122 protein-coding genes, 1 tRNA gene, 1 other RNA gene and 19 pseudogenes (2 of these 143 cut by a window edge) are annotated in these 112,454 nt (G+C 39.6%); 81 read left to right on the top strand and 62 right to left on the bottom strand.

Annotated features, from left to right (window positions below; all coding sequences use genetic code 11):
- The 3 genes from ppiD to AC01GB_RS11065 all read left to right on the top strand — a co-directional run.
- A protein-coding gene (gene ppiD / locus AC01GB_RS11055) for a peptidylprolyl isomerase (protein WP_474451845.1) crosses the window boundary here: on the top strand, nucleotides 1–113 show its final stretch. 1,759 nt of this gene lie to the left of the window's left edge; the window shows 113 of its 1,872 coding nt (coding positions 1,760–1,872); its start codon lies beyond the left edge, outside the window; the stop codon is at nucleotides 111–113.
- Between the two features lie 264 nt (nucleotides 114–377).
- Nucleotides 378–632, top strand: a complete 255-nt coding sequence (locus tag AC01GB_RS11060; RefSeq protein ID WP_474451846.1) for a ComEA family DNA-binding protein — start codon at nucleotides 378–380, stop codon at nucleotides 630–632.
- Nucleotides 633–634: 2 nt separating this feature from the next.
- Nucleotides 635–745, top strand: coding sequence for a ComEA family DNA-binding protein (locus AC01GB_RS11065; RefSeq protein ID WP_474451847.1), 111 nt, complete (start codon nucleotides 635–637; stop codon nucleotides 743–745).
- Nucleotides 746–945: 200 nt separating this feature from the next.
- Here AC01GB_RS11065 and queC read toward each other — a convergent pair whose 3' ends face one another.
- Nucleotides 946–1,647: a 7-cyano-7-deazaguanine synthase QueC gene (queC, locus tag AC01GB_RS11070; protein WP_474451848.1), complete on the bottom strand. Its 702-nt coding sequence runs from the start codon at nucleotides 1,645–1,647 to the stop codon at nucleotides 946–948.
- 487 nt (nucleotides 1,648–2,134) lie between these two features.
- Here queC and AC01GB_RS11075 point away from each other — a divergent pair.
- From AC01GB_RS11075 to ffs, 3 genes and pseudogenes are all read left to right on the top strand, one after another.
- A pseudogene (locus tag AC01GB_RS11075) lies at nucleotides 2,135–3,830 on the top strand (SmdA family multidrug ABC transporter permease/ATP-binding protein).
- Nucleotides 3,823–5,602 (top strand): annotated as a pseudogene (locus tag AC01GB_RS11080) (SmdB family multidrug efflux ABC transporter permease/ATP-binding protein). Before AC01GB_RS11075 ends, AC01GB_RS11080 begins: the two co-directional pseudogenes overlap by 8 nt.
- 317 nt (nucleotides 5,603–5,919) lie before the next feature.
- Nucleotides 5,920–6,016: signal recognition particle sRNA small type (gene ffs, locus AC01GB_RS11085), an RNA gene on the top strand.
- A 546-nt stretch (nucleotides 6,017–6,562) separates the two neighbouring features.
- Here the strand turns inward: ffs and AC01GB_RS11090 are convergent.
- From AC01GB_RS11090 to AC01GB_RS11110, 5 genes and pseudogenes are all read right to left on the bottom strand, one after another.
- Nucleotides 6,563–6,766 carry an HHA domain-containing protein gene (locus tag AC01GB_RS11090; protein ID WP_032115134.1) on the bottom strand — a complete coding sequence of 68 codons (204 nt, stop codon included), beginning with the start codon at nucleotides 6,764–6,766 and terminating at the stop codon, nucleotides 6,563–6,565.
- A gap of 62 nt (nucleotides 6,767–6,828) precedes the next feature.
- Nucleotides 6,829–7,080 carry an Hha toxicity modulator TomB gene (locus AC01GB_RS11095; protein ID WP_474451849.1) on the bottom strand — a complete coding sequence of 84 codons (252 nt, stop codon included), beginning with the start codon at nucleotides 7,078–7,080 and terminating at the stop codon, nucleotides 6,829–6,831.
- Nucleotides 7,058–7,210: a hypothetical protein gene (locus AC01GB_RS11100; RefSeq protein ID WP_474451850.1), complete on the bottom strand. Its 153-nt coding sequence runs from the start codon at nucleotides 7,208–7,210 to the stop codon at nucleotides 7,058–7,060. The genes AC01GB_RS11095 and AC01GB_RS11100 overlap by 23 nt, the downstream gene beginning before the upstream one ends.
- A gap of 507 nt (nucleotides 7,211–7,717) precedes the next feature.
- Nucleotides 7,718–10,837, bottom strand: a complete 3,120-nt coding sequence (locus tag AC01GB_RS11105) for an efflux RND transporter permease subunit (RefSeq protein ID WP_474451851.1) — start codon at nucleotides 10,835–10,837, stop codon at nucleotides 7,718–7,720.
- A gap of 42 nt (nucleotides 10,838–10,879) precedes the next feature.
- Nucleotides 10,880–12,044 (bottom strand): annotated as a pseudogene (locus AC01GB_RS11110) (efflux RND transporter periplasmic adaptor subunit).
- Between the two features lie 136 nt (nucleotides 12,045–12,180).
- Between AC01GB_RS11110 and acrR the strand changes: the two are divergent.
- From acrR to mscK, 3 genes and pseudogenes are all read left to right on the top strand, one after another.
- Nucleotides 12,181–12,812: pseudogene (gene acrR, locus AC01GB_RS11115) on the top strand (multidrug efflux transporter transcriptional repressor AcrR).
- 31 nt (nucleotides 12,813–12,843) lie between these two features.
- A pseudogene (locus tag AC01GB_RS11120) lies at nucleotides 12,844–13,205 on the top strand (DsrE/DsrF/TusD sulfur relay family protein).
- Between the two features lie 89 nt (nucleotides 13,206–13,294).
- A complete protein-coding gene (gene mscK, locus AC01GB_RS11125; RefSeq protein WP_474451852.1) occupies nucleotides 13,295–16,723 on the top strand; it encodes a mechanosensitive channel MscK in 3,429 nt (1,142 codons plus the stop codon).
- Nucleotides 16,724–16,808: 85 nt separating this feature from the next.
- Here mscK and AC01GB_RS11130 read toward each other — a convergent pair.
- A pseudogene (locus AC01GB_RS11130) lies at nucleotides 16,809–16,913 on the bottom strand (DUF2496 domain-containing protein); the annotation flags it as partial.
- A 22-nt stretch (nucleotides 16,914–16,935) separates the two neighbouring features.
- Nucleotides 16,936–17,484 (bottom strand): primosomal replication protein PriC, encoded by a 549-nt coding sequence (priC, locus tag AC01GB_RS11135; protein WP_474451853.1) that lies wholly within the window; start codon nucleotides 17,482–17,484, stop codon nucleotides 16,936–16,938.
- A 142-nt stretch (nucleotides 17,485–17,626) separates the two neighbouring features.
- Between priC and apt the strand changes: the two genes are divergently transcribed.
- The 12 genes and pseudogenes from apt to AC01GB_RS11195 all read left to right on the top strand — a co-directional run bounded on the left by apt (nucleotide 17,627) and on the right by AC01GB_RS11195 (nucleotide 28,222).
- Nucleotides 17,627–18,178, top strand: a complete 552-nt coding sequence (gene apt, locus AC01GB_RS11140; RefSeq protein WP_310511907.1) for an adenine phosphoribosyltransferase — start codon at nucleotides 17,627–17,629, stop codon at nucleotides 18,176–18,178.
- 83 nt (nucleotides 18,179–18,261) lie between these two features.
- Entirely contained in the window at nucleotides 18,262–20,241 is a 1,980-nt protein-coding gene (gene dnaX, locus AC01GB_RS11145) for a DNA polymerase III subunit gamma/tau (RefSeq protein ID WP_474451854.1), read from the top strand.
- Nucleotides 20,242–20,316: 75 nt separating this feature from the next.
- Nucleotides 20,317–20,646 (top strand): YbaB/EbfC family nucleoid-associated protein, encoded by a 330-nt coding sequence (locus AC01GB_RS11150; RefSeq protein WP_474451855.1) that lies wholly within the window; start codon nucleotides 20,317–20,319, stop codon nucleotides 20,644–20,646.
- Entirely contained in the window at nucleotides 20,646–21,251 is a 606-nt protein-coding gene (recR, locus tag AC01GB_RS11155; RefSeq protein ID WP_474451856.1) for a recombination mediator RecR, read from the top strand. Before AC01GB_RS11150 ends, recR begins: the two co-directional genes overlap by 1 nt.
- A 199-nt stretch (nucleotides 21,252–21,450) precedes the next feature.
- Nucleotides 21,451–23,320: pseudogene (gene htpG, locus AC01GB_RS11160) on the top strand (molecular chaperone HtpG).
- A 186-nt stretch (nucleotides 23,321–23,506) separates the two neighbouring features.
- Nucleotides 23,507–24,151 (top strand): adenylate kinase, encoded by a 645-nt coding sequence (gene adk / locus AC01GB_RS11165; RefSeq protein WP_474451857.1) that lies wholly within the window; start codon nucleotides 23,507–23,509, stop codon nucleotides 24,149–24,151.
- A 136-nt stretch (nucleotides 24,152–24,287) separates the two neighbouring features.
- On the top strand, nucleotides 24,288–25,256 hold the full coding sequence (gene hemH / locus AC01GB_RS11170) for a ferrochelatase (protein WP_474451858.1): 969 nt from the start codon (nucleotides 24,288–24,290) through the stop codon (nucleotides 25,254–25,256).
- Between the two features lie 482 nt (nucleotides 25,257–25,738).
- Nucleotides 25,739–25,912, top strand: a complete 174-nt coding sequence (locus AC01GB_RS11175) for a hypothetical protein (RefSeq protein ID WP_474451859.1) — start codon at nucleotides 25,739–25,741, stop codon at nucleotides 25,910–25,912.
- A 102-nt stretch (nucleotides 25,913–26,014) separates the two neighbouring features.
- Entirely contained in the window at nucleotides 26,015–26,266 is a 252-nt protein-coding gene (locus tag AC01GB_RS11180; RefSeq protein ID WP_474451860.1) for a hypothetical protein, read from the top strand.
- A 50-nt stretch (nucleotides 26,267–26,316) separates the two neighbouring features.
- The gene (locus AC01GB_RS11185; RefSeq protein ID WP_474451861.1) at nucleotides 26,317–26,856 is read left to right on the top strand and encodes a hypothetical protein; all 540 of its coding nucleotides are present in this window, start codon (nucleotides 26,317–26,319) and stop codon (nucleotides 26,854–26,856) included.
- Nucleotides 26,857–26,953: 97 nt separating this feature from the next.
- Nucleotides 26,954–27,163, top strand: coding sequence for a hypothetical protein (locus AC01GB_RS11190; RefSeq protein WP_474451862.1), 210 nt, complete (start codon nucleotides 26,954–26,956; stop codon nucleotides 27,161–27,163).
- 48 nt (nucleotides 27,164–27,211) lie between these two features.
- Nucleotides 27,212–28,222, top strand: a pseudogene (locus tag AC01GB_RS11195) (inosine/guanosine kinase).
- A 51-nt stretch (nucleotides 28,223–28,273) separates the two neighbouring features.
- Here the strand turns inward: AC01GB_RS11195 and ybaL are convergent.
- The gene (gene ybaL / locus AC01GB_RS11200; RefSeq protein ID WP_474451863.1) at nucleotides 28,274–30,022 is read right to left on the bottom strand and encodes a YbaL family putative K(+) efflux transporter; all 1,749 of its coding nucleotides are present in this window, start codon (nucleotides 30,020–30,022) and stop codon (nucleotides 28,274–28,276) included.
- Nucleotides 30,023–30,647: 625 nt separating this feature from the next.
- Between ybaL and ushA the strand changes: the two are divergent.
- Nucleotides 30,648–32,309, top strand: a pseudogene (gene ushA / locus AC01GB_RS11205) (bifunctional UDP-sugar hydrolase/5'-nucleotidase UshA).
- A gap of 11 nt (nucleotides 32,310–32,320) precedes the next feature.
- On the opposite strand, the gene ybaK reads toward ushA, so the two are convergent.
- The 12 genes and pseudogenes from ybaK to ppiB all read right to left on the bottom strand — a co-directional run bounded on the left by ybaK (nucleotide 32,321) and on the right by ppiB (nucleotide 42,451).
- Complete coding sequence (ybaK, locus tag AC01GB_RS11210; RefSeq protein ID WP_474451864.1) at nucleotides 32,321–32,800, bottom strand: Cys-tRNA(Pro)/Cys-tRNA(Cys) deacylase YbaK; 480 nt, start codon at nucleotides 32,798–32,800, stop codon at nucleotides 32,321–32,323.
- A gap of 98 nt (nucleotides 32,801–32,898) precedes the next feature.
- A complete protein-coding gene (locus AC01GB_RS11215) occupies nucleotides 32,899–33,714 on the bottom strand; it encodes a TraB/GumN family protein (protein ID WP_474451865.1) in 816 nt (271 codons plus the stop codon).
- 152 nt (nucleotides 33,715–33,866) lie between these two features.
- Nucleotides 33,867–34,963 (bottom strand): annotated as a pseudogene (locus AC01GB_RS11220) (heavy metal translocating P-type ATPase); the annotation flags it as partial.
- A 28-nt stretch (nucleotides 34,964–34,991) separates the two neighbouring features.
- Entirely contained in the window at nucleotides 34,992–35,348 is a 357-nt protein-coding gene (locus AC01GB_RS11225; RefSeq protein WP_474451866.1) for an NfeD family protein, read from the bottom strand.
- Nucleotides 35,349–35,364: 16 nt separating this feature from the next.
- Nucleotides 35,365–36,306, bottom strand: a complete 942-nt coding sequence (locus tag AC01GB_RS11230; RefSeq protein WP_474451867.1) for an SPFH domain-containing protein — start codon at nucleotides 36,304–36,306, stop codon at nucleotides 35,365–35,367.
- A 21-nt stretch (nucleotides 36,307–36,327) separates the two neighbouring features.
- Nucleotides 36,328–37,185, bottom strand: coding sequence for a co-chaperone YbbN (locus AC01GB_RS11235; protein WP_474451868.1), 858 nt, complete (start codon nucleotides 37,183–37,185; stop codon nucleotides 36,328–36,330).
- A gap of 80 nt (nucleotides 37,186–37,265) precedes the next feature.
- Nucleotides 37,266–38,033 (bottom strand): SDR family oxidoreductase, encoded by a 768-nt coding sequence (locus tag AC01GB_RS11240; RefSeq protein ID WP_474451869.1) that lies wholly within the window; start codon nucleotides 38,031–38,033, stop codon nucleotides 37,266–37,268.
- A 98-nt stretch (nucleotides 38,034–38,131) separates the two neighbouring features.
- Nucleotides 38,132–39,392, bottom strand: a pseudogene (locus AC01GB_RS11245) (MFS transporter).
- 86 nt (nucleotides 39,393–39,478) lie between these two features.
- Nucleotides 39,479–40,567 carry a 5-(carboxyamino)imidazole ribonucleotide synthase gene (gene purK / locus AC01GB_RS11250; RefSeq protein WP_474451870.1) on the bottom strand — a complete coding sequence of 363 codons (1,089 nt, stop codon included), beginning with the start codon at nucleotides 40,565–40,567 and terminating at the stop codon, nucleotides 39,479–39,481.
- Nucleotides 40,564–41,094, bottom strand: coding sequence for a 5-(carboxyamino)imidazole ribonucleotide mutase (gene purE / locus AC01GB_RS11255; RefSeq protein WP_474451871.1), 531 nt, complete (start codon nucleotides 41,092–41,094; stop codon nucleotides 40,564–40,566). The genes purK and purE overlap by 4 nt, the downstream gene beginning before the upstream one ends.
- A 127-nt stretch (nucleotides 41,095–41,221) precedes the next feature.
- The gene (lpxH, locus tag AC01GB_RS11260) at nucleotides 41,222–41,947 is read right to left on the bottom strand and encodes a UDP-2,3-diacylglucosamine diphosphatase (protein ID WP_474451872.1); all 726 of its coding nucleotides are present in this window, start codon (nucleotides 41,945–41,947) and stop codon (nucleotides 41,222–41,224) included.
- 9 nt (nucleotides 41,948–41,956) lie between these two features.
- The gene (gene ppiB / locus AC01GB_RS11265) at nucleotides 41,957–42,451 is read right to left on the bottom strand and encodes a peptidylprolyl isomerase B (RefSeq protein ID WP_474451873.1); all 495 of its coding nucleotides are present in this window, start codon (nucleotides 42,449–42,451) and stop codon (nucleotides 41,957–41,959) included.
- Nucleotides 42,452–42,721: 270 nt separating this feature from the next.
- Between ppiB and cysS the strand changes: the two genes are divergently transcribed.
- A complete protein-coding gene (gene cysS, locus AC01GB_RS11270) occupies nucleotides 42,722–44,113 on the top strand; it encodes a cysteine--tRNA ligase (RefSeq protein WP_474451874.1) in 1,392 nt (463 codons plus the stop codon).
- 559 nt (nucleotides 44,114–44,672) lie between these two features.
- On the opposite strand, the gene AC01GB_RS11275 is transcribed toward cysS, so the two are convergent.
- The 3 genes and pseudogenes from AC01GB_RS11275 to AC01GB_RS11285 all read right to left on the bottom strand — a co-directional run bounded on the left by AC01GB_RS11275 (nucleotide 44,673) and on the right by AC01GB_RS11285 (nucleotide 46,726).
- Nucleotides 44,673–45,125 (bottom strand): peptide deformylase, encoded by a 453-nt coding sequence (locus tag AC01GB_RS11275; RefSeq protein WP_474451875.1) that lies wholly within the window; start codon nucleotides 45,123–45,125, stop codon nucleotides 44,673–44,675.
- A 359-nt stretch (nucleotides 45,126–45,484) separates the two neighbouring features.
- Nucleotides 45,485–46,359 (bottom strand): annotated as a pseudogene (locus tag AC01GB_RS11280) (glycoside hydrolase family 68 protein).
- 124 nt (nucleotides 46,360–46,483) lie between these two features.
- Complete coding sequence (locus AC01GB_RS11285; protein ID WP_474451876.1) at nucleotides 46,484–46,726, bottom strand: glycoside hydrolase family 68 protein; 243 nt, start codon at nucleotides 46,724–46,726, stop codon at nucleotides 46,484–46,486.
- Between the two features lie 362 nt (nucleotides 46,727–47,088).
- Here AC01GB_RS11285 and AC01GB_RS11290 point away from each other — a divergent pair, with 362 nt between their 5' ends.
- Nucleotides 47,089–47,277: an ogr/Delta-like zinc finger family protein gene (locus AC01GB_RS11290; RefSeq protein ID WP_474451877.1), complete on the top strand. Its 189-nt coding sequence runs from the start codon at nucleotides 47,089–47,091 to the stop codon at nucleotides 47,275–47,277.
- A gap of 134 nt (nucleotides 47,278–47,411) precedes the next feature.
- On the opposite strand, the gene AC01GB_RS11295 is transcribed toward AC01GB_RS11290, so the two are convergent.
- Nucleotides 47,412–47,624 carry an RNA-binding S4 domain-containing protein gene (locus AC01GB_RS11295; RefSeq protein WP_474451878.1) on the bottom strand — a complete coding sequence of 71 codons (213 nt, stop codon included), beginning with the start codon at nucleotides 47,622–47,624 and terminating at the stop codon, nucleotides 47,412–47,414.
- Nucleotides 47,625–47,632: 8 nt separating this feature from the next.
- A complete protein-coding gene (gene folD / locus AC01GB_RS11300) occupies nucleotides 47,633–48,505 on the bottom strand; it encodes a bifunctional methylenetetrahydrofolate dehydrogenase/methenyltetrahydrofolate cyclohydrolase FolD (RefSeq protein WP_474451879.1) in 873 nt (290 codons plus the stop codon).
- Between the two features lie 187 nt (nucleotides 48,506–48,692).
- On the opposite strand from folD, the gene AC01GB_RS11305 reads away from it, so the two are divergent.
- Nucleotides 48,693–48,769 (top strand) — tRNA-Arg (locus AC01GB_RS11305).
- A 25-nt stretch (nucleotides 48,770–48,794) separates the two neighbouring features.
- On the opposite strand, the gene AC01GB_RS11310 is transcribed toward AC01GB_RS11305, so the two are convergent.
- The 16 genes and pseudogenes from AC01GB_RS11310 to AC01GB_RS11385 all read right to left on the bottom strand — a co-directional run bounded on the left by AC01GB_RS11310 (nucleotide 48,795) and on the right by AC01GB_RS11385 (nucleotide 59,231).
- Nucleotides 48,795–49,967, bottom strand: coding sequence for an integrase (locus AC01GB_RS11310; RefSeq protein ID WP_474451880.1), 1,173 nt, complete (start codon nucleotides 49,965–49,967; stop codon nucleotides 48,795–48,797).
- A gap of 668 nt (nucleotides 49,968–50,635) precedes the next feature.
- On the bottom strand, nucleotides 50,636–51,529 hold the full coding sequence (locus AC01GB_RS11315; RefSeq protein WP_474450370.1) for a DNA adenine methylase: 894 nt from the start codon (nucleotides 51,527–51,529) through the stop codon (nucleotides 50,636–50,638).
- Between the two features lie 183 nt (nucleotides 51,530–51,712).
- Nucleotides 51,713–52,453 carry an antA/AntB antirepressor family protein gene (locus AC01GB_RS11320; RefSeq protein ID WP_474451881.1) on the bottom strand — a complete coding sequence of 247 codons (741 nt, stop codon included), beginning with the start codon at nucleotides 52,451–52,453 and terminating at the stop codon, nucleotides 51,713–51,715.
- A gap of 89 nt (nucleotides 52,454–52,542) precedes the next feature.
- The gene (locus tag AC01GB_RS11325; RefSeq protein WP_474451882.1) at nucleotides 52,543–52,797 is read right to left on the bottom strand and encodes a hypothetical protein; all 255 of its coding nucleotides are present in this window, start codon (nucleotides 52,795–52,797) and stop codon (nucleotides 52,543–52,545) included.
- 23 nt (nucleotides 52,798–52,820) lie between these two features.
- The gene (locus AC01GB_RS11330; RefSeq protein ID WP_474449745.1) at nucleotides 52,821–52,997 is read right to left on the bottom strand and encodes a hypothetical protein; all 177 of its coding nucleotides are present in this window, start codon (nucleotides 52,995–52,997) and stop codon (nucleotides 52,821–52,823) included.
- A gap of 15 nt (nucleotides 52,998–53,012) precedes the next feature.
- On the bottom strand, nucleotides 53,013–53,453 hold the full coding sequence (locus AC01GB_RS11335) for a single-stranded DNA-binding protein (protein WP_474451883.1): 441 nt from the start codon (nucleotides 53,451–53,453) through the stop codon (nucleotides 53,013–53,015).
- Complete coding sequence (locus AC01GB_RS11340) at nucleotides 53,405–54,025, bottom strand: lambda exonuclease family protein (RefSeq protein ID WP_474452389.1); 621 nt, start codon at nucleotides 54,023–54,025, stop codon at nucleotides 53,405–53,407. The genes AC01GB_RS11335 and AC01GB_RS11340 overlap by 49 nt, the downstream gene beginning before the upstream one ends.
- Nucleotides 53,934–54,683 carry a Sak single strand annealing protein gene (locus AC01GB_RS11345; protein WP_474451884.1) on the bottom strand — a complete coding sequence of 250 codons (750 nt, stop codon included), beginning with the start codon at nucleotides 54,681–54,683 and terminating at the stop codon, nucleotides 53,934–53,936. The genes AC01GB_RS11340 and AC01GB_RS11345 overlap by 92 nt, the downstream gene beginning before the upstream one ends.
- A complete protein-coding gene (locus AC01GB_RS11350) occupies nucleotides 54,680–54,928 on the bottom strand; it encodes a hypothetical protein (RefSeq protein ID WP_474449779.1) in 249 nt (82 codons plus the stop codon). The genes AC01GB_RS11345 and AC01GB_RS11350 overlap by 4 nt, the downstream gene beginning before the upstream one ends.
- Nucleotides 54,929–55,124: 196 nt before the next feature.
- The gene (locus AC01GB_RS11355; protein ID WP_474451885.1) at nucleotides 55,125–55,445 is read right to left on the bottom strand and encodes a hypothetical protein; all 321 of its coding nucleotides are present in this window, start codon (nucleotides 55,443–55,445) and stop codon (nucleotides 55,125–55,127) included.
- A 54-nt stretch (nucleotides 55,446–55,499) separates the two neighbouring features.
- The gene (locus AC01GB_RS11360) at nucleotides 55,500–56,300 is read right to left on the bottom strand and encodes an ORF6N domain-containing protein (protein WP_474451886.1); all 801 of its coding nucleotides are present in this window, start codon (nucleotides 56,298–56,300) and stop codon (nucleotides 55,500–55,502) included.
- Between the two features lie 12 nt (nucleotides 56,301–56,312).
- Nucleotides 56,313–56,693, bottom strand: a complete 381-nt coding sequence (locus tag AC01GB_RS11365; RefSeq protein ID WP_474451887.1) for an antA/AntB antirepressor family protein — start codon at nucleotides 56,691–56,693, stop codon at nucleotides 56,313–56,315.
- A 63-nt stretch (nucleotides 56,694–56,756) separates the two neighbouring features.
- Nucleotides 56,757–57,521 carry a BRO-N domain-containing protein gene (locus AC01GB_RS11370; protein WP_474451888.1) on the bottom strand — a complete coding sequence of 255 codons (765 nt, stop codon included), beginning with the start codon at nucleotides 57,519–57,521 and terminating at the stop codon, nucleotides 56,757–56,759.
- A gap of 287 nt (nucleotides 57,522–57,808) precedes the next feature.
- Nucleotides 57,809–58,435, bottom strand: a complete 627-nt coding sequence (locus AC01GB_RS11375; RefSeq protein ID WP_474451889.1) for a KilA-N domain-containing protein — start codon at nucleotides 58,433–58,435, stop codon at nucleotides 57,809–57,811.
- A 35-nt stretch (nucleotides 58,436–58,470) separates the two neighbouring features.
- Nucleotides 58,471–58,605, bottom strand: a pseudogene (locus AC01GB_RS11380) (ATPase); the annotation flags it as partial.
- Nucleotides 58,602–59,231 (bottom strand): HORMA-1 domain-containing protein, encoded by a 630-nt coding sequence (locus AC01GB_RS11385; protein WP_488656430.1) that lies wholly within the window; start codon nucleotides 59,229–59,231, stop codon nucleotides 58,602–58,604. The gene AC01GB_RS11385 and the pseudogene AC01GB_RS11380, both read right to left, overlap by 4 nt.
- A 303-nt stretch (nucleotides 59,232–59,534) precedes the next feature.
- Here AC01GB_RS11385 and AC01GB_RS11390 point away from each other — a divergent pair, with 303 nt between their 5' ends.
- Nucleotides 59,535–60,038, top strand: coding sequence for a hypothetical protein (locus tag AC01GB_RS11390; protein ID WP_474451890.1), 504 nt, complete (start codon nucleotides 59,535–59,537; stop codon nucleotides 60,036–60,038).
- A 171-nt stretch (nucleotides 60,039–60,209) separates the two neighbouring features.
- On the opposite strand, the gene AC01GB_RS11395 is transcribed toward AC01GB_RS11390, so the two are convergent.
- From AC01GB_RS11395 to AC01GB_RS11405, 3 genes are all read right to left on the bottom strand, one after another.
- Nucleotides 60,210–60,467 carry a hypothetical protein gene (locus AC01GB_RS11395; RefSeq protein WP_474449787.1) on the bottom strand — a complete coding sequence of 86 codons (258 nt, stop codon included), beginning with the start codon at nucleotides 60,465–60,467 and terminating at the stop codon, nucleotides 60,210–60,212.
- A gap of 39 nt (nucleotides 60,468–60,506) precedes the next feature.
- A complete protein-coding gene (locus tag AC01GB_RS11400; RefSeq protein ID WP_474449924.1) occupies nucleotides 60,507–60,848 on the bottom strand; it encodes a transcriptional antitermination N peptide in 342 nt (113 codons plus the stop codon).
- A 451-nt stretch (nucleotides 60,849–61,299) separates the two neighbouring features.
- On the bottom strand, nucleotides 61,300–61,770 hold the full coding sequence (locus tag AC01GB_RS11405; RefSeq protein ID WP_474451891.1) for a hypothetical protein: 471 nt from the start codon (nucleotides 61,768–61,770) through the stop codon (nucleotides 61,300–61,302).
- 137 nt (nucleotides 61,771–61,907) lie between these two features.
- On the opposite strand from AC01GB_RS11405, the gene AC01GB_RS11410 reads away from it, so the two are divergent.
- Nucleotides 61,908–62,150: a transcriptional regulator gene (locus AC01GB_RS11410; RefSeq protein WP_474451892.1), complete on the top strand. Its 243-nt coding sequence runs from the start codon at nucleotides 61,908–61,910 to the stop codon at nucleotides 62,148–62,150.
- A 165-nt stretch (nucleotides 62,151–62,315) separates the two neighbouring features.
- Here the strand turns inward: AC01GB_RS11410 and AC01GB_RS11415 are convergent, their stop codons facing one another.
- A complete protein-coding gene (locus AC01GB_RS11415) occupies nucleotides 62,316–62,627 on the bottom strand; it encodes a hypothetical protein (RefSeq protein WP_474451893.1) in 312 nt (103 codons plus the stop codon).
- Nucleotides 62,628–63,033: 406 nt separating this feature from the next.
- Entirely contained in the window at nucleotides 63,034–63,429 is a 396-nt protein-coding gene (locus AC01GB_RS11420; RefSeq protein ID WP_474451894.1) for a helix-turn-helix domain-containing protein, read from the bottom strand.
- A 136-nt stretch (nucleotides 63,430–63,565) separates the two neighbouring features.
- On the opposite strand from AC01GB_RS11420, the gene AC01GB_RS11425 reads away from it, so the two are divergent.
- The 34 genes from AC01GB_RS11425 (at nucleotide 63,566) to AC01GB_RS11590 (ending at nucleotide 85,689) form a co-directional block, all read left to right on the top strand.
- Nucleotides 63,566–63,802, top strand: a complete 237-nt coding sequence (locus AC01GB_RS11425; RefSeq protein WP_474451895.1) for a YdaS family helix-turn-helix protein — start codon at nucleotides 63,566–63,568, stop codon at nucleotides 63,800–63,802.
- 107 nt (nucleotides 63,803–63,909) lie between these two features.
- The gene (locus AC01GB_RS11430) at nucleotides 63,910–64,275 is read left to right on the top strand and encodes a hypothetical protein (protein WP_474451896.1); all 366 of its coding nucleotides are present in this window, start codon (nucleotides 63,910–63,912) and stop codon (nucleotides 64,273–64,275) included.
- Nucleotides 64,276–64,347: 72 nt separating this feature from the next.
- Nucleotides 64,348–64,515, top strand: coding sequence for a hypothetical protein (locus tag AC01GB_RS11435; RefSeq protein ID WP_474451897.1), 168 nt, complete (start codon nucleotides 64,348–64,350; stop codon nucleotides 64,513–64,515).
- Entirely contained in the window at nucleotides 64,512–65,516 is a 1,005-nt protein-coding gene (locus tag AC01GB_RS11440; protein ID WP_474451898.1) for a replication protein, read from the top strand. Before AC01GB_RS11435 ends, AC01GB_RS11440 begins: the two co-directional genes overlap by 4 nt.
- Nucleotides 65,517–65,633: 117 nt before the next feature.
- Nucleotides 65,634–67,520: a toprim domain-containing protein gene (locus tag AC01GB_RS11445; RefSeq protein ID WP_474452391.1), complete on the top strand. Its 1,887-nt coding sequence runs from the start codon at nucleotides 65,634–65,636 to the stop codon at nucleotides 67,518–67,520.
- Between the two features lie 224 nt (nucleotides 67,521–67,744).
- A complete protein-coding gene (locus tag AC01GB_RS11450) occupies nucleotides 67,745–68,107 on the top strand; it encodes a helix-turn-helix domain-containing protein (protein WP_474449801.1) in 363 nt (120 codons plus the stop codon).
- 16 nt (nucleotides 68,108–68,123) lie between these two features.
- On the top strand, nucleotides 68,124–68,690 hold the full coding sequence (locus tag AC01GB_RS11455) for an ImmA/IrrE family metallo-endopeptidase (RefSeq protein WP_474451899.1): 567 nt from the start codon (nucleotides 68,124–68,126) through the stop codon (nucleotides 68,688–68,690).
- 130 nt (nucleotides 68,691–68,820) lie between these two features.
- Complete coding sequence (locus AC01GB_RS11460; protein ID WP_474451900.1) at nucleotides 68,821–69,024, top strand: hypothetical protein; 204 nt, start codon at nucleotides 68,821–68,823, stop codon at nucleotides 69,022–69,024.
- A gap of 95 nt (nucleotides 69,025–69,119) precedes the next feature.
- A complete protein-coding gene (locus AC01GB_RS11465; RefSeq protein WP_474451901.1) occupies nucleotides 69,120–69,362 on the top strand; it encodes a DUF1187 family protein in 243 nt (80 codons plus the stop codon).
- A 16-nt stretch (nucleotides 69,363–69,378) separates the two neighbouring features.
- Nucleotides 69,379–69,810, top strand: a complete 432-nt coding sequence (locus AC01GB_RS11470; RefSeq protein ID WP_474452392.1) for a recombination protein NinB — start codon at nucleotides 69,379–69,381, stop codon at nucleotides 69,808–69,810.
- Nucleotides 69,811–69,821: 11 nt separating this feature from the next.
- Entirely contained in the window at nucleotides 69,822–70,481 is a 660-nt protein-coding gene (locus AC01GB_RS11475; RefSeq protein ID WP_474449712.1) for a metallophosphoesterase, read from the top strand.
- A 76-nt stretch (nucleotides 70,482–70,557) separates the two neighbouring features.
- The gene (locus tag AC01GB_RS11480) at nucleotides 70,558–70,914 is read left to right on the top strand and encodes a RusA family crossover junction endodeoxyribonuclease (protein ID WP_474449935.1); all 357 of its coding nucleotides are present in this window, start codon (nucleotides 70,558–70,560) and stop codon (nucleotides 70,912–70,914) included.
- Nucleotides 70,915–70,981: 67 nt separating this feature from the next.
- Nucleotides 70,982–71,329 (top strand): antiterminator Q family protein, encoded by a 348-nt coding sequence (locus tag AC01GB_RS11485; protein ID WP_474449709.1) that lies wholly within the window; start codon nucleotides 70,982–70,984, stop codon nucleotides 71,327–71,329.
- 352 nt (nucleotides 71,330–71,681) lie between these two features.
- Nucleotides 71,682–72,611, top strand: coding sequence for a KPN_02809 family neutral zinc metallopeptidase (gene ypfJ, locus AC01GB_RS11490; protein ID WP_474451902.1), 930 nt, complete (start codon nucleotides 71,682–71,684; stop codon nucleotides 72,609–72,611).
- Nucleotides 72,608–73,360, top strand: a complete 753-nt coding sequence (locus AC01GB_RS11495; RefSeq protein ID WP_474450299.1) for an endonuclease — start codon at nucleotides 72,608–72,610, stop codon at nucleotides 73,358–73,360. Before ypfJ ends, AC01GB_RS11495 begins: the two co-directional genes overlap by 4 nt.
- A complete protein-coding gene (locus tag AC01GB_RS11500) occupies nucleotides 73,360–73,737 on the top strand; it encodes a phage holin, lambda family (RefSeq protein ID WP_474450330.1) in 378 nt (125 codons plus the stop codon). The genes AC01GB_RS11495 and AC01GB_RS11500 overlap by 1 nt, the downstream gene beginning before the upstream one ends.
- Nucleotides 73,703–74,128, top strand: coding sequence for a lysozyme (locus tag AC01GB_RS11505; RefSeq protein WP_474449986.1), 426 nt, complete (start codon nucleotides 73,703–73,705; stop codon nucleotides 74,126–74,128). The genes AC01GB_RS11500 and AC01GB_RS11505 overlap by 35 nt, the downstream gene beginning before the upstream one ends.
- Before the next feature lie 59 nt (nucleotides 74,129–74,187).
- Nucleotides 74,188–74,571, top strand: coding sequence for a lysis protein (locus AC01GB_RS11510; RefSeq protein WP_474451903.1), 384 nt, complete (start codon nucleotides 74,188–74,190; stop codon nucleotides 74,569–74,571).
- Nucleotides 74,572–74,748: 177 nt separating this feature from the next.
- Nucleotides 74,749–75,000 carry a hypothetical protein gene (locus AC01GB_RS11515; protein ID WP_474451904.1) on the top strand — a complete coding sequence of 84 codons (252 nt, stop codon included), beginning with the start codon at nucleotides 74,749–74,751 and terminating at the stop codon, nucleotides 74,998–75,000.
- Nucleotides 75,001–75,142: 142 nt separating this feature from the next.
- Nucleotides 75,143–75,487, top strand: coding sequence for a BRO-N domain-containing protein (locus AC01GB_RS11520; RefSeq protein ID WP_474451905.1), 345 nt, complete (start codon nucleotides 75,143–75,145; stop codon nucleotides 75,485–75,487).
- Between the two features lie 250 nt (nucleotides 75,488–75,737).
- Nucleotides 75,738–75,941 carry a hypothetical protein gene (locus tag AC01GB_RS11525; protein WP_474451906.1) on the top strand — a complete coding sequence of 68 codons (204 nt, stop codon included), beginning with the start codon at nucleotides 75,738–75,740 and terminating at the stop codon, nucleotides 75,939–75,941.
- A 14-nt stretch (nucleotides 75,942–75,955) separates the two neighbouring features.
- Nucleotides 75,956–76,468, top strand: a complete 513-nt coding sequence (locus AC01GB_RS11530) for a terminase small subunit (protein WP_474451907.1) — start codon at nucleotides 75,956–75,958, stop codon at nucleotides 76,466–76,468.
- A 2-nt stretch (nucleotides 76,469–76,470) separates the two neighbouring features.
- On the top strand, nucleotides 76,471–77,958 hold the full coding sequence (locus tag AC01GB_RS11535; RefSeq protein WP_474451908.1) for a terminase: 1,488 nt from the start codon (nucleotides 76,471–76,473) through the stop codon (nucleotides 77,956–77,958).
- On the top strand, nucleotides 77,958–79,328 hold the full coding sequence (locus AC01GB_RS11540; protein ID WP_474451909.1) for a DUF4055 domain-containing protein: 1,371 nt from the start codon (nucleotides 77,958–77,960) through the stop codon (nucleotides 79,326–79,328). The genes AC01GB_RS11535 and AC01GB_RS11540 overlap by 1 nt, the downstream gene beginning before the upstream one ends.
- Entirely contained in the window at nucleotides 79,325–80,449 is a 1,125-nt protein-coding gene (locus AC01GB_RS11545; protein WP_474451910.1) for a phage minor head protein, read from the top strand. Before AC01GB_RS11540 ends, AC01GB_RS11545 begins: the two co-directional genes overlap by 4 nt.
- Nucleotides 80,450–80,564: 115 nt before the next feature.
- The gene (locus AC01GB_RS11550) at nucleotides 80,565–81,335 is read left to right on the top strand and encodes a hypothetical protein (RefSeq protein ID WP_474451911.1); all 771 of its coding nucleotides are present in this window, start codon (nucleotides 80,565–80,567) and stop codon (nucleotides 81,333–81,335) included.
- Between the two features lie 12 nt (nucleotides 81,336–81,347).
- Nucleotides 81,348–82,565, top strand: a complete 1,218-nt coding sequence (locus tag AC01GB_RS11555) for a major capsid protein (protein ID WP_474451912.1) — start codon at nucleotides 81,348–81,350, stop codon at nucleotides 82,563–82,565.
- Nucleotides 82,566–82,614: 49 nt separating this feature from the next.
- The gene (locus tag AC01GB_RS11560; RefSeq protein WP_474451913.1) at nucleotides 82,615–83,103 is read left to right on the top strand and encodes a DnaT-like ssDNA-binding protein; all 489 of its coding nucleotides are present in this window, start codon (nucleotides 82,615–82,617) and stop codon (nucleotides 83,101–83,103) included.
- Nucleotides 83,103–83,453 carry a hypothetical protein gene (locus AC01GB_RS11565; protein ID WP_474451914.1) on the top strand — a complete coding sequence of 117 codons (351 nt, stop codon included), beginning with the start codon at nucleotides 83,103–83,105 and terminating at the stop codon, nucleotides 83,451–83,453. Before AC01GB_RS11560 ends, AC01GB_RS11565 begins: the two co-directional genes overlap by 1 nt.
- 1 nt (nucleotide 83,454) lies before the next feature.
- Nucleotides 83,455–83,940, top strand: coding sequence for a hypothetical protein (locus AC01GB_RS11570; protein WP_474451915.1), 486 nt, complete (start codon nucleotides 83,455–83,457; stop codon nucleotides 83,938–83,940).
- The gene (locus AC01GB_RS11575; protein ID WP_474451916.1) at nucleotides 83,937–84,338 is read left to right on the top strand and encodes a phage tail terminator-like protein; all 402 of its coding nucleotides are present in this window, start codon (nucleotides 83,937–83,939) and stop codon (nucleotides 84,336–84,338) included. Before AC01GB_RS11570 ends, AC01GB_RS11575 begins: the two co-directional genes overlap by 4 nt.
- A 49-nt stretch (nucleotides 84,339–84,387) precedes the next feature.
- On the top strand, nucleotides 84,388–85,041 hold the full coding sequence (locus tag AC01GB_RS11580; protein WP_474451917.1) for a phage tail tube protein: 654 nt from the start codon (nucleotides 84,388–84,390) through the stop codon (nucleotides 85,039–85,041).
- 43 nt (nucleotides 85,042–85,084) lie between these two features.
- Nucleotides 85,085–85,390 carry a phage tail assembly chaperone gene (locus tag AC01GB_RS11585; RefSeq protein WP_474451918.1) on the top strand — a complete coding sequence of 102 codons (306 nt, stop codon included), beginning with the start codon at nucleotides 85,085–85,087 and terminating at the stop codon, nucleotides 85,388–85,390.
- A 26-nt stretch (nucleotides 85,391–85,416) separates the two neighbouring features.
- Nucleotides 85,417–85,689 carry a DUF1799 domain-containing protein gene (locus AC01GB_RS11590; protein WP_474451919.1) on the top strand — a complete coding sequence of 91 codons (273 nt, stop codon included), beginning with the start codon at nucleotides 85,417–85,419 and terminating at the stop codon, nucleotides 85,687–85,689.
- 42 nt (nucleotides 85,690–85,731) lie between these two features.
- Here the strand turns inward: AC01GB_RS11590 and AC01GB_RS11595 are convergent, their stop codons facing one another.
- A complete protein-coding gene (locus AC01GB_RS11595) occupies nucleotides 85,732–85,977 on the bottom strand; it encodes an Arc family DNA-binding protein (RefSeq protein ID WP_474451920.1) in 246 nt (81 codons plus the stop codon).
- A gap of 101 nt (nucleotides 85,978–86,078) precedes the next feature.
- On the opposite strand from AC01GB_RS11595, the gene AC01GB_RS11600 reads away from it, so the two are divergent.
- The 11 genes and pseudogenes from AC01GB_RS11600 (at nucleotide 86,079) to AC01GB_RS11650 (ending at nucleotide 99,058) form a co-directional block, all read left to right on the top strand.
- A complete protein-coding gene (locus AC01GB_RS11600) occupies nucleotides 86,079–86,243 on the top strand; it encodes an Arc family DNA-binding protein (RefSeq protein ID WP_474451921.1) in 165 nt (54 codons plus the stop codon).
- Between the two features lie 71 nt (nucleotides 86,244–86,314).
- Entirely contained in the window at nucleotides 86,315–87,142 is an 828-nt protein-coding gene (locus AC01GB_RS11605) for a phage antirepressor N-terminal domain-containing protein (protein WP_474451922.1), read from the top strand.
- 62 nt (nucleotides 87,143–87,204) lie between these two features.
- Complete coding sequence (locus tag AC01GB_RS11610) at nucleotides 87,205–90,105, top strand: phage tail tape measure protein (RefSeq protein ID WP_474451923.1); 2,901 nt, start codon at nucleotides 87,205–87,207, stop codon at nucleotides 90,103–90,105.
- 15 nt (nucleotides 90,106–90,120) lie between these two features.
- Entirely contained in the window at nucleotides 90,121–90,876 is a 756-nt protein-coding gene (locus AC01GB_RS11615; protein ID WP_474451924.1) for an Ail/Lom family outer membrane beta-barrel protein, read from the top strand.
- Between the two features lie 180 nt (nucleotides 90,877–91,056).
- Nucleotides 91,057–91,398: a phage tail protein gene (locus tag AC01GB_RS11620; RefSeq protein ID WP_474451925.1), complete on the top strand. Its 342-nt coding sequence runs from the start codon at nucleotides 91,057–91,059 to the stop codon at nucleotides 91,396–91,398.
- Nucleotides 91,395–92,138, top strand: a complete 744-nt coding sequence (locus tag AC01GB_RS11625; protein ID WP_474451926.1) for a phage minor tail protein L — start codon at nucleotides 91,395–91,397, stop codon at nucleotides 92,136–92,138. The genes AC01GB_RS11620 and AC01GB_RS11625 overlap by 4 nt, the downstream gene beginning before the upstream one ends.
- Nucleotides 92,135–92,848, top strand: coding sequence for a C40 family peptidase (locus AC01GB_RS11630; RefSeq protein ID WP_474451927.1), 714 nt, complete (start codon nucleotides 92,135–92,137; stop codon nucleotides 92,846–92,848). The genes AC01GB_RS11625 and AC01GB_RS11630 overlap by 4 nt, the downstream gene beginning before the upstream one ends.
- Nucleotides 92,845–93,453 (top strand): tail assembly protein, encoded by a 609-nt coding sequence (locus AC01GB_RS11635; protein ID WP_474451928.1) that lies wholly within the window; start codon nucleotides 92,845–92,847, stop codon nucleotides 93,451–93,453. The genes AC01GB_RS11630 and AC01GB_RS11635 overlap by 4 nt, the downstream gene beginning before the upstream one ends.
- Before the next feature lie 51 nt (nucleotides 93,454–93,504).
- Nucleotides 93,505–96,707, top strand: a pseudogene (locus AC01GB_RS11640) (TipJ family phage tail tip protein).
- Complete coding sequence (locus AC01GB_RS11645) at nucleotides 96,707–97,738, top strand: DUF6453 family protein (RefSeq protein WP_474451929.1); 1,032 nt, start codon at nucleotides 96,707–96,709, stop codon at nucleotides 97,736–97,738. The pseudogene AC01GB_RS11640 and the gene AC01GB_RS11645 overlap by 1 nt, the downstream one beginning before the upstream one ends.
- A gap of 9 nt (nucleotides 97,739–97,747) precedes the next feature.
- Nucleotides 97,748–99,058 (top strand): phage tail fiber protein, encoded by a 1,311-nt coding sequence (locus tag AC01GB_RS11650; protein ID WP_474451930.1) that lies wholly within the window; start codon nucleotides 97,748–97,750, stop codon nucleotides 99,056–99,058.
- Nucleotides 99,059–99,546: 488 nt separating this feature from the next.
- On the opposite strand, the gene AC01GB_RS11655 is transcribed toward AC01GB_RS11650, so the two are convergent.
- Nucleotides 99,547–99,822 (bottom strand): helix-turn-helix transcriptional regulator, encoded by a 276-nt coding sequence (locus tag AC01GB_RS11655; RefSeq protein WP_474451931.1) that lies wholly within the window; start codon nucleotides 99,820–99,822, stop codon nucleotides 99,547–99,549.
- 257 nt (nucleotides 99,823–100,079) lie between these two features.
- Between AC01GB_RS11655 and AC01GB_RS11660 the strand changes: the two are divergent.
- Nucleotides 100,080–100,439 (top strand): annotated as a pseudogene (locus tag AC01GB_RS11660) (transposase); the annotation flags it as partial.
- Between the two features lie 106 nt (nucleotides 100,440–100,545).
- On the opposite strand, the gene AC01GB_RS11665 reads toward AC01GB_RS11660, so the two are convergent.
- Entirely contained in the window at nucleotides 100,546–103,044 is a 2,499-nt protein-coding gene (locus AC01GB_RS11665; protein ID WP_474451932.1) for a dermonecrotic toxin domain-containing protein, read from the bottom strand.
- A 326-nt stretch (nucleotides 103,045–103,370) separates the two neighbouring features.
- Between AC01GB_RS11665 and AC01GB_RS11670 the strand changes: the two genes are divergently transcribed.
- The 4 genes and pseudogenes from AC01GB_RS11670 (at nucleotide 103,371) to AC01GB_RS11685 (ending at nucleotide 104,485) form a co-directional block, all read left to right on the top strand.
- Complete coding sequence (locus tag AC01GB_RS11670) at nucleotides 103,371–103,535, top strand: hypothetical protein (RefSeq protein ID WP_474451933.1); 165 nt, start codon at nucleotides 103,371–103,373, stop codon at nucleotides 103,533–103,535.
- A 12-nt stretch (nucleotides 103,536–103,547) separates the two neighbouring features.
- A pseudogene (locus AC01GB_RS11675) lies at nucleotides 103,548–103,685 on the top strand (hypothetical protein); the annotation flags it as partial.
- Between the two features lie 24 nt (nucleotides 103,686–103,709).
- On the top strand, nucleotides 103,710–103,952 hold the full coding sequence (locus tag AC01GB_RS11680; protein WP_474451934.1) for a phage tail protein: 243 nt from the start codon (nucleotides 103,710–103,712) through the stop codon (nucleotides 103,950–103,952).
- Nucleotides 103,940–104,485 carry a tail fiber assembly protein gene (locus AC01GB_RS11685; protein ID WP_474451935.1) on the top strand — a complete coding sequence of 182 codons (546 nt, stop codon included), beginning with the start codon at nucleotides 103,940–103,942 and terminating at the stop codon, nucleotides 104,483–104,485. Before AC01GB_RS11680 ends, AC01GB_RS11685 begins: the two co-directional genes overlap by 13 nt.
- A gap of 15 nt (nucleotides 104,486–104,500) precedes the next feature.
- On the opposite strand, the gene AC01GB_RS11690 is transcribed toward AC01GB_RS11685, so the two are convergent.
- The 6 genes and pseudogenes from AC01GB_RS11690 to AC01GB_RS11715 form a co-directional block, all read right to left on the bottom strand.
- Nucleotides 104,501–105,247 carry a hypothetical protein gene (locus AC01GB_RS11690; RefSeq protein ID WP_474451936.1) on the bottom strand — a complete coding sequence of 249 codons (747 nt, stop codon included), beginning with the start codon at nucleotides 105,245–105,247 and terminating at the stop codon, nucleotides 104,501–104,503.
- A 47-nt stretch (nucleotides 105,248–105,294) separates the two neighbouring features.
- Nucleotides 105,295–105,582: a hypothetical protein gene (locus AC01GB_RS11695; RefSeq protein WP_474451937.1), complete on the bottom strand. Its 288-nt coding sequence runs from the start codon at nucleotides 105,580–105,582 to the stop codon at nucleotides 105,295–105,297.
- Nucleotides 105,569–106,162 (bottom strand): YmfQ family protein, encoded by a 594-nt coding sequence (locus AC01GB_RS11700; protein ID WP_474451938.1) that lies wholly within the window; start codon nucleotides 106,160–106,162, stop codon nucleotides 105,569–105,571. The genes AC01GB_RS11695 and AC01GB_RS11700 overlap by 14 nt, the downstream gene beginning before the upstream one ends.
- A gap of 5 nt (nucleotides 106,163–106,167) precedes the next feature.
- Nucleotides 106,168–107,238: pseudogene (locus AC01GB_RS11705) on the bottom strand (baseplate J/gp47 family protein).
- Nucleotides 107,228–107,626: a phage GP46 family protein gene (locus AC01GB_RS11710; RefSeq protein ID WP_474451939.1), complete on the bottom strand. Its 399-nt coding sequence runs from the start codon at nucleotides 107,624–107,626 to the stop codon at nucleotides 107,228–107,230. Before AC01GB_RS11710 ends, AC01GB_RS11705 begins: the two are co-directional and overlap by 11 nt.
- Nucleotide 107,627: 1 nt before the next feature.
- A complete protein-coding gene (locus tag AC01GB_RS11715) occupies nucleotides 107,628–108,197 on the bottom strand; it encodes a phage baseplate assembly protein V (RefSeq protein ID WP_474451940.1) in 570 nt (189 codons plus the stop codon).
- Between the two features lie 55 nt (nucleotides 108,198–108,252).
- Here AC01GB_RS11715 and AC01GB_RS11720 point away from each other — a divergent pair, with 55 nt between their 5' ends.
- Together AC01GB_RS11720 and AC01GB_RS11725 are read left to right on the top strand one after the other, a co-directional pair.
- Nucleotides 108,253–108,624, top strand: coding sequence for a type II toxin-antitoxin system RelE/ParE family toxin (locus AC01GB_RS11720; protein ID WP_474451941.1), 372 nt, complete (start codon nucleotides 108,253–108,255; stop codon nucleotides 108,622–108,624).
- Complete coding sequence (locus tag AC01GB_RS11725) at nucleotides 108,611–108,934, top strand: helix-turn-helix domain-containing protein (RefSeq protein WP_474451942.1); 324 nt, start codon at nucleotides 108,611–108,613, stop codon at nucleotides 108,932–108,934. Before AC01GB_RS11720 ends, AC01GB_RS11725 begins: the two co-directional genes overlap by 14 nt.
- A 16-nt stretch (nucleotides 108,935–108,950) precedes the next feature.
- On the opposite strand, the pseudogene AC01GB_RS11730 reads toward AC01GB_RS11725, so the two are convergent.
- Nucleotides 108,951–109,610, bottom strand: a pseudogene (locus tag AC01GB_RS11730) (phage baseplate assembly protein); the annotation flags it as partial.
- Between the two features lie 395 nt (nucleotides 109,611–110,005).
- Nucleotides 110,006–110,461 (bottom strand): annotated as a pseudogene (locus AC01GB_RS11735) (phage terminase small subunit P27 family).
- A 188-nt stretch (nucleotides 110,462–110,649) separates the two neighbouring features.
- Between AC01GB_RS11735 and AC01GB_RS11740 the strand changes: the two are divergent.
- Entirely contained in the window at nucleotides 110,650–110,970 is a 321-nt protein-coding gene (locus AC01GB_RS11740; protein ID WP_474451943.1) for a type II toxin-antitoxin system RelE/ParE family toxin, read from the top strand.
- Nucleotides 110,960–111,247, top strand: coding sequence for a helix-turn-helix domain-containing protein (locus tag AC01GB_RS11745; protein WP_474451944.1), 288 nt, complete (start codon nucleotides 110,960–110,962; stop codon nucleotides 111,245–111,247). The genes AC01GB_RS11740 and AC01GB_RS11745 overlap by 11 nt, the downstream gene beginning before the upstream one ends.
- A gap of 41 nt (nucleotides 111,248–111,288) precedes the next feature.
- Here the strand turns inward: AC01GB_RS11745 and AC01GB_RS11750 are convergent, their stop codons facing one another.
- The 4 genes in view from AC01GB_RS11750 to AC01GB_RS11765 are tightly spaced (at most 17 nt apart) and all read right to left on the bottom strand, a layout consistent with a single transcriptional unit that may run on beyond the window.
- Entirely contained in the window at nucleotides 111,289–111,555 is a 267-nt protein-coding gene (locus AC01GB_RS11750; protein WP_474451945.1) for a hypothetical protein, read from the bottom strand.
- 17 nt (nucleotides 111,556–111,572) lie between these two features.
- Entirely contained in the window at nucleotides 111,573–111,923 is a 351-nt protein-coding gene (locus tag AC01GB_RS11755; RefSeq protein ID WP_474451946.1) for an HNH endonuclease, read from the bottom strand.
- Nucleotides 111,904–112,137, bottom strand: a complete 234-nt coding sequence (locus tag AC01GB_RS11760) for a DUF551 domain-containing protein (RefSeq protein WP_474451947.1) — start codon at nucleotides 112,135–112,137, stop codon at nucleotides 111,904–111,906. The genes AC01GB_RS11755 and AC01GB_RS11760 overlap by 20 nt, the downstream gene beginning before the upstream one ends.
- Nucleotides 112,134–112,454, bottom strand: the 3' portion of a protein-coding gene (locus AC01GB_RS11765; RefSeq protein ID WP_474451949.1) for a lysis protein. It continues 153 nt past the right edge of the window; the window shows 321 of its 474 coding nt (coding positions 154–474); its start codon lies beyond the right edge, outside the window; it ends in the stop codon at nucleotides 112,134–112,136. Before AC01GB_RS11765 ends, AC01GB_RS11760 begins: the two co-directional genes overlap by 4 nt.

Here is a 112,454-nt window from a genome sequence, read left to right on the forward strand (position 1 = left end):
AATTAAAAGTTTTTTCGCAACGCTATAAAATGATACTTGGCGATGTGATGATGGAATCACTGATGTTGAATTTACGTGATAAGGCTAAAGTCGATTTAGGCCGAATTGAGTAATTTGCGATCGACTTCCACATAATTTTATACAATTACATAAATTAGAGGCTGCGCTTGTGCAGCCTCTTGCTGTTATATCATTTTATTGTCGTAATGTTTTTTTTATTCTTGTATCTTATCCATTGCTTAGAAAGTCTGTTTTTTTATAGAAAATTATCACAGAATTGCTTAGCAAACTGCCATAAAGCGTATACATTAGGGAAATATAATATCAATTTTGGTAAATAAATATTGATTTTTACTAATTAACAAGGAGGTTATAAGATGTTTCTAATAATAAAAAAGAAACTAATATATACAACTAGGATCTTAATTTTTGCGATAGGATTTTCTCATACCGCATTTGCCCAATCTGATCAGCTAAAAGTAGTTAATGATCAAACGCAAACTGGAACGAAATCAGTTATAAATAAAACAGTCAAGCGACAGTTGATGGATGATAAAGTTAATATCAATACTGTATCTGAAGAGGAGTTGGTGGAGAAATTAAATGGGATCGGATTGAAAAAGCACAGTTAATCGTGTTACATCGTAAGAAATTTGGAGAATTTAAGTCAATCGAACATCTTCAAGATGTGCCAGGTATTGGTTTAGGTTTTATTGAAAAGAATCGTGAGAAATTAACCTATTAATACATAATAGGAGCTCAGAGGGAATTATTAATCTCAGTTCCTTATTCATTACACCAGTATACGCTAGAAGTGTAAGATTATATTTAAGCCAAAAGTACTAAAAATAATTTATTGTATCTTGTATTAATTAATATAGTGGCATTGATTGTAAGTTAAATTGGCTTATTGTTTGAATATCGTTAAATAGTATTTATTTAAAATCATTTAAGGTGCGTTTTTTGTTTTAAAGAGGACATGATTGCTTGTCGATGATTAAGATAATATTTTAATCCTTTTGCACGCAGATGGCAAGCAGCACATTGTTGACAACCATTGCCTATGATACCATTGTAACAAGTAAGGGTTTTATTTTGTACTAATTTTAATGAGTGGTAATAATCGGCTAGTGCCCAAGTCTCGGCTTTATTTAGCCACATAAGAGGGGTTTCAAAGCGAATTGGTTTAGCTATACCCAGACAAATAGCTTGATTGAGCGCTTTAACGAATTCATCCCTACAATCAGGGTAACCAGAAAAGTCTGTTTCACAGACACCGGTTATAACCACCTCAGCTTGAACTTGGTAAGCATAAATAGCAGCAAGTGTTAGAAATAAAATATTACGTCCTGGAACGAAAGTATTGGGTAATTCACTTTCAATACTTTTTTCATGGGAAGGTATTGGAATGTTGTCGCGAGTTAGGCTACTGATAGCAAGTTCATTTAATAATCCGACATCCAGTATTTTATGTGCTGCGATGTTAAAATGGTGGCATATTTTTTGAGCAGCAACAATTTCAGCACTATGACGTTGAGCATAATTGAAAGTGATACAATGAACTTCGTTATATTGTTTTATTGCTTGTATAAGACAAGTGGTCGAATCTTGTCCGCCACTAAATACAATAACTGCTCGTTTCGTCATGCTTAATGTTATCCATCGATAAAGTACAAGTAACAAATTTTGCTAGTGAAGATGATACGTTATGTTACCGAGTTTAATCTAGTTTAGATATCCTTAATTGGGAAGATATATTCATAGTATTATATTATTTGTCTAAATTATAAAATATGAATTATTTTATTCTGACTATTTATTATCGGTAGCATATTAATTTTATGTAATTATGCGATAAAAATGCTATTATTTGTTGAATACATCCTGATATTACATTGCTTATAAAGCTGATAAAGTCAGGTTGTTAAAAATATTTTATATAACATTATAACATTTGGTGGGTTACGATAGTTTTTATAAACATATAGTCAACAATATAGCTAATTGAATTGATTATTTTTATTTTTGATTGAGAAAATAAAATATATCACAATTTTGTTTGTATCTGATTAATTTATTGAGCTGTATTTTATTATATTTTTTGATGCAATGTTCAATATCAGGATAAAAAAATGTGAGATTATTTTCTCAATTACGTTGGTATTTTTTAACTGAGTGGCGCCGGTATTTTGGTGCTGTTATGTTATTAATTTTTATTGCAGGGTTACAACTTATTCCTCCACGGCTTGTTGGCTTTATTATTGATGGTATTAGTAAGCAAATCATGAGTATTAAACAACTTTTGGGTTGTATAAGTGTGATGGTGCTTATTGCATTTATTATTTATGGATTGCGTTATATTTGGCACTTCTTATAAATTAGCTGTAGAGTTAAGACAAAAATTTTATCAACAATTTAGTCGCCAAACTCGCGAGTTTTATTTACGACATCGAGTAGGCGATTTTATTGCACGTACAACAAATGATGTTGATCGAGTTGTCTTTGCGGCGGGAGAAGGTGTCCTGACACTAGTATGGGTTGTGCTGTGTTAATTGTCATGGGCATAGAGATTAGTTGGCAACTGACCCTGCTTTCATTGCTACCAATGCCAATCATGGCAGTCATTATTAAGCGATATGGTGAGCAACTGCATACACGCTTTAAATCTGCTCAAGCGACATTTTCTTCTCTCAATAACTATGCCCAGGAAAATTTAACTAGTATCCGTATGATTAAAGCGTTTGGTATCGAAGATCACCAATCCCATCAGTTTGAGATTGCCGCATTAGAGGCTGGACGTAAAAATATGCATGTTGCTAAAGTTGATGCGAAATTTGACCCTACAATCTATATTGCGATAGGTGCTGCAAATTTTTTGGCGCTAGCTGGATGGTTTTGCATAATAAAATGACATTAGGTGATTTGACCAGTTTTGTTATGTATTTAGGACTTATGATATGGTCAATGTTAGCACTTGCTTGGATGTTTAATATTGTTGAGCGTGGAAGCGCTGCGTATAGTAGGATTTGTGTTTTATTTGAACAACGCCCATCAATTATTGATGGAAAACAGTGTTTACAGCAAAGAGTTGGTCAATTGAAGGTGAATATTCTGCAATTTAATTATCCAGGTGCTGCAATATCTTCCTTACATAATATTGTATTTCATATACAGCCAGGGCAATTAGTTGGAATTTGTGGTCCAACCGGGGCAGGAAAAACAACATTATTATCATTATTACAGCGCCATTTTGATGTTATTGATGGTGAAATTTTGTTCCAATCTATTTCTCTGACTAATATTCAGCAGGGAGACTGGCAGTGGTGAACCAAATACCATTTCTATTTTCCGATACCATAGCGGGTAACATCGCTTTAGGTAAACCAACTGCTAGCCAAACAGAAATAGAGGAAGCGGCGAGACTAGCTGATGTATATGAAGATATTTTGCGTTTACCTAATGGATATAGCACACAAGTTGGTGAGCGTGGCATTATGTTGTCTGGTGGACAAAAACAACGTATTTCTATTGTAAGAGTACTATTATTTAATACTGAAATTTTGATATTAGACGATGCTTTGTCTGCGGTAGATGGAAAGACTGAAAATAGAATTTTAAAAAATTTACGCCAGTGGCAAGGGTGTCATACTATCATCATTAGTGCCCACAGATTGTCTGCATTAGTGGATTCAGATCAGATACTTGTATTGCAGCAAGGTACTATCTTATCTCAAGGTACTCATCAGCAATTAATTGGAAAACCTGGTTGGTATCGAGATATGCATAGCTATCAGCAAATTGAAGCCTCATTGGAAAATGAGCATGAATAATCGTCGTCGTTTATGGCCATCTTTAAAACGCTTATTAATTTATGGAAATTCATTTCGTAAACCGATAATTATTGCTGTTTTGATATCCTGGATAGAGCTGGGGCAGAAATTTGTGGGCCCCTTTTGGTGAGTTACTTTATTGATAATATGTTAGCAACAGGTTACATGCCGTTGAAAAGCACGGGTCATATTAATAATAATTTTTTTGCATCACAAATTATTGCTGCCATTTCACACTATTATCAAACAATCTTATTTAATCAAGCCGCTATCAGAGTTGTTTAAACATTACGTACAGATGTGATGAGTGCCGCTATCAGGCAGCCATTGAGTATTTTTGATAATCAACCAGTAGGGCAACTGATTTCTCGAGTGACAAATGATACTGAAGTGGTTAAGGAGCTATTTGTAACCGTTATTTCGACTATATTTCGTAGTGTAGCGCTAATTATTGCCATGTTAGTAGCGATGTTTTTTTAGAGTGGAGAATGGCAATGGTTGCTAGCTTAATTTTCCCTGTAGTATTTTTGGTCATGGTAATTTATCAGCGTTTAAGTACACCAATTGTTCGTCGAGTACGTACTTACCTAGCTGATATTAATGATGGTTTTAATGAAATAATTAACGGCATGACTATTATTCAACAATTTAGGCAATGAGCCCGATTTGGTGAGAAAATGTTAGCAGTGAATCGCCAGCACTATATAGCCCGGATGCAGGCATTAAAGTTAGATAGTATTCTTTTACGCCCACTATTGAATTTCTTTTCTGCACTAACTCTTTGTGGATTAATTCTATTATTTGGATTTAAGGGGATAGATGTTATTGGTGTTGGAGTATTGTATGCGTTTATTAATTATCTTGGGCGTTTAAATGAGCCATTAATTAAATTAACCTCACAACAATCTGTATTACAACAAGCGGTAGTTTCAGGAGAAAGAATTTTTGAATTGATAGATAGCCCTCGACAATGTTATGGCTGTGATCAATTACCTTTATTGTCAGGGTGCGTGGATATGAAAAAGCTTTCTTTTGCTTATCGTGATGATAAATATGTATTGTACGATATTGATCTGCAGATAGAGGATAACGAATTTGTCGCATTAGTTGGGCATACAGGTAGTGGAAAAAGCACGATTACTAACTTATTAATGGGATACTATCCATGGCAAAAAGGACAAATATTACTCGATGAACGCCCGTTATGCTTACTTTCTCACCATGTGTTGCGTAATTCTATTACTATAGTGCAGCAAGATCCGGTTATTTTAGCAACGACTTTGTTTGACAATATCGCTCTGGGAAGAAAAATTTCAGAACAGAAGGTTTGGCATATTTTGGCAACTGTGCAGCTTGTTGATTGGGTATATAAATTGCCTGATGGCTTAAATACTCTGTTAGGTGAGCAAGGTAACATGCTATCTGCGGGGCATAAGCAATTATTGGCATTAGCGCGTGCTTTAGTACGAACGACGAAAATTTTAATATTGGATGAAGCAACGGCCAATGTCGATTCGGGAACTGAGAGAGCAATCCAAAAAGCTTTACAGTTAATTCGTCGGCAGACAACATTAATCGTTATTGCTCATCGACTTTCTACCGTTATAGACGCGGATAAAAATTTTGTTTTACATCGTGGAAAAATCGTTGAGCAAGGCAAACATAATCAATTATTACGACACTCGGGGCTTTATGCTCAGATGTACCAATTGCAACAAATTGGTAATTTATTACATACTGATAGCGTAGAACGTCTAGATGTGGTTAATTAATCTTTTTTCTATTTTATTCTTACTTATTTGTGGATTTTTTATTAATATATTTTTATATTTCATATTGAAAATTGTTTTTTCATCACTTCGAAGATTGGTAAATTAAGATTATACTAGATTAGATACTTATTTTGTTGTAAATAAGGTCAACTTTAATCTTTTTTGTTATTATTTATATACTGTTAAACTATTTGTATGTTTAATATTATCTATTTGAATAAGAAAACAACACTTGATTTCTGTTTTCTTGCTATTTGAATATGAATAGCGCATAATGCGTGCCTCTGTTGTTCATATAGAGCCATTCAATGGGGTCCTGTTGGTTTTCCCGCAATGCTAACTTGTTAACTGGGTCAGGTCTGGAAAGAAGCAGCCATAGCAAGGGGTGTATGTGCCGGGATGTCGCTGACAGGACTCCGTCAGTTTAACACTTCTAAGATATTTATATTTTTTCAGATAAAATTAATCCAGTTAACAAAAATTGTTTTTATGTTGAAAATTGCTAAATTAATTCAATATGGTTGGTTTTTTACATAGAGAAAAATTTCAATTAATTTGATGAGTTTTCATTTTAATCTAAATGCCAGTTTTTGGTTTAGTTTTTATAGAAAAATAAGATTATGTGAAATTAAGAATTTTGATTAATGATACAATTGAATTATTAATTAAAAAATAAATAGCATTACATTGATTGTTTTCATAAATAGTTATTGTTTAGGTATGGTTTTTATTAATGAAAAAGAGCTATGGTTGAGTGAGGATAATTATAGGGTTATTTTTTGATTAAGTGAAAATATAAATATGGTTCATTGTTTAATCTAATAAGGTAAGCAACACCACGATATAATTATCCGTGCAATGAATCAATATTTTAAGTTATATAGTTATTAATAAAAGCCTATAACGGCTATCGGCTAAAATTATAACCATATCCTATCTGATAAAGGAAAGATTTACTTATTAACGAACATATTTCCAAACTGACGAAGGAATTTTGTCATAAAGTTTATTCATTGTGAGCTCTGCTAACCTATGGTCTGCGGCAGAATAAAATAATTCAAGTTCGTCTTCAGATAATTCATATTTGTTTTTTTCGATTACGCGCTCCAATGTTTCGATAGTCGTACATCTTCTTAAGCGCCTCAGATAGTCAATTTTAGTCATAATTTCTTTTCTTTAAATTATAGATGTATAAATATAAAATATGAATGTTATTGGCTGTTGCGTCAAGTGTTACTTAATGAATATTTTATATCATTTGTTAATATTTCAACCAAATGCTCATTCATTTTTTGCCAATCAGAAATATCTGTTAGGCTCATTACAGGTTTACCAAATAGGTTATAAGTTTCATCCAAATATTCGTCAATAAAAATAAAAAGGTTTATGTTATTCGGATATTTTAATTTAAATTGACCAATAAAATCTGTGATATGATCAATTAATACATTAAGTTTAACGCTTTGAATCGGAACCAAGATCATTTTTCCAATGAGTTTTTGTCCTATGCAAAGTTAACATCGCTTCACGATATAGAGCATCACATAAATACTTTAGCACTAAGATATCATAACTCCTTGGTGAGTACTCATCCATAATCACCTCCATTTAAACCACAGATTACGGGTTATTACTCATTTTTATTGCATAATACTGCTAAAGATGAAGAAATTATCATTGAATTAATATATTGTTTTATTTTTTGTAAAATCAAAACACTATTAATTATGATTGTTACCAAAATTATAAATGGGTGTCGATAAACAATCAGAAGAATGTAGATAATTTATAAAATTTATACTTGTGTGAGCATAGCAAAAGTAAAGCAAACAACCTACTGGATATTAATATAGCACTATTATCACATAAGTCACTATCTCTGTATAAAGTTTTTTGTTATATGATGTTAATCAAGGAACTAATCTAGAGTAAAATATCAAATATATACAAAAAGTTACAGTATTACTGTGTTATTTTACTATTATTTATTTTTTATTAAAAAATAAGTTCTAGTCATATATTTAGAGTTATTTTTCATTTATTAAAAAACATGTTTACTTAAAAGGCCAGAATATCTGGCCTTTTAATGGAAATATTACTAATAATCTAACTAAGCTAATATTTATTTGTGAAACGTCTACGTATAACGACAAAAAATACTGGAACGAAATAGATTGTTAATGTGGTTGCTGCAATCATTCCTCCAAGTACACCGGTACCTACAGAGTTTTGCGCGCCTGAACCTGCACCGTTACTAATAACGAGCGGTAAAACGCCAAGCATGAATGCTAATGATGTCATTAAAATAGGCCGTAAACGCATTCTGGCAGCATCTATTGTCGCTTCAATCAATCCTTTTCCTTCTTTTCCCATTAAGCCTTTAGCAAACCCAACAATTAAAATGGCATTTTTGACAGATAGACCAATAGTTGTTAATAAACCTACCTTACAGTAAACGTCATTTTCTAATCCCCGAATTGAAGTGAAGAGTAATGCCCCAATAACTCCTAATGGTACAACTAGCATAACAGAAAAAGGAATTGACCAACTTTCATATAAAGCGGCTAAACAGAGAAAGACGACAATAAGAGAAATTACATATAAAGCAGGTGCTTGATTGCCAGAAAGACGTTCTTGGTAAGACATACCGGTCCATTCATAACCAATACCTTCAGGTAATTTTTTAGTAAGTTGCTCCATTAATAGCATTGCATCACCGGTACTTTTCCCTGGTGCCGCAGAACCTTGGATTTCCATTGCAGGTAAACCATTATAGCGTTCCAGACGTGGTGAACCATATAGCCATGGATCTTTGCTATGATCAATCAATGCAGAAAAAGGTACCATTTTTCCTTGATTATTGCGGACATAAAGTTTTTCAATATCAGCGGGTAACATCCGGAATGGGGCATTGGCTTGTACATAAACTTTTTTAACGCGTTCACGATCAATAAAGTCATTTACATAGATGCCGCCAAACATGGTGCTTAACGTTGCGTTAATATCATTGATAGAAACACCTAATGCTTCCGCTTTCTGTTGATCAATATAAAAACGATATTGAGAAGTATCATCTTGCCCGTTAGGACGGACATTTTGCAATATATCAGGATGTTGAGCGATAAGCCCTAGTAGTTGATTACGAGCAGCCATTAATTTCTCATGGCCTAAATTACCCTGATCAACAAGTTCATAATCAAAACCACTGGCAGTACCTAGTTCAGGTATAGCAGGGATATTGAAAGAGAAGATGATAGCTTCTTGTATTTTTGAAAAGGCAAGATTGGCACGATTAATAATTTGAGAAACATGGCTTTCAGCACTATGACGTTCTTTCCAATCTTGTAGTACGACGAAAGCAAGCCCCATGTTTTGTCCCTGTCCTGCGAAGCCAAAGCCACTTACGGTAAAGACAGATTTAACATTCGCTTTTTCTTTGGTGCGATAATATTGGTCAATATCATGAAGCACTGCGACTGTTTGTTCCTGGGTTGAACCAGGTGGTAGCTGAACCATAGTCAAAAGTACCCCTTGATCTTCCTCGGGAAGAAATGAAGAGGGCAACTTTAGGAACAAAAATGCCATACCGGCAACTAATATAACATAAATAACCGGGTAACGGCCCGTGCCTCTAAGCATATGGCCAATACTATTGGTATAGTGATGCGCTCTTTTTTCAAATGTACGGTTAAACCAACCGAAAAAGCCAGTCTGTTTACCATGAGTACCTTTAGGGATAGGTTTTAATATTGTGGCGCACAGGGCGGGAGTTAGGATCAACGCGACCAGAACGGAGAGCACCATTGAAGCGACAATAGTAATCGAGAATTGACGATAGATTGCGCCCGTTGAGCCACCAAAAAAAGCCATAGGGATAAATACCGCCGATAATACTAAGGCTATACCGACAAGTGTCCCTTGAATTTGCCCCATCGACTTTTTGGTAGCTTCTTTAGGTGATAATCCTTCTTCTTGCATTACACGTTCGACGTTTTCTACTACCACAATCGCATCATCGACTAAGAGTCCGATAGCGAGCACCATTGCGAACATGGTAAGCGTGTTAATTGAATAACCCATCGCAGACAAAATAGCGAATGTACCAAGCAAAACAACAGGAACTGCGATCGTTGGGATCAAAGTTGCACGGAAGTTTTGCAGGAATAAGTACATAACAACGACGACTAGCATGATAGCCTCGATCAGCGTTTTCACTACTTCGTTAATTGAAATTTTTACAAACGGCGTGGTGTCATAAGGGTAAACAATCTCTAATCCGTTAGGGAAAAACGGCTCCATTTCAGCGAGCGTAGCACGTACGGCTTTTGCGGTATCTAAGGCATTGGCACCGGTAGCCAATTTGATACCAATACCGGCTGACGGCGTGCCATTATATTTTGCTTTGATGCTATAGTTTTCCGCACCTAACTCAACGACGGCAACGTCTTTTAAACGAACCTGAGAACCATCCGGATTAACTCGTAACAGGATATTGGCAAATTGTTCGGCATTATTTAGCCGCGTTTGAGCAATAATCGAAACATTCAGTCGTTGGCCTGCGATCGGTGGTGTGCCACCTAGCTGACCGGCAGCAACTTGGTGGTTTTGAATTTTTATGGCATTGATAACATCCTGAGTGGCCATATTGTATTTAACAAGTTTATCTGGATCTAACCAGATCCGCATAGCGTACTGAGTGCCAAACAGCTGGGTTTTACCGACCCCTTTTACTCGACTGATAGGATCTTTAATGTGAAAGTTAACATAATCAGCGATATCCTCTTGATTCATAAAGCCATCTTTAGAAATAAAAGCGACTACCATCAAGAAAGAACCGGTAGATTTATTAACATGGGTGCCTTGCTGCTGTACTTCTTGGGGCAGTAATGGCATGGCCAATTGTAATTTATTTTGTACCTGTACTTGTGCAATATCGGGATCTGTTCTAGCTTCAAAGGTAAGTGTCAGAGTCATGTTACCCATTGCATCACTGGTTGACGACATATAAAGCAGATTATCAATCCCATTCATATTCTGTTCGATAACCTGAGTAACGCTATTTTGTACAGTGGTGGCGTCAGCTCCAGGATAGGTTGCTGAAACCGATATAGCAGGTGGTGCAATGGTTGGATATTGCGCCACCGGTAATTTGATAATTGCCAATAGACCAACAAGCATGGTAATAATTGCTATTACCCACGCGAATATTGGCCGTTCTATAAAAAACTGAGGCATTAATTATCGACTCCCTTAATTTAAGACTTTTGCGTAGAAAATTTATTTTTTGGTTGTATTTGGAGTTAATGATGTCTCTTTAGCTACCACTTTCATACCAGGCTTGACTTTTTGTAGCCCAATAACAATGACACGCTCTCCAGCTTTTAGTCCTTTAGCTATTAGCCATTGATTACCAATTGCTTGCGCAGTAATTACCTTACGGGTTTCGACTTCATCATTGGTATTAACAATCATCACTTGGGCTTCACCACGAGGTGTCCGACTTACACCTTGCTGTGGCACTAAGATCGCATTTTTTTTCACGCCTTCTTTTAAAACAGCACGAACAAACATACCAGGCAGTAATTGTTTTTCTGGATTTGGGAAAACAGCCCTCATTGTGATAGAACCCGTACTTTCATCAACGGTTACATCGGAAAATTGAAGAACACCTTTTTGTGCATAAACTTCACCATTATTCATTTTTAAACTAACAGGTGCTTGCTGTGATTCTTTAGATAAATTGCCGTTAGCAATCTCATTTTTTAAACGCAGATAATCGTCACTGGATTGGGTAACATCAACATAGACAGGGTCTAACTGTTGAATGGTTGTTAGCGCAGTAGTTTGCCCGGTCGTGACTAATGCACCTTCTGTGACGCTGGATTTACCGGAACGGCCTGAAATAGGCGCTGCTACTTTGGTATAATCAAGATTGATACGCGCGGTTTCAACTGCCGCCTCAGCAGCCTTAAGAGAAGCTAATGCCTGAGCATAATTAGCGTTTGCAGTATCATACTTTTGTTTACTGATGTAATTTGTTCCTAATAGAGGCTTATAACGGCTTACAGTTAAACGAGTAATTTCTGCGTTGGCTTTTGCTTTTGCTAAATTAGCTTTTGCGCTGTCATAATTTGCTTTATAGGTTGCAGGATCTATTTGATATAAAGAAGCTCCAGCTTCAACATCACTACCTTCTTTATAATTTCTTTTTAATATAATACCCTCTACTTGAGGTCTTACCTCGGCAATACGAAAAGCGTTAGTACGGCCAGGCAGTTCAGTTGTAACTGTCAATGGCTTTACTTCCAATGTTACGACACCAACTTTCAGGTGTTGGAGGTGCAATATTACCTTGCTGGGCATTATCGCCACATGCAGTCAAGAGCAAACAGCTTGAGAGTAGTAATATTACCAGAGGTAAGACCCCTCTGTTTTTTTGCATAAATAAACCTCAATATTCAGATATCAATTTCAAATCAGAAACCTAGTGAATTATTATGTTATAAGCCTCCTATTCTATTGCACAAACATACATGAATGTTTGTAAATTTACTTTAATAAGAAGAAAGTAAGTTAAAATGGCACGAAAAACTAAGCAACAAGCGAAAATAATTCGCCAAGAAATAATTGATGCAGCAATTAGAACATTTTCTAAGTATGGTGTTTCATCTACCTCATTGTCTAATATAGCAGAGGTTGCAGGTGTAACTCGTGGTGCTATTTATTGGCATTTTAAAAATAAAGTCGATCTTTTCTCTGAAGCTTGTAAATTTATTGATGAACAAATAACTGAAACTCAGAAAAAGTATCAGTTAAAATACCCCAATGGTCCACTTTTTGTATTGAGAAAATTATTATATTATATTTTATTTACTTTTTTGACGATACTAAAAACAGGGAGCTAACTGAGATTTATTTCATAAATGTGAATTGATAGGTGAAATGGCACAGTTTTCTGAATTACGGCGTGAAATTTATATGATTAACCATAAACGACTAGTCACTCTGTTAAGCGCCTTAGTGGAAAAAACAGTTGCCTGTCAATATCGAAGCCCAGTGCGCAGCAATTATGATACGTGCAGCGATTACTGGCCTGTTTGAAAATTGGTTATGTGTACCAGATAGTTTTAGTATCAAAGAAAATGCGATTCGTTATGTGGATACGATGATTGATATGATGAAATACAGTCCATCAATAAGAAACAATTGAAATGTTTTATTACATAATTACGGAGAATTCGATGTCAGAAAAAAAACTATTTTTGATTATTGCTAATGGTGCCGCTTATGGTGATGAAAATCTTTTTAATGCGCTACGTTTGGCGATTGCATTTAAGGAACAGGCAGCGACAACTGCAATGAAAATTTTTTAATGTCTGATGAGGTTGTTGCAGGTCTTGATAATCAAAAGCCAGTTGATGGTTATAATTTAAAACAGATGTTAGAAATCTTGCTTGAGCAGCAAGTGGAAATAAAATTATGTAAGACTTGTACTGATGCGCGAGGTATCACTGAATTACCGTTAATTAAAGGGATTAGCAGCGCCACTTTGGTTGATTTAGTTCAGTGGACATTAGCATCCAATAAAGTTTTAACTTTTTAGATATAATAATATTTGAGACAAGGAAAGAAATCTCAAGGAGAGATTTTTAACTGTTTTCTTATTTTTAATCTAACTTAGTGGATACTACTATGTTTTCATTTAGTCGAAGGTTGCAAAGCAGAACATATTGCCAGTGGTTAGTTTCTTTCTTGTCCTTATCTTGTGGTTTATTCTTTCTTTTTAATGCAACGTTAATTGAGAGTGCTACCTTAACCAATTTAACTTCAAGACAAAATATTCAAAACCAATTAAATGCCTTAAGTAATCGTAGCAATTTAACTGCGTATGAAACGCTAGCTTTATCTGACTACAAAAAAGCCATCCAATTTTATGATGAATTAGCTGGATTAGAAAAACAAGCTGAATTAATGCAAAAAAGAGTGATGCAAGCACCAAGAGAAGCGCGATATGCACTTGATAATTTAGCTAGAATTAAACGTGAGCAACAACAAAGTGAGCAGACTAAAATTGAATATCAGCATTTATCGTTATCGCAACTAGAGAGCCAGTTAAAAAATAAATTAGAAATATTACAAAACCAGCAGGAAAATCTGGCCAATATTAATAACAACTTAGTTGCATTACAAACCCAGCCAGAGCGAGCAATGAATATAATGCTAGAAAATGCTCGGCGGCTACAAGATATTCGTTACCAATTAAATAATGATTTTTCTTCCAATGACGATATTCGGCCTTCTTTGCAAGTATTATTACAAGTGAAACAATTATACCTGCAGCAGCAAAATAAATTTCAACAACACGCATTACAAGCTAATACTCAATTACAGGATGTGCTACAGAAGCAACGTGATTATACAGCAACTTATCTTGAGTTAATTCAAAGTGATATACAATATATTCAGGCTACTATTAATAGTAAACGCTTAAATTATTCTGAGGAAACCGCTAAAGAAGCTCAACGCTCAACAATAAATAGTCAGGAAGTGGAAGAATATCCGGTAATTAAACATGAAAAAGCGATTAATAAAGCACTGAGTGAACGTTTGATCTCAGTAACTCAAGATAGTAACCAATTAGTACAAAAAGGAATAAGGATTAAATCTTGGCTAGAAAGAGCCATACAAGTAGAGAGTAATTTAAAAGAGCAAATTACTGTTTTACGAGGAAGTCTATTACTTTCACGCATCCTTTTTCAAAAACAGATTAATTTGCCACTGAATATACTGACAAAAAATCTGCCCACCTTAATTGCCGATTTACGGCTGGAACAGTTTGATATTAACCAAGAGCGTGATCAGTTATATCAGTCTTCTAATTATATTAATAAGTTGGCCGATACAATAAATGACTCAATGGTAGATAAGACTAAGACCATGCCACTTTCGAAGGAAATCTGGCGGGCTTTGGAGTCACTGATTGATATACGCCGTGACCTTTTAGATCAGTTAAATATTCAACTGGGTAATCAGATTTCTCAGGCGATTAATTTACAGTTAGATCAACAACAATTACTGGGTGTCATTGATTCTTTAGAACAGACATTAGCTCAGCAAATTTTTTGGGTGAATAGTAATAAACCGATTGATCTGACATGGCTAACTTCTTTTCCTGATGCGGCGAAAGCTGAAATCACTACTTTTAATTTTAAATTACCATTAGTTAGCATAGTCAAAGGCTTAATTCACTCTTCTGTTGTCACGATTCCTCTTTTGTTGGCTTGTCTGTTCTTTTTTTGGATGAATCGCAAGTTTAAACAGCGTTTAAAAGAAATCAATGAGGAAGTTAGAGTCTTCAAAAAAGATAGTCAATTACATACCCCTGTAGCGTTAATTTTAACCCTAATGATGACGTTTCCTGGTGCTTTTATTGTACTCGTTGTCGGTTACTGGTTTTTAAAAACAGGTAATCCTCATGGTGATTTTGTTTGGAGTTTTGCCCTGCAATTGGCTTTATTTTGGGTTTTATTTAGCTGGGGTATTAATATTCTTAAGCCTGATGGTATTGCAGAAAATCATTTTTTAATTGCTAAAAAAGAGAATACCTGGTTACGCCAACATTTGATAAATTTGATGCAGCCGTTGATTGTGTTGATTTATTGGTCAAGTTATGGCGTCATGTATCCTTTGCGGTTGGCGGATGATGTCATTGGACAATTGATTGTTCTAATATTCCTGTTTTTAGTTTTTCTATTTACTTTGCCGTTTTGCCGTCGGATCTGGCAACTAAAAGGTGGGCATTTAATTCGCACGATTGTTATTATCATACTGGCTTTTTCTCCATTAGTGCTAATTGGTTTAATGATGGTCGGTTATTATTACACTACTCTTCGGCTTTCAAGTCGTTGGATTGATAGTCTCTATTTATTACTCCTTTGGTATATTATTTACCATAGTTGTATTCGTGGATTATCGATTGCAGCGCGCAAGCTTGCTTATAAAAGGACGTTAGAGCGTCGTCATAATATGACGCGAGAAGAACAAGAAAATGAACCGATCACCGAACCACCAATGTCAATTGAATTGATTAGTCAACAATCTCTACGTTTAACCACTATGGTATTGTTTTTGATCTTTATCGTCGCTTTTTATTGGATTTGGTCAGATTTCACTACTATTTTCTCATTTTTAGATGGTATTCAACTTTGGCATACGAATGTACAAAATGAGGCTGGTCATACTTTACAAGCAGTTACCCTCGCTGATTTAATTTTGGCCATTATTATTTTTATTGTCGCTTTAGTGATGACACGAAATCTACCAGGTTTGTTAGAGGTTTTAGTATTGTCCCGGCTTAAGCTGCGGCAGGGATCAAGCTATGCGATCACCACGATGCTGACCTATATTATCATCGGTATTGGTACAATTATTGTATTAGCAATGTTAGGTGTTACCTGGAATAAGTTACAGTGGCTAGCGGCAGCATTAACATTTGGTTTAGGTTTTGGTCTACAAGAAATTTTTGCCAACTTTGTTTCCGGTATTATTATTCTGTTTGAACGGCCGGTCAGAATTGGTGATACCGTTACGATTGGTAATTTTTCAGGCACAGTGAGTAAAATTCGTATTCGAGCAACCAACATAACTGATTTTGATCGCAAAGAAGTCATTATTCCCAACAAAGCATTTGTGACTGAACGTTTAATAAATTGGTCGTTAACAGATACTATTACCCGTATTATTATCAAGCTAGGCGTTGCTTATGGTTCTGATCTTGATAAAGTGAAGGCGATTTTATTACAGGCAGCGCAAAGTAATAATAAGATCATGTCAGATCCTACGCCATTAGTATTTTTTACTGATTTTGGCGACAGTACTCTTAATCATGAATTACGTTTTTATGTTCGCCAGATAGCGGATAGAAGCACAACCTTGGACGAAGTGAATCGACTGATTGATCGCTTATGTCGAGAACAAAATATCAATATTGCTTTTAATCAGTTAGAAGTTCACCTTCATAATAGCAAAGGTGATTCTGTGCAAGAAGTTGAGCGTACGCTAGGTGGCGAAAAGCGTTCGAAACAGCAGGATAAAAATAATCGAGATAATTTTGCGGAATAATCATTGAATTATTTTTATCAACGCTTTTTAGTTGCATTGGCAAGTAATAAAATGGCTTCTTTATTCTCATAATCTTTTTTACAATATCAAGTGCTTTGAGTGCGATAGTGGGTTCTATTTGATTAATTTCTAGAATATAAATAAAATCAATGGCAACTTGGATTTCTATTGGAGCATTCTCTGAATTCATTAAATATCACCTATATTATTTTTTATTCAATACTTTGAGTTTCATAGCGTTCAATTGCCCTTTCTATGCGTGAAAGAGCCTGACGGCATCTCACTAATCTTCCAGTTAATGCAGCTATTTCTTGTTGCAGCTTCGGGCAAGCAACGTATGACTGCTGTTTATCTAATTTTTGCTCTCGATCATTTATCATTGCGATTAGGCGGCGTTCATAATCTTGATGTTGAACTAAACGTTCGTAAAGATCTATGGTTTTTTCTTTTTGGCTATGTTGACTTTCTTGTTCTCTTAAAGTTTGGGTTGCAGATTCTCGCGTTATAGCACTAATTTGGGCAATGATTTTTTCTGTCAAAAAAGTAACTTGTTCTGAACGTGACGTAATAACCGAATGTTTTAATTGATTAAAATGTTGCTTAATTTCAAATAAACATTCGCTTAATTGATGGCTTTTTCGATGAAATAATTTTTGATCAAAACGTAATGTTATAAAAGAACAGTGTGCAATTGGTTTTATTTTTTCTGCCAATGCATCAATTTGCTCTTCAAGCGCGTTTAGCAACTTTTGTGTTTTCATATGTTAAGCCATAATAATAAAATATGTGATTGCGATTTGACTTCTTACAGTAAAAACGCGCATATTGGTAAGCTAGTTATTGCATTTTTATAATAGTTTTCATAGATTGTAGCGTTTGATTATTTTATCCATGATGATAATTATGATGGTTAATGAAAAAAAAATACAATTTATAAAAGATAGTATTGAAACAATTCCTGATTATCCAATACCAGGTGTATTGTTTCGTGATATTACAACCTTATTGGATAATCCGGACGCTTATCAGGCCACAATTGATCTACTCGTTGAGCATTATAAAAATAAAGGTATTACTAAAATTGTTGGCACTGAAGCGAGAGGATTTCTATTTGGGGCGCCGCTTGCTTTGCGTTTAGGTGTAGGATTTGTACCAGTGCGTAAAGAAGGAAAATTACCGCGTGCCACATTACGACAAAATTATGAGCTAGAATATGGTACCGATGCACTAGAGATCCATAAAGATAGTATTTCAGCCAAAGACAATGTTTTAGTTGTTGATGATTTACTCGCTACAGGTGGAACGATTGAAGCGACAGTACGCTTGATCCGGCAGCTTGGTGGTAAAGTTAATGAAGCGGCATTTATTATCTGTTTGCCTGACTTGGGTGGTATCGAACGTTTAAAAAAGCAAGGGGTCAATTGTTTTAATTTGGTTGAATTCCCAGGGAGTTAATGCGCAAAATTTTCTAGAAAATGTGCTGACTAGCGAACAGCGATAGGTTGGCGAATCTATATACTTAACGTCTAATAGGAATCATGAGCTACCAGGTACTTGCCCGTAAATGGCGCCCACAAACATTTACCGATGTTGTTGGGCAACAACATGTTTTGATCGCGCTGGCAAATGGTTTGCATCAGCAGCGGCTCCATCATGCCTACTTATTTTCTGGTACACGTGGAGTTGGAAAAACGACCATTGCGCGGCTGTTTGCGAAAGGGCTTAACTGTGAGGTAGGGATAAGTCAAAACCCTTGTGGTAAATGTGCTAACTGCCTAGAGATAGCGGATGGGCGATTTGTTGATTTGATTGAAATTGATGCCGCTTCGCGTACTAAAGTTGAGGATACCCGCGAGCTACTAGATAATGTCCAGTATGCACCGGCACGCGGTCGATTTAAAGTGTACTTAATCGACGAAGTTCATATGCTATCTCGTCATAGCTTTAATGCTTTACTCAAGACGCTGGAAGAACCACCAGAACATGTGAAATTTCTATTAGCAACGACAGATCCACAGAAATTACCGATAACGGTTTTATCACGTTGCCTTCAATTTCATTTAAGATCACTTGATATTGACCAAATAAGCAGTCAACTTGAACGTATTTTAGCGGCTGAGCAAATATCGAGTGATAAACGTGCCCGCCAATTAATCGCTAGAGCTGCCGAAGGTAGTTTACGTGATGCATTAAGTTTAACCGATCAAGCTATTGCTATGGGGCAAGGGCAAGTATCGGCAGATTCAGTTAGCCAAATGCTAGGCATATTAGATGATGAACAGCCGCTAGCGATCATTGAAGCGATTGTGCATGCTGATGGTCCAAAAATGATGGCTTTAGTAGAAGATATTGCTTTGCGAGGCGGTGACTGGGAAAGCGTATTGATTGAAATGTTGTCATTAATTCATCGTATTGCGATGATCCAGCTTTTATCTATGGAGATGCAAGATACTGCATCACCCATAGACGAGCGTCTATGTTTACTTGCGCGCTTGATTAAGCCAACGGATTTACAGCTCTATTATCAAACCTTGTTAGTCGGACGTAAAGAGCTTCCCTATGCGCCAGAAAGGCGAATGGGAGTTGAGATGACATTGTTACGTGCATTAGCATTTCATCCTAAGTCTGTTAATGATATTGAAATTCCATTGGTGTCATCACCAAGTCTCTCTGAAACAACTACTATAGCCAATGATATTGATAATCATGTCGATATTTCTGTTAACTTAAAAGATAAAAAAAAAATCATCAATAAAGCAACAAGCTCATCGGATGAAAAATTAATTAGTACGCCTACATTGCAATTATTGCAAGCAAAAGCATCGCTAAATAAAGCGCAAGAGAAAACGCCGTTAAAAAAGTCTGAAACAGCATCACCAAAGACAAAAACGCCACTAGCGATGTCGGCTTTAGAAAGGTTAGCTACCCTTTCGGCACAGCATCAGCTCTCTGTTTTAAATCAGCCTAAAACAGCTAATAAAAATGAAAAAAATAAAAAGGGTAAATCTTATCAATGGCGCCCGCAAAATGTTTCTGAACAAAAAGTAGAGCGAGTAACCACGCCTGGCAATATTAAACAAGCATTGGAATATGAAAGGACGCCGGAACTTGCCAATAAAATTGCGCTTGAAGCTCGAGAACGTGACCACTGGTCGGCAGAAATTTGTCAGTTAAAAATGCCAAAATTGATAGAACAACTTGCGTTAAATGCTTATAAGGAAGCGTTAAATGAAACGGAAATTTGTTTACATTTACGCTCAACGCAACGGCATTTGAATACTGAACCGGCGCATAAAACATTAACAAAAGCCTTGAGTGAGTTATATGGTAAGCCGATAAAACTGGTTATCATTGAAGATGATAATTCAGCCGTCAAGACACCTTTGGAATGGCGGCAGGTAATTTATGAAGAGAAGCTAGCACAGGCCCGTCAATCTATTATAGTGGATAAAACGATTCAGACTTTGCGCACGCTGTTTGATGCGCAGTTAGATGAAGAAAGCATTCGGCCGGTGTAGCCGAATGCATACCTTTAAGTATAATGTTGCAATGTTAAAATCTATTTTTGTAACAGATCAGAAAGAGAGAATATTATGTTTGGTAAAGGTGGGCTGGGTAACCTGATGAAACAGGCTCAGCAAATGCAAGAAAAGATGCAAAAAGTTCAAGAAGAGATTGCTAACATGGAGGTTACCGGCGAATCGGGTGCAGGTCTTGTTAAAGTAACCATTAATGGCGCGCATAATTGTCGTCGGATTGAAATTGATCCTAGTTTAATGGCAGATGACAAAGATATGTTAGAGGATCTTATTGCTGCTGCATTTAATGATGCTGCGCGTTGTATAGAAGAAGCCCAAAAAGAAAAAATGACCAATGTATCTAATGGCATGCAATTACCTCCAGGCTTTAAGATGCCATTTTGATGCAAACGAGCCCCCTTCTTGAATCTTTAATGGAAGCGCTACGCTGTTTACCTGGTGTAGGACCAAAATCAGCACAACGTATGGCTTTCCATCTTCTGCAACGCAATCGTAGTGGTGGCATGGAGTTGGCTCAGTCATTGACACGTGCAATGTCGGAAATTGGCCATTGTCAGGGTTGTCGAACATTTACTGAAAAAGATCACTGTTCTATTTGTACTAATCCGAGACGTCAACAAACTGGCCAAATATGTGTAGTTGAAAGTCCGGCTGATATTTATGCAATTGAACAAACAGGGCAGTTTGCTGGGCGTTATTTTGTTTTAATGGGGCATTTGTCGCCATTAGATGGTGTTGGACCTAAGGATATCGGCCTGGAAAGCTTAGCCGATAAACTCGCGATTGAGACGGTATCAGAAGTGATCCTGGCGACCAATCCAACAATTGAAGGGGAAGCAACCGCTAATTATATTGCTGGCATATGTGTTCAATATGGGGTGATGGCCAGTCGTATTGCTCATGGCATTCCTGTTGGCGGTGAGCTTGAAATGGTTGACGGAACCACGCTATTACATTCAATTATTGGCCGTCAGAAAATTAATTATTGATAGTATAAGCGTAATATAAAATAAACATATGCAGAGGTTAAAGACTCTGCTTATTTTTTTGTGAAAAAGTTAATCATATCGGCTATCAAGCACGCTTTTCACGACCGTGAACTTGAAATTTTCAAGTTATATCCCCATCTGAGTTTCATAACCATTCAACCTAATAAAATTATTCTAAAATTGAGGCTATTTAATGAGTATGAAAGGACAAGAAACTCTTGGATTTCAATCAGAAGTAAAACAGTTATTGCAATTGATGATCCATTCTCTTTATTCCAATAAAGAAATCTTTCTACGCGAGCTGATTTCAAACGCATCTGATGCAGTGGATAAATTACGTTTTAAAGCACTATCACAATCTGATCTTTATGAAAATGACGGTGATTTAAGAGTTAGAATTGCTATTGATAAAGACAAAAAAACCTTAACAATTAGTGATAACGGCATTGGCATGGCGCGCGAAGATGTTATTGATAATTTAGGGACGATTGCTAAATCTGGTACCAAGGCTTTTTTACAGTCTTTAGGCAACGAACAAGCGAAAGATAGCCCATTAATCGGTCAGTTTGGTGTTGGTTTCTATTCAGCTTTTATTGTTGCAGATAAAGTGACAGTGCGTACTCGGGCAGCGGGCGTGGCCGCCGATAAAGGGGTTTTCTGGCAATCTCAGGGTGAGGGTGAATATACTGTTGCTGATATTGAAAAAGCAGAGCGTGGTACTGAAATTACCTTACATTTACGTGAAGACCAAACGGAATTCTTAGATAACTGGCGTTTACGTTCAGTGATCAGCGAATATTCAGATCATATTGCTCTGCCAGTGGAAATTGAAGCTAAGAACGAAGAAGATGATACTGTTATTTGGGAAAAAATTAATAAAGCCCAGGCGCTATGGACACGTAACAAAAACGATATTATGGCTGAAGAATATAAAGAATTTTATAAGCATGTTTCCCATGATTATGCGGATCCTTTAATATGGAGTCATAATCGGGTAGAGGGTAAACAAGAATATATCAGCCTACTTTATATACCGACTAAAGCGCCTTTTGATTTATGGAATCGTGATAATAAACATGGTTTAAAGCTTTATGTTCATCGTGTTTTTATTATGGATGAAGCAGAGCAATTTATGCCAAATTACTTACGTTTTGTCCGTGGGTTAGTTGACTCCAATGACTTACCATTAAATGTTTCGCGCGAAATTTTACAAGATAGTGATATTACCCGTAGTTTGCGCAATGCATTAACCAAACGTGCATTGCAAATGTTGGAAAAATTAGCCAAAAGTGAACCTGAACAGTATCAACAATTCTGGCAGGAATTTGGACTAGTGCTGAAAGAGGGGCCTGCGGAAGATACAACTAATAAAGAAGCGATTACTAAATTATTACGTTTTGCATCAACGCAAAATGAGAGTAATTTACAGAATGTTTCTTTAGAAGATTATGTTAGTCGTATGATTGAAGGGCAGGAAAAGATTCTATTACATTACTGCAGATAGTTATGCCGCTGCGAAAAATAGCCCGCATTTAGAACTATTCCGCAAAAAAGGGATTGAAGTTTTATTATTATCTGATCGGATTGATGAGTGGATGATGAACTATTTGCCAGAGTTTGAAGGCAAATCCTTTCAATCTGTTAGTAAGACAGATGAGTCACTAGAAAAACTGGCTGATGAAGATAAGAAAGAGCAAAAAGAGACAGATAAAAAACTGGAGCCTTTCGTTGAGCGGGTAAAAAAATTATTAGGCGAGCGGGTGAAGGAAGTGAAGTTAACACACCGTTTAACAGACACGCCGGCAATCGTGACGACCGATGCGAATGATATGAGTACTCAGATGGCAAAACTTTTTGCTGCAGTGGGTCAATCAGCGGCGGAAGTAAAATATAATTTTGAACTTAATCCTGAGCATCCATTAATTAAAAAAGTGACAGAGCTAGCTGATGATGGCTTATTTTCTGAGTGGATAGAGGTATTATTAGATCAGGCGTTGTTTGTTGAACAAGGTAGCCTAGAAGATCCTAATCAATTTATTCGCCGTATGAATAAGTTGCTTTTGGGCTAAAATTTATTTAATAAACCAAGTTGTTCAGAAAACCACGTTTTAGTTATTTTAAGACATGGTTTGTTTTTTTAACGAAAATAATTTGATTATTCAATGGTTATCTGTTTTCTTGAGTTATAGGTATGCCTAATGATAAGGTAACTTTTTTTTCAAATTATAAAAATGAAATAGCAAGGGGTTTACGCAATGCGTATTATTTTGCTCGGCGCGCCAGGCGCAGGTAAGGGGACTCAGGCACAATTCATCATGGAAAAGTATGGTATTCCACAAATTTCTACCGGTGATATGCTACGTGCTGCCGTAAAGGCGGGTTCAGAGTTGGGTCTACAAGCGAAAGAATTAATGGATAATGGTAAGCTTGTTACTGATGAATTAGTTATTGCTTTAGTTAAACAGCGTATAGCTCAGGATGATTGCCGAAACGGTTTCTTACTAGATGGATTTCCTCGCACTATCCCACAAGCAGACGCAATGAAAAATGCGGGTATTGCGGTGGATTATGTGTTGGAGTTTGATGTACCAGATGAAATTATTGTTGAACGCATTGTTGGTCGTCGAGTTCATACGCCTTCGGAGCGTATTTATCATATTAAATTTAACCCACCGAAAATAGCAAACAGAGATGATATTACCGGTGAAGAATTAAGTATTCGCAAAGATGATCAAGAAGAAACGGTCCGCAAGCGATTAGTGGAATATCATCAGTTAACTGAGCCTTTAATTGCTTATTATCGTCAAGAAGCTGCTGCTGGTCATACTAAGTACTTTAAATTGGATGGTACCCGTAAGGTTACTGAAGTCAGTGAAGAGCTGGCTAACATTTTAGGTTAGTTGTTAGTTGATAAAATAGGCATCCAATTTGGGTGCCTACTTTTTTATTTATGGCTAATTAGTGGAAATAAAAATATTTAATAAGTTATGATAAAGTTATAAATAATTAGCGATAAATAAAATGGAGCCAAGTGGCATGAGCATTAAGAAGTATGGTGTTTTATTAGTTAATTTAGGGACGCCTGATGCACCAACGCCTACAGCAGTGAAACGTTTTTTGGCAGAATTTCTTAGTGATGTAAGAGTTATTGATATTTCGAGGATAATTTGGACGCCGCTATTACATTTGGTTATTTTACCAATACGCTCGTCAAGAGTAGCTAAATTATATCGGTCAATTTGGACCGAAGCTGGTTCCCCATTGCTAAATTATAGTTTGCAACAGCAGGCTGCGCTGGCAAAACAGCTGCCCGATATTCCTGTGGAATTAGGTATGAGTTATGGTTCGCCTGCTATTGCCGAAGCAATTGATAAACTATTAATTCAGCAGGTTGAAAATATTATTGTATTACCGCTTTATCCACAATATTCTTGTTCAACCACAGCGGCAGTTTTTGATGCGATTAGCCGAGCGTTAAAAAAATATCGAACGATACCCGGGCTTAACTTTATTCGTAGTTATGCTGCTCACCCTTCTTATATTGATGCATTAAAAAGGTCGGTGGAGTTAAGTTTTGAACGCTATGGTAAACCAGATCGATTATTGCTTTCTTATCATGGTATTCCTAAACGGTACGCAGAAACAGGTGATATTTATCCGCAGGAATGCGACCTGACAACCCGTTTACTCAGTAAATTAATTAATTTCCCTGCTGATAAAATCATCATGACTTATCAGTCACGCTTTGGCCGTGAGCCTTGGCTTACACCTTATACAGACATTACCTTAAAAAGGTTGGCAAAGCATGGAATAAAACATGTTCAGCTGTTGTGCCCAGGTTTTTCGGTGGACTGTTTGGAAACTCTAGAAGAGATTGCTGAGCAGAATAAGAAATTATTTTATGCTGCTGGTGGCGAAAAATATCATTATATACCTGCGCTTAATGCCTCTGAGAGTCATATTATGTTAATGGCTGAATTAGTCAGAGATTTAGCCATTATTTAAATGGAAATCTAGCTAAAATTAAAAGTTATTTTAGTTATTGTAATGCTATTACATATTTAAATTTATCGATATAACTAATTGTTTTAAATAATTAATTTTAATTAATGCTTATAAAAATCTATATTTAAGTCAGTAATATTAATTATTTATTGTATAAAATATTAAATAATTTTTATGATATTTAGTATATTTTAAGTAATTTTTTATTATTTACTTTATATTATTATAATAATTAGTATTTTGTTAAATTTTATTTAATTATTTTAGTGTGCTAATTAGTTGAAAATATAGTGATTGCAAAAATAAAAACATCATTGATAAATATGAGTTGTTTGTTTTATTAAAGTTGGCAATATAGAATATTATGGCTAAAATTTTCTAGATTAAAGATAATTATTTAGTTATTCAACTCTGTATAAGATAGAAATATATAAACATTTATAATTAATTATTAACAATATAACTGTTAGAAGCTATAAACTATGACAAATAGACCATTATTAGGGGCAACTACAGAACTCGACCCCTCTTTTTATTCTGCGGATACGAAACAAGATGATGAAATTGATTTATTTGAACTTTTTTCTATTCTTTATCAATCTAAATTGTTGATTGCGATTTTTGTTGCCGTATTGTCCGCAGCCGCTTTTTGTTGATCGTTATTTTTACCACAAAAATGGGCAAGCAAAGCCATGATTGTTCAACCTACCGCTCAAGAAACGTTTAAGCTGAATTAGTTCCTTAGTCAATTAAGAGTCATGGATGTTGAAACAAATATCGATGTTGAGCAAGTTTATGCAAAATTTCTTGATACTTATCGTTCTCAGTTGTTACAGGAAAATTTTCTGAAAAGTAGCGACTATTTTCAGCAGTTAGTTAAATCAACAGAGTCACAATCCTTAGAGAGAGAACAGCAGATTTTACGTGATATGATAAATAATATTACTGTTGGTAGAGTCATTTTTAGTAAACATGCAAATAATAATGTAGATGAGATTACGCAGCCATAGAAGCAAGCGTAGAATTTTCTGCGGCAACTGCTCAAGATGCCCAGAATTTATTGTCTGGTTATCTGCGTTATGTTGGTTCTAGTGTACGGCAGGGAATTAAAGCCGAGTTAAATGAAAAAATAGTACAACAAATTGTTTATGCTAAAGGTAAATATGCTATTAAGTTGACGGCATTAAAAAATGCTAATCGGGTCGCGGCTCAGCGGCTGAAGAATTCGTTAACAATGGCTCAATCTGTTGGAGTTAAAAAACCGGTTTCAACTACTCATAACTTTATTCAAGATGATTTAGATTACCCTATTGCATTAGGTTCAGAAGCTTTAGCTAAAAAGTTAGCTATGATTGAACAGGATAATGATCAGCTACCATTAGATCCTGAACTTTTAAATAGCCAACAATTACAGACGTTAAACACTAAAGATATTTGGTTCCAGCCGGTGAAATATATACAAAAGCCAACTTTACCGCTTGCTAAACAGGCACCCAAGCAAATGTATATGGTTGTATTAGCTGGACTAGCCGGTTTAATTTTGGGTTGTGTTTATGTTTTATTACGTCATATGATAAATAGCCGAAAGCAACAAGTCTGATGAAATAATTTTATATAAGCGGCAGGTAATTTTCCTGCTGCTCAATGATGTTAGTTATGTTAGACTCGCTCCTTTCGTTATTACTAATCTACCTATTATGAAATTCCCTGGTCAACGTAAGTCCAAGCACTATTTTCCTGTTAGTCTCCGAGATCCCTTATTATCCAATCAAGAGTTAATCAATAGTGACAGTGATCATGCATATATAGTTGGTATAGATCAAACTTTGGTTGATATTGAAGCAAAAGTTGATGATGATTTTATTCAGCGTTATCAACTTAGTCAGGGGTACTCACTCGTTATTTAAGAGACTACTGCTGAAGCCCTTTATCGTGAGTTAACGGAGCGCAATCTTATTAGTCATGAATTTGCTGGTGGCACGATAGGGAATACTTTACATAATTACTCGTTATTAGCTGATGATAGATCTGTGCTATTGGTACGATGTGTAATAACATTCAAATTGGTAGCTATGCCTATCGTTATTTATGCCATACTTCGAGCCGGATGGATTTAAATTATTTACAGGGTGTTGATGGTCCGATTGGTCGCTGTTTTACCTTAATTACGGAAAATGGTGAACGAACATTAGCAAGTAGTCCAAGGTTAATGAACCAATTGCGTCCTGATAGTATTCCAGAGCAAATTATTGCAGAGACATTAGCACTGGTTATTACTGCTTATCTTGTCCGCTGCCAACCTGGTGAACCGATGCCTGCCGCAACAATGTAAGCAATAGAATATGCTAAAAAACATAATGCGCCGGTGGTACTGACATTGGGCACTAAATTTGTTATTGCCGATGGATCCCTCCTTTTGGCAAGATTTTCTCGCTAAATATGTTTCTGTTGTGGCAAAGATCCCTTATTAGCTGCCGATAAAGTGCTTGATTGGGTTGATCTGGTGCTTTGTACCGCCGGTGCTGATGGACTCTACATGGCTGGTTATACCGAATCAACCTATAAAAGAGAAACACAGCATCCTCTATTGTCTGGCGCAATTGAGCAATTTAATCGTTATGAATTTAGCCGGGCGATGAGGAAAAAAGAGTGTCAGTTTCCTTTTAGGATCTATTCACATATTGAGCCTTATATGGGTGGGCCAGAAAAAATCATGAATATCAATGGAGTTGGTGATGGCGCACTGTCTGCTTTATTACACGATATTACCGCCAATCGTTTTCATCGTTTAAATATACCTAATTCAACAAAACATTTTTTGCCCTACCTGACATATTCTTCCTTAGCACAGGTGTAAATATGCTAATAGAGTAAGTTATCAGGCACTTATTCAACATTCACCACGTTTAACGCGAAGTTTGCCTGAAAAAGAAGATAGTTTAGAGGAATCTTACTGGGAAAGGTAATTAAATAAAATCAGGAGAAAGCCAATATTTCCCCTGATTTATTTTTATCGGCTAGTTAGAAGCATCAGGTTTTAAGTATTTATCTAAATCTTTAGTGCCTGATAATAAATTATCGTCATTATTATTAATGGTACAGCCTACTGTTTTCTTTTTAGACAGGAAATGTGCCATGGTTTTGGCTATTTCATGTTCACCAACAACGATGTGATTTGGGCCACGTTCACGAATATATCTAACTTCATCATCATAGTGGGCACGAACAATAATAGTGATATTAGGGTTTAATGACCTAGCCTTTTCAATAATTTGTCCAGCTTCATAACCATTTGGAACGGTGACTAATAGTGTTTGGGCACAATCTATGCGAGCCAGCTTCATTAGTGCTTTATTTACGGCATTGCCAATTAGTGAACGGAAGCCATTTTTAGCTAATTCTTCAAATCGGGCGCGTGTATTTTCGATAACGACAATCGGGATATCTTTTTGGCGTAATTTTTCAGCCAGAATAGTACCAACACGACCATAACCAACAATAATTGCATGACCGCAAATATCGACAGGAATTTGTGCGACTTCTTCCTGCGTTTCATTTAATAATTCTTCCTCTGTTGTTTCGGTTTTTTTCAGATAACGGTCAAGTAAGCTAAATAGTAATGGATTAATCATAATAGATACGATAGCACCAGCTAAAACCAAGTTTGGCGCTTGACTATCAAATACATTGAGAGTTATTCCCATTCCGGCCAGGATGAAAGAGAATTCACCGATTTGTGCCAGGCTTATTGCGATAGTTAAGGCGGTTCGGCGGCTATGACAAAATAGTCTCACTAACAGTAATGCGGTGAGTGATTTACCAATAGTAATAATTGCTAAAACCGCCAATACCGCGAGTGGATGTTCTATTAATATGATAGGGTCTAGAAGCATACCAACCGATACAAAAAACAGAACTGCAAATGCATCTCGCAAAGGTAGTGTATCTTGTGCAGCTCGATGACTTAATTCAGATTCATTTAGGATCATACCGGCGAAAAATGCGCCAAGGGCAAAAGAAGCATTAAATAGAGTTACCGCGGCATAGGCAATACCGAGTGCTAGAACTAAAACAGCTAGTGTGAATAATTCACGAGAACCGGTTGCCGCAGTACGGGCTAGTATCCATGGAATAAGTTGGCGACCGATGAAAAGGGTAATGATGATAAAAATAGCCACTTTACCAACGGTAATGGTTAATTTAATGGCGAGCTCACTAAAACTGGTATTATTACTATCGAGAATACCGGCAATTGCTGGCAGCAATACCAGGGTCAAGACCATGACTAAATCTTCGACAATCAGCCAGCTAATGGCAATTCGGCCTCGTTTACTATCGATCAGTTGACGTTCTTCTAATGCTCTTAATAGCACTACAGTACTGGCTGTTGAGAGACAAAGACCAAAAACGATACCAGCAAATATACCCCAACCAAATAGCATGGCTAACCCAAGACCTAATAAGGTGGCAGTAATTATTTGAGCGATAGCACCAGGAATAGCAATCGATTTTACGGCTAAAAGATCTTTTAAGGAAAAATGTAAGCCAACACCAAACATCAATAATATAACACCAATTTCGGCGAGTTCACTGGCTAAATTTGTATTTGCAACAAAACCTGGCGTAAATGGACCAATAAGAACACCGGCCAATAAATAGCCGACTAACGGTGATATTCTTAGCCGTTGTGCAATTATACCAAATAGATAGGCAAAAGCTAAATCACCAACAATTGCTGTGATGAGGGATGATGCTGAATGATCCATTAAATCTCTTCTTTTTGGGATGACAAAATACGTCATGTAGAATTCAAACTTATTTTATCTGCTATAGACTAAAAAATTACGTTATAAAAAATAAAAATGCCAAGTAAATAACCATATTAACTATTATAACTATAATGTATTATATTATAAACTATATTCTTTTTTTATTCTTATTTGGTAATGATGTGGTCAAAAAATGATAATAATAAAAAATCCAGGTTGAATTAATTAATTAATTAATTAATTAATTAATTAATTCAATACACTTTCTGTGTAATATAATTTTAACTGCTGAAACGATGTCAATTGTCTCCAAAGGTTAATGCAAAGGATATTTATCAATCATCTCAGCAATAGAATCATTAGGTTGATACTTTTACATTTTGGATATAATTAGTAAAATGATGTATCAAATAACAAGTATAGTAGTTATTTATGCTCGTAAAATAAAAAAATTTGCAAAAATCAAAATGAATTGATTGATTATTTTTTCAGTGAATTAACTGAACTAAAATAATCATTATCCACTATTCCTTTAGCAATAGAGACTTATTTTTACAGGATATAAAATAAATTATTTGATGAAATACAGAGGGTATAAATTTTTAATGGTGTGGAGATAGATATGCGATTGTCGCTTAAGACTTCCCAGGGTGGGATAATGTTATTTTTATGGTTGTTATTAAGTCCAACCGCAATTGCATGGCAAAAAGATAAAACTTACTCTATCACAATATTACATACCAATGATCATCATGGTCATTTTTGGCATAACAAAAACGGAGAATATGGGTTAGCAGCGCAAAAAACATTAGTTGCAGAAATTCGCCATGAAGTTGCAAAAAAAAGGGGGAATTGTTTTACTGCTTTCCGGTGGATATATTAACACAGGTGTGCCTGAATCCGATTTGCAAGATGCTAAACCAGATATTAAAGGCATGAATATGATTGGTTATGACGCAATGGCAATTGGTAATCATGAGTTTGATAAACCTTTGGCGATCTTACGCAAACAACAATGGGCAACTTTTCCTTTTTTGTCAGCCAATATTTATCAAACTAGTACTGGCCAGAGATTATTCAAACCCTATCTTATTTTTAATAAACAGGGCATTAAAATTGCCGTTATTGGTTTAACTACCGACGGTAGTGTTAAGTTAGGTAACCCAGGGATATTTTCCGATATAGAATTCCGTTCCCCTATCAATGAAGCAAAAACGGTGATCCAATCTTTACGTGCTAATGAAAAGCCCGATATCGTTATTGCAGCGACGCATATGGGACATTATAACAATGGTGAACATGGTTCTAATGCTCCTGGTGATGTTGAAATGGTGCGTAGTTTAACGACTGGATATTTGGATATGATAGTGGGCGGTCATTCTCAAGATCCTGTTTGTATGTCCGTCAGCAGGACAAATTACAAACAAGTTGATTATGTGCCTGGTACATTATGTATCCCAGATCGCCAAAATGGAACTTGGATTGTGCAAGCTCATGAATGGGGAAAATATGTTGGGCGGGCTGATTTTGAATTTAAAAATGGCAAATTTATTTTAATCCGTTATCGACTTATTCCTATTAATTTAAAAAAGAAACGGTTTAATGAAGATGGTTCGACAGAGTTAACTCTTTATACACGAGAAATTCCGCCCGATGTTGATATGGTAAAATTACTTTCTCCGTTTCAGACAAAAGGCCGTCAACAATTAGATATGAAATTAGGTTTCGTTGATGGTCGATTACAAGGTTCCCGCAACAAAATACGTTTTGAGTAAACTAATTTGGCACGTCTGATTTTAGTGTCCCAAGTGGAACGTGTAAATGCCGACTTTGCCATTATGAGCAGTGGCATGATCCGTAATTCTATTGAACGAGGTGAGATCAGTTATCGACAAGTATTTAAGGTTTTACCTTTTGCTAATCATGTAGCCTATGTTGATTTTAATGGTCAGGAAGTGAAAAATTATTTGGCAGCCGTTGTAGTATGACGCCAGGGTCGGGGGCTTATGCCCAATTCTATAATATTAGTTTAATTCGTCATAAAGATGGCACGATTACAGATATTAAAATAGCCGGTCAGCCACTAGATATTAAAAAGCATTATCGGATGGCAACACTAGATTTTATTGCTTTTGGTGGTGATGGTTACCCGAAAATCAGCCATCATCCAAATTATGTCAATTCAGGATTGGTGGACACTGTGGTATTAAAGCATTTTATTGAAAAACATGCGTCGTTAAAAGTTAATGATTATGCGCCCGGTAGAGAAATTATTAATCATTGATTAACCCGGTATTATTTATCACTTTTTATATTGGCAAAAATTGCATTTAATAAATGAGCTAAATCGTTGGGATCAAGCTCTATTTCCAGCCCTCTTTTTCCGCCTGAAATATAAATAGTGGCAAATTGCTTGGCTTGTTCATCAATAATGGTTGGCAGACATTTTTTTTGTCCTAATGGGCTAATTCCGCCTAATAAATAGCCTGTTATTTTTTGGGCGATTTGAGGGTCAACCATTTCTGCTTTTTTGGCGTTAAATGTGCTGGCAACGCGTTTTAAATTAAGTTGTCCAGATACTGGTGTGATAGCAACGATGAGATGTTTGCTATTTCCATTTAACGCTACCAGTAGCGTTTTAAATACTTGCCTGGCATCAAGCGCCAATTTTTCCACCGCCTCTTGACCGAAATGATGTAGATGAGCATCATGTTTATAGCTATGTAGCACATATTTGATTCTGTTTTTTTGCAATAAGTTAATAGCGGGGGTCATATAAAAACCTTATTTTTAGGTAATGTTATAGCGGGTGGTTAAATTGCCATTTTATTATTTTGATTGGCAATCTCGCTTAAATAAAAACTGGAATTGAATTAATCGATTTGTTGTTTAAATAAGTTAGCAAGATTGTTGTCGCCATATAAATGTAAAGCGCCAACGGCCAAAACATAATGACCCGCTGACAATTTTTTTAGCTTTTGACACCATAATAAATTACGTTCTTGCATTAATAACTGATAAACAACATCACGAAAGGTTCTCGGTAATTTTAAATTCAGCTCAGGTTTGAAGTTTATCCACCAACTCAACATTATCTGTAGCGAACGAGCATTAGAGCGCCAATATGTCAAGGTATCTTCCAATAAAGATTGCCCGTTATTAGGTAAATTCATGAGGAGCTCGATTTGAGAGGCGGCACCTTCTAGTTCAATGATCGGTTTCTGCTGTTGCTGTGCAACTTGCAGCAGTTGATAATCTATCCCGTATTGAGGAAATAATCCTAGTCTCTGCGCTTGATTGGCTTGTAAGAACAACGCAATTTGCCAGTCAGCAAGACCATCTAATTGTTCGTAGTGCAGTTTGATTTCTTGGCAATAATGTTTAAATTTCAGATATAGTGAAGGTGAAAGCCGTTGTTTGACCGGTGGGCAAGGGATATCAGGATTGTTAGCTAAGGGAGGCACGGTATCAGTAATGTCGGCTTCAACAATCAAAGCATCGCATTGATTGAGTTTGTTTATTAGAGTTTGAGGTAGCGGGAACATATTTTTGCTGGCCATATGAATACTACCAACGAGATGCAGATGAATATTTCCGGCCAGGCTAACATCATAAGCAGGATAAGGATAATGTTTAGTCTTATTGGCAATCAAATATTTTTTTAGCCTAGATAATACAGGCTCTACCATTCTTCATTTCTCCCCTTAACACAAAAATTGCTCATGCCAGTTTATTAATAGGTTAGCTGTTTTTAATTATTGAGTACAAGATTTTCTATGCTTTATAAAAAACGGTAACTGAGTTTTAGTCACCGTTTTGTTAACTGGTCGATGATAATTTATTACTTAGGTTTAAATCGCAATAAACGATTTGCATTACTAACGACAGTAATTGATGACAATGCCATAGCGACACTAGCAATAACCGGATTAAGTAAGGTTCCAGTAAATGGATAAATTAGACCTGCTGCGATGGGGATGCCTAAAGTGTTGTAAATAAATGCACCAAACAGATTTTGTTTCATATTACGCAAAGTCCCTTGGGCAATTTGCACAGCATCACCAACACTATGTAAGTTATGATTGATTAACGTGATAGCGCCTGTTTCAATTGCAATATCACTACCGCTCCCCATGGCAATACCAATATCAGCACGAGCTAGAGAAGGGGTGTCATTAATGCCATCACCAATCATGGCAACTTTATGACCACTCTTTTGTAGTTGTGCGATGACGGCTGCTTTTTTATCGGGCAATACACCGGCAAACACTTGGTCGATTCCCAATTCTTTAGCAATGGCATTGGCAGTGATTGGATTATCACCGGTTAACATGATCAATTGATATTTTTGCTTATGTAGCCGTTGTAAAGCGCTAATGGCGGTTTCTTGTAGTGGATCTCGAATTGAAAATAAAGCAGCTAATTGATTATCAATGGCCAGTAAGACCGGAGTGATCCCATTACTGGCTTGTTTAGCAATTAATTGATCAACTTGTTGGCGGCTAATCGAGTATTGTGACATCAGGGTCTGGGTGCCTAACAAAATTGTTTTATTGTCGATTTCACCTTTCACTCCGGCGCCGGCTAAAGTGCGGAACTGATTTACCTCTGGTAACGATAACCCAACGCTTTTCGCTAATGGATGATTAGCACCTTGCTCAAGGGCGCCAGCAATGGCTAGTACTTGGGATTGTTCAAATTGATTAAAAGTATGAACTTCTGTGACTTCAGGTTTACCTAGGTCAATGTTCCGGTTTTATCGAAAACTAAGGTGTCTAGGTTGCTAGCTTGTTGTAAGGCTTCGGCATCGCGTATTAGAGCGCCGTATTCTGCAGCGCGAGCAACACCCGCAATAATTGACATTGGCGTTGCTAGACCAAGTGCACATGGGCAAGCGATGATGAGTACGCTGGTGGTGACTATTAATGCAATGCATAGCTAATAATTGCTGAGAACAATAAACATGTCAGCTACCATCAGCCAGTCGTATTCTGCTATAGCCATTATTGGTATCTGAGATTAAACGTGCTTTTGTGCCAATTAATTGATGTTGCTTTTGATTAGGTTCATCGGGCATTGATTTATTACGTATGTTAAGCCATTTACGCCAACCCAATACAGAAAGAATGATCATAATGGCAAATAATAGACCTTGCCAATCCCAACTCATTTCAGGTATAAGCCAGGTAATAAGCGCTATGATAACGGCAGCAACACCAGACCAGAGTAGATAACCGCCGGAACCGAGTAGCTCAGCAATTAACAGTAATCCACCTAAACAGAGCCAAAACCAGGCTGGTTGGGCAATTATTTGCTCAAGCATCGTTTAATACCTCTAGTTATGTTTGATTGCTTTTTTGGCTATCGCGTTTTTTGTTGTCTTGAAATAGTTCACTGATGCCACCAATAGCACCCATTAAATTACTTGCTTCAAGCGGCATCATAATCACTTTGCTGTTATCAGCTTTACCAATATTGGTTAGCGCCTCGGTATATTTTTGTGCAATAAAATAGTTTATCGCCTGCATATCACCATTGGCAATGGCATTAGAGACCATTTGGGTTGCTTTGGCTTCGGCTTCTGCCGCGCGCTCTCTCGCTTCAGCATGTAGAAATGCTGATTGACGTTCACCTTCCGCTTTTAAAATTTGTGACTGCTTTTCCCCTTCAGCTTTTAGAATAGCGGCCTGGCGTACCCCTTCGGCCTCAAGAATGTCAGCGCGCTTAGTTCGCTCTGCTTTCATTTGCGCATTCATGGCATTAATTAATTCTTTCGGCGGCCGAACATCACGGATTTCAATCCGGGTGATTTTAAGCCCCCAGGTATTGGTAGCTTCATCGACAATATGCAGTAAACGACCATTGATTACATCTCGTTGAGACAAAATTTCATCCAGTTCCATCGCACCTAATACCGTACGAATATTGGTCATGGTGAGATTAATTACAGATAATTCAAGGTTATTCACTTCGTATGCGGCGCGAACGGGATCAACAACTTGAATAAAGCAAACGGCATCAATAGTGACATTGGCATTATCTTTAGAAATAACTTCTTGCGATGGAATATCGAAAACTCGCTCCATCATATTGATTTTTCGTCCAATTTTATCCATGAACGGAACAATGAAATGTAAACCCGGTAGTAGTGTACGGGTGTAGCGGCCAAAACGTTCAACCGTCCATTGAAAACCTTGTGGCACGGTTTTCACACAAGTTAAAACAATGACAATAGCAACAAAAATAATGATGGGTATGGCACCAAAAGAAAATAAGTCCATCGCGTTTTTTCCTGTTTGATGTTAGTAAAGTAGTGAGTAAATTTGATGACGGTAGCGATTTGTTAAGGGATCGCTAGAGCCTAAGGCAGATAAAATATCCATCATCGTTTTTTTCACAGAACCGTCTCCTGCCGACAAATCTTTCTTAAGAAATGTTAGCAAAATTTCTAATGCTTCTTCATTTCTATTTACTTCATGTAGTTTAAGTGCCAGTTGTACCGCTAGTTCGGCATTTTCTGGCTGTTGGGCGAAGGTTTTTTGTAGTTGCTTAATTTCCGGTGTATCTGCGGCTTTCTTTTGTAGTTCAATTTGTGCTAATAAACCTTGATAACGGTTATCTTGATCTTGAATAGCAATGGTGTTCAAAATTTTCTGGCTTTCATCTAACTGGTTGAGGGTAATTAATGCTTCTGCACAAGTTAGGCTAATGTCACTATTTTTAGGCGCTAGTTGATGGGCTTCTTTTAGCAAGGGCAAAGCTTCGGCGGTTTTTCCAGCGGCCATTAATTCAGTCGCTTGAGCAATTTTTACTTCTTCTGCTGTTGGTAGGACATGCGTTAACATTTCGCGGATAAATTCTTCAGATTGAAGTCCTTGAAAGCCATCAATCGGTTGACCTTGCTGTAATAAATAGACAGTTGGAATGGCTCGTAATCCAAACTGAGCGGCAACCATTTGCTCGGTGTCACAATTGACTTTTGCTAGCGTGAATTGGCCAGCATATTCAGCCGCTAATTTATCCAGTGTGGTATCTAAGGTTTGGCAATGAGGGCTTTGTGGTGACCAAAAATAGAAAACAACCGGTTGCGTCATTGATTGTTCGATGACTTGTTGCAGATTAGATTCGTTTACGTCGATGGTATAAGCAGCTGCTAGCATGATGTTTCTCTTAAATTATGTTCGGTGATCCCTATAAAATAAGCTCAAACTTGGTTATTTCATGGGGAAAAATATATTTGTTATGTTAAAAATTTATCCATTAACCGATCAGGTAATAGACGTTTCATAAAGGCAATAGCGTAAGTTAATAGTGTTACTGGGTAGCGAATTTTAGGCTTGGGACTCTCTAATGCATGGAGTAGTCGTTTGACAACGTGTTCTGGCGTTAATGCTAGCCTTGCAGCGATAGTTGGATTTTCAACCGGATTATCTTTGTTGGTTTGATCGACGTTGTCAGTAAAACGTGTCTTAATTGGGCCAGGTTCGATAATACAAACTTTTATACCCGAGCCTTTTAGTTCAAGACGAAGTGCATCTGACCAAGCCTCTAAAGCATGTTTACTGGCCGCGTAGGCTCCACGACCAGCAGAAGAGACAATTCCTAACACAGAGCTGGTCTGAATGATACGCCCTTCTTTATAAGGTAGCATGGCCGGTAGCAATAAAGTGGTGAGCTGATGGATACTAAAAAAATTAGTGGAAAACTGCTGCTCTAGTTGTTGTCGACTGATGGTATTCAGTGAGCCATAGACACCATAGCCGGCATTGTTAAATAAGACATATAATCGGCCATTAGTTAATTCGATAACTTGTTGGGCTGCTTGTTTTACACTTTCTGCATTATCCATATCGATTTTAATCGGTTCAAAGCCTAGTGTTTTCATGGTAATTAAATCGGCTTCTTTACGACAACCCGCTAATATTCGATAACCTTTGTTTAGCAAAATTTTGGCAGCGCATAATCCAATACCACTTGAGGTTCCGGTAATAAAAATCACTCTTTTCATAGTTTTTGATCTCAATAAAATTATCATTCTACGTATTAGTATTGATTTTTAATGCCAATAGATAAAGCGCTAAATAAGTAAAATAAGTCTGTTTTTAATTACAATTTGTAATTTTGAGGCAATCGCTGTACTGGCGGTTTCATGAATAATGTTAGTGATAAAATGATGAAAACAGGAATAGTAATAATTAAAAATGCCGGAGTAAAACTCGCTGTATAATCTTTTATTATTCCGCCGAAGAATGGGGCAAAACAGGCGCAAGTAGAGAGTAAGTTCATGACAGAAAAAAGCTCCAGGTATGGATCTCGACCAAAATAATTAGCCAGTAAAACTCTTGAGGCTAGAAAGGTCATGCCATAACCGACTCCAACACCAATAGTAAATAAGATTAGCCACAGCCAGGTTGTGGCAAAACTGAGGGCAATAAGTCCACAAATAATAATTATTAGACTGATTATTAATAATTTTTTTTGGTCCTAGCTGCTCGCCGACCGCACCGCCAGCCAGGCGAGAGAAGGCGTTGACAAACGCCATTGCACTTAAGGAACCTGCGGCAATTGTTTCGCTAAAACCTTGTTCTATAATGTGGGCAACGGCAAAGCTATTAACGGTAATACCACACCAAAGAAAGGCGGTATAGCTAGCGGCAATGATATAAAATTGCCAGGTGTGTAGGGCACCACTGGCAGTCCATATTTCTTTCGTTTTGTAAATTGTTTCTGAAGAGTGTTGTGTCAATTTGTCAGCGATCGTTTTGGCATGTGAAATTTCACGTTGGCCTTCGCGTAAGGTTAATAGTGTAATAAAAACAACAATGGCCAAACAAAGCGCTGAAATGACCCAGTGTATGCGCCATAAACCCTAGACACGTGTTGCCAGAAAATAGATCCAAGAGCCTACCACACCGCCTAAGCCACCAATAGTAAAGTAGAAGCCAAAAGCGAGTGATTGTTTTTCAAACAATCGCGAAATAACATAAGTACCTGGTACCGTTGCTAAAAAAGTAAAGCCAATGCCTAGCAAGGCAGTACCAGAAAAGTAATCAAATAAACTGGCGGTAGAATAGAGGCAATAAAAGCCAAGGATAAAAATAGTAAGGCCGAATAATAATGTTATTCGAAGACCCAGTTTACGGATCATTAAGGTGGCTAGATAGCTTGATAAACCACAGGTTAATCCTAATATCGTGAACCCCAGTCCTGCTTCTGCCCAGTTCCAATTGAATTCATTAATCATGCTAGGTAGTACGACACCTAGAGAAGTGAAAGTGGTGGCTGTTGATAAGAAGTAAATTAATCCCAATAAAACTAACATATACCATGGGTAAATAGGACCAAATATTTGTTGTTGTGCAGGCATTATGACTCCTAAGCAGACAACTATTGCATGAAAACAGTAAGCTTAACAATAAACTGGCTTATTCAACATGGTAGTTGTTTTTATTTTCACTCATCGTGTCGTGGGGAATGCATTAATTTTGTGTTTAGCCATCCAATACTATCGTTATATTCACTAGGAAGTAAGGTTTGTATTGTATTTAATGAGTTTTTTATCGCTTGCCGATTGTTACTACACAAATTTAGATGGCCTACTTTGCGCGCTGGACGAACGTCTTTTTCATACCAATGTAGGTGAACTAAAGGTAATGACAACCATGCAGGATTTAATGCTGTACCTATCAAATTAATCATGACTGCCGTAGTGTCTATATTAGGGGTAGGAATTGGTAGATTTGAAATGGCTTGCAGATGGAGTTCAAATTGACTGATAGATGCGCCATTTTGCGTCCAGTGACCGCTATTATGAACACGTGGCGCTAATTCGTTAATTAGCAGTTTATCATTTAAAATAAAACATTCCATTGCCATCACACCCACATAATTTAATTTTGTCATAATGGTTGACAGCATCAATTCTGCCTGAGTTTGCAATTTTTTATCTGGCTGAGGAAAAGCGATACTTGCTCGTAGTATGCCCTCTTGATGCAGATTGTATGTTAGCGGGTAAAAAACACATCGGCCATTTATATTACGTGCACCGACGAGTGAAACTTCTCCTAAAAAAGGAATGGCTTTTTCAACAATTGCTTGGCCATAAATCTCAGCTGGCAGTATTGATAGGTTATCTGGTGTGATACGCCATTGTCCACGGCCGTCATAACCACCAGTACGACATTTAACAATAACAAAATCGCCTAACTCGGTAAATAATTGTGGCCATTGTGTTTGATTGGTAAGAGGTTGCCAAGGAGCCGTCGTTAAGGCTAAAGAATCTAGCAATTGCTTTTGTGGTAACCGGTCGGCCAGTTGCGGAAAGATATCGCGATTAATAAAGCTAGCTTGGCGAGCTAATTCACAGGTAAGCGGCGTTTCGGGCCAGCGCTCAATTTCGGCTGTTATGATGCTGTGTTGATAGGGGATAGTTTCTAATTTATCATCGATACCGATAGGATAGACACTAATACCTAACGGCTCTCCTGCTTGGCGTAACATGCGGCCTAACTGGCCATTACCAAGGACGCAAATCGATTTCATTCCACCTCCCGTGGATCGGGATTGCTTAAGACTTCATTAGTTTGTTTTAAACGCCAGATTGATAAACGATCATAAAGTTCACTATCTGTACCAGCAAGACATTGGGCTGCCAGTAATGCTGCATTGGCTGCCCCAGCTTTACCAATTGCGAAGGTAGCCACCGGAATGCCCTTTGGCATTTGAACAATCGAATAAAGGCTATCAATACCATTAAGTGTCGCTGTTACAACAGGAACGCCAAAAACAGGAACTAACGTTTTAGCTGCTAGCATACCGGGTAAATGTGCGGCTCCACCAGCACCGGCAATGATAATCTGCAATCCTTTTTCTTTTGCTTGTTCAGCAAAGGTGAAGAGTTTATCTGGCGTGCGATGAGCAGAAACAATTTCTACTTGATAGGGTAGTTCTAGTTGATTAAGTATATCAGCTGCATATTTCATCGTGCTCCAGTCGCTTTTGGAGCCCATTACGATGGCAATTTTGGCGTTAGAATGTGACGGTTTCTGTGCATCAAATTGAGCGATCATTAATTTGTTGCTCCTGGATTTAAGTCATTTATTGATGGCAAATTAAGAGAGATCATATCATGGCCGATAAAGAAGGAAAACGTTTGCCTAAATTTTTCATCACAGGATGAAGCTGAGATGGGAAACGTTAATATAAAGGGAAATGAAGTAGTTCGATAGTTTTAGGCGTTATTTTGATCACTGAGCCATTTTGATCCCAGGCACCTAACACCGCTCGGTGTAATATTTTACCATTAACATTAATTTCATGGATGGCAGGTCGATGCGTATGGCCGTGGATCATCCAATCGACTTGATATTTTCGAAATTTTTCAATTACTGTTTGTTCATTAACATCGGTAATATACTCTGGCTTCAGTCGGGTGGCAGATTGGCTATTCTTACGTATTCTTTCAGCGATGCGGTGGCGGGTAGATAATGGAAGCGCTAGAAATAGCCGTTGCAACCAGCGATTATGTACTCGTTTTCGATAACGCTGATAGGAAATATCATCAGTACAAAGTGTATCACCGTGTAAAATGAGGATATTATGGCCATGTAGCGTTAATACTTTCTCTGCTGGTAATAAAATCATGCCACTTTCTTTAGCAAATTTCTTACCCAGTAAAAAATCACGATTACCATGAATAAAGTAGCAGGGAACACCTTTACTTTGCAGTTCCTTAAGTTCTTGCGCTATAGCTTCATGTAGCAGGCTGGGATCATCATCACCGATCCAATAATCAAAAAAATCACCTAAAATATACAAAGCCTTAGCTTGGCTCGCTTGTTCGCGTAAGAAATGCAGAAAACCGGCAGTGATAGCCGGCTCTTTTTCACTTAAATGTAAGTCAGCAATAAATAAGATTGCCATAGTTTGTAATTATTCGTTAACCGTTATGCGTTTGATGATAACATCTTCAACTGGTACATCTTGATGTAAGCCACTACGACCTGTTTCGACTCCTTTAATTTTATCAACAATATCCATTCCTTCAACTACTTCGCCAAAAACACAGTAACCCCAGCCATTTTGCTGTTCCGAACGGAAATTTAGAAAGTCGTTGTCGACAACATTAATAAAGAATTGTGCTGTGGCTGAATGTGGATCATTGGTTCTAGCCATCGCGAGCGAACCACGGTCATTTTTTAATCCGTTATTCGCTTCATTTTTGATTGGATCCTTGGTCGTTTTTTGCTGCATTCCGGGTTCAAAACCGCCACCTTGGATCATAAATCCATTAATAACGCGATGAAAAATCGTGTTATCGTAAAATCCATCACGACAATAGTTAAAAAAATTTTTTACCGTTATCGGCGATTTCTCATCAAAAGTTTTAATGACAATATCGCCTAAATTGGTGTGAAAAGTTACCATAATGACTATCCTGATAAATCGTTATAAGTAATGTAAAAATCAAAAAGCAGAGTAATCAATCTAAAGTAGATCAACTATTTTATACCATATTGGGCTAATTGCGTCAGTATTTGTGGAATATTGAATAATTTCCTTGCGCCTTGTAGTTGCATAACTCAGAATATAGGGTTCCAATAGTTGTGTTTATTGGTAGCAATGGCCTCTTGCATAATCTTGTAATTAAAATAAACCATTTACCGCATGTACCGGCTGATGATGGAAAAAGTCTCAATGTTAAAAATTTATAATACACTAAGTCGTCAAAAAGAAGAGTTTAGACCAATTACCCCAGGCAAAATTGGCATGTACGTGTGTGGTGTTACTATTTATGATTTATGTCATATTGGTCATGGCAGAACTTTTGTCGCTTTTGATGTGATTAGCCGTTATTTGCGTTATCTTGGTTATTACCTGACTTATGTACGTAATATTACTGATGTGGATGATAAGATCATCAAACGGGCAGCTGAAAATAATGAAACATGCGATGCTTTGACATCACGCATGTTGGCTGAAATGTATAAGGATTTTGATGAGTTAAATATTTTGCGCCCGGATTTTGAACCAAGAGCAACTGATCATATTAAAGAAATTATTGATTTGACTGCGCGCCTAATTGAGCTTGGCCATGCTTATATTGCAGACAATGGTGATGTCATGTTCGCTATTAATAGCGATCCTGATTATGGACTATTATCCCGCCAAGATCTCGAGCAATTACAAGCTGGAGCGCGGATTGAAGTCACGGATGCCAAGCGTAATCCATTAGATTTTGTGCTATGGAAAATGTCTAAACCGAATGAGCCAAGTTGGTCTTCTCCTTGGGGAGATGGGCGACCAGGTTGGCATATAGAGTGTTCAGCCATGAATGGTAAACAACTGGGTGAACATTTTGATATCCATGGTGGTGGGGCAGATTTGATGTTTCCTCATCATGAAAATGAAATAGCTCAATCATCCTGTGCCCATAATGGCCCCTATGTAAACTATTGGATGCATACTGGAATGGTTATGGTAGATCGGGAGAAAATGTCAAAATCATTAAATAATTTCTTTACCATTCGTGATGTATTGACACATTATGATGCCGAAACAGTGCGTTATTTCTTATTATCAGGGCATTATCGTAGTCAATTAAATTATACCGAAGAAAATTTAAAGCAGGCTCGCACCGCGCTTGAGCGTCTTTATACCGCTTTACGAGATACTGTTACTAATAATTTTATATCTACTGATAATGAAATATTTAAGCGGCGTTTTATGCAAGCAATGAACGATGATTTTAATACGCCGGAGGCTTATTCAGTTCTATTTGATTTGGCAAGAGAAATTAATCGACTGAAAGTCGATGATATGGCAATGGCGAATGGATTAGCAGTACAATTACGCCAATTAGCCAATGTCTTGGGGTTATTAACACAGGATCCTGAACAATTCTTACAAAGTCGAGCACAAGTTTCTCACAGTGCTGACATAGAAAAAATTGAGGCATTAATTAAGCAACGTAATGATGCACGCGAAAAAAAATCATGGGCGCAGGCTGATTCAGCGCGTGATGAACTGACTAAAATGGGCATTATATTAGAGGATAGTCCGCAAGGAACCGTATGGCGTCGTAAGTAAAAAAACAGATTCAAATTTTAGTCTATATATGGTTGTTAGATTGATTGTTTTTAGCTAAGTTTTGGTTTGTTATGTAAATAGCGTGGTTAAACGGAACGTTTCTTTATAGGATTTATTTCATCAGTAAACTATAAATCAATTCAGCCACCATGAGATCGCCAGCGCCGTCTGTACCAATAATTTTACAAGCCGGCAGTTTTGCCAACTATATTCCGCTATTATTAATCCATATAGGCTCCTCTTTACCTAATGATATTATTATGTGATTAATACACTCTTTTGTGATCGTAAGGCTGTTTGTTGAATATCCAATAAAGCAGCAAGTGAATGACCAGCCCATATTCCTGTTGGTATCGATTCTAATTTATTTACACGGGTACTTAAGAGGTTCTTTAAGCTTAGTAATTTATAAGCTTAATTTATTATTAATGTGTCAAAAACAAATATTGCTTTGATAGGTCGTCATGTTTTCATTAATAAGTGAATTTGATTGAGTATGAATTATTTCTAAATAACCTCATGTTTTACCAAAGCTTTTCCTGTTAATACGACATTACCTTTATTTTTCTATTTTCATTATGTTTAAAGCTTCGGAGGTTGAAACAAATCGGCAATCATTAAATAAATAATCAATATATAATTTACCATTTAAATGATCTATTTCATGCTGAATAAGCCTAGCCAAAAACCCTTTTGCGTGAACACTTATTTTCTTACCTTCTAATGTATAAGCCTCATAATGTATTTCATTATAGCGATAAACTTCGCCGATCTTATTTGGTATTGAAAAACAACCTTCCCAATCTTTAATTTGACCTGCATTTAATATAGGTGTATAAACCGGATTTATTAGTATCGTCGGTGATAAAGTATCATAAACATATTTACGTTTTTCTTTTGCCTCTGAAGGTATCTGAATAATTACGATTTTAAATGGATAACCAATTTGAGGTGCGGCTAAACCGGCTGGTTTTCCTAAAGGACTTTTTAAATTATGGAAAAATTTTTGCAAAGTAGAAATAAATTTTTTTGCTTGCTATTTAGCGGGAATACTACAGATGTTGCTGACTTGAGTAATATATTATGATCGTCTTCTTCAATAGTAACTAATCGTACCGTATCTTTCATATTATTACCTTTATTACTATTTGTTAATGCATAACAGAAACTGATTTTATAAAGGAATAGTAGAATCACATACAAAAATATTTTCTTCATAATTGCTAATATTATTTTAGTTTATATAGGTGTCACTCAAAATATTGATTGACATTTGAGTTGAATAATCAAGCATATTTTTTACTCTTCATTATGTGTTTTAAGCGATATTTTATAATAAAATCGAAAATATCAAGATAATTTATAATTTATTTATCTGACAACTATGTTTTTTAGCGGTGGAATAAAGCCGTAATCAAACTGTTTGACGAGAAAAGTTCTATTACCAACAATTTTAATTTGCACAGTCGGTGCTTCGGTGCCACCGATACGAAACTTGTCACCACGACCGGGAACATTATCGATGAATGAAGTGACAAGACCGTTAGGCATAACATAATGTGAGTAAGTCTAAAACGGTTGGGAAGATGGATTGCCTAACACTAAACCAGAACCGTTAAATGGTGTATAAGGGCCGAATAATGAATCGCTGACAAAACCATAAACACCATCTGGGCCTTTCAAACCATCGGCATAAGTGTATTGATGAATAATGGTAAAAAGATGATATTTACCATCTTTAAATACAAAATGTGGACGCTCTGTTTGATCATTTACACCTACGGCAGTGAGCAATGGAGGAAGTATTTCCCGTGTTGTCTCTTGCAACTGCAAAACCAATACAACCAACTTGATATTTAGCGCCGCCCACATCCTCAAAACCTGGCGGCACATCGCCCATATCAGCTCTAGAAATAATATGGGAGCCTCTATCACCGGCTACCCTCAAAGACCATATAAAGATTGCGATCATTGGGATCAATGAAAGGGCAAGGATCGCGGAAATTCCAATACTCATTCTGTGCTTCTGTCTGATAATAAGCGCCATCGGCAGAGAAAAGCGGGATAACCTTGTCAAAGCCACTTAGTTTTACACTATTATTGTCATTTTGCACTTTACCACTAACTTTAGCGATAGTAGCGCCAAGTGTAACACAGGTATAATAAAGATCAATGTCACCGTTATCATTTAGTAAAATAGGAGTACCGGACCACTCACGTTCTGTTGGTGATACGCCATCATTCATTACTCGGCCACCGTATTCACCGTATTGCCAAATCTAACTATTTCTTGCGTACCAAAAGCGCATGCGGGCTCGGCCATGTCGATCATTCCAGTCTTTAACAATATCGTAATTACCATTTTTGTCTTTAAATCGGTCGGGTTGTTTCACTGCCGTGAGAGTAAAAAATAATCGACCAACCATTCACTGATACAATATTGCCTTCAAGATCTCGTAATGGTATGATATCCCAGATAAACAACTTTTCACTCATAACGGGGAAGTCAATATTGACCTTGGGTTGAGTTGTTGTTGGATCATCGAAATGAACCTTAAGTGCATCAGCTCGCGTCCAACAACTAGTAATAACTCTGTCTCTTAGTATGTCCATGATTTAAGTTAATCTCCTTATCTTTGCAGGAGTCTTTAATCTAACAATAAAAAAACAAATTTTTAACGTTAAAAAAATCTGTCGTCAACCACACAACAAAAAGGATAAAACGACGCGTTGCTGCTTAATAAAGAAAAGCGAGTGGTGATGTAGGTAGTGGTAAATATATTGAAATATCAAATAATCAACAAAAAATAGATGGTTCTTGCTATCTAGCCTTGGTATAACGAGTAGATGTTCCATTTTCAATGGATATTGATTTAAATAGCGCTAGTACTGAAGTACAAGGTAGAGATTTATAACGAAAACAGATCATTTTACCTCTATATAAATTACTCAATCTTAAGTTTTAGGAGGTGGATATGATGCGTTGCCCTGTTTGTAAAAATACCGCTCATACTAGAACGAGTCGTTACTTAACTAACAAAACTAAGGAATCTTATTATCAATGCCAAAATATAAGATGTTCTTGTGCCTTTAAAACATTAGAAAGTTTAGCCAGAATAATTTCTGCTCCAGAGACAGAAGACAATTTTACTATTGTTACCTGATAAGAATAATATTATGAAATATTCGCTCATTAGCTTTAAAAGCTGTAAATCATTACTTAAAAATGAGTAAAAATTAAGCAGAAGATTAGCCCCAGTTATAAGGGGCTTGTTAAATATTTTTTTATAATTGATGATTATTCTTTAACTATTACGCTGTTATTAATTAAAGTGACAATATTATTTTTGCTAATTTTACAGCGTTTACGGGTTTCAATTTCACCATCAACTTTTACATCACCTTGGGCGATAAGTGCTTTGGCTACGGCGCCGCTATACCCCCAACCTTGCAATTTCAATAAATCACATAATTTAATATAAGGCTGCCCATTTAGATGAAAGATTTCCATTTTATCGCCTATTGGTTAGTATTTTGAATATCATGATATTCTTTACAAGCTTGTAAGGTATTTTGCATAAGTGTTGCCACTGTCATTGGGCCAACGCCACCAGGCACAGGAGTGATCCAGCTAGCGCGTTGTTGTGCTTCTTGATAGCAAACATCGCCGGTAACTGTGCCATTTTCAAGCCGATTAATTCCCACATCCATAATAATGGCACCCGGTTTTATCCATTCACCGGGAATAAAATTTGGTTTACCAACAGCGACAACTAGCAAATCAGCCTGCTCTATATGTTGACGTAAATTAGTAGTAAAGCGGTGGGTGACAGTAGTTGTACAACCAGCAAGTAACAATTCCAGGCTCATTGGGCGACCTACGATATTTGAAGCACCAACAATAACTGCATTTAAACCAAGTAGATTAATTTGGTAGCGCTCAAGTAAGGTAATAATGCCGCGAGGTGTACAAGGTCGTAGTCTTGGGGCTCGTTGGCAAAGACGGCCTATGTTATAAGGATGAAAACCGTCAACATCTTTGTCTGGATGTATATGTTCTAGTATCTTGATATAGTCAATAGTTTTGGGCAGTGGTAATTGAGCCAGGATGCCATCAATTGCCTTGTCATTATTAAGTTGATCAATTAATTGTAAAAGTTCAGACTCAGTGGTTTTTTCCGCTAAATCATATGAGCGCGAAACAAAACCAACCGCTTCACAAGTACGACGTTTACTGTTTACGTAAATCTGTGAAGCCGGATTATTACCGACTAAAATGACTGCAAGTCCGGGAGCTCGCTTGCCTAGTGAAAGTCTCAATTTAACTTTTTTGGCAATTTCCTGTTTGATTGTTTCGGAAATCATTTTTCCGTCAATAATTTTTGCTGACATTTATTTCATTAATCCATAAAAAGATTGTGATACTGCTATTTTGTCAGAAGAAAGCGATGCTGTCAGTTTTATTAGTAGTCAGAAAATGAGCAGATAGATAATTTGTCATTGAAAAGACGTTGACTCAGTGCTCTGCAGCCGTATAATCCAACGACATTATTTTATTATTGAATAAGCGTTTTTCTAAGCGCCCTTAGCTCAGCTGGATAGAGCAACGGCCTTCTAAGCCGTAGGTCGTAGGTTCGAGTCCTACAGGGTGCACCAATAAAATCAATGACTTAGATGAGGTTCAGCCTTTTAGTATTTTTAAGTGGGACAAATTTGGGACATGATTTGAGATTTTTCTATTAAATCTGTCAAAAACGCCGTCAATTTGTTTGGCGTGTTCAGTAAGATGAGTAGGCGCTAAGTGTGCATAGCGCCTCACCATTTCCACTGATTCCCATCCACCCATTTCTTGTAGAACAGAAAGTGGAACGCCAGACTGAATTAACCAGCTAGCCCAAGTATGTCTCAGATCATGAAAGCGGAAATTTTCTATTCCGGCGCGTTTCAATGCCGCTCTCCATGCGGTATTAGAATCGACACGCATTTTTCTAATCGAATTTGTTTGTGAGCCATCAGATCGTTTTGCTGACATTGTATGTACGAATACCCATTTTTGATGATTACCCAATTGTCGCGTCAGAATACAGCAAGCCGTATCGTTTAGAGCTACGCCTATAGCTTTTCCCGATTTGCTGTTTTCTGGCTCTATCCAAGCAACTTTTCTTTGCATATCAATTTGTGACCACGCTAAATTAATGATATTTGAACGACGTAAACCCGTCGCAAGCGCAAATTCAACCGTCGATCTAAGGGGTTCAGGACATTCATTGATTAATCTTTCTGCTTCATCCGGTTCTAACCATCTAATCCGTTTTTCTCTAGCCGATGGAACCTTAATAACCGGTGATTTTTCTATCCATTTCCAATCTTTTTCAGCAGATCTCATCATTGATTTAAGTAGTGCCAAATGCTTAGCTTTTGTTACGATAGAAACTTCTTTCTCTTGATAAGCGGGTATTTCTATTCCTTTTCTTTTTGCTGAATTAACTCTACTTTTCCATCTTAATTGTTCCTGCCTATTTTTCATTTTGCTAATAGCACTATATATTTTTGCTTCTGTAATATCTTTTAATCGGGTACCACTGAAATGAAGTAGCCAAAAACCGAGTCTACCTTTATCATCGTCTAAAGATTTTTTGTTAGCCTTCTCTTCGATCCATCTCAAGCAGGCTTCGTCAAATGTGACATTAGGAAAATCATCTAACTTTGCTATTCTCCATAATTCAGCTTTTCGTTTGTCGTGTAACTCCTGAGCTTGTTTTTTGTCCTCTGTGCCAAGTGATTCTTTAATTCTTTTTCCGCACGGTGTTGTGTAGCTGCCGTACCAAATTTTACCACGTTTGAAGATTGACATTTTTTACTCCTGATGACATCAATCTCGCTCTCAGCGAGAGTATTGATCGAATTTTTAACGGCTTCAATACAAGCTTCTTTTGTAAATAAATAAGGTGATTTCTTTTTGTACGGATTTTTGCGTTGATAACTAATAATTCCAAGCTTGCACCAATTAGTCAGTGTGTCTTCACTTATTCCTATTATTTTTGCTGCTTCTTGCCGAGTTAAAGTCGTTTTGTTCATTACATTCCTCATTCAAAAACTCACACTATTCTCAGGCGCTTCATTGCCCCACAGAAAACCAATAACGAAGAGCGAAAAGTTTATCTTCGTGCTTTGTTAGGTCAGGGCATATGATTTGTGGGGAAGAGTATTAGGATTTATTTGCTGCGCTGTTTGATGCTTTGTTTTGGTATTACCAGAGTGGTTGCTCTGTGTTTTTAGATCCAACAGAAACATTAGATCTTTTCGTCGGGTTCTATTAATGACCCGAAAAGAATTAGTTTGGAGGGGATCAAATCAGACTGTAAAGTACATAAAAACCCCGTAACTTATTGTAAATACCGGATTTTTTATTGTTTAAGATGCAAATTTGGTGGAGCTGGCGGGAGTTGAACCCGCGTAAATAATAATGTAATAAATTGATTTTAAAAAGATAAATTTTTCTAAAATTATTAACGTATCATTTTATATTTTTGTTTTTGTGGGATATTTTTCTACAGGAAAATTTAATTGTTTACTAAAAAACATTATTTCGGAGCCTTTGTATTTATTTTGAACGCTGTAGTTTATGTCATATGATAAAAATTTAGATTTTGAATACATTTTTTGTATTGGTTCTACATTATCATATGAAACAATCCATGGAGTTGATATTTCAGTCTGAATGATATTAGCAATTACTTCATGATCTTCATGTATGTAATGATTTTCATATAAACCTTTTCCTTTTACATAATATGGTGGATCAAAATATGTTAAAGAATTTATTGGTAATTGTTTAATTGTCTTTTGTATAAATTCTCTGGCATCTAAATTAGAAATAATTATATTATTTTTATATTTTGATATTCGCTCAATTCGTTCAATTAAGTTGTATTTATTAAATCTGGCATCTAATTTCCAATTACCTTTTTGTTCTTTTCCTCCAAGAATTCCTCCCAAAAGGATACCAGAACGGTTAGTTCTATTTAGAAAAAAAGTTGAATATCCTAGTTCGAAAATATTGCTAGATTTGGCATGTACCATAATCTTCCGTTGATGATGCCATTCATCAATTGTGACATCTGTTTTCTCAATTTTTTTGCAAAAATCATGTGTATGGTTAATTATACTATACCAAAATGCATAAATAGCTGGGTTGATATCGTTTAAATAAATTTTCTTCGCATATCCCTTAGTAAGTAAGTTTAATGCTAGTCCTGCCCCCCCAGCAAACGGTTCTGCATAATGTAGATCGTGAAGATTATTTTTTTCAATAATTTTCATGACAAAATTGGATAATTTTGCTTTACCACCGGGATATCTGAGTGGGGTATTAAATAACATAGTCATACCTCGTATTTTACTATCATTATTCATAGGATTTCTCCGGTTATTGATTACATGAATGTAAATTTGATTAAAAATTGATCATCTGTGAATTATTTTTGGTAATATTATTGCCGTTGTGTGTTGGTTAACAGCAACATTTTCCCTGGTGTTGGCCAGCCTTGGGCTGGTCTTTTTTAAAGTTGCTCGGAAATACCAAACAGCTGTCAATTTCTAGTGAATACGTTGGCTATTAGCAAATAACGATTTGAGATTGATACCGTATACCTGTAGCCATGATTCAGCAGGCCATGACTTAACCTGACCATAACGAATATCCGGTACTTCGGTTGCTTCCACCTGGTTCTCACGACACCATCTGCGAAGTGGGGTAAACTTGTATTCTTTCCCTGTGGCATTCTTTACGGCTGTGATGGTGGCATGTTTAACACTTTCTCCTAGTCGTTCGGTAAGTTCTCTATTTTTACGCGTAGCCACACTAAGTTTGCCCATTGCAGAAGCTTCACGAGTGCGACTGATTTGTGATTTTGTCCTAATTGCTTCATCTCTTTGGTCAGTAATAACCGCTTTTTCCTTTTCAGAGATAACCAGGGCTTCTAATGCTTCGATGTAATTACCCGGTAATGACGGCTGTAAAATTTGTCTTTCACATTCAATAAAATACTGTCTTGCCTGTTTCCCTTTCTCGTTGCGTTCAACCATCGAAAGTTCTTTCGCCATATCGAGGGAAATGTGGTATTCCTTTGCCGGACGGCCTCCGAAGGGGTTTTCGCCAATTCTGGCGAAAACTATATAGTCGATATTTTCAACAAATCCGTACTGCTTAATACGGTCTTTAATCCAATTTGAGAAATCCTTGCCAACTTCTAGAAATTGATGTAAATCACGGGCATTTACCGTCTGGATTAAGCCACCATTGATATTTTTTGTTTCGATGTTGATTAAATTTGACATAAGGATATCCCTCAAAGTTAATTGATGAATGAATATGGATGTTTGTTAAGCGATATTGATCAGGGGGGATAATGCCGTTCTGGTGTGAACTACTTTTTTAGCTTAGGCCATAATATTATGATATAAATCAATGCTATAGTGCCTAACAGTACGAATATGTCCTCCATCTCTTTTCCGTCTAACTGTAATCCGCTCAATGCTTCATTACCCCATTTGATCTCGGGGAATATTGCCGGTGGTGTTGTATCAACATGGGATAGATGTTCTACTATCAGCTCAAAGGCAAACGCTACACTAATAAACAATAATGTCGTGATTAATAATTTAATGATGTTAAGTTTCATAATTGAACCTCGATGAAATTAGTTTATTTCTTAACGCAAATCGCTTTGGCGTTGATATCCTTGAAAGTATCAAATTCCTGCTCAAACTGTTTAGCAGCGAATTGACACATATTTTCAGTATCAAATTCCTGTGTATGAACACTTGCAAAGTTGCTTGATGCATAAGGGCTGGCGTACATGGCCAGGATTAAAATCCACATGATGGGCTCCTGTGTCTAAAAGGGGATATATTCGTCTTCAAAATCAGCTTGATGAATAGCGTTACTATTTGGATGGTTAGTGGTTGGCAGATTCGGTCTACTTTGACTTTCCTGCGGTTTTCTTTCCTTCCGGTTGCTCAAAATTTCAATGTCATTGACTAAAAATTCGGGTGATATCCTTTGCTGACCGGATTTGTCTGTCCATTTATTTTCCTTGTAGGCGGCAGTGACACGAACAAATGTGCCTTTTTGTGCATGCTTGTCAATATATTCGGCTATTTGCTTAAATGCCTTGCAGTTTATCCATGTGGTCTCATCAATCCATTGGCCTCTGTCATCTTTCCTTGATTTACTGATAGCGAGAGAGAATACGGTGATGGGATTTTTATCCTGGGTATAGCGGATTTCTAATTTTCCGATGCGTCCGGTAAAGTGACACTGATTCTGGTTTGCCATGATGCCTCCACTTTTTGATTAATTCTGTTGATTTCTGATTTTAATTTTTCAATAAAAATTTGAACGGCCTGTTCAATCTCGTTAACTAAATCATCATCCTTGATAATTCGGGTTTTATAGTAAGCAAGGTTGGGGGGAAGTCTGTCATCATAGCTGACAAAATCGCACCAGTTTCTGCCTGTGCACATCATTTGGCCGTGCATTTGTAACAGGTATTCGTATTTAGGTTTTCCTGTAATAATGGTTTCAATGTGGGTAGTGGTGTTGGGGCATTTAATTTCGATAAGTCCATCATCATTAACCAGGCCGTCAGGACTTGCGCCAAATAGCGCAATAGTCGGGTGGGGAATAAAGCCAACTTCGGTGACCGTGACATCAAACTCATTGAGGCAATATCGTGCTCTGGCTTGAGGTTCAAGGGCAATGCCTCGTTCAATCGCCTGACTGGTTTTAATTTCTTCTCGTCGCCCGGTCAGGGTTTCACAGACTAACTGCATGAGGTAGTTTCGTTGTGTTGTCCCCTTGCCTTTGGATAACACCTTGTGTAAATTGCTGGCGGTGACTTTCCCCAGTCTTGCCTGAAACCACTCGTCCGTTTTCTGCTTCATGATGAGCCTCATTTTTCATTGCAATATTGCGATAAATCGCCATTTTGTTTTCTTCGCCAATAATTTCTTTCTCTTCTAGTGTTAACTGTTGCCAATGGGTTTTCATCGACTCAACACCCCCTTTTGCTGCGGTTTTTAATTCCTTGATTAATTGCTCGTAACGGGCTTTTTGTTGTGCCTGTTCTTGTTGTATCACGACTTTTTCCTGTTCGGGTAAATCTTCACCGGCATAGATATAAAACCCTAATCCAAACATCGAAATGGCTTTAGTGAGGCAACGCATCAGCGCTTTGTTGATATCAACGGCGTTAGGGTTAGAAATCGCCTGATTCCGGTAATCCATAACGGGTAACCACATTTTGCGGGGAAATTCGTTATCACCCTGTTTAATGGTGAGGGTTAATGACACCATGGCACTGCCATCATCGTTATAGTTCATGGGTTCAATGACATAGTAAGATTCTGGGTAGTGTGCCATTAATACGCCCCACGCCCATGCCCATGAGAGATAAGAAAGTCCGTTTTTCTTTTCTATTTTTTCGTTAACATTAATGGCAGAAAGCGTTTCCCAAACTTGCTGTTGAAAACTTTTTTCTTTTTCGGTATGTTGTATTTCGCTCATAGATATTTCCTCTTAGGCGCTCGAATTGCTTTGTATCGATGAATGTGCTCATTTTTGAAATGGTCAAACAGCGCCTGCCAGATATCGTCAAAATCCTCATTACTGAGTTTTCTCATGACGGAGGAAGGTAGGCAGTCATAAACAGGCTGGACAAGTTCGCTGATTTCGTCGTCCAGTCTGTCTTCCCAATAAGCAATTTCTTGCTGTTGTTCGTACCCGTAATCTTGCATGGCGTAAGGGTTCATATCACTTCCTATCTTGCTAACAATAAAACGAGGCTTGCCAACGCGATGATTAGCAAGGTGGGGATGATTTTTATGGAATCTTTTTTAACGAAACTGTCACTATTTAAGACGTAGCGAAGCTCCTGCTGTTTAAGCTGGTTCATGTTTTTAACCCTTAATTGATATTCAGATGTGATTAATTTGTAGAATCCGGTCTTTATTCGTCCGTTTTCTTTGATTGATGCTTGAGTAGTGCCTGTGTTGCTCTGCGGTGGCGACGATGCGCGTTATAGAGTTCACGCTTTTTCTTCATTAACGCCCTATAGTGGCGATTTGTATATTTGATGACGCCTTCGTATTCCGGTTTTTCTGGGCGAAGTGAACCACAATGTGCTCTGGGGTCGCCATTTTTAATCAAATATTGGCGTATGGCAGAATGATAAATATCTTTCAGCGTCACAATGGCTTTTTCGCAAGCAAAAATATCTTTGGATGCGGCAATGATACGAGCAATAATAACGTCCTGATTCATCGTCATCTTATGCCACCTGATGATATTTGTCGTGAGTGAATTCACCGTTCCAGTCTTTTTTCATGGGTAGCTTACCTTTGAGGTATTGGTGATATAGCCATGAAGCCCCCTTTTTAGCAGAACGATTTTGTAACACTGACGTTGCCCGTAATCGTTTGTCATGATGAAGGGTGACTCGGTTAGATAGGTATCTCTCGCATAGGAATGAACACGCCAGACATGAGCCTTGCTGATATCCTTTTCTGTATCGTAGAGAAAATGACGTGATTCGAGAAAAAGGTTGACCTGGTTAATGTTTACGCCATTAAGTTGTTTGCAAAACTGGACAGGTGACATGCCAACCTGGAACAGGTTTTTCAAACTATCGATTTCGGTTTCAAGTTGTTGAACCTGTACATCTAACAATTGAACTTTTTTATGCTGCTCAGCCCATGCAATCGCGGATTCAGCGGGATCAAGAAAATTAGGTAAGCCTAAAGTTGTTGGGTCATTTGGTAGTGATTTTTGATTAAAGTAAGCGGATTCCATTTTTTCAAAGAAAGACCAGGCTTCATCGGTATCAACAATTTTTGACATGCGAGCAGCGCCTTTTTCTGTCCATAAAATCTGCTGACTTGTATATTTACTAACCAACCCGATATTATCGGGTAGCCTCTTAAACTGTTGTAATTCATTACTTTCTAGCTTGAAATAATGGATACCTTCGACAAAACGAGTTTTATGGTTGGCTAGATTATCTTGAATGTTTTTCATACTGGCACCATACCCCTTAGCAAGAGTTTCAGTCGTCACAACACGAACATTTTGCCACTCGATAATGGGTAATTGATTAGAATCGATAGTAATTAATTCATTTTTCATCGTGATTGTCCTTTAGTGAGTTGTGTATGGTGTGGGTTGAGTTGCAAAAAGATTAAAGCTGTCAATAATCACTTCATCGATAAAATACTGTCGGGCCTGTTTGCCTTTTTCGTTACGTTCAACCATTGATAGCTCTTTCGCCATATCGAGGGAAATTGCGTATTCTTTAAGCATTTGCTGTCTAGAATTCGCGCTCCCCGAAATTGGGGAGCTCAAATTTTCTACAATTATGTAGTCCTGATTTTCAATAAATCCATATTGCTTAATTCTGTCTTTTATCCATGTGGTAAAATCTTTACCGATTTCCAAAAACGCATGTAAATCACGGGCATTGACCGTCTGGATTAATTCACCATTGATGTTTTTTGTTTCGATGTTGATTAAATTTGACATAAGGATATCCCTCAAAGTTAATTGATTAATGATTGCCCCTGTAAAAAGGGGCGTTAGGATTATTTAGTTACGTTGGAGGAAATGGGTGAGTTCCGCTTTATGCCAGTTTGATAGCGCACCATTTAGCATTAGCTGATTATCCTGTGTAGCCTGAGATAACAAAGTTTCTATCTCAGCAATAACTTTATCGGCATTTTCACGTTTGCGGATAATACGTTTAATCGCTGTTTTTTCTGCATCAGCTATTTTATCTTGAAGCTCTTCCGTTACATGCCAAATACGCTCGCATTCCGAAGCGATAGAAGGAACTAGCCGTACTTCCATCGGATAAGGTGAGGGAATGCCTGTGACTTCTCTTAACGCATACCAGATAGCATTATTCCATGCATCTCTGAAACGAAAGTTTTGCGTCATGAGTGCAATGATACGGGCGAGATGTTGGGTATCTTTATTACTGAACTTTTCGTGCGCTTCCTGTTGGGGTTGGTATTTAGGGTTAGCTGTTTGGTTATCGAGAATATTCAGCACCCATTTTCTAAATTCTTTCGCTACTGGCGTATTGGCGAACATGGCGATTAGGTGTGCACCACGTAAGGAGAATATACGGGTCTTTTTGTGCTGTAACCCATTGATTTTACCGCTGACGGTCAAATTGACCGTCTGTGTCATACATGATGTAAATTCGTCTTTATTACGGTTAAATATTTTGGTAACAGAGTCAATTTGTTGATACTGCAAAGCTCTAGCAAGTTCAGTAGAAGTAAACCAAATTTGGTTTTTATGAGAAATAGTTTCAAGAGCAGTATTGCGGAAAACTAAAGTAGTCATAGTAATGATTTCCTTTGAATTTTAGGACAATCACCACCTTTGAGGTCAATCTTGGGTGGCGAACTGAACGAGGTTGACCTTACCGGCGTCAAAGGAGGTCTCCGGCGAGCCTTTCGGCTCCCCCATCCAGCCCACCATTGATTCTTGATATGGTAGACTGACGCATAAAAAAACACGCTTACGGCGTGCTATGCGCCTTTGACTATTACCAGGAGGTCAAACCCGACATCTGATTTATCAGATGCAAGTAAACTATAGCGCATGATTTCTTCTTTCGTCAATGGTTATTATGCTGCAATCCCGTTCATCATTACACCTAACAATCTAGGGAACTGGTTATCATAGAAATGAGGTTGAGTCTGCCGGGGATTGTTAGGGTCAGTCAGATTTTTGCCAAACTGTAATCCCTTTTCTGTCAGTGACCAAAATAATTTTTCCTTATCAGGATGTTTACTGCTAGGGCGCGATTTACGCTCAGCAAGTCCTAGCAGTTGTAGCCGCCGATAACCAGATTGTGCCGTATAGGGTTTGCCATGAAGCAATAAAAGCTCCGTGAAAGAATGCGTCACTTCGCTTGAACCCGTTAAACTCCCCTCTGACGCATCAACAGCGTAAGCTGGCAATATATCCGGCATACCAAGGGACGATTGTAGTTTCTTCATTGCACCAAGTAGACCAGAAGGGGCGATCCGCAGCTCCTGCTTGTAAAAAGCGATCATGGCTAAGCCTGCGTGTACTTTATCAGTTAGCGGTTGGATAGGTGTAGAAATAACTTCATCAAAAGTACGAATAACTTTAAGATTAAAAGCTGCACTAATCCACATGGCGTATGCGTAAACTAGTTCTTTCGCAACGTAGGTTCCCTGCTCTGTACCTCCTTTAATAACCGATGGGGGAATTCCACCATCGCTCACGAATTGAGCAACTAATTCCTGAGTCTTATCATTGGCAAGCCCAATATTTTTGATAATCCAGCTTTTTGCTCATCAAGACCAACTAAACGAGCCAGTCGCTCCTGAGGATCGAAATCAGGGAAGTTAATGCGTCGCTCAAACAATTCATCAAGAGATGGTTTTACATTCATACAAAATTCCTTACGCTAGTGCGAGTGAGGGAGCAACCTCCAGCTGAATAAGTCTTATCATTCTCAAGGTAACCATTAATCCCTGGAGTCTGGGCACTGACTCGTTCAAATGGTAAATCTTTCAGTGCATTATCTTTTTCAGATTGGGTGGCATTATGATATTTCGAGCTGTAAGTCATGAAACTAAAAAAAGATGCCCCCGATACATCTTTTCCTGGCCGGATTTTTCCAGGATCATCATCCGTACCTGAACCAAGCAAATCTCCAGCTGTATAACGAAGAGTCGGTTCAATCCAGTTATTATTTTTCTTAAAACCGTACGTCACTTGTCCCAAATATCCTGCCTTGAAAAACACTACCAGTTCTGCTTCATACAGTTCAATTTGAGCATCACTGGGACAACCATAAAAGCGACTCATTCGTCGCAAGTCAGTAGCTACTTTAGCGGCCATATGACGGGCATGGGTTACGCTGAAAGTTTGTGTTTCCATGTCGTCGTCATTCCATATATCAATGCTGCTTAAGTATATTGAGTCGCTTAAATCACGACTGCCGTTAGTCACCCCAACCAGATTGCCCATATTTGGGTGCTTTGCCGTGACAATGCGTGGATTATCCAATCTCATGATGTGTACTCCCTCGTTAACATTTACTGAAAAGGTAGGATGTGTGCCAAGTGCCTCTCGGTGTCCGCTTACAGTCATCACGGACGGGTAAACACAATCAAACTATATTTAGCTATTGAATAGATAATTTATAGTGTGTTGACTGTCCCACGAGCGCATAGCCGCATTCACACATCCTGAAAATTATTGATTGCCTGATTATTTAGCCACCTCAGGCGGCAGTGGTTTGCGTATTTACCACAACACACAAAACAGGTTATTATGTGCTCACCACAACACATGAAAAAAGGAATGACATGCTCAATGACACCAATTAAAGAGAGGCATTTAATGCTAATTCGAGAATTAAATAATCCTGATAGCCCCATGCAGCCAATAAGCACTGAGAAATTTGACTTTTTAGAGGAAAAGATAGGCACTAATCAATTAGCATTAGATCTAAATTATTTGATTGAAATTGGTCTTGTTAAAAAAGGTGCAGTTGTTTTAGGTCATAATAATTATTCATTATTTTATGTTGAGCATATGGCTTTAACTGCTAAAGGTTTTGATTACGCCAATACCGATACTATCGGCAGTGACCTAAACGCCGTTACAATTAAAATACACAAAAATACTCTTGAGCAAATTGAAACAATTATCAGATCGGCTAATTTAGCTGAACCAGAAAAGCAAACGCTTTTAAAACTAGTGAAAGAAAAAGGCGCAGAATCTGTTGTAGGCAAATGTGTTGATACTTTGTTTGCTAATGCTGGTACAGTGACTAAAGTTCTTTCTGAATTAGCTAAAAGTCAATTTAACTCTTAATTGATTTTATTGCCTGATTATTTTGCCACTTCAGGCGGCAGTGGTTCTTCACATTCCCCAACGTGAAGGAATCGGTTATAATTTAATCTTCCCAACGTGAGAAGGATTTATGTGACGATGCTTTATTTTTTAATTTAGTTATATTTGATTTTATATTACTTGAGCTAACTGTCATTTCAGTTCCTTGTTTTTTAAGGCCCAATTTAATACATCATAAAGAAGCCATTTTTTAGATAGTATCTGAACACCATCGTTACAAACAGGTTTAGGGAAGTCTTTTTCTAACATTATTTTATCTTTAAGCGCAATATAATTAACGCCAAGTATCGATGATAGATAGGATAGATTACATTCAATTTTGTTATTTTTAAGCATGAATAGTAGAGCATTTATGAATATTTCATCTTTAACTATATAATTTTTTCTCATATGAGACCTCGAAACTAATTAAGTATATGACGTATAATCTTAACAATTAGCGGTTACTCCAAAGTTTGATTTAGGTTTATTGTTAAACCGTCTAGAAGTGTACAAAGCTGCAATAGGAAGACAGCAGTTATCAAATGCGTCATAAACTTTAGTAGGACGAATTGATATTGCTATTTCAACACGACTCATCACTTTTCTTTTTAGAGAAAGAACAGGGCGTTTAGTGTTTGGTGTAGTTTGTTGCTGAGAGGGTTTACCTGGATTTAAGGCTGCTTTCAATGCCATATTAAGTGCTTTGTTATATTCATAAGCTGCTTGCCTGGCTCTTCTACGCTCATGTCGACGACTACGAGCATTATCATAACCATGAAAGTTACACATATTACCTCCTACAATGGGTTTTGGTGGTGTGTGCCGGAGGTGTCCGGATTATATTTACAGTCATATTGGTAGTTCCCTGGTGTTGGTTTTAACTTAATGACTGTATTTTGGTTATTTCACACACCCTAAAACCGACTGTTTGGGTGTTTTATGGTTCGCTTTTTCAGCGAAAGGGTGTTAAAGAGCGGTACTGCTTAACTGTCGTCACTTGCCTTCATGTTCATATGCCTCAGGCTGGCTACTTGGCAACGTCTGGCTAGGCTTAAGATAACTCGTGGTATTGTCTGGCGTTTGCCTGTTACAGTGAGTTGATGTATGAAATATAGCGAAACGCTAATTATTTGTCAATAGCGATATGCTATTTAATTGATGGGGTGTTATAAAAAGAGAGGATTTCATTTATAAAATATGGTGTTCTTAAGTAAGTAATTTTCCATCAGACCATACAAGTTTAAGCTTTCCTTGTTTTTCTGATTTCATAGTTTTTTCTTTTTGTTACCCATTTATAAGCTTTTAATTCAAGAGAGTCTATATAAGCTCTGGCATCACTATCTACCCATCCAGGGTGGGAATTGAGATCATCCTTATGTAAGATAAAATCTACAACAGATTTTATAGCATCATCTGCTGATTCGTATGCATCCCAAGGATTAATTTTTTGTTGTTGTGGGGTGGATGAAATGTGTTTTTCATGATCTAAAGAACCAACTTCAAGACCTAGCTTTTCTTCAATCTCTCTTGCTAGAGGTGATCCCATATTTCTAGGATTACGGCTTTTACTATCTGTTGCTTGATTTTTTATTTGAGATAGAGTCGCATCTGTTTTAGCTCTATCAAGTGCGATATTTAGATTTGCAATTGATTTATACTGTTGAATCAACTCAATAAGCCATTCTCTTCTAATTTCTTCGATCGTTTTCATATCATCTATAAAGTCTATTTTTATTTATTTTATTAAATAGCAATACGCTAAATATTAAAATTGGTGAAATGCTATTGACTAATAATAGCGTTACGCTATTATTAGTTTGATTTTAAAATTACAAGAACGATTACTGTATGGATTTGAAGACATATACAACTCAAAAACGTGGAAGAACCATATATCTTGGTCGAGAACTTGGAGTGGCTCAAGCATTAGTATCTCAGTGGTCTAATAAAGTTCGCCCTGTTCCGGTCAAACGCTGTCTTGAAATTGAAAAAGCAACGTTTGGTGAAGTGCTCTGTGAAGATTTACGACCTGATATTGATTGGTCATATTTACGTGGAACAAATCCATTGAAACTAAAATTAGGTAGTTAATATTTTTAATAAAAATTTATTTGCAATCTAAAAACCACCGTTCTTTAACAACCTGGCCTCCCTGAAATTGGGAGATTTCAAATTCCCAGCCCATCGGGAGGGATAACTATTATCTGAAACTTATGGAATTAAGTGTAGAACAGGATTGCTGCAAAGACTATCAAATTATTTCGTCTGTATGATATTTGATTTGCTTGTGTTTGAGTATTTTCTTACAGAATAGAGATAAGTATTAGGTAAGCAACAGTTATCAAATGAAGGCTGAGGCTTTTTGTCTTTTAGATTGAGAGTGAGTGATGCAATAGTATTAACGGTCTCATCTTGCTTGTTAAATATGGAATCAAGTATTTGTTCTGTAGAACGGGGCTTAGGTTTCGCTTCGTATTCAGCGCGTTTCCTATCCCAGAATGCCATTTGTTTTGCCAGGCGACGAGATTTAGCATTGTCTTTTTTAGGTTTAAAGATAATGGTTGCCATTTTGTTCCTCCTAAATAAGTTTTAGTGGTGTGTGCCGAATGTTTTCGGTTTGTATGCACAGTCTGTTTATTCCCTGGTGTAGAAACGAGATTTGACTGTTTTGTTATATTCACACACCCCAAAACTCACTTGGTGGTGTTGCTCTAACGCTTATTCAGAGCTTGATTCCAATATGTTAAAGAGCGAAATGACTTAGTTACTGATGACTACACTTGCCTTCATGTTCGTACGCCTCGGGCTGGCTACTTAGCAACGTCTGGCAAAGTTTCAGATAACTCATGGTATTGTCTGGCTTTTGCCTGTTGCAGTGAGTTTATAGAGTTAATTTAACAACAAATAATTGTTTATGTCAACAGTATTTTCTTGTTATTTTAGGCGAGGAAAATTGGGGGAGATAGGTTTTGACTTAAAACGTCTGGTGTTTTTTTGATTCGTGCTTAACTTTTAACTCTTCAAACAGAGTTCTATAGTAATCTGTCTTATCTTTTAACTCACTCATAACTTTTACTACTTCTTTTTCTGGTAGCTCATATATCAGTGATAAAATTTGTTGACCCCGTTTATCAGTATTAAACCTATTTGAATTTTCAATTGAGGATACTTCCTCATCTTTTTCGGGTAAACGATAAAACCAATCAATATCATATCCTGTTACTTCGGATAATTTATCTAAGCTTGCTGGTTTTGGTGTGCTTTTCCCTGATATCCACTGTTGTACTGTTTGTTGTGTCACACCAATTTTTTGGGCGAGTTCACGCTGACTCCAATTTTTATCCTTAAGGAGCTTGCTGATTCGGTACATTGATATCTCAATAGCTGTAAGTTTCATATATAACATTATACAAGATCATCTTGTAAACCTATTAAATAAGAATTTATTGTTGAAATTAACAATATTTTCTTGTATTTTAGTTTTGGATTTTAAAAGAGGTTTTGACATGGAAAGACAGACAAAAGAAAAAATTATGTCAAGGTATACCCAAGCTGAAATAGCTAACTATTTTGGTTGTAAACAACAGTCTGTAGCCCAATGGTTTTCTAGAACTATACCCTCTAAAAGAGTTATTCCTCTTTGCGAGATGTTGAAATGGAATATAACACCACACCAGCTACGCCCTGATATTTACCCAAATCCAACAGATGGTATCCCTGCTAATAAGCAAAATACTCTCTGAGTAACCCCGTTCTTTAACATTTTGACTCGCTCTGAATAAGCGTTAGAGCCACCACAACCTCATAGGAATATCGAGGTAGGGAATTTTATTACTTAAGGATTATAACCATGGAATATTCAAATACTATCAAAATCACCTGCAAACCTGAGCATTTAGAATCTTACTTCTACCAGAAGATGGCTTCGGAAGGCGGTAATAACGGGTTTGCCAAATCACTCGGGATTCACCCCTCAACAGCGAGTCGGGATAAAACCAGAATCTTTAAATTAGCCTGTCAGGTGGTCTCAGAATACGGCTTGCCAAGGCATGTGGTGAGTGTGCCTGATTCATCGACACAGGAGGTTGTTATTACGAATATATCAGGAGAAGAAATACGCAAGCTGATTGATATGTTGGAGCACTTAAGATGGCCAAAAAAAGAAGCTCCAGAGTTAAAAAACAATGGAGCTTGCAAATATCATATCGAACTTTGAGTTTAGTTAGTATTTCAAGGAGAAGGGAAACAGCGAATTTCCCTTTTTTCTTTCAATTTCAACGAGGTCATTATGCCAAAAAAACGCCGATTTTACCAGTCAAATATCCATAAAAACATTATTCGAGAGAGAGTCAATCGCTCTTTCACGGAGTTAGCCGCCAAGAAGCTAAAAGCCGCATTTGAAGATGCAAAATTAAGGCTTAAACATCGTCAAGAATCAATTAGAGGTAATCAATGAAACATCTTATTCCAACAGAAACTGTTAACCAAATTGGTCGTTTAAATCTGTCTGGTAATGTTATCCCTGCTAACTGGTGGCATCACATCAAAATGCCAAGTGGAAAACCTGATAGCACCGCTATTGTTTTACTGTCTGAAATTATTTACTGGTTCCGTCCATCTGAAATAAGAGACGAATGTACGGGTGAACTGAAAGGATGGCGCAAGCGTTTTCAGGGTGACAAATTACAGCGTAGTTATCAATCTTTTGCTGATCAGTTCGGATTTACAAAACGAGAAGTGACTGATGCTTTAAAACGATTGAAATCGCAAGGCATTATTACACTTGAACTTCGTACAATTAATACTTCAACCGGAGCTTGTTGTAATGTTCTGTTTATTGAACCTGTTCCTGCACGCATTGATGAGATAACTAACGTTACACAATTGGTTAATAGTCAGCCAGAATCAGAGTCATTTTCTGTAACACCCCCTACGGCTAAACGTGATAGGGGTTACGTTGAAACGGAATACCCCCTACGAAAAAACGTAACACCCCCTACGGCTAAACGTGATACGTATACAGAGATTACTACAGAGATTACTACAAAGAATAAAAACATATTGATCGAACCCGTTCGATCTGAGGTTGAAAAAACAGAATCTGAAATTGCAAAACCAAATCAAAATAAAATTGATTTAGCGTTTGAAGGCATATTCTGGCCACAGGTTCAGCGCAAAGTGGGTAAGCAATCAGCTATGTCAGCATTTAAAACTCAATTCAGGTTGTGGCGGAAAGAGACAGGTGAGACACCGGAACAGTTTGCTGAATTTCTTGTAGCTGATATTCGTTCGAGGTTACAGGCTAAACAGTTTGGCTTTGAAAAGTTACATCCTGCCACTTACCTCAATGGCAAACGTTGGCTGGATGATAAACCAGTAATACAATCTCATCAGTCAAAGCCTCAAGCAACAACCACGTCAACGTTTACCGTTAGTAACGGCCTGGTATTTTTCTAACAAAATCATCATGAAATCAATTATCAAATCAATACTCATCCGTGGGTACAACTACGGCTGGCTAAGTGCTGGCATTGTGCAATACGGGTTTGACAAATTTAATCTGAGGGAAGCATGATTACCATTACGGAATTATCTGAGCGCTTGTGGCTTGATGTTGTCAGAGTGGCTAAATATCTCTTACCTGAAGGCAAAAAAGAGGGTCATGAGTGGGTGGCTGGCTCGGTGCATGGTGAGCAGGGTAAAAGTTTAAAAGTTAATCTCTCTGGCAAAAAGGTTTGGTCAGATTTTGCAGAGGGAACAGGGGGGGATTTACTGGATTTGTGGGTTCAGGTCAGGGACTGTAGTTTGCATCAGGCGATGGCAGAGGCAAAACAGTTTCTTGGAATAGCGGATGAATCGGGTGCATTCGAAGCAAAACGGAAAAAACAGTTTAAACGTCCACAACCCGCATCACTGAAAAAAACTGTCCGTAAACCACAAGACTGTTACGAATATCTTGAAACACGAGGCATAGACCGCAAAACGGCAGAAGAATTTCAGGTCAGTGATGGGATTGTCTGGTCACCTGAAGATAACAGGGAATTACCCGCTATAGCGTTCCCTTACAAGCGAGAAGGCGAGCTGATGCAGGTTAAGCGTATTAGCACAGTAAGACCTAATGGGAAGAAAGTTATTTCAGTTGAAGCGGATTGTGAACCGTGCTTGTTCGGCTGGCAAGCGCTACCTAAAGCAACCCGTGCAGTCATATTGTGCGAGGGTGAAATTGATTGCATGAGTTATCACCAGTACGGGTTGAGTGCGTTATCGGTTCCTTTTGGTGGAGGCGGTGGAGCCAAACAACAGTGGATTGAGTATGAATTTCATAATCTTGACCGCTTTACTGAAGTCTGGTTGTCGATGGACAATGACGAAGTGGGACAACAGGCAGCCCTGGAAATCGCCCGTCGATTAGGAGAATATCGGTGTCGTTTGGTTAAACTGCCCCACAAGGACATCAACGAATGTTTACAGGCTGGTATGACGCAACAGGAAATTGTACACTACCTTGAAACAGCAGCTTATTTTGACCCTGAAGAACTCTGCACAGCGCGAGATTTCTATCAAAGCACGCTTGATGCATTCTACGGCAAAGAGGAATATTTGTTCAAGACACCTTGGGAGTCATTAAATCGTCATTTTAGTTATCGCGAATCTGAGTTAACGCTACTTAATGGAGTCAATGGGCACGGTAAGAGTGAAATTTTAGGGCATATTCTGTGTGAAGCGATGCGTCAGGAAATCAGAGCCTGTGTTGCTTCGTTTGAGTTAAAACCCGCAACGTTTCTAAAGCGTCTAACCCGTCAGGCAACATGCACTAGATTACCTTCAGAATTAGAAATTGAGTCCGCTTTTAAGTTTTATGATGACAGGCTCTGGTTATTTGGCTTAACAGGGACAGCGAAATCATCTCGATTACTGGAAATCTTCAGATATGCAAACCGCCGATATGGTATCAATCTGTTTATCATTGACAGCCTGATGAAGTGTGGGCTTGCAGATGATGATTACAACGGGCAAAAAGCCTTCATGGATGCATTGTGTGATTTCAAAAACAAAACTTCAAGTCATGTTATCTTGGTGACACACAGCCGTAAATCGGAAAGTGAAGAGAAACCCACAGGGAAAATGGACGTAAAAGGCTCAGGCTCAATCACTGACCTTGCCGATAACCTTTTCATCATCTGGCGAAATAAACGCAGAGAAAGGGCATTACAGAAGCTAGAGGCCAGTCAACTATTAACTGAAAAAGAGCAGGAGTATTTAAAAGAGCCCGCTTCCATATTGTGTTTAGAAAAGCAAAGAAATGGGGAAGGATGGGAAGGAAAAATTTCATTGTATCTGGACAAGCAAGCGCATCAATTTTTAGCAGAAGAAAATACAAGCCCTTATAATTACATCGCCAACATGCCAAACAGTGACTATGACCAGGTTTGGATGAACAACAATGTATCTAGAGATTAACCCCAGCTTCAACATCTTCAAATAATCAGGACCCCCAATGAAATACCAAATCGAAGCAACCATTGTTAAAAATGGTGGCGAACCTGTTCATTTTAACTTTAATGAAAGATTAGTTAAATAGAAATTAATTAACAGAATTTAGTTGATTATTTTTTTTAATGTAAACATAATGACGTGTGAGTATAAATAATTTTTACTCAACTGGTTAGATTAGAGGTTAAATTATGTTAACACCGTTTGGTAAAATTGTAAGAATAATGCGTATGGATTTAGGTATTAACTTGAAATGCATGGCTGAATCTATTGGTATGACATCTTCTTATCTTTCCTCAATCGAAACGGGCAAAAGAGCTATTACGCCGCAAATTTTAGATAATATTGTCTCATACCTTGCTAAAAATGAAGAAGAGTCGATCAACCTGAGAAAGGCAGCAAGAGATTCCCAGCAATCGGTGGAGATAAGTTTGTCTGGCAAAAGTACCAATGCAAGAAAGGCCGCTATGTCTTTCGCTAGAAAGTTTGATGACTTAAACGAAGATGATTTTGCTAGACTTTTAAATTTACTTAATAGGAATAAACACAAGTAATAGGGAGATTCAAACTTTGAGCGGTTCTGTATACAAAGTGCCTATCTTGAGCCGAATGGAAATTCGTAACTTCACAGATACAATTAGACAAAAGGTAAAAATTTCAGGTTTGTATTTTCCTGTTATGGAAATATTAGAGTTTGCCATGCCTAAAATTGAAGAGGACTTTATTCTTGAAATTAGAACTATATTTGAAATGAAAAATAACCATGGGCTAACAATTCCTTCTGAGAAAAAAATCATTCTTCGGGAAGATGTTTATCATGGAGCGTTAAATGAAATAGGAAGAGACAGAATGACAGTAGCGCATGAATTAGGTCATTATTTTTTGCATAAAGATATATCTTTTGCCAGGTCCTATGATGTAGCAACGTTAAAGCCTTATGAAAGCAGCGAATGGCAAGCTAATTGCTTTGGCGGTGAGTTGTTGATTCCGGCATCGCATGCCAGGCAATTGTTTGAAATGACAATTGAAGAGATTGCCTTTGAATGTGGTGTATCAACCACTGCGGCAAATATACAGATGAATGAGATAAGAAAAAGCTATCATAATCAAAAAGACCCTCTAGGCGGTTACCTCTAGGGTCTTTTTAAGTGATGGTTCTAGGAGACATCACACCTTAAGAATATACTTCAATCATTCAAACTGAAAATAGCACTTTCAGTGAAGGAGTTCAAGGTAAAAATCTTTCCTGGTAAGGAGGTGTTTATGTATGGAACTTCGTTGTATTACGAAAAAAGCTGCTCCGAAAGGTTTTCGTTGGCAGTTTTGTCGATACCGTAAAGTTCGGGGCAAGTCAGAGAAAATTCTTGATGCCTACGAGTATGGTTATCGAATCTTGGGTCTTTTTAGTTCGTTGTTAGTAAATCAAAGAGAGGTGTTATGCCTCTCTTTTTGTAACACTCTATTTTATTAATTTTGACAGCCAGTAATCAGGTCAAACGTTTGTTTACAACAAACAACACACCGCGTTTAAATATCAACTCAAACATATGAATTAAACAAACAATTATGAAATACCAAATCGAAGCAACCATTGTTAAGAATGGTGGCGAACCTGTTCATTGGTATCGCTTTAGCGACAAAGCACTATCAGAACAGGATTGCCTGAAAATGTTATCCCAGCCGCCCATGTTCAAAATGCAATTTAGCGAGACAGGTTACTACTGGACTGTTGACAGTGGAAAGGCTGGAAAGCGTGGCAAATGGCCAAAAGTGTCAATAGAAAATTTCAAGTGCATAAAAATGAGATAATAGGCAGGAGGCGCATCTGGAAGACAAACTACTCTTCCACGAATCAACGAAACAATCCGTCTGGCAAACACTAAAAGCTGTTCTTGCAACAAAACAACCGCATCAACTCATTATCAAGCCTTACCGAAAAAACCGTTCACTTTCACAAAATGCACTTTTTCACCTGTGGACAGGGGAGATAAGCAAGTATTTGTGTGCCAACAACGCTAATTACACACCAGAGCAAGTGAAGGAAATGTTGAAACATACATTCTTAGGCTATGAAGTGGTCGAGCGTATTGATGTGACCACACAGGAGCCAGAGCGCGTCAGAACGCTCAGGAGGACATCAAAGCTTGATACGGGGGAAATGCATGTCTTTATGCAAAAAGTGGAATGCTGGGCGATTGGCATCGGTTTTTTCGTGACAATACCGGAAAGCTCGGAGTATATGAAATTAAAAAAGTAGCAGGATAAATAATGACAACTTTAAACGATGCAGTTTATCAGCGAATCGATGGTGATCAATATCGTCACATTTATGCCGTAGGTGACTTGCATGGCTGCTATGCGTTACTAATGGAAAAAATACAACATTTTGATTTTGATGAAGAAAAAGATTTGATTATATCTGTTGGTGATTTAATAGATAGGGGTGATCAGAATGTTGAGTGTCTTGATCTATTAAATGAGAAATGGTTTAAGGCAGTTCGTGGTAATCATGAAGAAATGGCTATTAATGCATTGAAAACAGGCGATCTTGACGGTTGGATATATAACGGTGGCCAATGGTTTTTTATGCTTGATTATGAACAGGAAATATTAGCAAAGACATGTTTAAAATTAGCCGAAAAATTACCTCTCATTATTGAATTAAATGTTAATAACAAAAAAATAATCATTGCTCATGCTGACTATCCTGATGATGAATATGAATTTGGAAGGGATATTAATGAAATCGATGTTGTCTGGAGCAGGGATAGAATTAGCAAAAGGGAAAGTAGAGAAATTAAAGGCGCTGACCTTTTTATATTCGGGCATACTCCATTAATTAAAGGTTCTTGGCGTAGAAGCAATCAAGAATACATAGATACAGGGGCAGTATTTGGTAACGAACTGACATTAAAGAAAATAAAATGAATGCGTTATTAATAATATCTCTCGTTGTTTTCTGCATTATTTTTTGGTTATTAATCGCATTTGGAAACTTATAATATTGGAAAAATTTAAAATCACCGTTCCTTTCCCTCCTTCCGTAAATCACTACTGGTATCACGCAAAACACAAACACTTCATCACCGCAAAAGGGAGATTATACCGCCAGTCGGTAGTTGCAGAAATCCTGCATCAAAAGCTTTGTAAGCGATTATCGCAACGTTTAGGGGTTGAGATAGGGGTGTATCCACCTGACCGTCGTAAGCGAGATTTAGATAACCTGATGAAAGCACCGATTGATGCACTCTGTCATGGCGGGTTGATAATTGATGATGCTCAGATAGATGTGTTGCACGTTGAGCGAAAGGAAATCATTAAGGGCGGGAAACTGGTTATCACCATTTGGGAATTAGCGTAATCAAGAAACCAACATTCAACGCAGGGCATTAAGACCATGCCTCTATTCACATTTTGCCGGAGGGGAGATGAGCAGGCACGTAAAAGATTTACTGGAAGCATGGGGAAACTGGAGCATGACCCGCATTGGAACCGAGTACAAAGGTATGTCTACCATTGCTCCTGTTAAATTCGACGATGACAGACCCTGGTTAAGTGATGAGGAAGGTGAAATTGTTGATAAAGCAGTAGCAGGATTGAAGAAATATGACATCGATGGATACAATATCATTTGCTTACATTATCAGCATCATATTTCATGCCGGATGATAGCTAAAAACTGGAAGAAAAGACCGGATTATATCACTGCGTACATGGGTAGGGCTGAATCCTACATAGCTGGCACGGTTCACACTCTCCTTAAAGCAACAAAGTAAAATGCTTGACTGTCCGTACATCCGTACAGTATTATATGTTATAGTAGAGCAGAGCTATTGAGTTAGCGCTTAAACATATATTAGAGCCTCGCTTTTTGCGGGGTTTTCTTTTTGGTTGTGTTGTTACCCAAATAGTTATATCTTGTTTGTGCACTACTTTTTATAAGCTCGTAGGGTACATAAGGTAAATAAGGCAGTAGTGCATAGCCCCATGTGAAAGCGTGGGGTTTTTCATTTACGCCACCGCAATACTCCCAAATTAAATACCTAAAACGAGTAAGGCGGCTGGCTACCGTTCTGTTTTTAAAGAGGTCGCTCAGGCGGCCTTTTTTATTGATTTAAAGGGGCATAAATGCACTGGAAAGAGAGACGGGAAAGTGAGCAGGTGGAAGACCGGCGTGACAATCAAAAAGCACAGGAAGAGAATGACAACCTGGTAGAAGTGCGGGGGCGACGGAAGAAAAAAGCAAAGAAAAGGAAACCAAAATATAAACCGCTATTAGCAGAAGGTTTTGTGTTTTCACACTGGCGTGGATGGGCCTGGCTGGCTGTTATCCTGGTGTTGTTACTGGGTGGCTATCGTTGGGCTTTTGCGGCATCTGAACAGGTGAGCGCGCCGTCATCGGTCAATCGTTTTGTGGATGAGAACGAGGCCGCTAAGTTCACCTCTGTCATTCTGGCATCAACTGAAGATGCCTGGCGGAAGATTTTTGCTGAGGGAGGCGGTCATTACCGATTGCCGAAACTGGTGATATATCGGGGAGAGACAGAGACAGGCTGCGGCACGGGCTATACCCTGATAGGGCCCTTTTATTGCCCTGCTGACCGCACTATCTATATCGACCTGTCATTTTATGACGAGATGAAAAACAGACTGGGGGCAGACGGTAAATTTGCCTTTGGTTATGTGATAGCCCATGAAGTGGGGCATCATATCCAACACCTGCGGGGTGTCTTGAAAAAAGTAGACCTGGCACAGGCGAATATGTCAAGACAATCGGCCAATAAGTTATCGGTAAAGCTGGAATTGCAGGCGGACTGCTACGCGGGGGTATGGGGGCATTTTGTGCAGCAGGCAGGCTGGCTGGAGATGGGCGATTTGGATGACGCGCTCAATGCGGCCAAAGCGATTGGGGATGACCGGCTACAGAGGGAAGGTCATGGACGGGTGGTTCCCGAGACGTTCACGCACGGGACATCGGCACAGCGTCATGACTGGTTTAAGCGGGGTTTTGATAGCGGTGATCCAAAACAATGTAATACCTTCAAGGAGATACGATGATTATCAGACAACATTGGGTAATCGGTATCCTGTGCTTGTTGAGTGTGTTAAGCACACCCGCTCAGGCGACTAAGCCGGTTAATACCCCGAAGAGTTTCAGTGAAGCGAAATGGGTTTCCCGTCAGGCCGTTTACCACGACCTCAATCAGGGTGCAGGTGGCACCCTCTATTGTGGCTGTGACTGGCAGTGGACAGGAAAAAACGGGGGTCGAATTGACCTTGAAAGTTGTGGTCAGGCGGTCAGACGGGAAGTTCACCGTCATCGTGCACAGCGGATTGAGTGGGAGCATATCGTGCCGGCGTCGGTATTCGGTCAGGCGTTTGGCTGTAAAGAAAAAGGCGGCCGAAAAGGCTGCCGTCAAGAAGACCCGGAATTTCGAAAAGCGGAAGGCGATTTGCACAATCTGGCACCGGAGTCAGGTGAAGTGAATAACGACCGGGGTAATATGCCCTATGGCGAAGCCGGGCAGGTCCCTTTTGTTTACGGGCAGTGTCAGAGCCGTCCGGATTTTAAACAGCGGGTTTTTGAACCGCGCGATGATGTCAAGGGACTCGTCGCCCGGGTCTGGTTTTATATGTCAGACCGGTATGGTTTTGTAATACCCCCTGAGCAGCAAGCAATTTTAATGCAGTGGGACAGGCAATATCCCCCCGATGCGCGTGAACGCGAACGTGACCGGCGTATTGCGGCGATTACCGGTGTGCACAATCCGTTTGTGACGGGTGAAAAGGCATGGAAAAAACGATAATGGAAAAGTTCACTGGGGCATGGGAGAGCGTTTGCGCTTTCCTGGCGTCGATTAAAGAGCAGGGCGTGGGCGCAACGCTGGCGTTTCTGATGGCGTGGCTGCGCGGGCGATATCAGGAGAAGAAATGGCGCAAGACCCTGATTGATGCCACGATATGCGCGATTATTGCGTGGTTTGCGCGTGACCTGCTGGCACTTTTCGGGTTAAGTGCGGGTCTGGTCTATCTGGCCAGTGTCTTCATCGGTTACCTTGGCACTGATTTTCTGGGGGAGGCATTAACGGACTCACTGCCTTTTCGGGGGTTGAGGTTGTCGGTCAAAAAACCGGACACAAGGAAAAAAAATGACAACCAGCGACGCAGGGGTAAGTCGGATTAAACAGTTTGAGGGGTGTCGTCTGCGGGCTTATCGCTGTCCGGCCGGACGCTGGACGATTGGCTATGGGCATACGCAGGGGGTGACGGAACGGATGACAATTTCACCGTCACAGGCGGAACGCTTTTTAACCGATGACCTCGAGCAGACAGAGGACGTGATTAACCGGTGTGTGTGGGTCACGCTGACCCAACTCCAGTTTGATGCGCTGGTATCACTGGTCTTTAACATCGGTGAGGAAGCATTCGCGACCTCGACCCTGTTAACAAAACTCAATGCGGGCGATGTTGCGGGCGCGGCGAATGAATTTAACCGCTGGGTCTATGCGGACGGAAAAAAACTGACTGGACTGGTCAGACGGCGAGCGGCGGAACGGGAGAGGTTTTTGTCATGATGCGGGGAACAGTGATGGCGTCCTGCTGGTTGTGATAACGGTGCTGTCTGATTGGCCTGATGCATTATCGCGCAGAGTCCAGCCTCTGGCAGATGAAAGCGGAGCATGCCCGGCAACAGGCGGAAAAAACCGAACATCATATACAGACCCAACGTATTCAGCTTGACCAGCTGGCCGAGATGGACAAAAAACATTATCAGGAATTAACGCATGCGAGACAGACGATTGAGGCACTCAGGCTTGATGTTGCTCGGGGTTTTAAGCGGTTGCGGGTCAATGCCACCTGCCCCAAAGAGTCCGGTGCCGCCGGCGTGGATGATGGCACCGCCCCCCGACTTACAGCAGACGCTGAACAGGCTTATTACACCTTACGAGAACAGATTGCTACAGTCACCGCCCAAACCTTAGGGCTTCAGGGTTACGTCAACACACAGTGTCATTGAATCGGTCATTGGCACATTCAAATCTTAATAATCATTGCGTCCCACATGCGCAACTAATCCAAACATCGAACCCGTTATTTAGGAATGAGCCTTTGAGGTAATCAGTTTTGCTGATGTCACTTCGATGGGCTGATTTCCTATGTGGCAAAGGTTCATTACCTAAGTAAGGAAGACATCATGAATCATGTATTAACATTTAAAACCCACAATATTGTTCCCTTTAATAACGGTGACGGAAAAATCTGGTTCACTAATAAACAGCTATCTATCTTACTAGAATACAAGGACGAATCTTCTATTACTCGCATTTTCAACAGGAATAAAGATGAGTTTACTAATGAGATGTCAGGGACGGTCAATTTGACCGAGAGTAATGAAAACAATGAAATATCTGTCAATCAATTGTTAATTGGCACATTCAAATCTTAATAATCACTGCGCCCTCACCGCGCATTAATCAAACACAGAACCTTACAGAAAGTCGAGCCTGAGAATTGCCGTTTAAAATGGTACTTTTCTGTGGGCGGCTTTTCTGTGTGAGCAGGTTCGATTTTCTATAAGGAAAAGTACGATGAATAGCGTTTTAACTTTTAAAGAAAAAAGTATCATTCCCTTTGATAAGGGAGATAACAAAATTTGGTTTACAAGTAAACAAGTAGCTGAATTGCTGGCTTATTCGAAGACTAAATCGGTAACGAATTTATACAATGCTAATGCTGATGAATTTACTTCTGCGATGACCGAGGTCATCGCAACAGTGACCTCGAATAAATCAAAGCGAGGGGCCAATCTTCAAACTAAAGTACGTTTATTTTCTCTTCGCGGTCTTCACTTATTAGGTATGCTTGCTGATACGCCAGTTGCTAAAGAGATACGTAAATGGGTACTGGATTTAGATAGAAAAAGAAGAGATTGATAAAACAACTCTTAGCCTCTGTTCGATATTGAATGAATTGAAGGATCATTAACCATTGGCGAGATGCAAAACCGATCTGGTTGCGGCGAATAAATGGTCTTTTGACAATTTTGGTAGAAAAGGCAGTGACTTAATGAATTTACGTAAGCGTCATCTGAATAAGATTACGTAAAGCTGAGAAAACCATTTTGTCACTTTCTCAACTAACGCTGCCTGGATTTGAAGACCCTGCAAATGGAGAAAGTCAAGCATGACCCCCGAACAATTCATCGAAATCAATATCAAGGCCGAGTTATTAAAGCTCGGCTTTTCTTCATCAATAGCAGCAATGGCAACAAGTGAAGCGATCCGCTATTACCGCAAACAGCCAGCTAGCAGAAGAGGCAAGATGATATCGGATTGTCTCAATCAGGCTAAACGATGGGCGAAGAGTGCAGCTAAACATAAACATTAATTGAGGTAGATGTTATGACTCTCACAAACAAGCAGGAGGCCTTTTGTCGAGAGTACCTGATTGATTTAAACGCGACGCAGGCAGCAATTAGAGCCGGGTACAGTGAAAAAACTGCAAAAGATATCGCATGTCAAAACTTAGCAAAACTCAACATTCAAAAACGCATCCAAACCCTCATGGAAGAACGCAAGAATCGCATTGAGGTTAATGCTGACTACGTGCTTAAGCGACTGGTTGATATCGACCAGATGGATGTATTGGATATTCTTAACGAATCAGGCGATTTAAGACCGATTAAAGACTGGCCTAAAGTGTGGCGAACAACATTAAGCGGTTTGGACATTGCAGTCATACGAGTTGATGGCGCAGAAGCATTGCTCAAAAAAATAAAGTGGCCGGATAAAATCAAAAACCTTGAGTTGTTAGGTAAACATGTTTCTGTTCAGGCTTTCCGAGATCAAATAAAAAATGAACATGATATAGTTGGAACGCTATCTGATCTCATGGATGACCTGTCGAAAGGATAACTATGAAGCCAAAACATTTAGCATTATTGCGCAATAAGTTTTGGCGGTTAAATCATCTCTACTGGATAACAGACAAAAGGGGTAAAACCATTCGCTTCAACATGACGCTCGAGCAATTAGCCTATTTTGAAGGGATGCACACCCGAAACATTATTCTTAAAGCGCGTCAACTGGGTTTTACCACTGAAGTGTGTATCATTCAGTTAGATGCGGCGTTATTTGAGTCTGCCAGGTGTGCGTTAATTGCCCATACTTTAGTTGATGCCAAGCGACTATTCAGAGAAAAAATCAAGTACGCTTACGATAAACTTCCGTTTGAAATCAAAGCAGCTAATTCCGCCAGTAATGATTCTGCAGGGGAATTAGTTTTTAAGAAAGGCGGCTCACTTTACATTAGTACGTCATTTCGTGGTGGCACATTACGTTATTTGCATATCTCTGAATTTGGGAAAATATGTGCAAAATATCCTGATAAGGCAAGAGAAATTGTCACAGGTGCGTTTGAGGCTGTCTCCAGTGAGTGTTTTACGACAATAGAAAGCACAGCGGAGGGACGAGCAGGGTATTTTTATGATTACTGTCAATCTGCTGAGAAAGCGCAAATTCAGGCAAAACTGCTTTCGCCATTAGACTGGAAGTTCTTTTTTTTCCCCTGGTGGAAAAATGCTGAATACTCAATGACGCCTGTTTCGTTATTACCTCAACGGTTAATCGATTATTTCGATGAATTGGCAGGAAAGCACGGTATTAAGTTAACCAACAGACAGAAAGCGTGGTATTACGCCAAAGAAAAAACGCTCGGCGATGATATCAAACGGGAATATCCATCACTGCCATCTGAAGCCTTCCAGCAATCAGTAGAGGGCGCTTATTATGCTAAACAGTTTCGCTATCTCTATCAAAACAGGCGTATTGGTCAACTGCCTGATAACCGCCATTTGCCCGTTCACACTTTCTGGGATATCGGCGTGGGGGATTCAACCTCAATCTGGTTTGTTCGTGAGGTGGGTAAGGAATTTCATGTTATCGATCACTACGCAAATAGTGGTGAAGGGTTACGACATTATATGCAAGTGTTAAAAGATAAACGTTACAGTTACGCCAGTCATAATGCCCCCCATGATATCGATAATCGTGAATTTGGCTCTGATGCGAAATCCCGGCGTGAAATCGCCAGAGAAGGCTATGAAATTGATGGGCAGAAATACACGATACGATTTAATGTTGTACCAAAATTATCGATTGATGAAGGGATTGAGGCGGTACGTGAAATATTACCCAATTGTGTCTTTGATGAACATCAATGTGCCGAAGGTATCGCAAATCTGGAGGCTTATCGCAAAGAATGGAATGACAGGCTCGGCTGCTGGAAAGACAAGCCACTGCATGATTTTACTTCTCATGATGCCGATGCCTTCAGGTATTTTGCGGTCAGCCGAAAAAATAAACAGCGTCCCGCCTTTGAGATTAATTTAGGAACCACATTCTAATGAGTATGACTAATGTTGATTTTACCCGTCCTGAATATAATTTATTTACGTTGCAATGGGGATTGGTTCGGACAGTGTGTCGAGGGGGTGAGGATATCAAATCCTACTTGCCAACATTAGAAGAGTCTGATGGAAAACGCAAAAAAAAGCGCAATAAAGATTATCAGGAACGGGCAGTTTTCTACCCGATAACGGGTAATACCCGTAATGGGATGATAGGCATGGCGTTTAAAAAAGATCCTCTAGTGGAAATTAATGACAGGCTGGCTTATCTTAAGGAAGATGCTGATGGAGCGGGTTCAAGTCTTTATCAGTTAGCCCAATCGTCATTGGAATCCATATTGGAAGTGGGGCGACATGGCTTGTATGTCGATTATAATGATGACGCAAACCAGGTCTATTTTTTTCAATACAAAGCTGAAGACATTATTAACTGGCGAACCCAACGCATTAATGGCCGTAATCGCTTAACGTTGGTGGTATTACGTGAAACAGTAGAAGAAGAAGCGGGTTTTGGATTTAAGGATGTCATCCAATACCGGGTTCTTGCTATCGAAGAAGGGAAATTTATCTGTCGCGTTTATCGAAAACCCGCCGGCAGCAGCGTTTACCAAATAGATGTTGAATATATTCCAAAGCGTAAAATTGGCGGTGTGTGGAATGAAATTCCGTTCACCTTTCTCGGCGCGCAAAATAATGATCACACGATTGATGAAGCGCCGTTACTTGGACTAGCCAAAATCAATCTGGGTCATTATCGAAATTCCGCGGATTATGAAGACTCGGTTTTTTTCTGTGGTCAGGTGCAACCCTATATTAGCGGCGTGAAAGATGAATGGCGTGACTGGTTAGAGAAAAAGGGCATATTAGTCGGCTCCCGCTCACCCATTCTGTTACCTGAGCAAGGTTCCTGTGGCTACATTCAGGCACAGCCTAACATGCTGGCGAAAGAAGCGATGGACAGCAAGCGTGATTATATGGTGGCGTTGGGGGCGCAACTGGTATCTGCTGATAGCAAAGTCAAAACGGTTATTCAGTCGGTGGGTGAAATCAATGCCCAAACTTCTGTTTTAAGTATCTGTTGCTCGAATGTGTCAGAAGCCTTGACTAAAGGGTTAAAGTGGTGCGCGGAATACCTGGGATTGAAGCCTGATGACTGTTCATTCGAAATTAACCGTGATTTGGTCAATCATATTGCCGATAGCACGATGATAAGAGAGATAGTGGCCGCCTGGCAATCTGGCGCCATCCGTCAGTCTGACCTGGTTCGCAGCTTGCAAAAATTTGATATTATCAACCCGTCTGATGAGGTTGATGAGGTGGTGGATGTGCTTAATAATCAACAACCCATTATGACAGGTGAAAGGTGAGAACGGTGAATGCGCGGTTGATGGATGAATTCATTGCCCATTCGCTATTCACGTCGCGATACGCTACAGGGGTTGCAAGAAAGATGGTCAACGCCCTCAATGCCTATGATCCAGAGCTAAGTGCAGCATTAATTGTTTCATTGGATGATGTCAATATCGATGCGGACAGTTTTACCGTCAGGCGATTAGAATCGTTGCTAGCAAGTGTTAAGGCTATCAATAAGAAGGCGGTAGCCAGCACGTTTTCACTGTTAAGTGACGAAATGAAAACGCTTTCCGAATATGAGGTGGATTATTATCCGGCTTTATTTAACTGTCTTATGCCTAAAGCGGTTCTTCGCCGATATCCACTCATGAATCTCACGGCAGATATGCTTTATTCAGCGGTGATGTCGCGCCCATTTCAGGGAAAACTGTTATCTGAGTGGGCTGAGGGTCTGGAAAAAGACCGCATGACGCGCATTAATAATACTGTTCGCAATGGCTATTTACATGGTGATAGTGCTGTGCAAATTGGTCGTCAAATACGGGGTCATGTCAAGCAAGGCTATAAAGATGGCGCGCTACAAATTACTCGGGCAAATGCAACCAGTATTGCCAAAACGGCGATTAATCACCTGCAAGCCACTGCCCGAAATCAGTTTGCCGAAGCGAATAAAAATATACTTGAGGGCAAGCAATGGTTGTCCACATTGGATAATAAAACCTCGCCCGCTTGTATTATTCGGGATCGATTGAAATATACCCTCGAAGGCAAGCCAATAGGCCATAGAGTGCCCTATTTGCAAGGGCCAGGAAAAATTCACTGGAATTGTCGTTCAACTGAAACATGGATAACCAAGTCGTGGCGACAATTGGGAATTGATGTTGATGAAATTGACGAAGGCACACGGGCCTCGATGGATGGACAGATACCTGTCGGTACAACCTTTCTTGAATGGATACAACGACAACCTGAGTGGCGACAAAAGCAGGTATTTGGCGAAGTACGCTATCGGTTAATGAAAGAGGGGGGCATGAATTCATCAGAATTTTATACCGATAAAGGTGAGTTTATTTCTTTGGCACAATTAAGAAAGATAGATGAACAGGCATTTAAAGAAGCTGGAGTAGGAATTTAACCAGTATGTATAGCAATCAAGGTCACTTCGGTGGCCTTTTTTGTTCGCTAAATTCGGCTTAGGGCTGAGTTAATGTAACGCGCAAGGCGCATAGACAAAATCCCAAGGGGACATCATGAGCATTTTAAACATCGATCGCAACTATCATTCATCAGCAGAAGACCCAAATGGTGGTGGCGGGGCTAGCGGCGCAGCGATCACACCGGAAGTTCAAGCCATTATTGATAAGCAGATTAATGAGCAGGTAACAGGACTAAAGGCAAAAAATAGTGAATTACTCGGTAAGCTTAAAGAGCAAACCGATAATTTAAAGCGTTTTGAAGGCATTGATCCTGAGCAGGTGAAAGGTATTTTGCAACGTTTTAAAAATGATGAGGAAGCGAAACTCATCGCCGCAGGCAAGATCGACGAGGTTATCAATAAGCGCACGGAACGATTGCGCCATGATGTAGACAAAAAGTTTCAGTCTGAAAAGCGACGGGCGGACAAGGCAGAAGAATTTGCCAATAAATTCCGTAATCGGGTTTTAGCCGATGAAATTCGTGCCGCTGCGGGTCAATCCGGCGCGTTAGCCAGCGCTCAGGAAGATTTAATTTTACGTGCCAAGGGCATATTTAAAATCAATGACGAAGGTCAGGCCGTCGCGGTTGATGAAGAAAACAATCCGATTATGGGTAAAGATGGTCGTACACCGCTGACACCTGCTGAATGGATTGATTCACTAAAAGAAAGTGCACCGCATTTATTTCCTTCTGCATCGGGTACCGGTGCGGGGAATAGTAAGTCAGGGGGCACACATTTTAAACGTTCTCAGATGTCTTCAGCTGATAAGGCCGCATATATCCGGCGTTTCGGTCGTGAAGCTTATCTGGGATTACCCAAGTAAGGAATTGATATAATGGCAACGACGGTTAATAGTGATTTAATTATTTATAACGATTTGGCTCAAACTGCATTTTTAGAGCGCAGACAAGATAATCTTGAGGTGTTTAATCAGGCATCTAATGGCGCAATTGTACTAGATAATGTTTTTATTGAAGGCGATTTGCGTAAACGGGCATTTTATCAGATAAGCGGTTCGATTGAACATCGTGACGTGAATTCTACGGATAAAGTTACCGGTAAAAAAATTGGTGCGGGAGAATCCGTTGACGTTAAAGCCCCTTGGAAATATGGCCCCTATGAAATCACCGAAGAGTCTTTTAAACGACGTGGCCGGGATGTATCGGAGTTTTCTGAGCTTGTGGGTACGGATGCTGCGGATGCTTCGCTTGAAGGCTATATCAAGTATTCCCTGGCAGCACTGGGGGCTGCGATTGGCGCTAATACGGATATGATGGTGACTGCTAATATTGCTACCGATGGCAAGAAGACCCTCACTAAGGGGTTGCGCAAATACGGGGATAAATTCAACCGTGTCAATCTGTTTGTGATGCACTCAACCACCTATTTTGACATTGTTGATCAGGCGATTGACAACAAGGTGTACGAAGAAGCGGGTGTAGTGATCTACGGAGGTCAGCCTGGGACATTAGGGAAACCGGTATTAGTGACCGATACCGCGCCCGTTGATGCAATATTTGGTCTAGTCCCAGGGGCTATCACTATCACGGAATCACAGGAACCTCATTTTCGCTCTTATGAAATCAACGATCAGGAAAATTTAGGCGTTGGCTATCGGGGTGAAGGCGTGGTGAATGTGGGCGTGCTCGGTTACAGCTGGGATGAATCAAAAGGGACTAATCCTGATCTGACAAAATTGGGCACAGCTGGCAACTGGAAAAAACATTTCACCAGTAACAAATTAACGGCAGGCGTAATGATAAAATTGCAGCATGAAGCGAGTTTAGGGTTATCGGTGGATAAAACCACTGCGACAGCCAATAACAGTGATGCCGTGACTATTTCGCTTGATTATAAAAAAGATAATCAAGCTGTTCAGGGTAGCAATGTTGCGTGGTCAAGCACCGGCGGAAAACTGAGTAAAGCGGCGACTAAAACCGATGCAAAGGGTAAATCCAGCGTCAAATTGACCGCCAGTACAGCAGGACAGTTCACCGTCACTGCGACAGTGGATGGTGAGACGCGAACCAGTGAAAGTATCACTTTTTCCTAAAGAAAAATGGGTTTAAGGGGACTTTTGTCCCTTTTCTTACGAGGTGAATATGATTGATTCGGATAAAAATTCGCCAACATTTAATAGTTATGCCAGCGTTGAGGATTTAAAACGCTATGCCCGTGAAAGAGGGATTGATATACCAACTGATGACTCACATATTGAGTCGATGCTGGTGACTGCGATGGACTATCTAGCGGCACAGCCATGGTTAGGAAAACGAACCCGTTTAACCCAACCGCTATCTTTCCCACGAAACGGATTGTTTTATGATGGTGTTCCTGTTGCTAATGATGTGATACCCGGGCAATTGATTATGGCGCAATGTCGGTTGGCGATTGAGTCAGAAAACGAGGATTTGCAGCCAACGTTAGGGGGCGAGGTGACCACAGAACGTATTGAGGGGGCTATCACGGTACAATATGCCTCGGGGACAAATTCTGGTTCACCCAAGTTTCCCTGGTTAAATGGTTCACTCAATGGCTTGTTAGATACACGTTCTGGATTTGCCATCAACACCTTTTCGGTGAGGGGATAATGAATATTTATGCTCGAATGGGTAAAAGGACTGATCGCTTGATAAAAAAGTACGGCATGGACTATGTCTTAAAAAGAAAAGGCAAATTTTATGTTGATAAAAAGGGGCAGGACATTATCGAACCCGATGTGGCATTAACGGCGGTCGGGGTAAAGACCCATTTTGCCATTAATGAAGTGGACGGCACCCTCATCTTAACAAGTGATATTAAATTTATTGCAGATGCAAAAAGTGATGTTCAAAAAGGGGATATCCTTATCATCGATAACAGAAATTATCGAGTGATCGCTGTAAAAGAGATAAAGCCCCAACGTCAGACTATTTGTTTCATTGCACAGTTGAGAGCTTGATATGACAAATAATTTCACAGTAGCGATTAATGCGTTTGTTAGTAAAGCAGAAGAGAAAATGGAAGCGGTTACCAGGGTGACATTCATAAAGATACTCGCAAGGTTGGTCATGATGTCGCCTGTCGGTAATCCTTCTCTCTGGCAAGTGAATGCTAAAATAGCCGAAAAAGGGAAAGGAAAAGAAAGGAAGCCAGCAGGGTATACCGGGGGAAGATTTCGTGGCAACTGGCAAGTGACGTTTGATGAAGCACCAATGAAAGAAACTGGACGAATAGATAAAAGTGGCGAAGTAACACAAGCTGAGGGCAATCTTGTTATCGGTCAGTTTAAAGTGGGGATGAAATCAGTCTGTTTTTCCAATGTGGTTCCTTATGCCTATCGGCTTGAGATGGGGCATTCAAAACAGGCACCGAATGGGTTGGTACGGATTACGGCACAGGAATTTCAGCAGTTTTTTCATCAGGCAATCGCTGAGCGTAAAGGATGAACCCGTTAACCATTAATGCCGCCATACGGGCACATATTGCTCAATTTGCTGAGTCTGATAATATCAGGGTAGTCTGGCCAAATTGTGAATTCGATGACATCAATGAACCTTATCTACAATTGCACATCATGCCAGCGACAACGAAAAATTTAAGTTTATCGCTCGATATGCCTGTATTCAGCGGTGTCATTCAGATAAATGTGGTTGGCAAAGCAGGAACGGGCGATACAGCCGTCATGAATATTGCTAACCGTTTAATAAACTATCTAACAAATGGCTTTTCGATGACCAATAGCCTTTTTTTAAGCGGTGAGCCAGGTTTATTTCCAGCAATCAGTGATCAGGTTAATTATATCCTCCCCGTCAGCGTTCCTTATCGTTGTCACTCTACAATTTAACATTACCGCCAGGTGGTGGTTTTTTATTAGTCAATAACGAGGTTTTATCATGGCATATAATATTCCTAATGGTTCGCGTGTTTATGTTGCCAATAAATATGCGGATGAGATAACAATTACGGCGGCTACCAATGCGGCAGAGGCGGTATTAACTGTTAACGTGATTGGCAGTATTAAAGCGGGCGATATTGTGCAAATTGCTTCCGGCTGGAAGAAAATGTCGGGCGTCTTTCGTGTGAAAGCGGCGGCTAACACCAGTATTACCCTGGAGTCAATTGATACCACGGATAAAACCGTTTTTCCTGAGGGTAGCGCTAAAGGAAGCTTGAAGAAAGTGGAAGAATGGGAGGCGATGCCGCAAGTCATGACCTTGTCGACGGAAGGGGGTGAGCAACAAACACAGGAAATCCAGTTTCTTGAAGATGAGCAGGCAGAGACGGTTGATACTTTTAAAAATGGTATCACCCAGGTTTATACCTTTGCCCATGATGCAAAATCACCCATCCGAAAATTGCTAATGAAACTGGATGAGAGCAAGCAAATCACCGCGATTCGGTTTTTCAATAAACGCGCAGGTGAAGACCGTTATTATACGGCTACAGTCTCATTCCAGCGGGTGCCTAATACGGCCATCAATGAGGTTGAAAACGTGGTTGCCCGTTTTTCGCTTAAATCCGATATGCAAATTTATCTTAACGCGTAATGATTGCCCCTTGACTGGGGTTTTGTTTTTTTAAGGAAAAAGAATGGCCAAATTTACCCTAGTACCCAAGCCAACGTTTAAAGCCAATGTCCGCATTCCGGTGGCAGGCAAAAAAGAGCCAGAGGTGGTCACCTTCACCTTTAATCACAAAGCCATGAGTGAACTGGAAACCATGCGTGAACTGCCCATTGAGGAATTCTATCGACAAATTATTGCTGACTGGGCGATTGAAGAGCCTTATCACGCTGAAAATTTAAAATTGCTATTTGACAACTATCCCTCAGCCGCCAGCGCCATTAGTACAACGTATTATAGCGAACTATTAGGCCAACGCGAAAAAAACTCGTAGCGGTCGCTGAGGCCATGTATGGCGGCATGACTGAGACCGACATCCGCAATTTTAAAGCCGCCTTTGGTTTTACCCCTGAGGCCTGTGAAGTGGAAGTCTGGCCTGATGTCTGGGCGGCGTATCTTACTTTTAATGCCATGCGTACTCAGTGGCGAATGGGTATGAATGGGCCAACGGGGCTGGATTATACGGTGTTATCCCACGTCATTGATTTTCTCGGTATCAATAGTGACAAGACGACCCTGTTTAATGATATCCGGGTGATGGAAGCGAAAGCCTTAGCGCTCATGCACCAATAAACCTGATTACCAATACCCATAAGTTATTAATCGTTATGCTAGTTATTTTTTATCATTATATAATTTAGTTAAAGTTTCTTCTAAGGCTTCTTTTATTTTATCTGCTTCTGTTTGAGCTATAGATTCAATCGTTTTACTTGTAGAGGTTTCATTTACCGCTGACTGTAATATCATAACTATCTCAGAGTTTAAGGAACGCCCATTTTGGGCAGCTCTTACTGTTAGCTTTTCTTTAAGATCGTCTGGCATTCTTACACCAAATGGAGTAATGCTTCTCATTCCTTTCATAGTTCCACCTATATTGTGAATTAATTGCACAGTGTAGCCAATAAAAAATTGACTTCATATTATCACCGTGTCACTATAATGATTACTTAGTGTATGGAGTAATGACTATGAAAACGAGAGATATTGCGCCGCTAGGCGTGAGGATGCAGTCAGAAATAAAAGAGGCATTAAAGAAAGCAGCAAAAGAACAAGGAAGATCGCTAAACTCAGAAATAGTCCAAAGACTAAAAGAGAGCTTGAAGGAAGAAGGGGTTGTAATTGCTTAAATGGTCGAAGCCCCAACTATTAGTAGTAGTCAGGGCTTCAGGTTTAGTCCGAAACTTTAGAGAAACGAACTATGAATACTATATCAACAATTAACGTACCTTTCCACGGTAACAATTTATATGTAGTGAATTATAACGGCGAACCGTATGTTCCAATGAAACCTATTGTTGATGGCATGGGAATGGATTGGGCATCCCAGTTTACTAAGCTAAAACAAAAGTTTAGTTCAACTATTGCGGAAATCACAATGGTTGCTGAGGATAGCAAAGAGCGCAATATGACTTGCCTAGCTCTCCGTAAACTTGCTGGATGGTTAGCAACCATCAGTCCAAACAAAGTTAAGCCAGAAATCCGTGACAAAGTTATTCAGTATCAAGAAGAGTGCGATGATGTTCTCTATGAATATTGGACTACGGGTGAGGTTAAAGCTAAACCACGTAAACAAGTTAAGCAAATTGCTGGATGTATTACAGCAGAACAGCAAGAAGCCATAAAGCAATTGGTACTGACGCGTGGTAAAAGTGTCCCACATGAACATCAGGGCAAAGCGACCATCACACTCTGGTCAGCACTGAAAAGCCATTTTGGTTGTAGCTACAAAGAAATTGCCGAAGAAAAATTCACTGAAGCCTTATCGCTTGATGCTCGCGTACCGATTGAGGGTGAGTTTATCGGCAAAGCCCCTTTGCAAAATAATTTACCCGCTATTTGTGGAAGGATTATTCTCGACTATGAAAATGGCAGTGTAACACGGACAGAAGTCGTCCCTTCTAATTATTTTATCGGGGATATTGAGACATTGATGGAATATCTAGAAAGACGTGGGGTCGTGGTGCTTGCTGATGAAGCGGAACGCCGGAATTTTGTCAAAGAGAATCTCATGCGGTTGATTAACTGATAAAACCATAAATCACTGACTACGCCAGCCCTGTGCTGGCTTTTTGTTGCAAGGAATCCGGTATGACTGATATCGCCACGATTTCATTAAAAGTAAACACGGCGGATTTGGAAAGAGGTGAACAGAAATTAAAGTCATTTCAGGGCACAGCAGAAAAAGTTGAAAAGGCTTCTGCAAATCTGGAGGGTGGATTAAAAAAAGTCAGCTTAGCCTCATTAAGAAATGCCGAAACCATTAAGACGCAAAAAAATGAACTTAATGACCTGTTAAATCGAATTAATCCCACCAATAAAGCGTTTGATGAACTGGATAAAATTAGCCGTAAGCTCGCCGCTTCACATCAAAAAGGTTTACTTCCCCTTGACCAGTTTGTTGATTACAACACGATACTGGAGGAATCAAGAGATAAGCTAAGCAAGATGAATCTGGCGCTGACCGCAGAAGGTAGAGCGTTACTTGCCCAAGAAGAAGCCTCAAAACGAGCAAAGTTGGCCGCGGATAATTTTTTAAATGCATTAAAACAGCAATCAGACACCATTGGCAAGACGCGAACCGAAATTCTTGAACTGAAGGCGGCACAAATGGGGGTTTCACAACAGGCAGCCCCCATGATTGCCAAACTGAAAGCACAAGAAAAAGCGTTCATGAATGGAGCGGTAACGATGGGGCAATATCGCCATGCGATGCGAATGTTACCGATGCAAATGACCGATGTAGTGACCTCCTTAGCCTCCGGCATGCCTGCCTGGATGGTATTAGTGCAACAGGGCGGCCAGCTTAAAGACTCGTTTGGGGGTGTCGGTAATGCGCTAAAAGCGGTGGGTTCAATTTTAACGCCGGTCCGATTGCTGATGGGCGGATTGGCCGTATCTACGGTTGCTGCGGCTATTGCTGCCTATAAAGGTGCCAGTGAATTTGATGAGTTTAATAAACAGCTTGCGCTTACAGGTGGTTATGCGGGAAAAACGGCAGGGCAGTTACAGGATTTAGCCAAAAAATTATCAGGCAGGGGCATTACTCAACATGCCATGGCAGATTCTTTAGCAAGAGTTGTTGGCAGTGGGACATTTAAAGGGAAAGAACTTGAAATAGTCGCCGAAGCTTCAGCAAAAATGAAACAGTCGGTTGGCAAAGATGTTGACGAAACCATAAAGGAATTTGAAAAACTAAAGAAAGATCCGCTTGGTGCCCTTGAAGCCCTTGATGACAAAATGCATTTTTTGACCGCTGCACAATATGAATATATCAATTCTCTTATCAGGCGAGGAGAGAAAGAGAAGGCGGCGACGGAAGCCATAAGGCTTTACGGTAACGCTTCCGATGCGGCCGCCAAAACGGTTGTAGAAAATCTGGGTTACATGGAAAAAGCCGCAAATGCGGTTGTCAATTCGTTTACTACGATTTTTGACCGCTTAATGGATATTGGCAGGGAAGACACGCTCGAAGAATCCTTACAAAAGGCGCAGAAAGTTAAAGAGATATTGGCAAATGACAATACTCCATGGGCCGGCTGGTCGAAGAAGAGAGCAGACGATGAAATAGCCGGATTGATCGCGGTTAAAAATATAACTGAACTTCTTAATCATGTGAATAATGAACGCATGAAACAGGAAGAAAAGCGCATTGAAAATATAAAAACGCGGACAAAATATGAAAAAGAGTATGCAACAGAAGCGGAAAAAGTCGAAGCGCAAATAAAAAGAATCAATAAAGACTATGCTAAAGGAGCAATATCAGCGGCTAAAAGAGATAGATATATTGCGGCTGAACATGAAAAACTGAATAAATCTAAAACACTTGATTATAAAGTGGATGATGGCACCCGAGTCAGTGAGTCAAATAATGAAGCTTTGTTAGCCCTGCAAACGAAACTTAAGGTACTTAGAGAACACCGGGATGTTACCGCTGTAATCAGTGCTGAAAGACGTAAACTCTGGGAGATGGAAGCTAAATTTACAATTATTGAGGGTATTGGGTCAAAACGTCAGCTGACGAACAGTGAGCAGGCACTGATGGTGCAAAAAGAGACGATATTATCGTCGCAGCGTGAGTTAGCGCTTATGGGTGATAAAGTCGAAGTGCAAAAACGCTTGAATGATGAACGGGATAAACAACAAAAACGGGTTGCTGAAATTGAAGCCAGAACTCAGGCGATGATGAAAAATGCCGGATTGTCGGACAGAAAATATCAACAAAAAATCGCACTGGAAAAAGCGGAAACACCCGAACAGAAAGAAGCGTTAAAAAAATACTTCAATGAAGAGGCATCGTTAAGGGAAAACTGGCAAAAAGGTATCAGAAAAGGCTTTTCTGAATTTCAGGAACAGGCTGCTAATGCTTACGCCAATGTGGCAAATATCACCCAGTCTGCTTTTGACGGAATGAGCCACTCGCTGTCTGATTTTCTGCTAACAGGTAAAGCCAACTTCGCTGACTTTACAAAATCGGTGCTTGAAATGATGGTGAAGATGATGACGCAAATGGCGATGCTTCAGGCAATGAAAGCGGCTTTTGGTGGGCAAACAGGCGGAATTGGCGGGGCTGTGGCCAGTATTTTGGGTTTCTCCTCAGGCGGGTATGTGGGCAGTGGGGGTAAATATGACCCGAAAGGTATCGTTCATGGTGGGGAGTTTGTCTTTACTAAAGACGCTACCCAGCGGCTAGGTATTGCTAACCTGTATCGCCTGATGGAGGGAAGTAAGCGAAGTTATGCGTCTGGTGGATATGTGGGCGCATCTTCAACACCCATGTATGGCATGCAACCTGTGGCAAGCGGTGTTAATGTCAATTTAGGTGGCATTCATGTTGATGGTCAACCGCAGCAATCGCGCCCTTCCAATGTCGATATGCGCGCAGCCGAACAATCCTTAACCCAGAAAATCAAATCTGTTTTATTGGCAGAGAGTCGAGATGGGGGTGATTTGCATAAAATCATCAAGGCAGTCAATGGACGTGGTTATTAATCAACGAGCGGATTTTTGGTAGAAAAAAATTTCACGTTTGTTATGCTTGGCATCTGTTTAATATTAGCCAAACGTAAAATCAAAGGAAAACCAATGAAAAAGACGTTACTGTTCTTAATCCCGACACTTTTTTCTGGCGCTGTAATCGCAAAGGGACGTGATATAACGCTTTCTTTTGGTTATGTAAATACACATTTTAGTGGAGTTAAAGATAATATTAATTTAATGCGTGATGATGTAAGAAAAGCAGGAGATGCTATAAAAAACAGCTTCGGAGTGCCAGCAGTCATTTCTTTAGATGATTATTCTAATTTAGGTGGTTTTTTTATGCGCTACCGAGACGAAATTACTGACGACTGGGGGGTTATTGTTTCAATCGCTTATGCCGCAAGAGATTATGATGGAACTGCACAGGCAAATAAAAATAATGGAAAAGATAGCATTACAACGCTAGGTACTGCTAAGGGCAGTTCCGTTTCTTTTATGGTCGGGCCAACCTATCGATTTAATGAATATGTTAGTCTTTACGGATTGATCGGAGGTGCTTATAAAAAAGCGTCTTACAGATTGAGGTCACAGGAATTCAAAAACAATTCATTAGTTAGTAGTTCAGAAACTGACCAATCAGATAATAAAACTGAGTTAGCCTATGGCGTTGGTATGCAAGTAAATGTCTACGAGGGAGTTACCCTTGATGCTGGCTATGAACGTTCAGGCAGTGGTGATTGGAAAACGGACGCATTCATTGTTGGTGTAGGATATAAGTTTTAAGCTGTAGCTAAGCTGACAGTGACAGTTACCTAACACGCCGTAAAGCCCCGTCGTTCAGGGCGAGGAGGATGTCAAGCTCCCTAAGTAGCTTTATTGTTTGCATTCATTTTAAGTAATAAATTAATCATCATATGATTTACAGGCCACTTTTCAGGTGGCCTTTTTTATGGAGTCAAGCCAATGGATGAATTTAGATGGCGAACCCAGATTCAAGACAGCCCAACGGGCGAGTTCAGGCATCGAATCAAAGAAGTGGAATTTGGGGATGGCTACAAACAGGTATCGGCCGATGGCATTCATCCCGAAACGCAATCCTGGCCATTTACCTATTTAGGCAAAAAAGCCGAAGTGATGCCTGTCTTTGATTTTATTCGCCAACACACTATAAAGTCTTTTATCTGGATGCCCCCGTTTGGTATTAAGGGAGTGTACCGGGTAAAAGCCGATTCAATCCGCATGACTCCGGTTGCGCGTGATGTCATGAAAATATCGGCCACGTTTGAGGAGGCTTTCTCGGCATGATAATCCATTCAGATGTACAAAAATTAGAACCCGGTGAAAAAGTCCAGTTAGTGGACGTTGACGGCAGTGCCTTTGGTGGTCCGGTTTTACGTTTTCATGCTTACAGTCTTCGTTACACCCCCGAAGAAATTGAAAAGGCAGAAGATAAATTAAAGCCGAAGCCTGTCTGGTGGCAAGGTAACGAATATGGCGCATGGCCTTATGAGATTTCAGGGCTGTCAAAAAGCGGTGAGGGCAGTCCAGCCAGACCGATATTAAAGGTGGGGAATATGGATAGTCTGATATCGTCACTCTGTTTACAGTTTGATGATATGGTTCAGGCGAAAGTAACCATTTATGAGACCTTTTCGCACTATCTGGATAGCAAAAATTTCCCTGATGGTAATCCCACCGCAAATCCGGATGAATGCTTTAAGCAGGTATTTTATGTTGACCGAAAAAGTCATGAGGAAGCGGGGGGAATTATTCAGTTTGAACTGGCTTGCCCGTTTGATTTACAAGGCGTTATGTTGCCAGTGCGTCAAATTCATCATCTCTGTTACTGGTGCATGCGGGGTTGGTATCGTTCAGGTAATGGATGTGCCTATAATGGTAAACGCTACTTTGATGAGAAAGGCAATCCGGTGGATGACCCCGCCTTGGATGTTTGTGGTGGGCTGATGAGCGATTGTAAAAAGCGATTTGGGGAAAATGCCCCATTAGATTTTGGCGGATTCCCTGCGGCTGGTTTGATACGATGATAACAAAAAGTCTTACTGAAGCAATATTCAGCCACGTTAAAAAGGCATTTCCGCAAGAAGCCTGTGGGGTCATTTGCCAAAAGAGTCGTGTGAAACGCTATTTTCCTTGTCGTAATCTTGCTGCAAATCCGACTGAACATTTCGCATTATCACCGGAAGATTATGCCAATGCGGAAGACTGGGGACTGCCTGTTGCTATCGTCCATTCTCATTGTGGCGACGGCGTGACAACACACCCAAGTGAAATAGATAATCTGCAATGCGATGTCAGTGAATTACCGTGGATAATTGTGTCGTGGCCCGAGGGGGATTTGCGTATTATTCAACCAAGGGGTGAGCGTGAATTAACGGGAAGAGCGTTTGTTTTGGGTTACGCTGATTGCTGGACCCTGATTGTTGATTATTTTCGGCAAGAACACGGTATCATATTGCATAATTATAGTGTCACTTATCCATGGTGGGAACAGGGTGAAAACCGTTATATGGAGAATTTCACCAAAGAAGGTTTCGTTGAAATTGATGATATGCCCAAAGTGGGTGATGTGGTTATTATACAGGTTCAGGCTGATGTCGCTAATCATGCAGGTGTTTTGCTGGATAACGGCATGCTGCTGCATCATTTGTACGGGCAATTAAGCCGTGTCACGCCCTACAGTGATTACTGGCGTGACCGAACCGTCAAGATTGTCAGAAGGAAAGAATGGGCATGAGTGAGCTAAAAACGGTTAGGCTATATGGAAAACTGGGCGCAAAATTTGGACGCGTCCATCAATTGGCGATTAGCTCCCCAAGAGAAGCCGTTAAAGCATTATGTGTGCTTTACTCAGGCTTTGAGCGTTATTTGGCTGATGCGCATTTGAAGGGAATTGAGTTTGCGGTCTTCAAGGGGAAAAGGAATATTGGCGAAGATGAATTTCACCTGAACACAAAAGAGGATATTCGAATAGCGCCGATAATTAAGGGCAGCAAACCAGGTGGCTTCTTTCAGACGATGTTAGGGGTGGCCATGATAGGGGCAGCAATGATGTTAGGGCCAGCAGGATGGGCAGCATTTGGTGCAGGTGGGTTTATGGGGGGCGCTTTAGCGTTAGGCGGTGCATCAATGGCACTAGGCGGTATAGCGCAAATGTTGTCACCGCAACCGCCTGGCGCTACCGTTCGTCAGGACGCCGATAATAAACCGTCTTATGCGTTTGGTGGTGCGGTGAATACGACTGCCCAGGGTAATCCAGTGCCGTTGCTATATACGCTTGATAGAAAAGAGATAGGTGGGGCCATCATATCCGCAGGGATTTACACCGAAGACCAAAGATAGCATTAATGATGGACATTGAGTCGCTGAGGCGACTTTTTTTATGGGTGAAATATGACAAACCTTATTTTTGGGGCGAAAGGCGGTGAAGATGGCGGGCATAAACCGGTAGAGTCACCCGATAGTTTGTTATCGGAATCAACCGCAAAATTACTCTTTGCTATTTCTGAAGGAGAAATTGCCGGTGGGTTAGATGCTACCCGTATTTTTCTGGATGGTACGCCTATTGGTAATGCTGATGGCAGTAAAAACCTTGAGGGCGTGACATGGGAGTTTCGTCCGGGCAGTGAGCAACAGGAATACATTAAAGGCATTCCTTCAGTTGACAATGAAATTAGCATTAGCAGGGAGTTAAAAGATGAACAGCCGTATATCAGGTCGGTAAATAATATCCAGCTATCAGCTATTCGGTTACGTTTCTCTGTACCACAACTTCTTGAACAACATGATAATGGCGATACCTCCGGTTACCGCATCGATTATGCCATTGACCTGTCAGCGGATGGGAGTGGCTACAAAGAAGTGTTGCGTGCTGCCTTTGATGGAAAAACAACCAGCGAATATCAGCGTACACACCGTGTTGATTTGCCTGCTGTCAAAACAGGCTGGCAATTGCGTGTTCGTCGTCTCACCCCTAACAAAAATACGGCGCGAATTGCCGATAAAGTGGTTGTTGCAGCCCTAACTGAGGTGATTGATGCAAAATTAAGATATCCTAATACCGCTTTATTGTTTATCACCTTTGATGCCCGGCAATTTAATAATCGCATCCCCAAAGTCAGCCTGCGCCCCAAAGGTGGTTTGTTGGTAAAAGTACCCTCAAACTATGACCCTGTAAACCGAACTTATTCGAACGTCTGGAATGGAACCTTCAAGCTGGCCGCAACGAACAATCCCGCCTGGATTTTTTATGACCTGGTTTTGAATAATCGGTATGGCTGTGGAGAGCGGATTACTAGCACACAAATCGATAAATGGGATTTATACCAGATAGCCCAGTATTGCGATGAAAACGTTCCTGACGGTCAAGGTGGTTCAGGTAAAGAACCTCGTTTTTTATGTGATATTTATATTCAGTCTCAGGAATCGGCTTATCAGCTATTGCGTGATATTGTGGGCATTTTTAGAGGCATGACTTTTTGGGCGGATAATTCTGTCAAAGCGGTGGCTGATATGCCCTCGGATGTCTTTCGGATTTTCACACAAGCGAACATCGTCGATGGGAAGTTGACATATTCAGGAGGTAGCCAGCAAAACCGTTATACACAGGTACTGGTTTCTTATTCGGATGCCGATAATCACAGTCATGATGCCATTGAGGCGGTCTCTGATAGCAAATTGCAGCGTCGTTATGGTGTGCGTAAAACGGATATTTCGGCGATTGGTTGCACTCGGCAATCAGAAGCAAACCGACGTGGACGCTGGATATTATTAACGAATGCTTATGACAGGACGATTACCTTTTCAACAGGGCTTGAAGTGCTATTCCAACGCCTGGACAGATTATCGGCGTGGCGGATGTAAATCTTGCAGGGCGAATTATTGGTGGCAGGGTTTCATCTGTTGATGAGAGAAAAATTACGCTCGACAGGAAAGCGGATATTAAATCGGGAGACAGACTTATCATTAATTTGCCGGAGGGGAAATCAGAAGCAAGAACAGTCCAGGCGGTTAACGACAAGATTATCACTGTAACAGCCCGTTATTCTCAACCCATTGAAAAAAATGCGGTTTGGACAGTAGATGCCAATAACTTGGCGATTCAGCTTTATCGCGTAATTAGCATTCAGGACAATGCTGATAATACATATACCATCACAGGGACTTTCCACAATCAAGATAAATATGAGCATATTGATTCGGGAGCCAGGATTGATAAAAGACCGATTACTGTCATCCCACCGGGTGTTCAATCACCCCCGAAAAACGTACATATCTCTGCTTATACCCAAATCAATCAAGGGATTGCCGTCACAACGTTAAGAGCTGACTGGGATGCCACAGACAATGCGATTGCCTATGAGGCACAATGGCGAAGAGGAAATAATAACTGGGTGAGTCTACCTCGAACGTCAACATCGAGTTTTGAAGTTCAAGGGATATATGCCGGACGTTATCAGGTGAGAGTCAGAGCCATAAACTCATCTGATATCTCATCGATCTGGGCGAATGCGCCTGAGACAGTGTTGAAAGGGAAAGAAGGTGAACCGCCCATACCTATTAATTTCCGAGCGTCCACGTTAGTCTTTGGTATTAAGCTGAATTGGGGGTTTAGTGAAAACACGGAAGACACGTTAAAAACAGAGATTCAATATAGTCAAACCAATGATGGTGAAGGGCTTATGCTACTGGCTGATATTCCTTATCCGTCAAAGACTCATGAAATGTCAGGGTTGGCCGCAGGGGTGGTTTTTTATTTTCGTGCAAGACTGGTTGATAAATCGGGTAATCAGTCACCGTGGACAGAGTTTGTGCGGGGGGAATCAGAATTTGATGCCAGTAGTATCATTGATGAAATTGATAAAAAAATTAACGATACGGAAGCGATTAAGCAGTTAAAAAAAGGAATAGACAGCAGCACAGAAGCAATACTGGAAAACGCGAAGGGGCTTAACGGCAATACACAGTATTTCATGCGCCAAAACGGCAAGATGAAAGCCGAAATTGTCAGGGTTGACAATTATGTGGTAACCGAGACCAACGCCTTGGTCGAATCTATCCATCAGGTCAGGGCGACAGCAGATAAATCGTGGGCTGCTGCTCAAAACGCGTTACAAGCCAAATATGACATGAAAAAAGGCGAAGCTTCTGCAACCTGGACATCGTTAGTCAAGATTCATTACGACGGTGTGGATTATGACGCTGGCATGGTGATTGGTGCTGAACTTAAAAACGGTAAAGTCAGTACACAGATTGGCTTTAGCGCGCAGACTTTCATTGTCTACAATCCGGCTAATGGCAAGATGGAGCCGATGTTTGTTATCAAAAACGGTCAGGTATTTTTGCGCACAATATTTATTGACCAAGGAACGATTGAAGAATTATTAATCGGCTCTGTTATTCAGTCAAAAAATTATCAGGCCGAGAATGCCGGTTTCAAGATAGATGGTGAAACAGGTATCGCAGAATTCAATCGCTTAGTAATTAATAAAGACTTTAAAATCATGGGAGATGCCTCAAAAATTGTGTTAGATAACACAGGTCTTGCCGTTTATCCCACTTCTGGTGGCGTAATAAAGCTCGGCAGGAGGCCATAATGTCAGATTACGGTTTGTTTGTTGATTTAAATGATAGCTTTAAACCTGTTGAAATAACGGATAAAAGTCAAATACTGACAAAGCTTTTAAGTACAACAAATCATGATTTAGGAGAAAGAAATCACAGCTTTACAATACCCGAAGCAGAAAAATATAATTTGATAATCGTTCCTAAAGTTATATCCAGACTATATCAAATATCAAGAAGTTATGCAGTGCGTCAACTGAGACTTGAAAATATACGAGTTGAAGGAAATCAATTAAAGTGTAACTGGGATCGTTGGGGTATCTACTGGTTTTGGGGTGGCCGAGGAGGAGGGGTTTCAGACCGAGGAACATTTTTGTACGGTGAACAGTACGAAAATGTGTATAAAATAGATGTTTATGGCTATCCAAAACAAGCAACTAGCGGTGACTATGGATTATTTATTGGTGGTTTAGGTAATGCAGTAGAAATAACTCAGCAATCAAAGTTAGGGTATTGTGTTTTTAGAAAGAAAATATCGATAAGTGCTAATGGCACTTATCAAATCCCTAACACTGTTCCAAGTATTGGTAAAAGTCTAGTTTTTATCAGGCCGACAAATCAAAATGCAGTTGTTTCCATCTCTAGAGACAATAAAAATATTTATAGCACCGCACAAACCGATGTTTACGTACTGGTATTTACGACTGATTTTACACTAGTACCAGCAGATTACGGTCTTAATATTTACAATCAAAAAGGAACAGTGAGTTACTCCTCTCATTATTTACCTTTTCTGGTTGGTGCTAATATCACCCTGACTCAACAGGGTGTAACAGCCCCCTTTGACAGGCCCATGTTACAAGCAAATGAATGCGCAGAAATGATAGATCGCGTTTATCAAAACTGGACATATTGCAAAGCGGGGGGTTATCGTTTCCAAGGCAATACAATAACTATTCAGCAGGGAAGAAACCTTGAATGGGTATTTGTAGATACTTCGGCAATTGATTATATCAGCTACAGCACCCCATCATACGTTATTGACTTCGACCTTTATTTCTAGAGAAAAATCATGATATACAACACAGGCACAATAACCGTCGTGTCAGGCTCTGCTATTGTCAAAGGCTCAGGCACAAAATGGAATAGCAATAATCCGTTAGTATCCCCCGGCATGTTGATGCTGATTAAAAACGGTGATGTGAATTATCCTTACATGATTAAAGCGGTTAACAGTAATACGGAATTAGTTCTTGCAGAAGAAGCAACATTTTCAGCAACAGATACCACTTATACCATTAATCTCACTGAGCCAAATAATAATTCTGACGCTGCAAGAGCACTGGTTGCAGCTAACACTTACATCCTCTACTTTCTGCAAAACATGGATACCTGGATGGGGGAAAACGGTGTTGTTGAACTCACTTTACCGAGTGGCAAAGCGGTTAAACTTGAATCGATTAAGGCATTGCAGGAATTAGTAAAAGGTAAAGCCGATGCAAGTGATATCGATGAAATCAAGGAAGCCGTAAAAGGTAAAGCCGATGCAAGTGATATCGATGAAATCAAGGAAGCCGTAAAAGGTAAAGCCGATGCAAGTAGTGTTGAAGCGATAAGTAAAACTGTTGCCGACAAACTGGATAAAACTGATGTTGTACAATCGCCAGGTAGTGCTACTGACAAAATGCTGAGCCAAAAAGCCTGTGACGACAACTATGCTAAGAAAAATTCACAGGAAGTACTCAGAACCGGCAATATCGTTATCAAAAGTGGCAACGATTACTCCGGCCTGATGGTAGAAAGAAAAGATGGTGTTGTGTGCGCGCTTCAAACTTCTCCTAATAGTGCGTTTTTTGCCTATGGAGATAGTGGGATAATCGATATTCCATACAACACAAGCGGCATAATGATGGTAACAGGCGAATATATTGTTGACGGCAATGGCTTTGTCAAAAAAGCATCACCCATTATCAAAATTTACGCTAATGGAAATTTTGAAACGAATGAGGAGTCAGAAGGTGCAAAAGTGCAGCGGTTAGGAACCGGAAAATATTTGATTTCGGAGATATTAGGTTATAACGCTGACGGTGCATGGGGTGTGAATGGTGGAGTCTCAATACCTAAAGATATTAACGGATTAGAGCTTGTCTATGTCAAAGACAAAATTCTCTCTGATGGCAAAATTGAGATACAAACATTTCACCGACAACACGCTCATTTACCGGAAGATTTCCAAAACTGGCGAGCTAAAGAAAATATTGATGGTAAAGCTTATTACGTTGATGGTGAACAGTGCGATATTCCACCATCGACATGGCTAGATATTCGTGTAGAAATGCCGGCTAATTCGATATGGCATCAGCGGCAAGCACAAAACGAATAGCCCAATAGCCCCTATCACAGGGGCATCATATTAGCAACGTTGGAGGAAGTTGTTAACTAGTTGTTGGTTGAGTGTAAGTGGGTTTGTGTGAGTCAGACCAAACAGGTAATTGACTATTGTGAATTGTGATTAATTTTAGACTTGACATCCTCCCCGCCCTGAAGGACGGGGTTTTACGGCGCACCTGATAATAAAAAAATGCTTTACTCTAATGCTGCTTGAAAGATAAAGACGCTGAGCTATATTTAGTGGGACAAATTTGGGACAAGTATCTGCAAGTATGATGAAGTATCCATAGGTATCTGAAGTCATCTTTTGACGTGAGAGCGAGGAAAGATGCGGTATATCAATGAATTATAAGGTGAATCTACTCACTTCTAAGCCGTAGGTCGTAGGTTCGAGTCCTACAGGGTGCACCAATAAAATCAGTAGATTATGTAAATTACCACGAGGTTAAGTTAAAAATCAAGGCCAAGCAATGGGTCTAGTTAGTTATTCTGTAATTCAATCCATTCTCTGTAAGTTTCCTCTGGCCAACCAAGAAAAAGTCCACCCTGTGTCACCTTCGGTTCGGGCAGTTCGCGCTTTCTTACCATCCTCCAAATTGTTGTTCTGCTTTTATTTAATTTCTTTTCCATTTCTTCATATCCTATAAATCGTGTACCGCCGGGCCTAAGGCCTGTTTGCAAGCTATCAACTTTAGCAGCACGTTGTGCAGCTAACCACACCTTCCGCGCCTGCTCAATACGGAGATGACTCCACACGTACCGCCGCTCCGACATACCGCCAAAGCCGTCTGGTATTGTTTTACTAAGAAAATCATGGAAGGTCTTAATCATTTCAAACCTCTTATTCCTCATTTGTTTTTTAAGCAAAATGTGGCTTTGTTGAATAATAGATAATCATGCTGTTTTCCCATGCTATTTTTGGTATAAAATGCTTGCTACCACAGGTTTATCGTTTTTTCATGAGACCTAACTGCATGATTTTACGTTTCTGGGATCAGTCGTCTCACTGGGCTAGCAGCATAAAATCTATTTATCCAACAAAGCCCCGCGCGGTATCAAAATCGACGGCGGAAACGGCGCTGGATGCGCTTGAAACTAGATGGGGTCAGCAATATCCGCTGGTTATCCAGTCGTGGCAGCGAAAATGGGAAAATTTATCGGGGTACTTCCGCTCCCCGGCGGATATCCGCAAGGTGCTCTACACCACCAACGCCATCGAGTCAGTTCACCGGCAGCTTCGCAAACTGACGAAAACCAAAGGCTCATTCCCTAACGAAAATAGTCTGTTAAAACTGCTTTATCTGGGGCTAATGAACGCGAAAAAGCAGTGGAAAATGCCCATCCATAACTAGAATTTGACATTGTCGCAGTGAGCCATTTATTTTGATGGGCGATTAAATAATGTGATCACGCTGTAATGTTTTTATCGTGACACAGAATTCTGAACACCCTCTATTGTAGGGCTGGTTTCAATACAATTTAGTTCATATTTTCCTCGTCACTATAATCACTCTTTGTGTTTTCTTTTATATAATTAGAAATAGTTCTAATTTTATCAACACTATTTTCTGTATACTCTTTAATAACATCACGACTACTAGATGAATCATAACTACCGAGATCTATCGGATAAAAAATATTATTTTCACTATCATATAGTATATTACTGCGTGATATATCATTGTGCCATATTCCAAGTTTATCTAAAGCAACAATCATCTCCCAAAGCTTCGATATTGCTCCTGCCTTAAAACCATCTTTAGGAACTTTATCTATTTTTACACCGTTTATTTTTATCATTTTTATGTAAACATCTTTAGATGTTTTAATGATTTTAACACTGTCATAGCCATAATATTTTCCAAATAATGAGGCCTCTTCTTTAGCCAATTCTAATCTTTTATCAAAAGAATAAGAATAAGAATAAGAAGAAACCGAACTTGAAGAAACCGAACTTGAAGAAACTGAATTGTTTGATTCCTCACTACTACTATTGCTAGGTTGACAACCTGTTCTTTTCAGCTTTTTTATGACAAAGCCGTCCTCATTTGGATCTTGATAGACATCACTAAAAAATCCACTACCGATCCTTTTTCCCAACCTAACCATTTCAGAATCAATCACTTCGACATCTTCAGTAAGAACTTCCATGGCCTCTTGATCATCTAATTCTTCAAGTCTAAACTCTTCCAACTCCTCCATTGTCATTGGCTCATAGGCACGATCCTCTTCAGCTGGAGCTTCAGCCCTCAGAAAATCTAAATCTGGGATGATTTCATTATGTAATTCTTCTGGAGAGTGATTTAGATTTGGATCAGCGACTCCTAGTCTTCGGCCACCAGTAAGCCCTTGAGTACGAATCTTATTCAGACGATCACTCAGAGGAAGAGGGATCGGCTCAAGTGTGCCATCATCAGCACGATAATAGCATCTACCCAATACCTTTTCCGTTAAGGGGTCATATTTCCTCCAAATATCTCTTCCGTTTTTATCTTCTGCTACTTTTACTACAGAAATACTTTTATTTATTCCTTTTATAAAACCACTTGCTTGTTTTTCTACGAGGTTATCAATATTAACTTCTGTATTGACATCTGCTAATTCACTTAATTCTGATAGTTCAGTTTTTACTTTAATAAACTTGGCAAATCCAGCAAACAGTAACGTTGTACCAATATCTATAGTTGCTGCCCAAAAACCTTGTTTGCGTTCTTCTTCGGTATCCCCAATTACGGCTTGGTGAACTTCCATCCCGATCTGAGCAACGAACGCACCTGTAGCCAAACCTGCCCCAAAAGCCCCGCCGACTAATCCAATGATAGGGCCAAAAATTTGATTAGCTATTTTTGTATAACCGAGCCATTGCTCCCAGCTAACCTCGGTATTTGATTTTATTATGGTATCTGCATCACTAAAACTTCTTTCTTTTGTTTTTTTTACAACAGTCGAAAGTGCATCATCCACAAAGAAATAATTACCATACTTATCAATCTCTTTTACATCCCATGACCTTAACGCTAAATGCAGCAGACCATTATCTACTCCGGTATGAAAAATCCCATCCTGACGATCATACAGAGAGAAATGATTTTCTAGTCTAGAACTTTTTTTGGGATCTTTAGCTTGTTTTACAATCCAGTGACGCATTTCTTTATCATTCTCAAAAACCTCAAATGGCCTTCTTTCACCAGGAATATAGAGTATTTCATGACCATCATTTTTTATAAATCGTAAAATATCATTAGATATATAACCATTAATATCCAGAGTATACACACATCCATGTGAGTGATTTTTACTTGACAATTGATTTATTGTAACTGGACCTTCTAAAGGAATATGAGGAACCACTGTTTGCATGACGAATTTGTAATCATTATCAGAGAGAAGTCCTTCTAACATAGATTGTCTCGCTTTGGAAACAAAGTCTGCTTTAGCTAAAGTGAGCATATCGTCTTCATGATTTTCCCAAAAGGTATTAAGGCTGTTTTTCACCAGCGCATAAAAGTCATTTTCATTTAATATTTTTCTTAAATCAGATGGCAATATTCTGACTTGATTTTTTTCTCCAAAATACTCTTTACCAAACCTGAAAATTCCTGTGTAATTTTCTTTTGTGTCTTCTTTATAAACGCCATAGTTTAATTTTAAATCATCTGAAGTTAAGTCTTGGTCATGAGCACTAAAATTTTTGAACGCAAGTTCTGTTAATGTTAAGGATTTTATTGGGTCCCAATATTCCCATCCAGAATATGTTTTAGGTAAAGGTGAGGCTGATTTAAATGAATACAAGCGCACCTTGTCCGGGTCTATATCTTGCCCTGTCAATTCTTTTATATGCTCTTGCATAAAACCTTTTGCCATCAACTTCAAGTTGGGAATATTACTTAAAACTTTATTTTTAAATTCAGCATAGTTTTTTATTTCTAACATTTCATTCGCATGATTATATTTTTTTGGTAAATTCTCTTGATTCATTGTTAATTTCCTTATGATTTTTTTGTTGTTTAAACATTCAAATTTTTCAGTATAAAACTCTATTGTTAAAAAATAATGGAATCTTAGCTGTGGTTTTTGACTAGGATTTGTTGATACTTTTATCCTGAATTACCTCCCTTAAAGACTGTTTAAATTTTGTGCAAATTGGCATTTTTGAGCATAAATTGATGATTTGGTCGTTTTTTGACCTAAAAATAGCGGCTACTTTTTCATTTTTTCTCTATTTATTCTTCATTTAAGCCTTGTCATCAATGCTTTTAGATGAATTTTTCACCAAAATAAGATTTACAAAAAACCTTGGTTTGTTGGAAACAATAGATTGTGCAAAAAATGCACTGGACAAACGTACCGGTGGCACCGTCAATGGCGACATTATTTTACAAGGTAGTCAACTCTTACTGAAGGGGGATAACCGCAAGCATCTGGGTTTTCATAATCAGGATGGTAGCGTTCGCATGTGGCTTTACTAAGACAAGGGGAGTGATGGCGTTCGGCTAAACAACGGCAATGACGGCGGTGGGGATTGGGTATTCAATAAAAACGGGCATTTTTACTCCCCCCAAGCCATTCATGCCGCAGGCGCTACCTATCAAGAAGATGGCAATATCCACGGATCATTATGGGGTGGGCATCTCAGCGGCTGGGTGGATAACAAAGTGAATGGTCGCGCTACCTGGGATTATGTTAACACAACCTTTGTACGGGATATTCGACTGGGACATATGCAGGAGATTCAGATATGGAGAGGAACAGGTTATCGTGATGAACCTCATTATGTAATAACCGGCGTGTATAACGGAAACGTTGATGCCTATGTGGATTATGTTCAGCGCCGTATCTTACAAAAAAACGTTAACGGCAACTGGATAAATGTGTGGTTCATGTAATGAAAAATATTAAAAATTTTAAACGCTACCATCCTGAATCTGTTGATAAAAAATCGCTAGAACACGCTGTTGGTGCAATTTTTCTTATCTCGGAAGATGGTCAAGACTGGTATGAGTGCCAAAAAAGCTTTCAGCCCGATACGATGAAAATCGAATATGAAGCCGATGGTGTAATACGCTCAATGGGTTACGATATTAATGGCTTCTGTCCCGATGAGTGCAGCATAGCAGAAGTATCCGAATGGCCTAAAGAGGCAGCCCCTAACCGAAAATGGTGTTTTATTGATGGTCAAGTTGTTCCACGTATCTACACGGCAGGTGAACTCAGGGAGCAGGCCACCTATAAACGAGACTATCTGCTTGAGCAAGCAGCAAAAATTATAGCACCGTTACAGGATGCGTCAGACCTCGACATAGCTACAGAAGCCGAAAAAGTATCACTACTGGCCTGGAAAAAATACCGGGTGCTGCTAAACCGTGTCGATATCAGCAAAGCGCCGGATATTGAGTGGTCGGAAGCACCAAAAAAGTAGAGTGATAATCTGGGGTTAGTAATAAACCAACTCCCATGTTCTGGGCGCTTGAATCGCTGTCCTTGTATAATCAGCACTGATAATTAACGATTTTTCTTTTATTTCAACATAGGTGCCTAAATTACCCTCTGCGGCAATACCTTTGTATTTCACTGTCGCTGTCGCCGATAAGATGGCATGAAGAACCGGACAAGGCAACGTCACGGTATAAACCTGTCCTGCATACAGTGGTGGCGTGATGCCCCATTGCCTGATAAGCCCAGTATCACCACATTTCCACCATCCATTCGTAGCGAGGTGAGCAGTATTTTTTGCTCCTCGATTGCTAATCTGCATATTAAGCCAACTACTTAACGCACCACTCCAAATCGGGCCAGTTACATCACCATTTTCTTGATAAATCGCGGTTCTGCCGCCCCATGAGATATGCAAATTACTATGGATATTGATGGTTCCATCAATTTCTACACTCTTTAACCAATGCAATCTGTCATTATTCCAGGAAGCTACTTTCGCATTATTAGCATAAAATGCCACGTTGCCGTCACCATCGGCTCGTAGCCCTGAGTCGTTATCACCAATATGCACTGATTGGGTCACATGGAGGTTGCCATTGACGGTGCCGCCGGTACGTTTGTCCAGTGCGTTTTTTGCACAATCCACCGTTTCCGTTAAACCAAGGTTTTTCAGAAAAAGATTCTTGTCTGGGATGTCAGCGCCATTTTCATCTTTCGTCAGCTTTTGGCTTAAACGCTGCGCCACGATTTTGGCAAATTTTGGGTTATTTTCGATAGCTTTTGCCAGCTTGCTTAAGTATTCAAATCTACTGTGGAGCCGTCAATCAGCGCTGTTTTAGCGTTATTCGCTTCTGTTTCAGACAATTTTTTCACTGCCTGATAAAGCTGGTCATGCTGGCTTTTATCCAATCGGATACCTGAACGCTCAACCACAGTACACACTTCTTCCTGTAGTGCATCATAAATGTCACTATTCAATTTTGTCGACGGGGTGCCAGTAGTTGGATCACCGTTGGTAAACCCGTTTTTCCCCTGCCCGAACTTATCTTTTTGGGCAGTGGACGTATCAATGCGATGCATTATTTTCTCCTTTGGTGTAGGCAAAAAGGACTTGGGTATGTGAAGGACATTGGCGTTCAATCACGCATTCCACTGCGCTATTGCCCCATGTCCGAATTGACTCATTGCAAGAACTGGTACAGCTAATCCAGCGTACATTCGCCTCGGCAGGAATATTCACCCGCCAGTAGTAACGCCACTTGTCACCCCAAGACGGATCGGGTGTAGCATCAAGATGGTGAAACTGTTCTATTGTTGCTGTTGGATAGCCCAATATTTCCAACTGCTTTTTGAAAAAAGCCGCATTAATGCCACCTACTGTATTGACCTTGGCATCAAGCACTTGTTGTCTTTTTTCTAGCGTTTGCGTTCTATTAGCGAGGCATTTATCAGGCAACCGGCATAATTTCTCGTAGCGGTTAATTAATTCAACCGATTGGGCCGGATTAATTTCAATCATCAGGCTATCGGCGTGTTGATGAGCCTGTGCCAGTGAAGAAGGGGCCAGCCCTTTAATCAGCGGATCTTCTTCATCCCAGGCAGGACCAGGCGGTAATAACGCGCGCAACAATTGCGTATATTCTTCGTCCAGATGGCTCATGACACTTATTCCTTATATTTTGCCCACGTTACTTCACCCAATACCGGCACTTCCGTATGGGTTAATTCAATATCTTTCGTTGGTGTAATCAGGCGATGAGCGACTTCACCTGCGGCAAGACTGATGGCTTCCGCGAGTCTTGAAAGAAAAAGCTTGCTGCCAGGCTCTCCTTCTCGCTGTAAGAAAGCTTTGATTTCGGCAATTACTGCCGCCCGAATTTCTGGCGTATCCGTTGATAAGGTTATCGAAATAGCAACGGTTTTTGCTGTAACGGGGAAAATAGTTAAGCCACTTCCGGCAACGGGGGCAAGTGGTAAGAGGTGTTCTTTGACTTTGGTTAAAATTTCCTCTGTGGGTGCCGGATGGTCGAGCATCATCACTCGCCACCATCACCCCAACCGTGCCAATACCGTTCTTATGGCGATGTGTCCAGGCGCGGCTGATGCCTAAAACTTCCTTTGCCCAGCGAACATAATCACTATCCGCACCACCTTGTGGCGTATCGTACCAGCGGGCCATGATGCGTTGTCGCCAGCTATCCAGATCTTCAATATCGGTGCCTGTCCTGATGTTATCGGCATAGCCGGTAGACGACAGTCCCGTTATCGGGGTTGCCAGACGTAGTGCGATACCGTCTTTGCAATTACCCGCCTGACCGCTGCTTTTTGCAACGACGGGTACGCGAAGTACACCATTTGCTGATGTTGTCGGGGTAGTTGTGGTGTAGATTTCCCATCATCGCGGTGTATTTCCGTGTCAGCGCGCATCGATAGGACACTTTGTACACCCTCCCAGCGAACAAAACCGTTCGCTTTGGTGGCTTCTTTTCGGGGACAACGCTTGATGTTCCCATGTCGGGTCAACCAGTCTTCATCGGCCAAATCCGGCAAGATATTACGCGCCAGGTAATCGATATAGCCGTACAGGGTGTGAATGGCAGTGGCTTGTACTCTCGCGTACACTTCAGCATCAAGACGGCGCAACACGCTATCTTCATTAAACCGCGTAAGTAAAGCACCGCGAAGGGTGTCTATCAGTTGGGGCAGTGTCGGGCGCGAAAAACCGCTAGTTTGCATGGATTACGCTCCACAAATTGTTGAGGGTCATTGTTTTTATGTGATGGTCAGGTAAGGTCAGGGTGACGATTGCCGTTAATCTATCGATGCCTGAACGCACGACCTCAATATCAACACGAAGCGCTACCCCGTCCTCCGTCATCCACTTGAGTGCCTGAGCGATATACTCCTTCGCTTTTTGCGCCGTTTGATGGGTTAAGGTTGTGCGTTTCAGCAGATGCAATCGAGAGCCAATCCGGTCATTTTGTACCGTCGGCCAGGTATCACCCCACCACCCAAATGGTGTATCGGTGTCATCATCCGGTTCAGCGCGTCGCCAGGTGAACAGCGATATAATCACCGCACGGTTTAATCGGTCATCATGTTGAATAGGGATGCCTGTCATCATATTATTTCATACCTTGAGTAGGTGTACCGGTCATGCCGCCGCTATCACCTGAATGAGCATGGCTGTTGTACTGTTTCCTCATTGTGCTTAATGAACCGACTTTATCTTGCACCTCCGCAGCAGACGTAATCGATTTCTCCGCCTTGATTGCACCAGGTGTTTCAATTAATGTGGTATTCAGTACCACCTTGTTTTTAGCATTCAGGATGAACGTTTCTGTTGTCGCTTCGATTAACCGGCCACGCTTAAGCACGATGCTATCGCCTTCGTCGGTATAGATAGCCACTTCACCGCTTTTGAGACCCTTGATCCGATAGCGTCGGTCTGCAACGTTAATGACAATGCCGTGTGACCGATCGCCAGCGAGAAATAGCGCTACACCTTCTACGCCAGAATGCGCGGTCGAGGTAAAACCGTAAGGCTCTAGATATTCCACACCGTGCTTTGCCTCGCCAGCCAATAAGCCAGCATCGACGGTCTGACACGCTTTTGTACTGTCGAGTCTTTGCACCAATGCCCGCGACCAAAGGCGCGACAAGCCTCTCTGTAGTATGGCTAGGGCGTTTTTCATTAAATTACTCCAAATTAAAAGTTGTTAATTATATCCATATGGGTATAATTAAGTAATGGGACTGCACATAAAAAAATTATTTTGGCTTGGTTCATCCAAGAAAGACTTGAAGGTGATGCCGAGTGATGTTCAAGACACATTCGGTTATGCGTTGCATCAAACACAAGCCGGAAAGAAACACCAACAAGCTAAATCTTTACAGGGATTCGGTTCAGCATGTGTTATTGAAGTTGTCGAAAACTCAGTTGCTGGTACGTTTCGAGCAGTCTACACCGTTAAATTTGAAAATACAGTTTATGTACTTCATTGTTTTCAAAAGAAGTCAACACGTGGTATTGCAACACCCAAACCAGATATGGGCTTGATTCTGGAACGACTAAAAGCAGCTGAATCACATTTCAAAGGAGACAAAAATGATAGAAATTGAGGAAGGTAGTGGTAATATTTATGCTGATTTAGGCATGGCTGATTCTGATGAGATGCTGGTAAAAGCACAGCTTGCAACTAAAATCGGTGAAATTATACAAGGTAGAAAATGGAGTCAGTTACATGCTGCTGAAGTCCTCTGTATTCCTCAATCTAAATTATCCAAGATGCTGCGTGGGCAGTTTCGGGGAATCAGTGAATCTAAGATGCTTGATTGCTTGACTCGACTTGGACGTGACGTCCAAATTGTAGTTGGGCCTGCTCGTCGTGCTGTATCCGCTGGACGTGTCGATGTTGTGTTCAGAGAATAATATATTTGCTGCACATCTATATATCTATATCCGTTTCTTCTTGTGCTTTCAATTCCTCAAACGGAGGAATATAGGCGGCTTCTGGCCCGACTCTCAGTTCACATAATGTACCGCCTTCATCCTGCGTATACACCACCTCGCTAATGACCAGTTCACGGTTGTTAAAACCCAACACTGGATCAAACACAATCACCAGCTGATTAGGCTTCCACAGACTGCCATCACCTTGCCGCCAGCCTTGTACCGTATAGGTGGTTTCCTCTGTTCTGGCTGCGCGCTGCCTGGCTTCAAATTCACTCCGAGCGCGACAACTGGCCCCTGTTGCATTACCGGATTGCTGGATATGTTGTGGGCGATACCGGGTGATTTGGCTATCCTTGGCTCTAGCGCGGAGTGCCGTTAGCGTAGCTTCACCGTGATCTGAGTCATCACCTACCCGTTGCCCTGCGACCTGGTATTCCGAAAAGCGTTCACGGATACTCTGCTAGGTGTCACAGGTGAGAATATTTTCGCCCCAAACCAGCGAGGTGGTGGCTTTGTCATTACCAACCAAACCAATTAACACATTGCCGTCTTCGTCATCCCAGGCGAGCGCCTGTTGGCTTCCTAGCGCCTTGTTTAATACTTTGTGTACTGTTTCGCCGTCCGCCCCCGTCATGTACAGGGCAATACCCGATGAAAGTGTAGACTTGGCGTTCTTTCGCGCCACTTCGTTGTAGGCAGTGCGAAAACGCCGCACCATCACTGGCTTTCCGTCTGGTTTGAGAATAATTTCACCGGTTTTCTCATCAATCAATGGAATAACGAAACCAAAAATATTAATCAGGATAAAGGTGTGCCAATCCATTAGATCAATTGACTGATTGGCAAGGTTGCCTTTGACGTGTGGGATAACCTGATAGAAATTAAGAACATGCTGGGCGCGAGTCTTACTGAAATAAATGCCGCGATCTTCCCCGTTTTTCAAGCCATCGAGAAAGCGTAGACAAGCCAAGCGTAGATATTCGCAAGCAATAATATTGCCTGCTACGACACGTTCAGCATAACGGCTCCCATCATTAACTACAGTCATTAATCTTCCCTACTTTTTAAAAGTTCTGCAAACGGGTCGACTTGAGCCGAAGCATTGCCGTTGACTTTTGATCTGCTGGCTGGAGTCGTGCCGAATTCAGCCTACATTTTGCAAACTCTTTTCCAGGCGTCAGCCATCATTGCCACTTGAGGGTGAGGACGGATCATCACGCTGCCATCGGCTGAGGTTGTTTTATAAGAATCCCCCTCCTGCTCGATAACGTCACGGTGACGTCTCCACTCGATATAAGCACCAACCAGTAACTCAAGCGCCATACCATCAAGAACAGTCATCACGCCCATAGCTTCTAGACGCTCGCCGAGAACCTTAAACCAGTAGCGCTCTTGCTTATTGAAGTGTTTTGGTGTTGAGGGGAGCCCTTTTTCGGGTTGTGGTTCATTTTTATTGATTGCCCTTTTTGAAGGGTTACCCCTGACATAATTGAAAATTCCTATTAATCACGCGGTGGGGGTACCGATAAAAAGGTTTCTAACCTGCGGCGATGTGAGTAAACGAGGCCATCCAATCCTAACCTATTGTTTCCATAGTTATTTTATCCCCCCTCCCTTCTTTAGATTATAACTCTTGAGTTATAATAACTTATAAGGTATAATTTTTTGATGAAAACAGTAGAGATAATTATGTGTTTAAACTCATTTTTCATCCTGAGGCACAAGAAGAAATATTGAATTTTAATAGTCTAATGCAAGGTAAGATCTTGGCAGCGCTTGATAAACTTGAAGCCCAAGGTAATCAATTACGTTATCCGAACACTGATATTGTGCAGGATGGACTTTTTGAATTAAAAGCAGGAGGAAAAGATATTACGCGAACATTTTTTGCTTTTGCTAAAGGCAAAAAAATATATATTTTGCGCTCGTTTGTTAAAAAAACGCCTAAAACGCCCACTTCAGAGATTAAATTAGCACTAAAGAGATTAGAGGAATTACAATATGAAGATTAAAGGTATTCCTTATAGCAAATTAAAAGCAAAGGCATTGCAAAATCCAGATGTAATGGCCGCATATCTTGCAGAAAAGAAAAAAGAAGAATTACAAGAACTTTTAATTAACATGCGCCGTCAAGCAGGCTTAAATACTACACAAGTTGCTGAACGAATGGGGATTACGCAACCTGGGGTAACGCGATTAGAAAAAAATGCTAGTAAAGCAAGTTTTACTACACTTGAACGATATGCCGCGGCATGTGGGGCACAGATAAAAATAGTTACGTCTTATTAATTGGAGATATTTAAAATGTTTAAATACTAATCTTCATAAATCTACGTTGATTTCAACACTTCGCAAGCTTCCAGCAGATGCCATAAAACATTTGAACCTGAAATCACTGGATACGGGGCTGGCTCATTTGCCAAACGTATTTCACGCAATTCAAAGCGCGATGCACGGCCTGTAATAGCTTTCATATCATCTACTTTACAGAATTTTCCCCATCCTAGACTTCTGCTAAGTAATACCCAGAAGTCTTCATTTTGTTCTGTTTGAACAATAAAACCGTTGTGATGAAAATAAGCACTAAAAATTTTCATACAATCTCCGCTACATTTTAATGAAATCTTTCACTTGCTGTTTTAGTTCGGTGGCAAGCCTGACAGATTGCTTGTAGATTGGCTTCGTCATCTGTGCCGCCGAAGGCTTTTGCCTGAATGTGGTCAACGGCTTTAGCTTCGGTAGCAATCCCTTTTCGTAAGCATGGTTGACAGAAGTACTTATCTCGCTTCAATATTCTGGCTCTAAGAATTTCCCACTGTCGTCCATCGCCTTGTTGTTGGCGAGTTCTACCGCGTTGGTGCTGCACCCAGCCTTCGTATTTATGCTGATCACAGTAGCCATATTGTGCTGTAGTGGTATGCGGGCAGCCGTGTTTGCGGCAAGGTCTAGGAATTCTGCTTGGCATTTTGGTTGTTTCCTTGAGTGTTTGGCGGCTCAGGCAACGGCATCCAGTGGCTAGCGGTACAAGTTTTCTGGATACCTTGGCAACAATCTGCATAGTGAAATTTGCTATTTCCTAGATAGGTTCCCACTAGTTGAATATTGTTATCTTTTTGATAAATAAGTACCTTACCGTTAATTTCTGGCATACCAACACTACACTCAATCCACTTATTCATTCCTGCTTTTCCGGTTGATGAGAGAGCACTACCTGCCGGATATAATCCTGCAAGCCGTTTATTTGCTGTTCTGCAATTTCAATTCGTTGTCTGAGGATGAAATAATTTCGGTTAGCGGTGTCGTCAAGTCTGGCGCGGGTTGCATCATCCACGTCGGAGGAGGCGGTATTGGTGGACACACTGTGACAGATTGCTTTGACGCGCAACCGGCGACGATTAGCAGCCACATCGCGCTCAAGCTGTGCAATAAGGTTCTTATCATGTTCAAGCTCTTTGGTGTGTTGTGTGTCCAGCGCAGTAACAGTTAGTATCTGCCG

The sequence above is a fragment of the Candidatus Arsenophonus phytopathogenicus genome (assembly GCF_056113345.1).

Excerpts from the sequence above, each read along its gene's own strand:
- AC01GB_RS11060 (WP_474451846.1), top strand. The coding sequence starts at position 378 with ATGTTTCTAATAATAAAAAAGAAACTAATATATACAACTAGGATCTTA.
- queC (WP_474451848.1), bottom strand. The coding sequence starts at position 1,647 with ATGACGAAACGAGCAGTTATTGTATTTAGTGGCGGACAAGATTCGACC.
- AC01GB_RS11090 (WP_032115134.1), bottom strand. The coding sequence starts at position 6,766 with ATGACTAAAATTGACTATCTGAGGCGCTTAAGAAGATGTACGACTATC.
- AC01GB_RS11100 (WP_474451850.1), bottom strand. The coding sequence starts at position 7,210 with ATGGAGGTGATTATGGATGAGTACTCACCAAGGAGTTATGATATCTTA.
- AC01GB_RS11105 (WP_474451851.1), bottom strand. The coding sequence starts at position 10,837 with ATGCCTCAGTTTTTTATAGAACGGCCAATATTCGCGTGGGTAATAGCA.
- mscK (WP_474451852.1), top strand. The coding sequence starts at position 13,295 with ATGTTTTCATTTAGTCGAAGGTTGCAAAGCAGAACATATTGCCAGTGG.
- priC (WP_474451853.1), bottom strand. The coding sequence starts at position 17,484 with ATGAAAACACAAAAGTTGCTAAACGCGCTTGAAGAGCAAATTGATGCA.
- apt (WP_310511907.1), top strand. The coding sequence starts at position 17,627 with ATGATGGTTAATGAAAAAAAAATACAATTTATAAAAGATAGTATTGAA.
- dnaX (WP_474451854.1), top strand. The coding sequence starts at position 18,262 with ATGAGCTACCAGGTACTTGCCCGTAAATGGCGCCCACAAACATTTACC.
- AC01GB_RS11150 (WP_474451855.1), top strand. The coding sequence starts at position 20,317 with ATGTTTGGTAAAGGTGGGCTGGGTAACCTGATGAAACAGGCTCAGCAA.
- recR (WP_474451856.1), top strand. The coding sequence starts at position 20,646 with ATGCAAACGAGCCCCCTTCTTGAATCTTTAATGGAAGCGCTACGCTGT.
- adk (WP_474451857.1), top strand. The coding sequence starts at position 23,507 with ATGCGTATTATTTTGCTCGGCGCGCCAGGCGCAGGTAAGGGGACTCAG.
- hemH (WP_474451858.1), top strand. The coding sequence starts at position 24,288 with ATGAGCATTAAGAAGTATGGTGTTTTATTAGTTAATTTAGGGACGCCT.
- AC01GB_RS11175 (WP_474451859.1), top strand. The coding sequence starts at position 25,739 with ATGACAAATAGACCATTATTAGGGGCAACTACAGAACTCGACCCCTCT.
- AC01GB_RS11180 (WP_474451860.1), top strand. The coding sequence starts at position 26,015 with ATGGATGTTGAAACAAATATCGATGTTGAGCAAGTTTATGCAAAATTT.
- AC01GB_RS11190 (WP_474451862.1), top strand. The coding sequence starts at position 26,954 with ATGAAATTCCCTGGTCAACGTAAGTCCAAGCACTATTTTCCTGTTAGT.
- ybaL (WP_474451863.1), bottom strand. The coding sequence starts at position 30,022 with ATGGATCATTCAGCATCATCCCTCATCACAGCAATTGTTGGTGATTTA.
- ybaK (WP_474451864.1), bottom strand. The coding sequence starts at position 32,800 with ATGACCCCCGCTATTAACTTATTGCAAAAAAACAGAATCAAATATGTG.
- AC01GB_RS11215 (WP_474451865.1), bottom strand. The coding sequence starts at position 33,714 with ATGGTAGAGCCTGTATTATCTAGGCTAAAAAAATATTTGATTGCCAAT.
- AC01GB_RS11225 (WP_474451866.1), bottom strand. The coding sequence starts at position 35,348 with ATGCTTGAGCAAATAATTGCCCAACCAGCCTGGTTTTGGCTCTGTTTA.
- AC01GB_RS11230 (WP_474451867.1), bottom strand. The coding sequence starts at position 36,306 with ATGGACTTATTTTCTTTTGGTGCCATACCCATCATTATTTTTGTTGCT.
- AC01GB_RS11235 (WP_474451868.1), bottom strand. The coding sequence starts at position 37,185 with ATGCTAGCAGCTGCTTATACCATCGACGTAAACGAATCTAATCTGCAA.
- AC01GB_RS11240 (WP_474451869.1), bottom strand. The coding sequence starts at position 38,033 with ATGAAAAGAGTGATTTTTATTACCGGAACCTCAAGTGGTATTGGATTA.
- purK (WP_474451870.1), bottom strand. The coding sequence starts at position 40,567 with ATGAAATCGATTTGCGTCCTTGGTAATGGCCAGTTAGGCCGCATGTTA.
- purE (WP_474451871.1), bottom strand. The coding sequence starts at position 41,094 with ATGATCGCTCAATTTGATGCACAGAAACCGTCACATTCTAACGCCAAA.
- lpxH (WP_474451872.1), bottom strand. The coding sequence starts at position 41,947 with ATGGCAATCTTATTTATTGCTGACTTACATTTAAGTGAAAAAGAGCCG.
- ppiB (WP_474451873.1), bottom strand. The coding sequence starts at position 42,451 with ATGGTAACTTTTCACACCAATTTAGGCGATATTGTCATTAAAACTTTT.
- cysS (WP_474451874.1), top strand. The coding sequence starts at position 42,722 with ATGTTAAAAATTTATAATACACTAAGTCGTCAAAAAGAAGAGTTTAGA.
- AC01GB_RS11285 (WP_474451876.1), bottom strand. The coding sequence starts at position 46,726 with ATGGACATACTAAGAGACAGAGTTATTACTAGTTGTTGGACGCGAGCT.
- AC01GB_RS11290 (WP_474451877.1), top strand. The coding sequence starts at position 47,089 with ATGATGCGTTGCCCTGTTTGTAAAAATACCGCTCATACTAGAACGAGT.
- AC01GB_RS11295 (WP_474451878.1), bottom strand. The coding sequence starts at position 47,624 with ATGGAAATCTTTCATCTAAATGGGCAGCCTTATATTAAATTATGTGAT.
- folD (WP_474451879.1), bottom strand. The coding sequence starts at position 48,505 with ATGTCAGCAAAAATTATTGACGGAAAAATGATTTCCGAAACAATCAAA.
- AC01GB_RS11310 (WP_474451880.1), bottom strand. The coding sequence starts at position 49,967 with ATGTCAATCTTCAAACGTGGTAAAATTTGGTACGGCAGCTACACAACA.
- AC01GB_RS11315 (WP_474450370.1), bottom strand. The coding sequence starts at position 51,529 with ATGAATAATGATAGTAAAATACGAGGTATGACTATGTTATTTAATACC.
- AC01GB_RS11320 (WP_474451881.1), bottom strand. The coding sequence starts at position 52,453 with ATGTCAAATTTAATCAACATCGAAACAAAAAATATCAATGGTGGCTTA.
- AC01GB_RS11325 (WP_474451882.1), bottom strand. The coding sequence starts at position 52,797 with ATGAAACTTAACATCATTAAATTATTAATCACGACATTATTGTTTATT.
- AC01GB_RS11330 (WP_474449745.1), bottom strand. The coding sequence starts at position 52,997 with ATGTGGATTTTAATCCTGGCCATGTACGCCAGCCCTTATGCATCAAGC.
- AC01GB_RS11335 (WP_474451883.1), bottom strand. The coding sequence starts at position 53,453 with ATGGCAAACCAGAATCAGTGTCACTTTACCGGACGCATCGGAAAATTA.
- AC01GB_RS11345 (WP_474451884.1), bottom strand. The coding sequence starts at position 54,683 with ATGAGCGAAATACAACATACCGAAAAAGAAAAAAGTTTTCAACAGCAA.
- AC01GB_RS11350 (WP_474449779.1), bottom strand. The coding sequence starts at position 54,928 with ATGAACCCTTACGCCATGCAAGATTACGGGTACGAACAACAGCAAGAA.
- AC01GB_RS11355 (WP_474451885.1), bottom strand. The coding sequence starts at position 55,445 with ATGACGATGAATCAGGACGTTATTATTGCTCGTATCATTGCCGCATCC.
- AC01GB_RS11360 (WP_474451886.1), bottom strand. The coding sequence starts at position 56,300 with ATGAAAAATGAATTAATTACTATCGATTCTAATCAATTACCCATTATC.
- AC01GB_RS11365 (WP_474451887.1), bottom strand. The coding sequence starts at position 56,693 with ATGTCAAATTTAATCAACATCGAAACAAAAAACATCAATGGTGAATTA.
- AC01GB_RS11370 (WP_474451888.1), bottom strand. The coding sequence starts at position 57,521 with ATGACTACTTTAGTTTTCCGCAATACTGCTCTTGAAACTATTTCTCAT.
- AC01GB_RS11385 (WP_488656430.1), bottom strand. The coding sequence starts at position 59,231 with ATGAGATTGGATAATCCACGCATTGTCACGGCAAAGCACCCAAATATG.
- AC01GB_RS11390 (WP_474451890.1), top strand. The coding sequence starts at position 59,535 with ATGACACCAATTAAAGAGAGGCATTTAATGCTAATTCGAGAATTAAAT.
- AC01GB_RS11395 (WP_474449787.1), bottom strand. The coding sequence starts at position 60,467 with ATGAGAAAAAATTATATAGTTAAAGATGAAATATTCATAAATGCTCTA.
- AC01GB_RS11400 (WP_474449924.1), bottom strand. The coding sequence starts at position 60,848 with ATGTGTAACTTTCATGGTTATGATAATGCTCGTAGTCGTCGACATGAG.
- AC01GB_RS11405 (WP_474451891.1), bottom strand. The coding sequence starts at position 61,770 with ATGAAAACGATCGAAGAAATTAGAAGAGAATGGCTTATTGAGTTGATT.
- AC01GB_RS11410 (WP_474451892.1), top strand. The coding sequence starts at position 61,908 with ATGGATTTGAAGACATATACAACTCAAAAACGTGGAAGAACCATATAT.
- AC01GB_RS11415 (WP_474451893.1), bottom strand. The coding sequence starts at position 62,627 with ATGGCAACCATTATCTTTAAACCTAAAAAAGACAATGCTAAATCTCGT.
- AC01GB_RS11420 (WP_474451894.1), bottom strand. The coding sequence starts at position 63,429 with ATGTACCGAATCAGCAAGCTCCTTAAGGATAAAAATTGGAGTCAGCGT.
- AC01GB_RS11425 (WP_474451895.1), top strand. The coding sequence starts at position 63,566 with ATGGAAAGACAGACAAAAGAAAAAATTATGTCAAGGTATACCCAAGCT.
- AC01GB_RS11430 (WP_474451896.1), top strand. The coding sequence starts at position 63,910 with ATGGAATATTCAAATACTATCAAAATCACCTGCAAACCTGAGCATTTA.
- AC01GB_RS11435 (WP_474451897.1), top strand. The coding sequence starts at position 64,348 with ATGCCAAAAAAACGCCGATTTTACCAGTCAAATATCCATAAAAACATT.
- AC01GB_RS11440 (WP_474451898.1), top strand. The coding sequence starts at position 64,512 with ATGAAACATCTTATTCCAACAGAAACTGTTAACCAAATTGGTCGTTTA.
- AC01GB_RS11450 (WP_474449801.1), top strand. The coding sequence starts at position 67,745 with ATGTTAACACCGTTTGGTAAAATTGTAAGAATAATGCGTATGGATTTA.
- AC01GB_RS11460 (WP_474451900.1), top strand. The coding sequence starts at position 68,821 with ATGGAACTTCGTTGTATTACGAAAAAAGCTGCTCCGAAAGGTTTTCGT.
- AC01GB_RS11465 (WP_474451901.1), top strand. The coding sequence starts at position 69,120 with ATGAAATACCAAATCGAAGCAACCATTGTTAAGAATGGTGGCGAACCT.
- AC01GB_RS11475 (WP_474449712.1), top strand. The coding sequence starts at position 69,822 with ATGACAACTTTAAACGATGCAGTTTATCAGCGAATCGATGGTGATCAA.
- AC01GB_RS11485 (WP_474449709.1), top strand. The coding sequence starts at position 70,982 with ATGAGCAGGCACGTAAAAGATTTACTGGAAGCATGGGGAAACTGGAGC.
- ypfJ (WP_474451902.1), top strand. The coding sequence starts at position 71,682 with ATGCACTGGAAAGAGAGACGGGAAAGTGAGCAGGTGGAAGACCGGCGT.
- AC01GB_RS11495 (WP_474450299.1), top strand. The coding sequence starts at position 72,608 with ATGATTATCAGACAACATTGGGTAATCGGTATCCTGTGCTTGTTGAGT.
- AC01GB_RS11500 (WP_474450330.1), top strand. The coding sequence starts at position 73,360 with ATGGAAAAGTTCACTGGGGCATGGGAGAGCGTTTGCGCTTTCCTGGCG.
- AC01GB_RS11505 (WP_474449986.1), top strand. The coding sequence starts at position 73,703 with ATGACAACCAGCGACGCAGGGGTAAGTCGGATTAAACAGTTTGAGGGG.
- AC01GB_RS11510 (WP_474451903.1), top strand. The coding sequence starts at position 74,188 with ATGCATTATCGCGCAGAGTCCAGCCTCTGGCAGATGAAAGCGGAGCAT.
- AC01GB_RS11515 (WP_474451904.1), top strand. The coding sequence starts at position 74,749 with ATGAATCATGTATTAACATTTAAAACCCACAATATTGTTCCCTTTAAT.
- AC01GB_RS11520 (WP_474451905.1), top strand. The coding sequence starts at position 75,143 with ATGAATAGCGTTTTAACTTTTAAAGAAAAAAGTATCATTCCCTTTGAT.
- AC01GB_RS11525 (WP_474451906.1), top strand. The coding sequence starts at position 75,738 with ATGACCCCCGAACAATTCATCGAAATCAATATCAAGGCCGAGTTATTA.
- AC01GB_RS11530 (WP_474451907.1), top strand. The coding sequence starts at position 75,956 with ATGACTCTCACAAACAAGCAGGAGGCCTTTTGTCGAGAGTACCTGATT.
- AC01GB_RS11535 (WP_474451908.1), top strand. The coding sequence starts at position 76,471 with ATGAAGCCAAAACATTTAGCATTATTGCGCAATAAGTTTTGGCGGTTA.
- AC01GB_RS11540 (WP_474451909.1), top strand. The coding sequence starts at position 77,958 with ATGAGTATGACTAATGTTGATTTTACCCGTCCTGAATATAATTTATTT.
- AC01GB_RS11550 (WP_474451911.1), top strand. The coding sequence starts at position 80,565 with ATGAGCATTTTAAACATCGATCGCAACTATCATTCATCAGCAGAAGAC.
- AC01GB_RS11555 (WP_474451912.1), top strand. The coding sequence starts at position 81,348 with ATGGCAACGACGGTTAATAGTGATTTAATTATTTATAACGATTTGGCT.
- AC01GB_RS11560 (WP_474451913.1), top strand. The coding sequence starts at position 82,615 with ATGATTGATTCGGATAAAAATTCGCCAACATTTAATAGTTATGCCAGC.
- AC01GB_RS11565 (WP_474451914.1), top strand. The coding sequence starts at position 83,103 with ATGAATATTTATGCTCGAATGGGTAAAAGGACTGATCGCTTGATAAAA.
- AC01GB_RS11570 (WP_474451915.1), top strand. The coding sequence starts at position 83,455 with ATGACAAATAATTTCACAGTAGCGATTAATGCGTTTGTTAGTAAAGCA.
- AC01GB_RS11575 (WP_474451916.1), top strand. The coding sequence starts at position 83,937 with ATGAACCCGTTAACCATTAATGCCGCCATACGGGCACATATTGCTCAA.
- AC01GB_RS11580 (WP_474451917.1), top strand. The coding sequence starts at position 84,388 with ATGGCATATAATATTCCTAATGGTTCGCGTGTTTATGTTGCCAATAAA.
- AC01GB_RS11585 (WP_474451918.1), top strand. The coding sequence starts at position 85,085 with ATGGCCAAATTTACCCTAGTACCCAAGCCAACGTTTAAAGCCAATGTC.
- AC01GB_RS11590 (WP_474451919.1), top strand. The coding sequence starts at position 85,417 with ATGACTGAGACCGACATCCGCAATTTTAAAGCCGCCTTTGGTTTTACC.
- AC01GB_RS11595 (WP_474451920.1), bottom strand. The coding sequence starts at position 85,977 with ATGAAAGGAATGAGAAGCATTACTCCATTTGGTGTAAGAATGCCAGAC.
- AC01GB_RS11600 (WP_474451921.1), top strand. The coding sequence starts at position 86,079 with ATGACTATGAAAACGAGAGATATTGCGCCGCTAGGCGTGAGGATGCAG.
- AC01GB_RS11605 (WP_474451922.1), top strand. The coding sequence starts at position 86,315 with ATGAATACTATATCAACAATTAACGTACCTTTCCACGGTAACAATTTA.
- AC01GB_RS11610 (WP_474451923.1), top strand. The coding sequence starts at position 87,205 with ATGACTGATATCGCCACGATTTCATTAAAAGTAAACACGGCGGATTTG.
- AC01GB_RS11620 (WP_474451925.1), top strand. The coding sequence starts at position 91,057 with ATGGATGAATTTAGATGGCGAACCCAGATTCAAGACAGCCCAACGGGC.
- AC01GB_RS11625 (WP_474451926.1), top strand. The coding sequence starts at position 91,395 with ATGATAATCCATTCAGATGTACAAAAATTAGAACCCGGTGAAAAAGTC.
- AC01GB_RS11630 (WP_474451927.1), top strand. The coding sequence starts at position 92,135 with ATGATAACAAAAAGTCTTACTGAAGCAATATTCAGCCACGTTAAAAAG.
- AC01GB_RS11635 (WP_474451928.1), top strand. The coding sequence starts at position 92,845 with ATGAGTGAGCTAAAAACGGTTAGGCTATATGGAAAACTGGGCGCAAAA.
- AC01GB_RS11645 (WP_474451929.1), top strand. The coding sequence starts at position 96,707 with ATGTCAGATTACGGTTTGTTTGTTGATTTAAATGATAGCTTTAAACCT.
- AC01GB_RS11650 (WP_474451930.1), top strand. The coding sequence starts at position 97,748 with ATGATATACAACACAGGCACAATAACCGTCGTGTCAGGCTCTGCTATT.
- AC01GB_RS11665 (WP_474451932.1), bottom strand. The coding sequence starts at position 103,044 with ATGAATCAAGAGAATTTACCAAAAAAATATAATCATGCGAATGAAATG.
- AC01GB_RS11695 (WP_474451937.1), bottom strand. The coding sequence starts at position 105,582 with ATGCATCGCATTGATACGTCCACTGCCCAAAAAGATAAGTTCGGGCAG.
- AC01GB_RS11700 (WP_474451938.1), bottom strand. The coding sequence starts at position 106,162 with ATGAGCCATCTGGACGAAGAATATACGCAATTGTTGCGCGCGTTATTA.
- AC01GB_RS11710 (WP_474451939.1), bottom strand. The coding sequence starts at position 107,626 with ATGATGACAGGCATCCCTATTCAACATGATGACCGATTAAACCGTGCG.
- AC01GB_RS11715 (WP_474451940.1), bottom strand. The coding sequence starts at position 108,197 with ATGAAAAACGCCCTAGCCATACTACAGAGAGGCTTGTCGCGCCTTTGG.
- AC01GB_RS11720 (WP_474451941.1), top strand. The coding sequence starts at position 108,253 with ATGGGACTGCACATAAAAAAATTATTTTGGCTTGGTTCATCCAAGAAA.
- AC01GB_RS11725 (WP_474451942.1), top strand. The coding sequence starts at position 108,611 with ATGATAGAAATTGAGGAAGGTAGTGGTAATATTTATGCTGATTTAGGC.
- AC01GB_RS11745 (WP_474451944.1), top strand. The coding sequence starts at position 110,960 with ATGAAGATTAAAGGTATTCCTTATAGCAAATTAAAAGCAAAGGCATTG.
- AC01GB_RS11750 (WP_474451945.1), bottom strand. The coding sequence starts at position 111,555 with ATGAAAATTTTTAGTGCTTATTTTCATCACAACGGTTTTATTGTTCAA.
- AC01GB_RS11755 (WP_474451946.1), bottom strand. The coding sequence starts at position 111,923 with ATGCCAAGCAGAATTCCTAGACCTTGCCGCAAACACGGCTGCCCGCAT.
- AC01GB_RS11760 (WP_474451947.1), bottom strand. The coding sequence starts at position 112,137 with ATGAATAAGTGGATTGAGTGTAGTGTTGGTATGCCAGAAATTAACGGT.